An 81,167-nucleotide genomic window follows, 5' to 3' on the forward strand; every position below is an offset into this window, starting at 1 on the left:
AGCGTTATCTAGACGAAGTCGTCCCCTAGATGACCCGCTCTACCCACAGGTGAAAATGAAGTAGCACTTTTACACATAATTATGGACTTGACATTGGTCATATGAGATTTCTGGATATAAAGGGAGTTTTATGGATAAAGGTTACTTTTTCTTGATATATCCGCCAGAATTCTGGATATCCTCTCGACTATTCTGGATATAAAAAAAATCTCGTGGATAAACGAGGAGTATTCTGGATAAGAAGCGGCTTTTCTGGAAAACGATCTACTTATCATTCTGTTCATGCCAATTGTCTTCTGGGAGCCGTTGACTTATACCAGGAATAATATCAAATGATTATATAAAAACGCTCATTTGAATTTTTACTCTTCACTCCATCTAGAATAGGATTAGTTATTTAACGTATAACTATAAAATGTGATCTATTTAAGCCTGATGAGCGAAATTTTTTCCGGTTTCGACAAAAATATGATTGTTTCTTAAAAAAAATCACGTATAACCTTGCATTCCATTTTAGTTCTATGATATATTTTTACTTGTCAGCTCAAACGGAGGAGTACCCAAGTCTGGCTGAAGGGAGCGGTCTTGAAAACCGCCAGGGGCTTCACGGCCCGCGGGGGTTCGAATCCCTCCTCCTCCGCCATTATAATTTAAAAACTAACAACAAGAATGGTTACAACATTGTAGCCTTTTTTTTATATGCTTTTATAGCTATAGAGATAGAGAATGAATGAAAAACGAGAAAGTTTTGCAAGGGGATTTGATACATGAAACGTATGCAAAGATGGCGTGTAATGGTGATGTCAGAGGCAAATCAAGAAGTGAAGCAATTTACTTTTGCGAAAGTTTGGGCTTATAGCTTTTTACTTTTTATCACTGTCCTGTCACTAAGCTTAATTTTTACTGCAAATAAAATGAATGAATTATCACAAGAGAATGCAGAATTGGAATCCTCTTTAGTAGCTGCTGAGAATTCCATTGATGTCCAAGAAGAACAAATTACTGATTTTCAAAAAGATAGACAAGCAATCAGCAACCAACTTATTGAACTGGACTCAATCGAAGCACAACTTCAAGAGATGATCGCTGCAATGGAGCCAGAATCAATTGGTTCATTTGAAGATGGTCCACAAGGTGGATTACAAATCGATCCAGACAGTAGGCACCCTGACTCTCTTGTAAACGAGGAAGAAGATATTGATTTATCACATTTACGCTCAGAAGTACCTCATTTGATCGAGCGATATGAAGGGGCTATCGATGATTTAATTGTCATCAAATCCTCTTTAGAAACGATTCCTATTGGATGGCCTGCAGATACAGACCGTATTACATCTGAATATGGAGAGCGAACGGACCCTTTTACTGGAGAAACAGCTTACCATAACGGTATTGATTTAGCAGATGACTGGGGAACAGAAATCTATGCAACAGCAGATGGAGAAGTTGATTTCTCTGGTACAAATGGTGGTTATGGTAAATCGGTTTTGATTGATCATGATAATAGTTTTGAAACACGTTATGCTCACCTTGCAGAACTAGAAGTAGAAGCAGGGGACGAAGTAGAACAAGGAGATGTCATTGGAACAATGGGAACGACCGGAAGAAGTACTGGCGTTCATTTGCATTATGAAGTGATTCAAAGTGGGGAGACGACAGATCCATATCAATTCATGACGTTCCTTCAGCGTGTATTTGGAGAATAAAGGAGATCTTCGATGTTTTCAAAACAGGATAAACAAGTCAGTAATGTGGATACGGTAATTGGAGCAGGCACCACTTTTGAAGGAGACCTTACTTCAGAAGCAAGTATTCGTGTAGATGGTACCTTTAAAGGAAGCCTTTCTAGCCAAGGTGATTTAGTCATAGGACAGGCCGGTAAGCTTGATGCGGAGTTAACAGGTAGGAATATTACTGTAGCCGGTGAAGTAGCAGGGAATATCACTGCCACCGAAACGTTGACCATTGAAGCAACTGGAAGTGTCCATGGAGATGTCACGATGCAAGTGCTTGTAATTGAGGAAGGTGGATCCTTCTCTGGAAACAGTAAGATGGTTCAACCAGCCGATCCAAAGAAAAAACAGAAAGAAGAAGCTTCCTAATAAAAAGTCGCGTTCAGACTCAACTGAACGCGACTTTTTTTGTTTTGCACTGTGTTATGCCTTCATATAATTTCTAGACGTATGAATAAACGTACTTACTTTTTCCAAAATCGGTTCAATACTGCCTTCTTCATTCATGAGATCATAATCATTAATATTAATACGCATAACTGGACAAGAGTTAAAGTTATTAATCCAGTTTTCATAACGGTCATACATTTCACGCCAGTATTCAATAGGAGTATCTTGTTCCATTTGTCTTCCGCGAGCGTGTAGTCGATCGACGATATCTTCAAACGAGCCTTCTAAGTAAATCAATAGATCAGGATGTGGGAAATAAGGTGTCATTACCATCGAATCGAATAGACTGGTATACGTATTGTAATCAGTTGGGGTCATCGTTCCTTTATCATAGTGCATTTTTGCAAAAATGCCCGTATCTTCGTAAATCGAACGGTCTTGAATGAACCCTCCCCCGTATTCGAAAATTCGTTTTTGTTCTTTGAAACGTTCAGCAAGAAAGTATATTTGCAAGTGAAAACTCCAACGTTCAAAGTCTGCATAGAATTTATCTAAATAAGGATTGTTTTCAACTTTTTCAAAAGACGTTCGAAAATTAAGCGCATTTGCAAGTGCATGTGTCATCGTTGATTTTCCGACTCCAACAGTTCCCGCAATCGTAATAACGGCATTATTGGGGATATCGTATTTACTAGCTAAGTTCATGAGTGACTTCTCCTTTAGGAATATGTTTTTCCACTGTTTCTAAAATATAATCCAAATCCTCTTGGTGTTTAATAAAGTCAATTTTGTCTCCATCTAGACGAATGACTGGTATTTCTGGATTGTCTTTTTCAAATTGATTCATAAATGCTTCATAGTCTTCTGAAAGCTGTTTTAAATAGGCTGGCTTTATGTTCTGCTCTACTTCACGACCTCGGCTTTCAATACGCTCTAACAATGTATCTAGACTCGCATGTATATAAATCATGACGTTTGGCTTCGGCATATCTTTCGTTAATATATGAAAGATTTGTTCATATTTATCGTATTGATCTTCCTTAAGCGTACGTCTCGCAAAAATCATGTTCTTCATGACATGATAATCCGATATAACAGGTTTCCCTTCCGCTAAGTAATGCTTTTCAATATCTTCTACTTGTTTATATCGATTGCATAAGAAAAACATTTCTGTTTGAAAGCTCCACTCATCTATATTTTCATAAAATTTGCCGAGAAAAGGGTTTTCTTCGACAATTTCTTTAAGCAAATGATAATAAAAATGAGTTGCTAATTTTCGAGATAAGGAAGTTTTTCCTACCCCGATTGGTCCTTCTACTGCAATGAATGGTACTTGTTTTTGGTTCACATCGGTTCCTCCATTCGAATCTAACTACTATATATATACTGCTTACCATAATATCAAATTTTAGATTTTATTTGGGCTTTCTGTCGAATTTTCTCTAAAGAAAAAAATTTGCAATTGACCTATACAAAAATTAAATTTCAACATATTTTATAGTAATCCTAATTATAAAGAGGTGATAGATATATGTTCGATCAAGATTGCCGCGATGACTTTGATTGCAAAAACAACAAATGTGTATGTAAAACGGTAAGAAAAATCGCAGAAGCGCAAGATGCTGTAACTGCGACAGGTGATTGTGAAATTGGGTGTAAACAATCAATTCGTGACTTAGTGTCGCCTACTACTCAGAATGGTAATGATACCATCCCATTTATACTTTATTGCGAAGGTAGTTGCCATCCGTTTATAGGTAGCGGGGTATTACAAGGATCTACTGGTGGAGGTGGCGGTGGACGCCCTGTACTAGAATGCTTTCAATCCCCAATTTTCCGTGTAAGTAAGGTAGGCAAGGACTGTTGTGCAGAAATTGAGTTATTGTTACCAGTAACTCAAGGAGGGTCCACTCCAGGTCCAAGAGGTAAAAAAGTATGCGATTATTTCCCAGGAAACGCTATTGCAGCTCTTCAACGCACAGGAATTTGTATCAAGGTAGACCTATGTAATTTCACGGGTATTTCATGTTTAGAACCAATTCGTGCGCGCTCCGTTGCTGATTTTAATGTGAAAGCAGCAGCAGAAAGTCATTCGAAAGATTTAGACTAAGTTTAATACCGGCATGTTTTGTGCCGGTATACATAGGAATGTTTGTGGAATAAAAAAATCGCAGTAAAGCTGTTGACAAAATACCTACAGGGGTATATAGTGGGTTTTGTAAGATAAATAATAAATCAATTTAATTGGACAAACTAGTACAATAGGGAGGTACAAGCCATGGAATATGATGCAAAAGTTCAAAATAGAGTAAAACGATTAGAAGGTCAACTTCGTGGGGTGCTTCGCATGATGGAACAAGGCGAGGATTGTAAAGAGATTATCACGCAATTGTCTGCAAGTCGTACAGCTATTGACCGTACGATTGGTGTAATCGTTAGTGAAAACTTGATCGAATGTGTTCGTGAAGCCGAAGAAAATGGAGAGAACACAGATGATCGTGTGAAAGAAGCAGTTAATTTATTAGTAAAAAGCCGATAAATCATCGGCTTTGACAAATATTTTTTTAGTAGTTAATATACCCCTATAGGTATTTTAAAAACGAATTACAAATTATGAGGAGTGTTTCAGATGGAAATTACAAAAACATTAGACGCAAAAGGATTAGCATGTCCAATGCCAATCGTAAGAACGAAGAAAGCAATAGAGGAAGTAAATTCTGGAGAGATTTTAGAAGTACAAGCAACTGATGCAGGTGCTAAAAGTGATCTAACGGCATGGACGAAATCATCAGGTCATGAGTTAGTTGATTCAAAAGAAGAAAATGGAGTATATACTTTTTACGTAAGAAAAGGATAAAAAATTTTATCATGAAGTATACCTGCGAGGGTATATAATAATAGCAGGAGGTTTTACAATGACGGAAAAGAAAAAGACAAATATTATTTTATTTAGTGGGGAATATGATAAAGCAATGGCGGCTTATATTATTGCGAACGGAGCGGCAGCTTATGATCATGACGTAACGATTTTCCATACATTCTGGGGATTAAATACGTTACGTAAAGACGAAAAGTTAATGCCGAAGAAATCATTCATGGAAAAAATGTTCGGAAAAATGATGCCACGTGGAGCGGAAAAATTACCGTTATCTAATATGCAATTCGGTGGTGTCGGTCCAAAACTTATTAAAAGTGTGATGAAAAAGCATAATGCCATGCCACTTAAAGATCTTGTCAGCATGGCTCAAGAGCAAGATGTCACGTTGCTAGCATGTACGATGACAATGGATCTATTAGGAATTAAAGAAGAAGAATTATTGGATAACATTGAGCTAGGCGGTGTTGCAGCATATATCGCTGAAGGAGAAGAAGGCGCAATTAACTTATTTATTTAATAGAAACGAGGGAAATTCATGCAAGAAATAAATGCAAAAGAAGTACAAGAAAAACTCGAAAACGGTGAAAAATTAAATTTAATTGATGTTCGGGAAACAGAAGAAGTAGCGAATGGAAAGATTCCAACTGCTACAAACATCCCACTAGGATTATTGGAATTTAGAGAAAACGAATTAGATCAAGCAACAGATTATATTATGGTTTGTCGTTCTGGCGGAAGAAGCGGTCAGGCGACTCAATATCTAGAATCAAGAGGATTTAAAGTAAAAAATATGACCGGCGGAATGCTTGATTGGGAAGGTAATGTAGAGTAACTCACTAATTTGGAGGTATTTAAAATGACTGAAATTAAAGTAGATTACACACTTGATGCAAAAGGGATGGCATGTCCAATGCCCATCGTAAAAACGAAAAAAGAAATAGATAAAATTGAGCCGGGCCAAGTATTGCTTGTAGAAGCAACAGATCCTGGATCGAAGGCTGACATGAAAGCATGGGCATCACGTGGAGGTCACCAGTATTTAGGAACGGAAGAAGATGGAGATGTGTTAAAACACTATATCCGCCGTGCTTCAGAAGAGGAATCATCGGAGGAGACCTCGTTTGATAATAAAACTGATAATGAAGGATTAAAATCAAAATTAAATCAGGATGGAGTAACTGTTGTCGATGTACGTGAATCAGCAGAATACGCTTTTGGTCACATTCCACAGGCAAAGTCTATTCCACTTGGTGAATTAGAGTCTCGTTTAGATGAAATAAATAAAGAGGATGAAATCTATGTTGTTTGTCGTACAGGAAATCGCAGTGATTTAGCGGCTCAGTTGTTACATGAAAAAGGATATACGAATGTAACAAATGTCGTTCCAGGTATGAGTGAATGGGACGGAGAAATAGAAGGGAAATAAGTAGTAGTAGGAGGTTATTTGAATGAGTGTAAAAACAATAACTGTAGAAGAAGTAGCGAAAAAGTTAGTAAATCAAGAATATCTATTTTTATTAGATGTGCGTAATGAAGATGCATATGAAGATTGGAAAATCGAAAGTGATAGTTTTACTCAAATGAACAAACCATATTTTGATTTGATGGATGGTATTGAACCAATTAAAGACCAGATTCCAACTGATAAACAAGTTGCAGTTGTTTGTGCAAAAGGTGGATCTTCCCAATATGTTGCAGAAGAATTAGACGAAGCTGGCTTTGATAATATTTATTCTGTAGAAGGCGGAATGAAGGCTTGGAGTGAACACTTAGAGCCAGTGAAGCTTGCTGATCTTAAAGGCCAAGGCGAGCTATATCAATTCGTACGTCTAGGAAAAGGTTGCCTATCTTATATGGTTATTTCAGACGGAGAGGCAGCAGTAATTGATGCGACACGTATGACCGATCAGTATATCAATTTCGCAAAAGAAAAAGGTGTAGAAATTAAACATGCTTTCGATACGCACTTACACGCAGATCACATTTCTGGTGGACGTCAGATTGCGAAAGATACTGGTGCGACGTACTGGTTACCACCAAAAGATGCAGAAGAAGTAGAGTTTGCTTACCAACCATTAGAAGATGGAAACGATGTAAAAGTTGGTTCTTCTAAAATTGATGTACAAGCTATTTACTCACCAGGTCACACGATTGGATCAACTTCCTTTATCGTAGACGATCAGTATTTAATGACGGGTGATATCTTATTCATCGAATCCATTGGACGTCCAGATTTAGCTGGAAAAGCAGATGATTGGGTAGGAGATCTTCGTGAGACACTTTACAAGCGATATAAAGCGTTATCTGACGACTTGATTGTACTACCTGCACACTATTCATTTAAAGAAGAACTAAATGAAGACGGTTCTGTACAAGAAAAATTAGGGGTACTTTTTGAAAAGAATGATGGTTTACAAGTAGAAGACGAAGAGGAGTTTCGTAAAATGGTAACGGAAAACCTTCCTCCTCAACCAAACGATCATCAAAAAATTCGCCACACGAATATGGGGAAAGAAACTCCAGATTTAGAACAGCAACGTGAAATGGAAACTGGACCGAATCGTTGTGCCGTGCGTTAAGTAAGGGATAACATCGGTCTATGAGGCAAGAATTGGAGGGGCGATCAATCGCTCCTTCTTTTATGCCAATTGTATGTATTGAAGAGGAAGTAGGTGAAAGAAAATGAAAGATTATTTTCCATCTGTGGAATGGCTGAAGCGATATAACAAAATGGATTTTAAAGGGGATATGATTGCAGGGATTATTGTTGCGATTATGTTGATTCCACAAGCGATGGCTTATGCGATGCTTGCAGGTTTGCCACCCGTCATTGGGTTATACGCTTCGACGATTCCACTTGTTATATACGCATTATTAGGGTCGTCTAGACAATTAGCTGTCGGGCCAGTAGCGATGGTATCTTTACTGGTATACTCTGGGGTATCAACGCTAGCTGAACCAGGTAGTGACCAGTTTGTTTCTTATGCACTGTTATTAACATTAATGGTCGGTGTGATTCAGTTAGTACTTGGATTATTTAAGTTAGGATTTTTAGTGAATTTCGTATCCCATGCTGTCATTAGTGGTTTTACTTCAGCTGCGGCAATTATTATTGGACTATCTCAGTTAAAGAATTTATTAGGAATTGAACTTCCGAGTAAAGGTAATGTAGTTGTTTTATTATCAGAAGCGGCAATGAAAATTACTGAGATTCATATCGCTACGTTAGTATTAGGTCTTTTGAGTATTGGGATTTTAATTGTATTTAAAAAATTTGTTCCTAAGATTCCTGGACCTTTAGTCGTTGTAGTCGTAACTAGTTTAGCCGTTTACTTTTTAAATTTGGAATCACAGGGAGTTTCAATTGTAGGGGAGGTACCATCTGGGGTACCGGCATTCTCCTTACCCGCATTTAGTTGGGAGTCGATTCAAGCGCTTCTTCCAGTGGCGTTAACCATTGCTTTTGTTGGTTTCATGGAATCTGTAGCAGTAGCTAAAGCGATTGCAGCAAAAGAAGGATATAAAGTGAACTCGAATCAGGAACTAAATGGACTAGGTGCTGCGAACATCGTCGGATCGTTCTTCTCTGCTTATCCGGTTACAGGTGGGTTTTCTCGTTCTGCAGTGAATTATCAAGCAGGTGCGCGAACAGGTATGGCGACAATCTTCACAGCTGTATTAATTGTTTTGACATTGTTATTTTTCACCGAATGGTTTTACTACTTACCACAAGCAGCGTTAGCAGCAATCATCATGGTAGCTGTATATGGGTTGATTGATGTGAAAGAAGCGGTTCATTTATTTAAGGTGAAACGAATAGATGGATGGACGTTGACAGTGACGTTCTTTGCAACTTTATTAACAACAATTGAAACAGGAATTATTGTAGGGGTCGTCTTCTCCTTAGTCGTCTTCATTTGGAGAAGTGCTTATCCACATGTTGCGGAATTAGGATACGTGGAAGAAGAAGGCGTGTATCGTAATATTAAACGTTATCCACACGCAAAGACGTATCCAAACCGAATAATCTTCCGGGTCGATGCGGCGCTGTATTTTGCGAATATTGCCTTTCTAGAAGAGCAATTGAATAAACTAACTCATGAAAAGTCAGAGACGACGCAGATTATTCTCGATTTCTCAAGTGTGAATGATATGGACGCCGTCGCAATAGATGAGCTCGACCGGATTATGCAAGATTATGATCGCTATGGAGTCGAAATTATTATTGCGAATATGAAAGGACCTGTTAAAGACTTAGTGAAAAAAGCAGGTTGGCAACAGAAGTATCATGACCGTATTCAATATATGTCGATTTCGCAGTGTTTATAAATGGAAAGAGGCTGGGACAAAAGTGTCTGTAGTCATGATTAATCCGAACAATGAAATGCGTGCGACTAACTCGCTCCTGAAATAGACTGCGCTTTCCGCGGGGAGCTGGTGAGCCTCCTCATGCTGCGCATTCCGGGGTCTCACCTGAGCTCTATTTCCCGCAGGAGTCTCCGTCTATTTCATCCGCTCTTCATCTGTTTTGTTCGGTTATTCATGCTAGCACTTTAAGTAGTCCCAGCCTCTTTTATATGAATCGGGCAGGAAAAATTCGTTGCCGGCAAAGTAGGGTAACTTTCGGGTGTAAAAAAAGCTTTGCCGGCATAACTTAGTGGTTGCCGGCAATGAAAAGTATTTACAGGTGTAGAAACTTCGATGCCGGCAAAGAGCCAACAGTCGCCGGCTCTCATCACCTGCTCACTTCTTACATTTAATTTTTCGCTTGCTCTATATGTCTTGGTTGCATATGTGAAATACTATCATCATATAAATGACAGGCTACATAGCGGCCTTCTTCAGCCTCTTGCCACTTTGGTTTAACTTCGGCACAGACATCTTCGGCATAAGGACAACGCGTTCGAAAGACACATCCAGACGGAGGGTCAATCGGACTTGGTAGATCCCCTTCAATAATAATCCGCTCTCGTTCTTCTTCAATTTTAGGGTCTGGAATTGGAACGGCAGATAGTAGGGCTTGTGTATATGGGTGTAGTGGTTTTTCATATAGTCTTTCACTATCTGTCAGCTCCACAATATGACCTAAATACATAACCGCAATCCGGTCAGAAATGTGACGAACCATGGATAGGTCGTGCGCGATAAATAAATAGGTTAATCCTTTTTCTTCTTGTAAACGCTCCAATAGGTTTATAATTTGAGCTTGTACGGAAACGTCTAGTGCAGAAATTGGCTCATCGCAAATAATGAATTCTGGGTCCAACGCAAGTGCACGAGCAATTCCAATTCGTTGTCTCTGCCCACCACTGAATTCGTGGGGGTAACGATTGGCGTGGTCTCGATTTAATCCTACTTCTTCAAGAAGCTCATATATTCGGTCGAGTTTCTCAGACTTCTTCTTATATATCCCATGGACTTCCAAGGGCTCAGCGATAATTTCTTTTACAGTGGAGCGTGGATTCAGTGAAGCATATGGATCTTGGAAAATCATCTGCATATTACGGAAATAGTGGAACTGCTCTTTTTCTGACAAGCCATGGACATTTGTTCCTTTAAATAATACTTCTCCTTCTGTACTATTATAAAGGGTTAAAATGGTTCGACCCGCAGTTGATTTGCCGCAACCAGATTCTCCAACCACTCCAAACGTTTCGCCACGTTTCACATCGAAAGAAATACCATCGACTGCTTTAAGTGACTTCCCTTTTCCCATATCAAAATGCTTCTTTAAGTCGTTTACCTCTAAAATGGTTTCGTTCGTCATTAGGCATCCCCCGCTGATTGGTAGTATCTTCGAGCAGCACAGAGTTCTGTCTCATATTTTGTTCCGGCAAGTTCGATAATTTCTATTCCTTTTCCGGTACTTGGTGAATGAATCATCTTCCCGTCTCCATAATAAATTCCAACATGATGGATGTTTCCTTTTCCTTCTTCGTAAGCGAAAAAGATGAGGTCGCCTGTTTCTAGTTGGTCGAGTGGAACTTCCTCACCGTCCTTTGCCTGATCAGTCGCATCGCGTGGGATTTCATAGCCGTTCACTTTGTGCATGTTATAAGCAAAGCCTGAACAGTCATAACCAAAGGCACTCATTCCACCCCAAAAGTAATCAAGACCTAAGAATTGCTCTCCGACTTTAACAATACTTTTTCCGTCTCCATTTGGAACTTTGCGGATCGCATCATGAATGGATACATCAGCTTTTTTAAAGATTGCTTCACCTTGAGGGGCTTGTACGACGATGTCTTCTGCTTTTTCTTCGATAACGGGTAAATACGTTAAGTAACTCAAATTCAACAGTGGCTTATCTTCCAAATCATAGAGAATGGCCGTTTTCTTTTCGATTAAAGCAATTTTTTCTCGGTACCAATCTCCAATAGAAACTTCTTTTAATTGAATCATAGGTACCCAACCCGGGTAACCACGAGGGTCTTTTTTAGAAGGTTGTTTGATCGCTATTACTTTTGCCCAACTGTTTTTCACTTCATCAACAATTACTTCTTCTCCGTATAAAAGTTGAGATTGGACTAGGTTCTCTTGCGCTAAAGCAAGTCGTTCTTCTTTACTCATTTGGTCATACCATGTATCTAAGTCCATTGGATTCAAAGTACCAGGGTGATCTATTTCTCTTGGTGATTCAGGTTCTGTCCAGATTGTAGCCACTGGAACATCAACGACATACGTAGTAGGTTGTTTTGGCATGTTGCTCATCCTCTCCTAAGCTTATACTTGTAAACCTTCAATACCTAAACCAGGTCGATCAGAAAAACTCATCTGCTTTCCGTCATAAATGACGCCACCCTTGACTGCATCGTAATCTAACATGAGGGGTGCATCGAAATCAAAACGGGTAATATTTTTCTGGCTTGCTGCAAAATGGGCAGCTGCAGAGATTCCAAGCTTTGTCTCGATCATACTTCCAACCATACAGGGGATTCCAAAAGATTCCGCAAGCTGGTTAATTTTTAACGCTTCATGAATGCCACCTGATTTCATTAATTTAATATTAATAAGGTCAGCACTTCGCGTTTCTAATACGGCCCTAGCATCTTCTTTGGTGAAGACTGTTTCATCAGCCATAATTAATGTATTCGTATGAGTGGTTACTTCTTTCAAGCCGCGGATATCATCAGCTCGTACTGGTTGTTCTACTAATTCAATTTTTAAGCCTAAGTCTTCCATTTTTTGAATGGCATAAATTGCTTCTTTTACAGACCAACCTTGGTTAGCATCTAAACGAATAATCGGTTCCGTACCAATTTGTTCACGAATTGCTTGAATACGTGTGATATCATTTTCGATTTCGTCTTTTCCAACTTTTATTTTCAGCATATTAAAGCCTTGATCAATATAACTCTGAGCGTCAGTTGCCATTTCCTCTGGATCGTTTACACTAACCGTATAATCGGTTGTGATAGTGTCTTGATAACCACCCAATAATTGATAAAGAGGAAGCCCAGCGACTTGGCTAAAACAATCGAATAAGGCAATGTCGACCGCTGCTTTTGCACTTGTGTTTCTTACAATCGCAGCCTTCACTTGGTTAATCATCCGTTCTAGTTGAACAATAGATTGACCAATTAAGATCGGCTTAAAAATTTCGTTAATGGTATACGTAATACTTGCTAATGAATCGCCAGTAATTACGTGAGTAGGGGGAGCTTCTCCATATCCCACGGTTCCATCTTCTAGTGTAATTTTTACATAAATTGATTTAGCCTCTGTTACTGTTCTAAGCGCTGTTTTAAATGGTTTGGTAAGCGGTATAGAAACTTGAAAGGTTTCAACTTGTGTGATCTTCATGACGTATACTCCTTCGTTTTTCTCTTTCGGTTACTTAACTCCTGGATTAATGGTTAACTGTTTGTTTTCGCTTGATAAAGTACTTTTTGTGCCAAATGGGATCGCATAATGCGGCTGGCAATGACCGATTTTAAAACCTGAAATAACTGGTTTATTTAAATTAGAAAAATAGTCATCCAACACTTGTTGAAAAGATAAAGAGGGTTCTTTTTTAGCGACGGCGTTATTAAAATCACCAACAATCACCCCGGAAGCATCTTCTAGTTTCCCAGCATTTTTAAGTTGGGATAAGAAAGAATCGATTCGATATGGTTCTTCATCGATATCTTCTATGAATAATAGTTTCCCTTTTGTATCCAGTTCATAGGGACTCCCTAAACTGTTCACGAGAAGTGACAAATTCCCTCCAACTATTTCTCCGCTAGCTTCCCCTTCAGCAAGAACTTCTAAAGCTGTGACGTCTTGATCATAGACGATCGTCTGAGGTTCAAATAATTGATCAAACGCCTCTCTTGAAGCATGGTGGAAATTATCTTTACCAATGTCAGAAGCAAGCATCGGTCCGTGAAAAGTAGTAAGTCCGGTTTTTTGTCTAAACGCTGTGTGTAAGTATGTTATATCACTGTATCCCCAAAAGACTTTTGGATTTTTTCGTATTAAATCATAGTCGATCCTATCAGCAATTCTACCTGTCCCATAGCCACCACCTGCGCAAAAAATTCCTGAGATACTTTCATCAGCGAACATTTCATGTAAATCTTCTAAACGCTCATCGTCTGTCCCTGCCAAATACCCATGTACTTTTTCTACATGTTTTCCGAATTTAATTTGTAGTCCTAGTTGATCGAAAAATAGAATCGCTTGCTGCATATTTTTTACGTTCGGCGGGCTAGAAGGAGCAATTACTCCGATGGTATCTCCTCGTTTCAACGCATTTGGTAACATGGCCATGTCTCCTTTGTGATTGATACAGTTTTATATGGTATTTTAAATAAATTTATAAAGATATGTTATGTAAGGAATGGGGGTCCTAAAGATTTAGGAAGCCCCCATTTAAATTGTAAATCTGTTTATTGCTTTTCTGCCCATTTTAGCTCTAAGTAACCAACTGGGTGACGTACAACTCCTGTTACATCAGGGTTTTGTAACGTGATTTGGTTATAGAAGTAAAGTGGGAATAAAGGCATTTCATCAAATAAAATCTCTTCTGCCTCATATAAATATTCAAAACGCTGTGCTTCATCTGATTCAGCTTTAGAATCGGCAATCAATTGATCATATTCATCATTTGACCAACCAGTACGGTTCATAGAAGAATCCGTAACGAAACTTTCTAAGAAGTTCACAGGATCTGCATAGTCAGCTAAGAATGAACTACGGGAGAACTGCATTTCTAAGTTACGTTGATCTTCTAAGAATACGCTCCACTCTGTATTTTCAAGAGAAACTTCTACATCTAGTTCCTCTGCATACACTTCTTGCATGTATTCTGCAATAGAGCGGTGCTCATCACTTGTGTTATAAGATAGAACTACTTCAGGAAGCTCATCATAGCCTTCTTCTTCCATACCTTGTTCCAATAGTTCACGTGCCTCTTCTGGATTGTACTCTAGTAAATCTCCATTTGTTTCACGGAATTCGTTTCCATCCGCATCTTCAAGACCTGGTGCAACAAATCCTTTTGCAGGTTCTTCTTCATTTCGCGTGATATATTCTACAATGTCTTCTTGGTTCATAACCATTGCGAATGCTTTACGGATATTTTCGTTTTGGAATGGTTCCATGGTTACATTAAAACGATAGAAATACGTACCCGCTTGGTCAGCAAATACTACATCGTCGCTGTCTAATAATTCATCAGCTAAGTCAGATGGAATGCCTGAAGTATCAAGCTCTCCACTATCATACATTTGGTACTCTGTGTTCGTATCATTAACCATTGCCCAATGGACTTGGTCTAATGCTACATTTTCAGCATCCCAATATTCTTCATTGCGTTCAAATAACATGTCACTTTCATGGTTCCATTCTTGTAAGGAGAATGGGCCGTTACTTACGAATGAGTCTGCTTCTGTGTGCCAATCAGGATTTTCTTCCGCTACCTGATGGTTAACTGGGAAAAATGCAGGGTTTGCTACTACATTTAAAAAGAATCCAGTTGGGGCTTCTAACGTTACTGTTAATGTCTTTTCATCTGTTGCTTCAATCATAACATCATCTTCAGAACCTTCTCCATTGTTAAACGCTTCGCCACCTTCAATAAAGTAACCTAAAAACGCTGCTGGAGAAGCTGTATCAGGATCTAATAAACGTGTCCAAGCATAAACAAAATCTTCTGCTGTAACTGGATCCCCGTTTGACCAATTTGCATCTTCACGAATGTTGAAGGTGTATTCGGTCCCATCATCGGAAACTTCCCAATCTTCAGCAATTGCTTCTGTAGGTTGGTGTGAGTCATCTAAACGAGTTAAACCTTCTAATAAGTTGTTTAATGCGTTCCAAGAAATCGCATCAAAACCTACTGGTGGATCAAAAGAGGTAGGCTCTTGCGCATTGTTTAAGTACAGCACATTGTCCCCATCTACCTCAGCTTCACGGTCTGTATCTTCCCCGTCTTCTCCGCTGTCATCTGTTTCTTCTGTTGAATCATCATCTGAACCTGATTCCTCATCGTTACCACTGTCAGATGTCGTACATGCAGCTAGCATGAATACAAGCATCGCAGCAAAAAGTAAAACTAACCATTTCTTCATCGTATTTCCTCCTTAAATTTAACTAGATTGATATTTTTTAACGCGTTCGTCATAAAGCCAACATTCCCCGTAATGCTCTTCGCTGGCTTGATAACGAGGCGGATAAACCTTTTCGCAAGCCACCATTGCGTGCGGACATCTTGCTGTAAAAGGACATCCTTGAGGTGGCGAAAATAAATCAGGTGGAGTCCCATCAATCGGCTCTAACTTTTCCCCTTTTTTATCTAAGCGGGGGATGGAGTTAAGTAGCCCTTGTGTGTATGGGTGTAATGGTTCATAGAAAAGCTCATGTTTCGTACCCGATTCAATGATTTTACCGGCATACATCACGGCAATTCTGTCAGCAACTTTAGCCACCACACCTAGATCGTGCGTGATTAAAATAATTGCTACATTCGTTTCTTGTTGAATTCTTTCAAATAGCTCCAATATTTGTGCTTGGATGGTTACGTCTAAAGCAGTTGTCGGTTCATCTGCAATTAAGAGATCGGGTTCACAGATAAGCGCTATTGCTATAACAATACGTTGACGCATACCGCCACTAAATTGGTGTGGATATTGTTTTAAACGTTCTTCTGGATAAGGGATCCCGACTAGATCTAGCATTTCTAACGCTTTGATCTTTGCTTCTTTATTAGAAATATTGCGGTGCTGCTTTAACCCTTCTGTTAGCTGCGTTCCAATAGTTAGTGTTGGATTTAGCGCGGTCATTGGATCTTGGAAGATCATCGAAATATCTACCCCGCGGATTTTACGCATTTGTTTATCAGAGAGATTGACTAACTCACGGTCTTTAAATTTGATCGACCCTTGTGAAATTTTCCCTGGTGGTGTTGGAATCAGTTTCATTAAACTACTTGCTGTAACACTTTTACCACACCCAGATTCCCCAACAATTGCGAGTGTCTCGCCTTTATGTAAGTCGAAGGAGACACCTCGAACTGCCTTTACCTCTCCACCATACGTAAGGAAGGAAACATGTAAGTCATTTACTTCAAGAATTTTTTCCATCGTTGTTACCTCCTAAGCTTCGGATCGAGGGCATCTTGTAGTCCATCGCCAAGCACGTTGAATGCAAACATCGTTGCAGAAATGAAGAATGCTGGGAAGAATAAACGCCACCAGTGTCCAGAAAGAATAGTCGTTAGTGCGTCATTCGCCATCGTACCCCAACTTGCAAATGGGGATTGGATGCCTAATCCTAAGAAGCTTAAAAATGCTTCTGCAAATATTGCTGTTGGAACCGTTAATGTCATTTGGACAATGATTGGTCCCATCGTATTTGGTAAAAGGTTTTTCTTTATAATTCTGCTCGTTTTTGCCCCGAAAGATTTCGATGCATGAACGAACTCTAGATTTTTAAGTTGTAACACCTGTCCACGTACAATCCTTGCCATACCAACCCAACCAGTAATCGTTAGGGCAAGTATAATAGTGAAAAGACTTGGACCTAAAACAACTAATAATAGGATAACGACTAATAGATATGGTAGTCCGTAAAGAACCTCTACAAAACGCATCATGACATTATCTGTACGGCCGCCTTTATAGCCAGATATTCCTCCATAAATTACGCCAATACTGAAATCTATTAAAGCTGCCATAATCCCAACAAATAACGAGATTCTAGCTCCATACCATGTTCTAGTGAACACATCTCTTCCAAGGTCGTCTGTTCCAAACCAGTGATCCCAAGACGGAGGTTGATTTTGATTGGCAAGTGTAATTCCTCCTACAGAATAAGGAGTCAAATAAGGGCCTATGGTTGCCATAATCCCAAGTAGGATTAAAAATATGAGTCCACCCATTGCGATTTTATTTTTACGAAGGCGAATCCAAGCATCTTGCCAATAAGATAAAGATGGTCTAATAACAGATTCACCATTCGATTGATCTCGGTCGACTTTTTCAAACCATTCAGAAGGGATGGATTCTTGCCTTGGATCCTGTTGTTTTTCTTTCTCTACAGTGTACTGATCCATGTATTAATTCCCCTCTTCCTTATGAATTTTCACTCGTGGATCTAAGAAGCCGTATGTGATATCAACAATAAATAATATCACTACAAGAAAAGCACTATAGAAGACAGTAGTACCCATGATGACGGGGTAGTCACGTTGATTAATACTTTCTACGAAATACTGTCCCATGCCAGGAATCGCAAAAATCTTTTCGATAACAAACGTACCGGTTAATACACCTGCTAAAATGGTTCCCATTATCGTGACGACGGGCATTAACGCATTTTTAAGCGCGTGTTTAACGATAATAGTCATTGGGGACAACCCTTTTGCACGGGCCATCTTTATATAGTCTTGGGTCAGGACTTCTAACATGCTCGACCTTGTTAATCTTGCAATTATCGCCATTGGACCGGTGGCTAACGCAATCGTAGGCAAGATCATATGCATTGGAGACGACCAGGTGGCTACAGGAAGAACCCCGGCGTTTACGGATAATTGTTGAATTAACAAGGTTGCTAACACGAAGTTAGGTATGGATATCCCTAAAACGGCAATGGTCATTGCGAGATAATCTATGATTCCGTTATGTCTTAAAGCTGCTATAACGCCAAGGACAACCCCAGAAAGTAACGCTACCGTAACAGAAATAATTCCTAACTCCGCTGAGATCGGAAACCCTCGGCTGAGCAAATCATTTACACTATCATTCGGTTTTTTAATCGAAGGACCATAATCAAATGTAGCAATGGATTTTAGGTAACCCGCATATTGAACGAGAGGTGACTGATCTAAATTGAAGTGTGCTTCTAAGTTTGCCTGTACAGCTTCATTAGAAGTTCTCTCTTCATTAAAAGGTGACCCAGGAATCGCATTCATCAACACAAAAGTTAGTGTTGCGATAATCCATATAGTCATAATCATTAATAGAAATCGTTTAATCGTATACTTCAGCAAAACAATTCCCCCCTAATTAAGAGAAGGTGGTACGCATAGCAAGTTCTGTCATAACAAGCATCGCGCGATACGCTTCTAATATGTCTTTTGCTTCAAATTTTACTATACAGCTATTTGGTTCTATTTCTGTTCCCGGCATTAAACTCGCCCATTCCGCTTGCCCGTAATTTACGAACTCAATTCGTAACGTAGGATTTTTAGGCGGGACGAGCGGTTCGACTTGATGACGATTTTCAATCGCATGTTGTACTTTGTTATAGACAAGTTCATAAGCGCGTTTTGGTGGGAGCGTTTTCACAGCTGACCTTGTAATCGACTGTTTGACAGCAGCAGTTGTTACATTCGGGATTAATTCTTCTGCTTCTTTTGCAGCTTGATCGTCGCCTCCAACGAAAATAACAGGAACGCCGTGATGACCAGCAACATAAGCGTTTAACCCTAATTCCCCAACGGCAATATCATTAATGAAGAAATTACGCACTCCAAAAATCATCGAATGTGACATCACTCCTGGTTGTCCAGCTCTCGCGTGATAGCCTAAAAACATCGCGCCATCTGTTTGCCCCGTAATTCCTTCAACCATGGAGAATGGTTTAACTCCTCCTGTAATCAAATCTGCTCGTGGGTCTAATTCATCCACTAGAAGGTTGTTCATCTTCGAATGACTGTCATTAACTAAAAAGTCAGTACAGCCATGGTCAAAAGCTGAGCGTATGACATGATTTGTTTCTTCCGTCATTAATTTTCTTCCGCGTTCATAATTATGTAAGTTAGATTGTACGAAGGTATGGTCAGGCAATCCATTAATGCCTTCCATATCGACTGATAAATGTAATTTCAACAAGTGATGCCTCCCCTTGAATAATGAATAAACATAACATGAAATGAATTTAAACAATTTTCAAAAATATTATCAAATCCTGACAAATAATGCAATGGGAGTAAAGCAGTAGATATACTGAAATAGTAATAACTACGCGGATTTTTGGGCTAAAATATTTTTTTAAGTAAACTAGGATTTTTTAAAAATTATAGTCAATGCTTTTCATTTTGGGGAATGTTTTATACAATGGAAGATAGTAACTGAATATTTTAAATTTTATTTACATTGAGAATTCTTACCTGCGTTTAAATACGTGGTGTGGGGGTAAAGTTTACTAAGAATCAATATAATCTTCGATAAAGAGGTGTCCTTATGAGTGAAAGCGTTTTAAAAGCAAATAGTACAAAACATAATTTAAGTGATTACGAACAAATGCGAAAAGAGTTTGACTGGGAGCAAGTGAAGAAAGACTTCTCCTTTGACCAGACTGGAAAAGTAAATGCTGCGTATGAAGCGATTGATCGTCACGCAGAAAATCCAGATAAGAAAAATCAAATTGCTCTATATTATCAGGATGGCGAACGCGGGGAATCGTTAACGTTTGAAGACATTAAAAATCAAAGTAACCAGTTTGCAAATGTACTGAAGAAAGAAGGCATTGTAAAAGGGGATCGTGTCTTCATGTTCATGCCTCGTTCTCCAGAGTTTTATGCTTGTTTCTTTGGTGTATTAAAGGTAGGAGCTATTGCTGGTCCACTGTTTGAAGCGTTTATGCAGCAAGCGGTACAAGACCGTTTAGAAGATAGTGAGGCGAAGATGTTAATCACTACGCCTGACTTACTTGATCGGGTACCAGTAGATGAATTACCTCATTTAGAGAAAGTTGTTTTAGTAGGTGACTCGAAAGATATTAAAGATGGATATGTAGATTTCTATAAGTCCATGGACGGCGAAAACACCTCGTTTGATATTGAATGGGTGGACTTAGAAGATGGGATGTTAATTCATTATACATCCGGTTCCACCGGTAAACCTAAAGGTGTTTATCATGTGCATAATGCGATGATTCAGCATTACCAAACAGGAAAATGGGTGTTAGATTTACAAGAAGATGATATTTATTGGTGTACAGCTGACCCGGGTTGGGTGACTGGTACTAGTTATGGAATTTTTGCTCCGTGGTTAAATGGAGTAACCAATGTGATAATTGGTGGACGATTTAGCCCAGATGCATGGTATGGTGCGTTAGATCAGTTTAATGTGAGTGTTTGGTACTCTGCTCCAACTGCTTTCCGAAAACTGATGAGCGCAGGTGCAGAAGCGGTGGAGAAGCACGATTTATCGAATTTACGCCATATCTTAAGTGTCGGCGAGCCATTGAACCCAGAAGTAATCCACTGGGGATTAAAAGCGTTCGACTTACGTATTCACGATACATGGTGGATGACAGAAACGGGTGGAATGCTGATTTGTAATTACCCGTCTATGGATATTCGCCCAGGTTCTATGGGTAAACCGTTTCCTGGTATAGAAGCATCGATTGTAGACGACCAGGGGAATGAGCTGCCTCCAAACCAAATGGGTAACTTAGCAATTAAGCGCGGATGGCCATCGATGATGCGTGCCATTTGGAAGCGACCTGAAAAATTTGAAAGCTATTTCGTTAATGGCTGGTATGTTTCAGGCGATAGTGCTTATATGGATGAAGATGGTTACTTTTGGTTCCAAGGTCGTTTAGATGATGTGATTAATACGAGCGGGGAACGTGTTGGACCATTTGAAGTAGAGAGTAAGCTAATTGAACATGAAGCCGTATCAGAAGCCGGAGTAATCGGTAAACCAGATCCTGAACGCGGAGAAATTATTAAAGCTTTCATTTCACTGAATGATGGTTATACGGAGTCTGATGAACTTCTAGAAGAAATTCGTCAGTTCGTTAAAAAAGGATTCGCAGCACATGCGGCACCACGGGAAATTGAAGTAACAGATAGTATTCCGAAGACACGTAGTGGTAAAATCATGCGTCGATTACTAAAATCGAGAGAGCTTGGTTTACCTGAAGGGGATACTTCTACTTTAGAAGAATAGAGTGTTATATGAGTCCTAGCTAGTTAAATTACTAGCTAGGATTTTTTTATAAAAAGAAAGGATAAAGCTTCTGCCATAGAATACGGTTCTATGGTATTTTTGATCACAAGGGATTTCTGGATATAAGGTTACTTTTGTGGATAAAGTTAACTTTTTATGGATATATGTGCAAGAATTCTGGATATTCTCGCGACAATTCTGGATTTAAAAATATTCTCGTGGATAAACGAGGAGAATTCTTGATATGAAGCGACTTTTCTGGATAACGAACTCCTTTTCGAATTTCTAATGTCTTATCTCTAAGGGTGGATTGATAACTTCCTTACCTCTAATAGATTAGAGACTCGAAATTTAGGGTATTACTTAGCATACATACAATAAATTAAGGTAGAAGGTGAAAGGATTGAATCAAGAGATATATGACTTCATAGGAATTGGAATCGGTCCATATAATTTAGGTTTAGCTGCCTTAACAGAGAACGTGGAGGAACTCGATGGCATATTTTTCGATCAAACTCCACGCATGGAGTGGCATCCAGGAATGTTGATCGAGGGAACCGATCTTCAAGTTCCTTTCATGGCAGATTTAGTTACGTTTGCAGATCCGACTAATAAGTACAGTTATTTAAATTATTTACGAGATCACAAGCGACTATATAAGTTTTTCTTTTATCAAAAGTTAGAAATCCCACGTTATGAATACAACCATTATTTACAATGGGCATCAGATCATATAAAAGGGCTCTACTTCGGAAAAAAAGTAGTCGATGTCAGGAACGAATCGAACCAACAAGAATCTCTTTATAAAGTAGTCGTAAAAGATATGGAGACAGGTGAGGAAACATTCTATTATTGTAGACATGTTGTAATGGCGACTGGTGCCAAGCCAATGATCCTTGATTCTATGGCTGGATTTCCTGAAAATGATGTACTTCATACAAGCAGGTACGTTTATGAAAAAGAAAACCTATTAAAATCTAGCCATATTACGGTTGTTGGTTCTGGTCAGAGTGCAGCAGAGGTGTTTTACGATTTACTGGAGGAAAGAGAGAATAAAGAGTTTAAGCTGACATGGTTCACGCGTTCAGAAGGGATCTTTCAATTAGAAGCGGCGAAGATTGGACAAGAGTTCTTTGGCCCTGACTATGTGAATTATTTCCACGGATTAGACTTCGAAAAGCGTAAAGAAGCCCTCGATACACTGGAGCCTTTGCGAAACGGGATTGATTATAGTACATTGAACGGAATTTATGAACTTTTATATCATTATTCATCAGGAGAAAGAAATCCTAATATAACGATACAACCTTTAACTGAAGTAAATGAAATTACTAAAGATGACAGTGCGTATACTTTGCACTGTGAACAGTGGCAAAAAGAGGATAAATTTGAATATAAGTCAGATAAAGTGATTTTGGCGACAGGGTATCAACCGAATATTCCGGAATGGTTTAATGAAAGATTTGCAGAAGAAATTCATTGGGAGGATGACAAACGTTTTGAGGTATCTCGTAACTACCGTTTACATTTTAAAGACCAACGAGAAAATCACTTTTATGTCGTAACCAACCTTGAACATTCCCATGGGACAGCAGCAACGAATTTAGGACTAGCTGTGCAGCGGAATATGGAAATTATAAATGACATATTAGGAAGAGAAGCGTATAACACAACCCAAAAAGGGATTTTTCAGCAGTTTGAAATGGACTCTTAGATGATGTTTGAGTAATTACAAATCGGGAATATATTCCATGTAACCTAATTTCAAGAGGAGGATTTGAGTTATGACAAAACGAATTGCATGCTTAATTACAAATATGTTTGAAGATAGTGAGTATACGGAGCCGGCTAACGCTTATCGAGAAGCAGGCCATGAAGTTATAACAATTGAAAAAGAAGCAGGAAAGATTGTTACTGGTAAACAAGGAGAAGCTGAAGTTGAAATTGATTTCAGTATCGATGATGTAAATGCAGATGAATTTGATGCATTGTTCATCCCAGGTGGTTTCTCACCAGATCTTTTACGTGGAGATGATCGATTTGTAGAGTTTACAAAATTCTTCATGAAAAAAGAAAAGCCTGTCTTTGCAATATGTCATGGGCCGCAGCTTCTTATTACAGCTAAAACCTTAGAAGGTCACACGGCTACAGGGTTCAAATCTATTGCAGTTGACATGGAATATGCTGGTGCAACGTTTAAAGACGAAGAGGTTGTCGTTTGTGGCGACCACTTAGTAACTAGCCGAACACCTGACGACATTCCAGCATTTAATCGTGAATCACTGAAGTTACTGTAAGAGTAAAATGGATAGGTATAGTAAAAGATAAAATAGGAGCTGGAGGTTTTATAACCTACCAGCTCCTTCTTGGTTAAAAGTGTTTTTTAAAAAAGTAGACTAGAGAGGTGAAAACTGTGATTGTAACTGATGGTGGAGATCATTTTAAGTTAATTGAACAACATGAGCATGCTCAAATCAGTGGCGTCATTGCAGATTATTGGCCTAAACAACTCTTTAAAGGAATCGATTTACGCGATGATGTGATTTATGCAGCATATAACCACGACTGTGGCTGGAAAGCACTTGACGCCAATCCTGAGTGGAATGGCGAAAAAGATGCACCATATTCTTTCATGACTTATCCAAATGAAATAAAAGTGAAATATTACGAAGCAGGAATCGATGAGGTACAAAAGGAATCGGATTATGCAGCATTACTTTGTAGCATGCACTATCAATCTTTTTTTAAGAACCCTACAGAAAACGACATGGTTTTCGGATTTATTTCCCGGGAAATAAAACGTCAAAATGATATTAAAGCTCGGCTCGAAGGTCAAATCCAATCTGATATTGTCGAATTCCACTTTAAACTGCTTCAATTTTGTGATGATCTATCATTATATTTTTGCCTAAACCACCCCGGAACGGCTAAAAGCAATGAAATTGGAATGTTTCAAGATGGTTTTAGACAAATTTTTGATGGAATTGATGAAAAGATTATTGCGAACTGGGTAAGTGATCAAGCGATAGAAATTAAGCCATTTCCGTTTGAACTCTCGTTTCCTGTAACTGTTTCTATGAAAGAAATAGATAAATCGGTCATTGATCAAATGGGCATTCATGATGCTTATTATCAAACAGACTATTCTAAAAGAACAGCTACCTTTAGATAATTATAATTTCTCAATGTCGAATCGTGAACCTAGCAGTGCCCAGTTTTGAGGGAAAGCGAGCCCTAGTTTCCAATAACTAATTCCTTTTAAGCCAAGCTCTTCAATGAGATCAAATTTAGCTTGGATCGATCTTGCATCTTCAAACCAAACTTCGTGCTGCTGTTGTTCGTCATCGTAGTAAAAAAAGTAAGGTGCTTGGGCTTCCTCATCATATTCAATCGCTTGTTGATTATCCCTAGCAATTCGAATGGCTTGATTGGGGCTAATTGCGGTTGCGAATTCGCCACCTTCTACAAAAGGTAGTGTCCAATCGTAACCGTATAAATTTTGGCCTAATAGGATTTTGTCTGCAGGCATTTCTGATAGTGCATATTCCACCACTTCTCTTACTGGACCAATTGGAGAAACAGCCATTGGTGGCCCTCCACTATACCCCCATTCGTAGGTCATTAAGACAACAAAATCAGCAATTTCCCCGTGTGCCGCATAGTCATGCGCTTCATACCAAGCCCCAACCTGTTCCGCGCTAAGTTTTGGTGCTAAAGCAGTTGATAATAAGAGGCCTTGGTCTTGAAATCTTGCTTTTGCTTTACGTAAAAATTGATTGTAAGCCTCTCGGGTGTCTGGTGGAAGAAACTCAAAATCAAAATGAATATCTTTATAGCCGATCGCTTGAGCTACTCGAATAATTTCATCTAACATGGTGTTTTGGACTGTTTCATCTGTTAGGATAATTCGTCCTAAATCTTGACTGAAACTTCCCTCTTCTAAGTTAGTGACTACCATCATAAGCGATGCGTTATTCGCAGTGGCAATCTCAGGTAATTCACCTAATGGAGGGCCGTTCAAAGTGCCATCCCGATTAACTTGATAACTAAACGGGGCAAGATATGTTAAAAGTGGAGTTCTTGCGCGAGCTGATTGTGTAAGGACAGCACTTACTTCCCCACCAGTAGGTTCTATATAAGCATTGGTGGTAATCGCCCGCTTTGGCACAGTAGGTATTTGTAATTCTTGCCCGACCTGAAGTGGAACATCTAAACTAAGGTCATTATAAGCTGCCAATTCTTCATAAGGGATATTCAATTTTTGTGCAATGGAATAATAACTATCCCCTTGTTGGACGGTATATGTTTCAATTGGAATAACTAGTGTTTGACCGATCACTAAATCTTCTGGTTGTTCTAATTGGTTTACAGAAATAATAGTATCAACAGGAACTTGGTACTGACTTGAAATATCATAGATTGAGTCCCCTTGCGCAACAACGTGTATAAGCAATCTGCATACTCCTTTCGATTTTACAAAAGCTTTCTAAAAGTATCCTATGACAGAAGGTGGTCTGTTATGATAAGGGTATTAGGAATGCGTAAAGAGGTGCCAAAAATGGATGACCAGTATTATATGTCTAAGGCTTTAGAGGAAGCTGAGAAAGCGAAACAGTTGAATGAAGTCCCAATCGGAGCAGTAATCGTTTATAAAGACACAGTCATTGCTTCGGGTTATAATAGAAGAGAGACAGAACAATTCAGTGCTGCTCATGCAGAAATGATTGCGATTAAGGAAGCGAACGAAGTTATAGGCAGTTGGCGATTGGAAGAATGTACACTGTATGTCACCTTGGAACCTTGCCCAATGTGTGCAGGTGCCATTGTGCAAGCTAGGATTCCGCGTGTTGTATATGGAGCACCTGACCCAAAAGCTGGTTGTGCAGGAACACTAATGAACCTATTAGAAGAACCAAGGTTCAACCATCAAGTGGAAGTAGTTGCAGGAGTTCAAGAGCAAGCATGTGCTATGTTATTGAAGAACTTTTTCCGTGAACTAAGAGCAAAGAAAAAATTAGATTAATTTGCTAACGACTCATCATTGCATTTTAAGTAAAAAAATAATATACTATTAAATGCGTCAAAAAAAGGCGCGTAATAAAATGATTGATAACACTTGCCGTGCTAGGCGGGGAGGTAGCGGTGCCCTGTAACCCACAATCCGCTATAGTGGGACTGAATTCCCGGCCCAGGTAAAGTAACCTTAAGGTCTGCCGTAAGTGAATCGTGTTGACGTTCGGGTCCTGCGCAACGAGAACCCGTAAATCCTGTCAGGTCCGGAAGGAAGCAGCAGTAAGCGGCCACTCTTGTGTGACGCAGGGTTACCTGAACCGAGCGAGGATCTTACGTAACGCTTATGGGTTATTTTGTCGAAGCCGGGTGCACGGCGTACATAATGTAAAAGAAATCACCTTTGATCAAAGGTGATTTCTTTTTTTAGTTTATATAACAACATCTTATATCCAGAAAACTAACAAGATATCCAGAAAACTAAGCTCATATCCACGACAATCCATAGATATCCAGAAAAGTGAGCTGGATATCCAGAATGCTCGGACTTATATCCATAATTCTAAGGCTATATCCACAAAACTATAAGGATATCCAGAAATCAAACAGCATCCCCCTCCCATCATCTAATTTTTATAGCATGATTAATTCATTTTGAAATAGCGCGCGCATATCGGTTATAATAGATTAGAGAAGGTAAAGGAGCTAACGTCTATGGCATATCAAGCATTATACAGAGTTTGGCGGCCCCAAAGATTTGAGGACGTTGTCGGACAAATACATATTACACGAACGCTACAAAATGCGATTGAACAATCAAAAGTGGCGCATGCGTATCTTTTTACTGGGCCTCGAGGTACTGGTAAAACAAGTGCTGCGAAAATCTTCGCGAAGGCGATTAACTGTGAAAATAAACCAGTAAAGGAACCTTGCGGAGAATGTGATGCTTGTCGAGGCATTCAGGATGGAACAGTCTCGGATTTAATTGAAATAGATGCTGCATCCAATAACGGTGTAGATGATATTCGAGAAGTTCGAGATAAAGTGAAATACGCTCCTACTTCCGTTTCCTATAAAGTGTATATTATCGATGAGGTTCATATGCTTTCAACGGGTGCTTTTAATGCCTTATTAAAAACATTGGAAGAACCACCAGAACATGTTATTTTTATTCTAGCAACGACAGAGCCACATAAAATACCATTAACGATCATTTCTCGTTGCCAAAGATTTGATTTTAAACGGATCAATCAACAGGCAATAGTGGACCGCATGAAACATATTCTAGATGACCAAGGAATTAAATATGAAGAAAATGCGATTATTCATGTAGGGTTAGCTGCTGAGGGCGGTATGCGTGATGCGTTAAGCCTATTAGACCAGGCGATTGCCTATAGTGAAGACGATCAAATCCATTTAGATGATGTGCTAGCAGTGACTGGATCGATAGCCCAGGGGCAACTATTAACCATGATCGATGCCTTAAAGGATAAGCGGGCAAAAGAAGCATTACAACAGCTTGATGAACTCTTGCAAGCAGGCAAGGACCCTAGTCGGTTTGTATTTGATTTTATACATTTCTTGCGCGACATTTTAATGTATAATAGTGCTGATGGTATGGAAGAGGCATTAGTTCGGGCCATTCCTGATCAACAGTTTCACGAAACAAGGTCGAAGGTGGATCCTGACTGGTTAGAACAAGCGATTAGTATCCTTAATCAAACACAACAAGAAATGAAATGGACAAACAGCCCTAAAATCTTAGTAGAATTAGCTTTGTTGAATATGCAGGAAATCGATCAAGAAAAGGTAGAAGCACCAGCTGCGTCAGCCCCTTCTCCTGAACTAATGCAACAAATTGCATATCTAGAAAAAGAACTCAAAGCATTAAAAGAACAAGGGGTGGCTATGCCTACGGAACAACCTGTCCAAGAACAGCGGCCACGGGCAAATTCTAATCGGCAAAGTAGCTACCGAACACCACATGAGAAAGTTCGTCACACCTTATCAGAAGCGACGAAAGAGGATGTTTCACATGTGAAAACAAATTGGGCTTCCTTCATGGAAGGTCTGAAAAAGACAAGTGCGCCTGCACATGCTAAACTGGTAAATAGCACTCCGCGTGCAGCTTCTTCCAGGTCGCTCATCTTGTCCTTTAAGTATGAGATTCATTGCTCTTTGGTAATGGAAAATCAAGAAATGATTGAAACGCTATTATCTGAGTTCATTGGAAAAAGGCTTACGATTATTCCTGTCCCGGATCAAGAATGGGATAGCATTCGCGAAGATTTTCTTAATCAACAACCTGAAGAAGTAGAACAAACAGATGAGCAAGTTCAACAAGAGCAAGAAGAAGACCAGTTAGTGTCGGAAGCAAAGAAATTAGTAGGCGAAGACCTATTAGAAATAAAAGATTCTTAAGGAGGATTTACAATGAAAGGTCAAGGAAACATGAATAACATGATGAAACAAATGCAGAAGATGCAAAAGAAAATGATGGCAGCTCAAGAAGAACTACATGAAATGAGCTTTGAAGCTACTGCTGGTGGCGGAATGGTTAAAGTGATTGCAAGTGGTAAGAAAGAAATCACAGACGTAGTCATTAATGAAGAAGTAGTAGACCCAGACGATGTAGAAATGCTACAAGACTTAATCATTGCTGCAACAAATGATGTATTAAAGCAAGTTGAAGATACTACGAATGACCGTATGGGTGAATTCACGAAGGGTATGAATATGCCTGGAATGTTTTAGGAGGCATGTCGATGTATTATCCAGAACCGATATCAAAGCTGATCGATAGCTTTACAAAATTGCCAGGCATTGGTCCGAAAACAGCCGCTCGCCTGGCTTTTTTCGTGCTAGAAATGAAAGAAGATGATGTGCTAGATTTCGCAAAATCACTAGTAAATGCGAAACGAGAATTAACACATTGCACCACATGTGGCCATATTACCGATCGAGATCCATGTAGCATTTGTAGCGATGAAAGTAGAGATGGTTCGCTAATTTGCGTGGTAGAGGATCCAAAAGACGTGATTGCAATGGAGAAAATGAAAGATTTCCAAGGTAAATATCATGTCCTTCACGGAACGATTTCTCCAATGGATGGAATCGGACCGGAAGATATAAATGTTTCCTCTTTAATAGAACGCCTTAAAGATGAAAAAGTGGAAGAATTAATTCTTGCTACGAATCCGAATGTAGAAGGAGAAGCAACTTCCATGTACATTTCAAGACTCGTAAAACCATCTGGCATACGCATTACACGTATTGCGCATGGATTACCGATGGGCGGAGATTTAGAATATGCCGATGAGGTCACTCTTTCTAAAGCGATGGAAGGCCGTCGAGACGTTTAACAAAAAATAAATAACTAACATGAACCCCTTCTTGCTTGCATATGTATTAGTAGGACAAGCGAAAGGGGTTTTATTTATGGATCCTATGGTAATTATTTTAGCTTCAGTAGCAATAATCATTTTATTACTATTTTACGGACCACCAATTCAGTTGCTTTCATGGACTTCTAAAGGAGTGATGAAGCTCGTTATTGGCGGGGTACTGATATTTGTAGTAAATGTAGTTGGTTCTATGTTTGGACTGCATATTCCTATTAATTTATTCACAGCAGTAATAGCAGGATTCCTTGGTATTTTCGGTATTGGTTCCTTAGTTGCCATTCATCTGTTTATCCTTCCATAACGTATGTGAAAACTTCGCCAAAATTGTGCGAAGTTTTTTTGTATATAAATCTAGTAATCTGGTCATACTAGTAATGGAGGTGGGGATGATGGGTGAACAAACAACAACCTGTTGCCAGATTTGTGAGAATTGGAAAGGTAATGGATTTTATCTATTAGATGCATTCATTTGTAAAGATTGTGAGCATTTAATGGTAAACACATCACCTGATCAAGAAATATACTCTTATTTTATTGAAAGATTAAAAGAGCGTAGAATGCATAGTTACTTGATGTAATATAAGTGATTTATTTTAAAATGCTACCTACTTCATCGTAGGAGCATTTTTATTCCTTTTAAAGAACCGAAGTTTGGTTCATATGTTGACATTGATAATCATTATCAATTAGTATAATAGGTAGAAAATATTCGGGTTTTGGTTTCATTTATTAAATCCATGGAATATCAGGTGAATTTAAAAGGAGTTATATATAATGATAAAAACAAAGTCAGATTTAGTGAGAACTATTCGAGAGCGTCGATCGATAAAAAGTGGGTATACGGATAAAGCCGTACCTCAAGAACTAATTCAAGAATTGTTAAACCACGCTATATGGGCACCGACCCATGGCGTAAGAGAGCCTTGGCGGTTTATTTTTGTGCCAACTGATCAGAAAGATATATTTGTTGATCGCTTAGTGGAAACTTTCCCTGAAGACATGCAGGAGAATCGACGTAACTATTTTAGTCAGCCAGCCGCTTTTTTAATTGTTATTATGAAAGAAGAACCTGAACAAAAGAAGTGGGAAGAGAACTTCGGTGCAGTAAGTTCAATGATTCAGAATTTCCAGCTGCTTGCTTGGGAAGAGGAATTAGGTGTTGTGTGGAAAACGAACCCACATATATATGAACCAAAAGTTAGATCACTTCTAGGAGTTGAAGAGGACGAAAAAATCGCGGGATTCATTCATATGGGGTATTTTGAGGAAGCACCGCCTGCGAAGGAACGCTCTGCATTAGATCAGAAATTCACCGTTTATCAAGGTTAACTAATTTAAAGAAAAATCCTTTCCCCATCCTTTTGGGGGAAGGATTATAATAATTTTATAGAAATTGAATATAAAAAACGCTCAGAAAGTCTTCTAAGCGTTTTTCCAATTATTGATTGTGGTTATCATCACCTAATATACGCACTTCTCGCTCTAAATCCACGCCAAACTTCTCTTTAACCGTTCGCTGGACCATTTCAATCACTTGTATATATTCTGTTGCTGTCGCGCCGTTTTTATTTACAATGAACCCAGCGTGTTTGGTCGACACTTCTGCTCCACCAATGCCTTTTCCTTGTAGGTCACTATCTTGTATAAGCTTTCCTGCGAAATATCCAGGAGGGCGTTTAAATACGCTACCACAAGATGGGTATTCGAGTGGCTGCTTGGATTCTCTTTTATGAGTTAAATCATCCATAACTGCTTTGATTTCTTCGTAGTTACCAGGTTTCAATTCGAACCGAGCTTCTAGAACAATATAACCTTTTTCAGGAATGTTACTTTGACGGTATTCTAAGTCTAATTCCGATGCTTTTAGCGTTCTAAGATTTCCTTCTCGGTCTACTACGACTGCTTCTACCAGTACATCTTTCACTTCGCCACCGTATGCACCTGCATTCATAAATAAAGCGCCGCCGACTGTGCCGGGGATTCCACATGCGAATTCTAACCCGGATAATCGATCGTCTAGTGCTTTTCTAGAAGCATCTATGATTCTTGCACCGCTCTGAGCAACTAGTGTGTGGTCATCGACGGAAATATCGTCCAACTGTTTCAAACTCAAAACAATCCCGCGAATTCCACCATCGCGTACGATTAAGTTTGAGCCATTTCCTAACAATGTAAACTTGACGTCAGAAGCGTTTGCAAGTTTAACGACTTCTTCTACAGCTTGATACGTAACTGGGGTCACGAAGTAGTCCGCTTTTCCTCCAAGTTTTGTGTAGGTATGATTATTTAACGGTTCATCGACTAAGACAAAGTCTTCTCCTACTAATGTACATAGCTTTTGATATATAGATTCATTTGTTGTCATACATTTCACCTTTTTCTTCTATAAGAAACATTCGTTTTCTTATTTATATACGTCATTATTCTAACACGGTTCTTCGTGTACGTCATTCTTCCTTTTAAACTAGCCGAATAGTTGGCTCATCCTTTATGATAATAGATAGAAGAATTTAATAAAGGGTTGAGACTTATGGACCAATCAAAAACACCATTATATGAAGCGTTATATAAATATCAAGCAAAAAATCCCGTTTCTGCACATGTGCCTGGGCACAAGAATGGGGAGGTCTTTCCTTTTGGGAAAGAAAACCCGTTCTATTCTTTATTAAAATTTGATCTAACAGAGTTACCGGGGCTAGATGATTTGCATCAACCGGAAAGTGCAATTAAAGAAGCGGAGCAGTTAACTAGCGATCTTTATGGTGCAAACCGATCATTTTTCTTAGTGAATGGGACAACAGGAGGTAATCTAGCCATGGTACTTGCCGTATGCTCTCCTGGTGAGGAAGTCATTGTCCAGCGAAACAGCCACAAGTCAATTATTCATGCTTTGGAGTTGGCGGGTGCAAAGCCTGTGTTTGTTACTCCGAATTTTGATGATTCTTTAAATCGCTATATTGGAGTTTCGTTAGAGCAAGTTACTCTCGCATTAAAACAACACCCGCATGCAAAAGCGATCATCCTTACTTATCCAGATTATTTCGGTGTAACTTATCCGTTAGAAGAAATTATAAAATCTGCGCATAGCATTGGAATTCCTGTTTTAATTGATGAAGCTCACGGAGCCCATTTTACAGTGGGTGAAGCATTCCCGACTTCTGCTTTAGATTTGGGTGCCGATGTAGTAGTTCACTCCGCTCATAAAACGTTGCCCGCGATGACAATGGGTTCTTATTTACATGTGAACAGCAGACTAGTAGAGGTTTCAGCTATTCGTCAGAAGTTACAGATGCTTCAGTCGAGCAGTCCTTCCTATCCAATTATGGCTTCTTTGGATCTGGCAAGAAAATATGTAGCGAATGTTTCACAAGAACAACTAGGTGCTGCAGTTACGCAAGCTGAAATTGTTAGAGAGATGTTTCGGTCGATTCCAGCATTAGAAGTTCCACCTTGTAGAGTTGGAGTGGACGACCCGTTAAAAGTCACTATTACGTCTAATCAACTAGATATGAACTTGTTTTATTCTTATTTATTTAACCAAGGCATTGCTTGTGAAATGGTAGAAAATAATCAATTACTTATGATACTTGGGCTAGAGCCTTCTAACAAGGTTATTTCAGTGATTAAACAGGCAATTCATTCTATGTCCGGTTTAGAAAAATTTCAAAAACATGATAGAATAGAATATAAGCATTGGTGCGAAAATAACGTTCAACAAACGCCTTATAGCTTTTCAGAGTTACATAAGCTAGAAACCGAATGGGTTAAATGGGAGCAGGCGGTTAACCGTATTGCTGCAGAGGCAATTACCCCGTATCCACCAGGTATTCCGATTTTGATTAAAGGAGAGCGAGTGTCTCAGTCGGCGCTTGGGTATATTCAGTGGCTAATCAATCAAGATCAGTATATGCAATCGAGTGATTCGCGTATGAATTCTGGGATAGAAGTATATATTGAGTAAAGAAGAGGAGTTTCTATTTTGAGTGGAGTTTTTATTACTTTTGAAGGTGGAGAAGGAGCGGGGAAATCTACCGTTATCCAATATATTAAAGATTCTTTAGAAGAGGTGGGCCAAGATGTAATGGTCACACGCGAACCAGGTGGAATAGAGATTTCTGAGAAGATTCGCAGTATTATTTTAGATCCAGCGAATACGATGATGGACAGTCGAACAGAAGCTTTATTGTATGCAGCAGCCCGTAGGCAACACTTAGTGGAACGGGTCCAACCTGCTTTAGATGCAGGAAAAGTAGTATTATGTGACCGCTTTGTAGATAGTAGTTTGGCCTATCAAGGGTTCGCACGAGGGATTGGTGTGGAAGAAGTTTTTCAAATAAACCAATTTGCCATAGAAGATTGTATGCCGCAGTTAACGATCTGGTTTAATCTTTCTCCAGAAGTTGGCCTGAAGCGAATAGATGATAATAAAGGACGAGAGCGTAATCGGTTAGATTTGGAAAAGATTGATTTTCATCAAAAGGTAGATCAAGCCTATCATATGTTACACCAACGATTTCCAGAACGTATCCAAAAGATAAATGCCGATCAATCTCTAGAGAAAGTTCAAGAAGATTGTTTGAATACCGTCAAGAAGTATTTGGAAAGCTAGTTTTACGTTTTTAAAATGAAAAACTAGCTGCAAAAAAGAAAAATTATTATAAATAAATCTGACAACTTGTTATAATGGAATGAGAAGCAAGTGGATGAAATAGCAGTTGAATAAATTCTAGAGGAGGAAAAGGATGAAACTAATCCTTGCGATCGTTCAAGATAAGGATTCAAATCGATTATCAGATGCATTAGCGGAAAGTGATTTTCAATCAACAAAGTTATCATCAAGTGGTGGGTTTTTGAAAGAAGGAAACACAACCTTGATGATCGGGTGCAGAGAAGACAAAGTAGATGATGCACTCGAAGTCATTCGGGATAACTGTAGTCATAGAGAGCAAATGGTTGCACCGATCTCACCTATGGGTGGAAACGCAGACTCTTATATTCCAAAGCCTGTAAAAGTGGAAGTAGGAGGAGCAACTGTATTTGTCCTTCCAGTAGATTCTTTCCATCAATTTTAAATTTGATCATCATAGAAAGGGGGAGCACGAATGAAAATTACGAAAGAACTGCGCACGCAATTAGAAACTTCACAGAAAAAGTCAAAGCCAACGCGCGGTACTGTGCCTTCCTTTCAAAAAATGGTGGGATCTGAGACACAGAAAATGCAAGAGAGTGAAATGAATCGCTTATTACAAGATTTGACGCAACAAGGAGAGAAAGTAGCAAAATTCCGTTCCTTTCAAGATTTAGGAAAATATAAACGCATGGTACGCCAGTTTATCGAAGAAGCTGTTAATTACGGGCTTGATTTAGAGCAAATGCGCAGCTGGGATATGAACGGCGGCAATCGCACTTTATCGTTAGTGAAGAAAATAGATGATAAATTAGTTCAATTAACAGATGATATGATTGATCAAGAGAAAAGTTCCTTAGATATTCTAGATGTAATCGGAGAGATTAAAGGAATGTTGATGAATATTTACGCTTAATTTTAAGTGAAAACAGGGTGAATACAATGCCAGCATGGGCTGAATTATTAGAAAAACAACCAGTAGCGGTAAGAATGCTTCAAAATAGTATCGAAAAAAGTAGAATTGCACATGCTTATCTTTTTCATGGACCGCGTGGGACTGGCAAACGAGAAGCCAGTCTTTTGTTTGCAATGAGGTACTTTTGTAAAGAAGAAACGGAATCTAGTGAACCGTGTAAAAACTGTTCTGCTTGTAAACGAATTTATTCAGGAAATCACCCAGATGTTCACTTCATTCAACCGGACGGACAATCGATTAAAAAGGAACAAATTGAGTTTTTACAAAAAGAGTTTACATATACGGGATTAGAATCGAATCAAAAAGTATATATCATTGAAGAAGCGGACAAAATGACTGGGAATGCCTCGAATCGTTTATTAAAATTTTTAGAAGAACCGAATCAACAAACCGTGGCGATTCTGCTGACAGAGAATAGTTCCGCGATGATTAATACAATTTTATCAAGGTGCCAGCGCATACAATTTCATTCATTAAATGAACAAGAACAATACAATCGACTTCTACAAGAGGGTATTCCTGACTCTACAGCACACATTTTCACTGCTCTTCAATTAGATTTAGGACAAGCTATGGAGTGGAAAGATGACCCGTGGTTTGCCGAAGCACGAAAGATAGTGCTACAATTAGTGGATAAAGTATTAGATTCTAAAGAAGAAGGATATTTGTTTCTCCATCAAGTATGGTTGCGTCAATTTGAAGGCCGCGACCAAATCGAACTAGGATTAGAACTACTACTTATTTGGTATAAAGATATCATTTCCTATCATCTCGATCGAAAAGACCGGGTGATTTTAATAGACCAACTAGACAGACTAGAAACATATATGTATCGCCTATCGATTCAGGAGGCGAAAGCGAGTATCTACGAGATCTTACAAACAAAGCGTAGACTTGCTTCAAATGTGCATAATACACTTGCAATGGAACATTTAGTCCTTCAATTACAGAGGTGATATAGGTTGTTAGAGGTAATTGGTGTTCGCTTTAAAAAAGCGGGTAAAATATATTATTTTGACCCTGGAGAGAACGTACTTTCAACTGGTGATTACGTCATCGTTGAAACAGTTCGGGGAGTAGAGTTTGGTAAGGTTGTTCTTGCCAACAAAAAGGTTGATGAAGAAGATGTTGTTCTTCCACTTAAAAAAGTAATCCGAGTAGCGGACGAGAAAGACAAGCTTACGGTGAGCGAGAATAATGAGAAGACGCAAGAAGCGTATGATGTATGTTCAAGTAAAATTGTTGAACATAATTTAGATATGAATTTGGTAGAAGCGGAGTATACTTTCGATTGCAATAAAATCATTTTCTATTTTACAGCGGATGGCAGAGTAGATTTCCGTCAATTAGTAAAAGATCTTGCAGCCATTTTTAAAACGCGAATTGAACTTCGTCAAATTGGTGTCCGCGATGAAGCGAAGATGTTAGGGGGCATTGGCCCTTGTGGACGTATGCTTTGTTGTTCGACTTTCTTAGGAGATTTCGAACCTGTTTCTATTAAGATGGCGAAGGACCAAAATTTATCACTTAACCCAGCGAAAATCTCTGGTTTATGTGGTCGATTGATGTGTTGTTTAAAGTATGAAAATGATATGTACGAAGATGCCAAGCAAGAATTACCGGATATCGGAGAGCGCTTGAAAACGAGCTATGGTACTGGAAAAGTTGTTGGCTTAAATATGTTAGAACGTCTTGTACAAGTAGAACTAAAAGACTTGGAAAGAACGATCGAATATACAGTAGACGAGCTAATCGAAGAAGGAGCAATCGCCGTTCCTGCCACAAAATAATGAGGTGGATGATCGTGAATAAGAAGAAGATTTTAGACCGGTTTTCTAATTTGGAAAATCAGTTTCAAGATTTACAACAGGATTTTTCCCTGTTGAAGACGGATCTTGTACAGCTAGTTGAAGAAAATCATCAACTTGCCCACGAAAACCACCATTTACGGCAACGTTTAGATGATTTAACAGAAGTCCATGAACCGAAAAGTAAAGAACAAGAACAAGCTGTAAAAAAAGCAGCAGTTGGAGAAGGCTATGATAATCTAGCTCGTATTTACGAAGAAGGATTTCATATTTGCCACGTATATTTCGGCACACCACGTGAAGAAGAAGACTGCATATTTTGCTTGAAATTTTTCGGTTAAATAAATAGAGTATCTTTTAAAGCATCCTTTGCATGTAAATTGTAAAGGATGCATTTTATATCAAGTTAGAAAGCTAAAGGTGAAAAGTATGACCTGGTTAAAAGATGATGAGCGCATCGATTATTTACTGGCAGATCAAAAAAGAAGGATTATTCAAAGTCCTTCTGTTTTTGCATTTTCTGCAGATGCCGTTTTGCTCGCCCATTTCACGTACTTACCAATCAAAAAGGGAAAAATCATTGACCTTTGTACAGGTAATGGTGTGATTCCATTGTTTTTATCCAAGCGATCGCAAGTAGAAATGGTAGGAGTAGAAATCCAGGAACGCCTATTTGATATGGCAAAGCGAAATGTCTCGTTAAACGGGCTAGAGGAACAAATCAAAATCGTCCATGAGGATTTGAAAGTAGTGAAAAAACAATTCCCTCATGAAAATTTTGATTTAGTAACGTGTAACCCTCCTTATTTTAAAGAAGGCACGCCAGACAAGATGAACATCAATGAACATTTAAGACTTGCGCGACATGAAATACTATGTGACTTAGAAGATGTATTAAAAGCATCAAGCCAGTTAGTGAAATCAGGGGGGAAAGTTTCGTTAGTGCATCGTCCGGAAAGGTTATCGGATATGTTTCATTTGAGTGCACAGTTTAAATTGGAACCTAAAAGAATCCAGCTCGTCTATCCGAAACAAACGAAGGAAGCGAATATGTTGTTAATCGAGTTTGTAAAAGATGGTCAGTCAGGATTGAAAGTAGAACCGCCGATTTTCATACATGAGGAAAACGGAGATTATACAGAAGAAATGACAAGGATTTTATATGGGGAAGAGGGGACAAGTACACATGGTGCACATTCAGAAAAGCTTTAATAATCAACAAGCAAGTCTGTATATTGTCCCAACACCAATTGGAAATTTAGAAGATATTACACTTCGAGCTTTACGTATTTTAAAAGAAGTCGATTTGGTTGCTTGTGAGGATACAAGGCAGACAGGGAAACTCCTACAGCATTTTGAAATTAAACAGAAACTCTTTAGTTACCATGATCATAGTTCGGTAGAAAAGACTGCTCAATTATTAGACACTGTTGAAAATGGAGAGTCCGTTGCGTTAGTTAGTGATGCAGGTATGCCTTTGATTTCAGATCCTGGGACACAATTAGTTGCCCAAGCAAGAGAGCGGGACCTGCCAGTTGTAGTGTTACCAGGAGCGAACGCCGCTTTGACAGCTTTAGTAGGGTCGGGTATGGATGCCTATCAATTTTATTTTTATGGTTTCTTACCGCGGAAAAAGAAGGATTTGCAGCAGGTTCTAACTGAATTAGATCAAACCAAGCAGACGCTGGTTTTTTATGAATCTCCTCATCGAATAAAGAAAACGATTGCTAGCATGCGAGAGGTGTATAGTACCGATCGGAAGGTGAGCTTAGCGCGTGAACTTACCAAGAAATTTGAAGAATTCATATATGGTTCGATCGAAGAAGTAGATACGTATTGTCAATCGGAATCCGCCGAACTAAGGGGAGAATTTTGCATAATTATAGAGCCATTCCAAGGTGAAATTAATAATTATGAAGAATGGTGGAAAGAATATTCACTAAAAGAACATGTAGATTATTATATTGAGAGAGATGGGATGAAAATGAAAGCGGCTGTTAAGCTAGTAGCAGAAGATCGTAATGTAAAAAGTAGAGATGTTTACCAGGAATATCACGAGGAGTAATAGAGCATAAAAAAACCGGCTACGAGATACGTAACCGGTTAGATTGATAAGTTATATTACTTATATTTTTGTTGAATTTCTTCAATCAGCTTGTCTGCGCCTTCTCTACTTAGAATGATATTTCCATCTCCGACTGTGATGTTGTCGTCAGAAATATCTCCAGTAATAGAGCACGCCATGTTAGGCTGATACTTTTTAAGGATGATTTTATCATCATCTACGTAGATTTCAAGCGCGTCTTTTACGTTTATATCTAGTGTACGACGAAGCTCGATTGGGATTACAACTCTCCCTAATTCATCTACTTTTCTTACAATACCTGTTGATTTCATTTTACTCTCTCCTCTCGATCATATTATCGCTATCTTACACTCATAAATTTACCACTCATTGTCTGTCAAGTCAATTTATTAAAAACAAATATGTAAAAAATTGTTTCATTTTTAAACAATGCATACCTATTTGTATAAATATAAGGAAATAGCAATTATTAAAATTCGTCTAAACAATGGAAAATAAGCCTGCAAATCGTTACAATAGAAACTAGTTTAAAAGAGAAGAAAACGAATTTGCAATAGAAGTAGGAGGGTTTCACTATGCCAGAAGAAAAAAATACGTTTTATATCACTACCCCAATCTATTATCCGAGTGGGAACTTACACATAGGACACGCCTATACAACGGTTGCAGGGGATGCAATTGCTAGATATAAGCGACTTCGTGGTTACGATGTCATGTACTTAACGGGAACAGATGAACATGGTCAGAAGATCCAGCGAAAAGCGGAAGAAGTGGGTGTTTCGCCGCAAAAATATGTAGATGAAATTGTAGAAGGAATCGAAGTTTTATGGAAAAAACTTGAGGTTTCTAACGATGATTTTATCCGTACGACAGAAGACCGCCACAAAAAGGTTGTAGATGTCATTTTCGATCGTTTGATCAAGCAAGGCGATATCTATTTAGATGAATATGAAGGATGGTATTGTACTCCATGTGAATCTTTCTTCACGGACCGTCAATTAGAGGATGGAAACTGTCCTGACTGTGGTCGCCCTGTAGAGAAAGTGAAAGAAGAATCTTACTTCTTTAAAATGAGTAAATATGTAGACAGGCTAGTAGCTTTTTATGATGCGAATCCTGAGTTCATACAACCTGTGAGTCGTAAAAATGAAATGTTAAGTAATTTCATTAAGCCTGGATTGGAAGATCTCGCTGTTTCTCGTACGACATTTGACTGGGGTGTCAAAGTTCCAGGAGATCCGAAACACGTTATTTACGTGTGGATTGATGCATTGAGTAATTATATTTCTGCATTAGGATATGGCACAGAAAATGATGATTTATTTAAGAAGTATTGGCCAGCAGATGTCCATTTAATGAGTAAAGAAATTGTTCGTTTCCACACGATTTATTGGCCGATTATGTTAATGGCACTAGACCTTCCACTGCCGAAGAAAGTATTCGCCCATGGGTGGTTATTAATGAAAGACGGAAAAATGTCTAAGTCAAAAGGGAACGTGGTAGACCCTGTTGATCTAACCGATCGTTATGGATTAGACGCGCTTCGTTATTATTTATTGCGTGAAGTACCATTTGGTTCTGACGGTGTGTTTACTCCAGAAGCGTTTGTTGAGCGTTCTAATTATGATTTAGCAAATGACTTAGGTAATTTGCTAAATCGAACGGTAGCAATGGTCAATAAATATTTCGATGGTAATGTTCCAGCTCTTGTACTAAATGAAAAATCATTTGATGAAGACTTACTAGAAATGTCTCGTCTGACTACAGCAAAAGTAGAGGATGCAATGGAAAATATGGAATTCTCTGTTGCGCTATCTGAGCTGTGGCGTTTTGTCAGCCGAACGAATAAATACATCGATGAAAACGAACCTTGGATGCTTGCAAAAGAGGAAGAAAGTAAAGGTAGACTTGGAAATGTAATGGCTCACTTAGCAGAGTCCTTGCGCCAAATCGCTGTAATGCTTCAGCCGTTCTTAACAAGCACGCCGGACCGGATTTTTGAACAGCTTGGTATAACTGAAGAAACGCTTAAGACTTGGGAAAGTGTGCATGCATTTCAATCACTTGAAGGACATCAAGTTGTCTCGAAAGGGGAGCCGATTTTCCCTCGATTAGAAAATGATGTGGAAGTTCAAGCGATTAAAGAAATGATGGCGAAGAATACAGCCGCAAAAGAAGAAGCGGAAGCAGCTGAAGAAGAGACAGAGGCCCTTGGTGATGAAATTTCCATCGATGACTTTTTCAAGGTAGATTACCGGGTAGCGGAAGTCCTTCATGCAGAAAAAGTAATGAAAGCTGACAAATTATTAAAGATCCAACTTGATATTGGTTCTGAGAAAAGACAAGTCATTTCTGGCATTGCAGAACACTACACGCCAGAAGATTTAGTAGGGAAAAAAGTAATTTGTGTGGCCAACTTGAAGCCTGCAAAACTAAGAGGCCAACTTTCAGAAGGTATGATTTTAGCTGGTGAAGATACAAAAGGCAATCTTTCATTAGCTTCGATCGACCAAGACCTACCGAATGGAACGAAAATTAAATAAAATAAATGAAGGGGACGAGATTCTGCGTTCCCTTATTTGTTTTCGCTCAAAACACTAGGAAAGTCTATACACGAGTTAAGGAGCTAGTTTTTAGATTTGTGGATATAATGTTTGATTTCTGGATAAATGATTACTTTTCTGGAAATAGGTTTGAGTATTCTGGATATATTGTTCCTTTTTCTGGATATATTTAGATTGTCCTGGATAAGAGCGTAGATTTCTGGATATCACGTACTTTTTGTGGATATAATGAGCGACCGTATCCATCCCAATTCCCAAACACCCTTACTTAAAACCAAAAAGGAGAGATAATAATGCTTTTTGATACACATGTGCATTTGAATGCAGATCAATTTAATGAGGACCGTGATGAGGTCATTAAAAATGCCCAAGAGGCTGGGGTAACCCATATGGTTGTAGTTGGATTCGACCGGAAAACAATACCGATTGCGTTAGAAATTGCTGAACAATATGACTTTATATACTCAGCAGTTGGTTGGCACCCAGTAGACGCTGTGGACTGCACAGAAGAAGATTTAAATTGGATTGAAGAATTAAGCACCCACCCGAAAGTAGTAGCGATTGGTGAAATGGGACTTGATTATCATTGGGATAAATCACCTAAAGAAGTTCAAAAAGAAGTATTTAGAAAACAGATTGCTCTTGCAAAGCGTGTAAATTTGCCAGTCATTATTCATAACCGTGAAGCTACGGCTGATATTGTTCAAATTTTAAAAGAAGAAGATGCGCATGAAGCTGGTGGGATCATGCACTGTTACAGTGATGGTGTTTCCTATGCAAAGGAATGTCTTGAGATGGGCTTTTATATTTCTCTTGGAGGCCCAGTAACATTCAAGAATGCGAAAGACCCAAAGATCGTAGCAGAAGAAGTCCCGCTTGATCGTTTACTAATTGAGACGGATTGTCCATTTTTAGCCCCGCATCCGAACCGCGGAAAGCGTAATGAACCAGCATATGTAAAATTGGTGGCGGAAAAGATTGCGGAAATAAAAGGCGAGTCGTTCGAAACGGTTGCAAAAGTCACAAATAAAAATGCAAAAGACCTATTTCAAATCTCGTAAAAGTTTGTCATAAAAAAAGATTTCTATCGTAGTATATGATAGATAGACTTTGGCTAAGATGAAGATAGGCGACCTAGTTGAACCATTGATACATCAGTATTCCTTACAACTATATTAAAAAAAGATTACAAGTGTAATCAACTTGTAAAGTTTAGTTCGTAGGATTTAGTTTGACTTTAAAATACTAGGTAACCTATAATCGGATGGGTACAAAGGAGGCATTTTTATGACAAATAAGAAACAGGCATCATCGGGCTTTGGATTTGCTAAGTTAGTAATTCCTTTCCTCGTGACAATCTTAGCATTAGCCTCAGTTTCATATTTCACTTACGACGCAATTACAGCTGAAGTAACAGTCGTGGAAGATGAGGAAGAAAACACGCTGGTTACTACTGCAGGTACGGTTAGTGAGTTAATGGAGGAACTAGAAATTGAAGTTTCAGACCATGACGAACTATCTGAAGCGTTAGACACAGTAATCGAAGACGGAATGAACATAGAATATAAATCTGCAAATCAAGTAACTGTATCGATTGATGAAGAGTCATCAGAGTACTTTACGACACAAGAAACAGTAGAAGACTTCCTGCAAGAAGAATCTATTGAAGTAGGCGATTATGACGACTTATCAGTAGATCTTGATGAAGAACTAGCAAATGCCATGACAATTGAACTGAATCGCGCATTTGAAGTAACACTAACAGATGGCGAAGAAACAACTACACATATGGTAACGAACCGCTCTGTGGAAGACCTACTTACTCAAGAAGCCATCGAGCTAGATGAATTAGATCAACTAAATGTAGACTTGTCAGATCAATTATCTGATGTAGATGAAATTGAAATTGTTCGTGTAACAGTAGAAACGGAATCTGTAGAAGAATCTGTAGCTTTTGAAACGGAAACTAGAAATGATAATTCATTGTTAGAAGGTAATTCAGAAGTTGTGCAGGAAGGTACAGAAGGGTTAAAAGAGTTAGAATACGAAGTAACTTATGAGAATGGCGAAGAAGTTTCACGTGAATTAGTAAATGAAGAGATGGTAGAAGATAGTGTGAACCATGTGGTCGCTCAAGGTACTAAGAAACCAGAACCTGAGCCGGAAAAGCAGGTCGTGCAAGCTTCTAATAATTCATCTTCATCCGATTCGAGTAGTTCTAGTAGCTCATCAAACTCAAACAGTAGCTCAACAAGCTCAAGCAATAGCTCATCAAGTTCCAGCAATAATTCTTCAAGCTCAAGCAGCTCCTCTAGCTCGAGCTCACAAGGTGTCCAGCAGGCATCTAGTAATGACGATAATGTTGTGAAGGAATTATCGATGGCGGCAACAGCTTATACAGCTAAATGTTATGGTTGCTCGGGTATTACTGCAACAGGAATTAATTTAAATAACCAACCAAACTTAAAAGTGGTAGCGGTTGACCCAAGTGTTATTCCTTTAGGATCTAAAGTTTGGGTAGAAGGTTATGGTACAGCGATTGCTGGCGATACTGGCGGAGCAATTAAAGGAAATAAGATTGACTTACATGTTCCAACGAAAGCGGAAGCGAATAGCTTCGGTAGAAGAACTGTAAGAGTTAAAGTGTTCTCAGACTAGAATTAGTGTTGATATATAAGTCAAAGGATAATCCTGCTATACTAATGTATAGATAAGGGTTATCCTTTTTTTGATTATACCCGTCAATGATTGTATAAATAAGTTTGTTCAAACGGAAGGAATATAAAGCGTATGAAAATAAAAGAAATGATCGTAGTGGAGGGAAAGGATGACACCGTTCGGATCAAATTAGCTGTAGAAGCTGATACAATTGAAACGAATGGTTCAGCAATTAACGAAGCAACCCTCAAGCAAATTAAACTGGCACAAGAAAAACGCGGAGTAATCGTCTTTACCGATCCCGACTTCCCCGGAGAGAGGATTCGGCGTATTATTGATGAACATGTCTCTGGTTGTAAACACGCATTTCTGCCGAAAGAAAAGGCTAAAAGCAAACATGGATTGGGCGTCGAACATGCAACAGTAGCTGACATCAGACATGCATTGCAATCTGTTCACACCTTGCGCGAGGATCAACACGAGGAAGCAGTAGACTGGAGACCGTTATTGCTTCAATATGGGTTGATTGGTGGTCCACTTGCGAAGACGAGAAGAAATGAATTAGGAAACAGATTGCATATAGGTTACGCGAATGCTAAACAATTAGAGAAACGCCTGCACGCTTTTCAGATTTCAAGAGAGCTATTTGAACAGACGATGCAAGATATTGTGAAAGAGGAAGGAATGTAACAGATGAAAGCAATTGCGACATATACACGAACAAAAGCAATTATGGAGAGGCATAAGCTATCTTTTAAGAAAAGTCTTGGTCAGAACTTTTTAATTGATGTAAACATACTTGAAAAAATCGTTCATAAAGCAGGAATAGACGATAACAGTTTCGTAATCGAGATAGGTCCTGGAATCGGCGCTTTGACAGAACAGCTTGCCTTAAAAGCAAATCAAGTCCATGCATTTGAAATAGACGGTAGATTGATTGAGGTATTAAACGAAACCTTAGATCCTTATGATAATGTGTCGCTTTATCACCAGGACATATTAGAAGCTGACTTAATTTCATTGATTAAAGAAAAAGCTGCAGCTGGTCAAGAGGTGCATGTAGTTGCTAATTTACCGTATTATATTACAACGGCGATTTTAATGAAATTACTAAAAGATCAAGCTCCGATAGATACGATTACCGTCATGATGCAAAAGGAAGTAGCAGCGCGAATGGCAGCTGGACCTAATACAAAAGACTATGGTTCGCTTTCGATTGCAGTACAGTATTTAACAGAAAGTAAAGTAGTGATGGATGTACCGAAAACATGCTTTGTCCCGCAGCCAAATGTTGATTCAGCCATCCTGCAACTGCATAGGCGGAAGGAAAAAGCAGTAGATGTATCCAATGAAGACTTATTCTTTACATTGATGCAAGCAAGTTTTGGACAAAGACGTAAAACCATAAGAAATAACTTAAAACGAGAATTTGAAGATCGAATCAACTCAGGACAATTAGATCAGCTTTTAGAGCAGGCTGGGATCGAACCATCTAGAAGAGGGGAATCTCTTTCTATCGAAGAGTTTGCGCGACTAGCCAATACATTTGACTCTTTTCTAAACTAATATCACACTCTTCCCTTCCGTGTAATACGTTATAGAAGATGCATGGATCGGAGGAGACTCGATGAAATACTGGACTAAGGGAGATTTGGTGACCCGCCAATCATATAATCATGACCTTTTATTTCGTGTGCAAAAAGTAACTGGGGAGCGAGCGACTTTATATGGTGAAAATTTTCGCTTGCAAGCTGACGCACCACTTGATGACTTGAAAAAAGTAGACAACAATGAACGAAATCAGTTAGAGGAAGAAATCAAAAAGAAAGAAGCAGCTACGTATCGATTGTTCCATCAGGACTATTATCTTCGTTCGTTTAGAGAGCAAGCAAAACCAGTTTCGGAAGTAGATAAACGAATGACTCAATTCCAGCTCTGTCCAAAAGTTTTGCATATGGATGGCGATGCGTTGTTTTTAAAGAAGTGCGTATCCCTATATAAGCGTTTGGGTCTCCAAATCCATGGTGCTTATGTAGAAGAAGAAGAAATGCCTACACAAGTGGCTGCTATCATGAAAAAAATCCAGCCTGACATTCTTGTAATAACAGGGCATGATGCATATTCTGAACAAAAAGGAGAAGAGCAAGACATCAAAGCTTACCGTAACAGTAAGTACTTTGTCGAAGCCGTAAGAGAAGCTAGACGCATAGAACCATGCTTAGATCAGTTAATAATCTTTGCTGGAGCATGCCAGTCTCATTTTGAATCGTTGATTAGAGCTGGGGCCAATTTTGCAAGTTCTCCTACACGGATTAATATTCATGCTCTAGATCCTGTGTATGTAGTCGCAAAAGTAGGTTTTACATCATTTATGAATAAAGTTGACCTATTTGACGTGATTGAAAATACAGTCACACAAGAAAAAGGAATTGGTGGAGTAGAAACAAAAGGGTTATTTCGAGTAGGTTTACCTTATGTGAAAGATGCTCCTATTACGAATGAAAAATCCCAAGCAAGTGATTAATTATAGTAAAAGAACACCTCCACAGGGTGTTCTTTTTTATTTGAAATGAAATAAATTGGAATATTTATATGAGAATGGGAAAAGATTAAGAAGAACGGGTAAAATTATATTGACAGTAGCTAATGTATATTGATATAATTAAAAATTATTTTTGACTCGGGAATGAAATTGTGGTATAGTATTCTTAGTGAGGTGGAGTCTAATGGGTAAAACACTCGGTGAAATTAAACAAGCTTTAGATGTAAAGATTGGCGAAAAATTGACGCTTCAAGCTAATGGAGGTCGACGAAAGACGATTGAACGCTGTGGCGTGCTAGCTGAGACGTATCCTTCCGTATTTATCGTTGAGTTAGATCAAGACGAGCATTCCTTCGAAAGGGTTTCATACAGCTACGCAGATGTTCTAACGGAGACAGTAAAAATTACCTTCACAGAAGAAATCACCAAGATGGCATAAGGCAGTATAGCGCTGCTTTTTATTTATTTTCTTCACCAACACACTTTCCCTTTTTCTCATATATACATACCGTATTTAAACGAAGGGATCGGGACAATTACATTTGAATAATTGAAGTGTGTTCGTGATGGCAACTACATGAATGAAAAAGACTGCAGGTTTATCTGCAGTCTTTTTATTTTGCCATTTATAGAAAGAAGTTTGTAATATCGCTTGTTCTATTTTCTGGTTTTCTTTATACTTTTTAAAAGTGATACATACCGAAAAATAGCTGATAGAAGGTGACAGCAAATGATTTTAGAGAAGGCACCTGCAAAAATCAACCTAACTTTAGATGTCTTAAGGAAACGGGACGATGGGTACCATGAAGTGGAAATGATTATGACGCAAGTAGATTTGGCAGATCGCTTATCGTTTGAAAAAATCCAAGGAAACCAAATTGTAATTGAATCTGAAAGTAGATTTGTTCCAAACGATCGCCGAAACTTAGCTTATCAAGCAGCAAAGTTATTAATGGAGCGAATGGGTGTAAAAGCTGGCGTGAAAATCACAATAGATAAAAAGATTCCCGTAGCAGCTGGTCTAGCCGGTGGTAGCACGGATGCAGCTGCCGCTTTTCGAGGAATTAATCGTTTATTTGATTTAGGGTGCACATATGACACGTTAGGAAAACTCAGCGAAGAATTGGGTTCAGATATTCCTTTTTGTATTCAAGGTGGAACGCAGCTGGCGACCGGTCGTGGGGAGAAACTTACCAAATTACCTTCTCTCCCTTCGTGCTGGGTTGTATTAGCAAAACCTAATATTGGTGTTTCTACTCGAGATGTATACAAACGTGTAGATTTGACTAGTATGGATCATCCGAATACGAAGGCTGCAAAGCAGGAATTAGAGAATCAGCATTTTAAAGGAATTTGTGCGGAACTTAAAAATGTACTTGAGCCAATAACAGCAAGTATGTATAGAGATGTTGCCAAAATTAAATCTCAAATGGAGAACGCGGGTGCTGACGGTGTATTAATGAGTGGTAGTGGCCCGACTGTATTTGCTTTGGCAAAGCAGGAGTCCAAGGCTAATAGAATTTATAATCAACTAAAAGGTTTTTGCCAAGAAGTGTATGTGGTTCGTTCACTTAACTGAAAAACTAGAAATTCCTAATAATTCGTGGTATATTATTAGTTAATATTCGGATTTAGAGGTGTACTTATGAAAAGAAGTGAACGAATTGTTGCGATGACGCATCATTTTAAAGAGAATCCTAACCAAATGATTTCGCTCCCTTACTTTGTGGAAACATTTCAATCAGCCAAATCTTCTATCAGTGAAGATATTGATATAATTGACCATATGTTTCATACATTGGGGATAGGTAGGTTGCAGACGACAGCTGGAGCGTCAGGAGGAGTCCGCTATTTACCTGATTATAGCAAGGACAACGGTTCTGAATTTATATCTGAGTTGATTGAGTTATTAGAAGATCCAAAGAGAATTTTACCTGGTGGATACATTTATATGAGTGATCTATTAGGGGATTTAAATAAAGTGCGAACGATGGGAAAGATATTCTCAGCTGCATTTAAAGAATTAGAAGTTGACTATGTAGTTACGGTTGCTACCAAGGGTATTCCTTTAGCGTATGCGATAGCAGAAGTATTAAATGTACCTGTAGTGATTATTAGAAGAGATCCGAAAGTAACAGAAGGTTCTACCGTAAGTATCAATTATGTTTCGGGCTCCTCGAGAAAGATACAAACGATGGTTTTGGCAAAGCGGAGTATTAAAGAAGGGGCAAATGTCCTGTTAGTCGATGACTTTATGAAAGCTGGCGGAACCATTGAAGGCATGATCAGTTTGATGAAAGAGTTTGATGCGACCGTAAAAGGAATTGGCGTACTGGCTGAAGCGGAAGATGAAGAAGAGGATTTACGGATTGACGATTATGTTTCACTAGTTAAAATTCAAGAAGTAGATGAAAGAGCTGGTACAATTAACATTTCTAAAGGAAATTATTTTTATTAGATCAGAGTCCAAGTCAGTTTAGCTGGCTTGGTTTTTTTAATTTACATGCCATAAGAGATTTCTGGATAACGTCCTACTTTTCTTGATTGGACGTAATGTTTAATCTAGACATAAGAAAGCATTCCACAACCTATAATTGTTGTCTAAATGATATTTAATTTTAACCAAGTTGTAAAAATTATAAAAATTATTTATAAAAAGAAGGATTTTTCTGACAAGTGTGGAATGAGTATAGGGAGAGTCTTATATTTTTTGCACTAAAAAGAAGTGTAAGGCTTACGTCACTTGTTGTGAGTTAAAGATACTTAAAGGTGGTGAGACAGAATGCAAGTAACTGACGTAAGGCTACGTCGTGTGAATACGGATGGTCGTATGCGCGCAATCGCATCGATCACCTTAGATGAGGAATTCGTTGTACATGACATCCGTGTTATTGATGGAAATAATGGGCTTTTCGTAGCAATGCCTAGTAAACGAACTCCAGATGGTGAGTTTCGGGATATTGCACACCCAATCAATTCTGGCACACGTGGTAAAATTCAAGATGCTGTTTTAGAAGAGTACCACAATTCCGATTCAGAAGTAGAATATGAAGAAGCGGGTGCTTCTTAAAAGTGAGTGCATAAGAAGTCTAATCGACCAGGATTAGGCTTCTTTTTTATATACCCAACTTCAAAAGCTCTAAACGTATTTACATGCTTTTTTTAAATTTTGATTACATTTACTTGAAGGTAGACTTTAACAGGGTTCAGTAGTTGCAACTACCTACTATTTAAGATATATTCATAATGGACGAATTATGAAAAAAAGTTAATGAGGAATACTTTCGTTTTCCATACATATTTAAAGCGATCGTCACCTTTGGAGGGATATAATGTCAAATCGATTTGCAGTGATTCTTGCTGCGGGAAAAGGGACAAGAATGAAGTCTGATTTATATAAAGTCCTTCACCCCGTATGCGGGAAGCCAATGGTAGAACATGTAGTAGATCAATTAAACGTTCTAAAATTAGATCAGCTAATTACTATCGTAGGTCATGGGGCTGAAAAAGTGCAAGAGCAATTAGGGGATCAAACTGCATATGTTGTGCAAAAGGAGCAGTTAGGAACCGGTCATGCTGTTCAAATGGCTGAATCTTATTTAAAAGATAAGCAAGGAACCACTGTTGTTGTTTGTGGTGATACACCATTACTTACTTCTGAAACCATGCAAGAGTTAATGGATCATCACGAGAACGAAGAGGCAAAAGTAACGGTTTTAACAACAATAATAGACCAACCCACTGGATATGGGCGCGTTATCCGTAATTCAGAAGGAGATGTTTCTAAAATTGTTGAGGACAAAGATGCCTCACAAGATGAGAAAGCCGTGAAAGAAATTAATACAGGAACCTATTGTTTTGATAATCAGCTTTTATTCGATGCGCTCCAAAAAGTGTCAAATAACAACTCGCAAGGGGAGTATTATTTGCCAGATGTCTTAGAAATCGCAAAAGCTAGTGGAGAAAAGGTAACTGCCTATTCTACTTCTAATCCTGATGAAACGATTGGAATTAATGATCGTGTCGCCCTTTCTAAAGCGGAAAGAATGATGAAGGAACGTATTAATGAGTCTCATATGAGAAATGGAGCAACCATTATCGATCCATCTAACACATACATTGGTCCGGATGTTACAATCGGGTCAGATGTAGTCATCGAACCAGGGACAAAGATTACTGGTCACACCGCAATTGGTAATTATACAGTTATCGGTCCAAATACGGAGATTGAAAACAGTTCAATTGGTGCAGAAAGTACGATTAAACAAAGTGTTGTGTCCGATAGTAAAATCGGAAACAAAGTTCAAGTTGGTCCATTTGCCCACATTCGTCCTGCTAGCGAGCTTCATGACGAGGTGAAAGTAGGTAATTTTGTTGAAATTAAAAAGACAACCATGGACCAAGGAAGTAAAGCTTCGCATCTGTCTTACCTGGGAGATGCCGAAATCGGGAAAGAAGTGAACGTTGGTTGTGGTAGCATTACTGTAAATTATGATGGGAAGAGCAAGCATAAAACGATTATTGGAGATGGGGCATTTATTGGTTGTAATTCCAACTTAGTTGCACCAGTTACCGTTTCCTCAGGTGCTTATGTTGCTGCTGGGTCCACAATTACTAAAAATGTACCAGAAAAAGCATTGTCCATCGCGCGTGCCAGACAAGAGAATAAAGAAGGTTATGTTGAACGCTTAAATAAGCGATAAATATTAATGCTGGAGGTTCCAACTTATGTCTACTAATTATCAAGATTCTTACTTGAAGGTATTCAGCCTTAACTCCAATCCGAAGTTAGCGCAAGAAATTGTGGATTCTATCGGGGTGGAAATGGGAAAATGTTCTGTTAAACACTTTAAAGACGGAGAAATCCAAATAAACATTGAGGAAAGTATTCGTGGTTGCGATGTATTTATTGTTCAATCAACATGTAACCCAGTGAACGAGCATTTAATGGAATTATTAATTATGATTGATGCGTTAAAGCGTGCATCAGCCCGCACAATAAACATTGTGATGCCTTATTATGGGTATGCTAGGCAAGATCGCAAGGCGCGCTCTAGAGAACCGATCACCTCGAAATTAGTAGCGGATTTGTTAGAAACAGCTGGTGCTGATCGCGTGGTCACACTCGATTTACATGCAGCTCAAATTCAAGGATTCTTTAATGTTCCGATTGATCATCTTGTTGGCGTGCCGACGCTTTCAGATTATTTCTTAGAAAAAGAACTTGATGACATTGTGGTTGTTTCTCCAGATCATGGCGGTGTTACACGTGCTCGTCAAATGGCAGATCGCTTACACGCCCCAATCGCAATCATTGATAAACGTAGACCGGAACCAAATGTTGCCGAGGTGATGAACATTGTAGGTGACGTGGAAGGCAAAACAGCAATACTAATTGATGATATTATTGATACTGCTGGAACCATTACCCTAGCTGCAAACGCAATGGTAGAAAACGGGGCAAAAGCAGTGTATGCATGTTGTACGCATCCAGTATTGTCCGGGCCAGCAATAGAACGTATTGAAAACTCAAAAATCAAGGAATGTGTGGTTACAAACACGATTCCATTAGGGGATAATTTAGGGACAGATAAAATCATTCAGCTTTCTGTAGGAGAGCTAATTGGTGAGTCGATTAAACGTGTCCACGAGCACCGTTCGATTAGTACATTATTTGATTAAGTTTTACATTTAGGTTTAATAGCGTATAATAATGGGTATACAATAATTCAGATATTTCATCAAATGGAGGTTGAAATTCATGTCAGCAACAATACAAGCAAAAGAAAGATTTAACTTTACTGGATCTCAAACAAAACAATTACGAGCTGAAGGTCAAGTACCTGCAGTTGTTTATGGTAAAGACAAAGAACCAGTATCAATTTCAGTAGAAGGAATTGATTTAATTAAGAAAGTCCGTGAAGAAGGAAAGAACGCAGTGTTCTCCCTTGAAATCGAAAACGGAAAATCATACAATGCAATGCTATATGATTATCAAATGGATGCGTTAAAAGGTGAACTAACGCATATAGACTTCTACTTAGTAGATATGGCTTCAGAAGTTGATGTACAAGTTTCTGTTAACGTTGAAGGTGAATCAAAAGGTGAAAAAGAAGGCGGCGTATTACAACAGACTATGTACGAAATTAATGTTCGTGCTACACCTGGTAATATTCCAGAAGAGATTTCAATTGATGCATCAGAACTAGAAATTGGTGACAGTGTTACAGTAAGTGAACTTAAATCAGGTAAAAATTACGAAATCTTAGATGAGGACGATAACACATTAGTTACAGTGTTACCTCCACAAGAAGAGGATGTACCTGAGCCAGGTGAAGAAGGAATCGCTGAAGGCGACGTAGAAGAGCCAGAAGCTATTAAAGAAAAAGATACAGAAGAAGATAAAGAAGAAGAAACAAACAACTAATCTTTATCCCATTCAAATAATTTATAGCACACAGATCGGAGTCAGATAAGACACAGGCTCCGGTCTGTTTTGTAATTTTACCCTTTTACTCTGTCAAAGTTTGATGTGAAGTCTCATAAATGTACAGAGTACTACCTTTAAAAACAAGGAGTCATACTATATATGAAATGTATTGTTGGCCTAGGAAACCCTGGTTTAAAATATAAAAAAACTCGCCATAATATTGGCTTTCATGTGATCGATCAAATCGTAGAACAAAATAATTGGAAATACAAAAAAGATAAATTTTCTGCTCACTATGTAATAGAACAAGTGAATGGCGAGAAAATGATCTTCGTAAAACCTCAAACGTACATGAATAAATCCGGTGAATCGATTCGCCAAATAGCAGACTTTTATGAGCTCTCACCAGAAGAAATCCTTGTCGTTTATGACGACCTCGATTTGCCTCCTGGTAAAATTCGCTTGCGACAAAAAGGCGGCCATGGTGGGCATAACGGAATCCGAAATACGATTGATCACCTTGGTACAAAGGAATTTAATCGATTAAGATTTGGAATTGGTCGACCAGAAGGTGATCTATCCGTTGTACATTATGTACTAGGGAAATTTTCTAAAGAAGAATTAAAAGACGTTAGACCTTCTATAGAAGATGCCGCAAAAGCATGTGAAGATTGGTCTGATCAAACATTTCTTGAAGTCATGAATACGTATAATCAATAAGATGATTGCATAACGATACCTTCCAATGGATATGCTAGAAAAAGCATGAACAAGGAGGTATTCGTATGGCAGTTTCCATTCAATGTAAATATTGCAGGCAGTCGATTGGATATATCGATGACGAGCGGCATATCACTTCTTATTTTGAACAAGAAGAGCATTCTTCATCTGAATGGATGGAATTGCTTGAACATAAATCGAACGGAGAATATATCATGAAACTTACCTGTGAGTACTGTGAAGATACATTAGCACAGAATCCAGAACTTCATGAAAACGATCATTTTATTCATTAAACGCTTTGGTTCAGTGCCAAGGCTTATTTGTATTTGTTCCAACAAAGGACATTTATTCATCAAATGATTGTATGAAAAGGGAAGATCGAACGATAAGGGGAGAAACAACTTGAGAAGCTTAAAAGATTATTTAGCACTGCAGGATGATTTCACACATATCTTTCACGGAATTGAAAATGGAATGAAAGAGCAGTTAGTTTCTGGGCTAACGAATATTTCTCGCACCCTGCTAGCCTCTGTCTTGCATGAGGCCACCAAAAGACCTGTGATGTATGTAACTCACCAGCTTTCTCAAGCGCAAAAGGTGTATGAAGACATGGTTGCGGTTGCAGAAGAAGAGCACGATGTGAAAATGTATCCAGTAAACGAGTTATTAGCAACAGAAATGGCAGCCGCTTCACCTGAATTAAAGGCAGAGAGAATTGAAGTTTTACAATCGTGGCGTGATCAACAAAAAGGAGTCTTAATTGTTCCAGTTGCGGCCTTGAAACGATTGTTACCTCCACTTGAATCGGACCATGAAATGGAATTGGTTATACAAGCTGGTAAAGAATATTCATTTGAAGATACACTTGCTAAGTTAGTGTCCATTGGCTATAAGATGGTAGATATGGTAAATGCGCCAGGTGAAATGAGTCGGCGCGGGGGTATTGTTGATGTCTATCCATTAACAGAAGAAAGGCCAATTCGTATAGAGTGGTTTGATGACGAAGTAGAATCCATTCGGTATTTTGATCCGGAGCATCAACGCTCTTTGGAGGAGTTAAAGCAAGCGAACTTTGTTGCTGCAGAGGAATTCGTCTTTTCAAAAAAAGAAGAACAAGAAGTCGCTGAGATTTTACAGGAGCGGTTAGACCAACGCTTGAAAAGCATTAGTAGTTTAGAAGACCGGGAGCAACTACAAGAAAAAGTTGGTTATGATATCGAGCGATTAAGACAAGGAGAAAATTTTAACGGCGTCTATCAATACTTAAGTTTGTTCTACCCGAAAGCTCATAGTTTAGTAGATTATTTTAGTGAGAATGGTGTCATTGTTTTAGATGAAATGAGTCGAATTGGAGAATCTGCTGAACGTTTGGATTCGGATGAACAAAATTGGTATGCAGATATGATTGAATCCAATTCTATATTGCCTGATTTACGCTTGTCCTTTACATGGAATGAAGTTCTTCAAAAAATGAAACAGCCAAAAATATACTTGTCGTTATTCTTACGCCATATTCCAAACACGAACCCGGATAACATTGTGAATATTGCTAGTAGACAAATGCAACAATTTCATGGTCAAATGAACCTTTTGAAAAATGAAATGGACCGCTGGAATACAAATAATTATTCCGTGATGATTATTGCTAAGAATGAAGAACGACGGAAGCATGTAGAGCATGTGCTGGATGATTATGACATGGTGGCATACCCTCGTAAACATGTCACTCTTCCTGTCGCTGACCCAGTTATTGTCACAGGCGAGTTAAATGAAGGGTTTGAAATGCCTAGCATCCGGCTTGCTGTTATTACAGAAGAGGAATTGTTTAAGAAACAACTTCCAAAAAAGCGTAAGAAACAAAATATTTCAAACGCGGAACGAATTAAAAGTTACCAAGAATTAACCGTCAGTGATTATGTTGTACACACCAATCACGGAATCGGAAAATATATCGGAATTGAAACGTTAGCAGTTGACGACGTCCATAAAGATTTTATGGTTATTCGTTATTCTGGTAACGATAAACTATTTGTACCTGTTGAACAGATTGATCAAGTACAAAAGTATGTAGGGGCTGAAGGTAAAGAACCGAAGCTTTATAAACTTGGTGGCTCTGAGTGGAAGAAAGTGAAGTCTAGGGTTCAAAAATCTGTAGAAGATATTGCAGATGATCTGATTAAGCTTTACGCAGAAAGAGAAGCGTCAAAAGGCCATGCGTATGAAAAAGATTCAGATATGCAGCAAGAGTTTGAAGCGTCTTTCCCATATGAAGAAACAGCTGATCAATTAAGGTGTATTGAAGAGATTAAAGCGGACATGGAACGAGAGCGCCCAATGGACCGTTTGTTATGTGGCGATGTTGGTTATGGAAAGACGGAAGTAGCAATCCGTGCAGCGTTCAAAGCAATTGTCGATAATAAACAAGTTGCTTTGTTAGTTCCAACTACTATCCTAGCACAACAGCACTTTGAAACAATTCAAGAAAGATTTCAGGCGTTTGGAATCAATGTTGGATTATTAAGTCGGTTCCGTACGCCGAAACAACAAAAGCAAACAATTGATGATTTGCGCAAGGGTCTAGTAGATATAGTTATTGGTACCCATCGTGTGTTATCGAAGGATGTACAATTTAAAGATTTAGGTTTATTAGTTGTCGATGAAGAACAACGATTCGGTGTGAAACATAAAGAAAGAATCAAACAATTGAAAGCGAATGTAGATGTCTTAACGCTTACAGCAACACCAATTCCACGTACGCTGCATATGTCGATGATGGGTGTAAGGGACTTGTCAGTAATTGAGACACCACCTGAAAACCGTTTTCCAATTCAAACGTATGTGGTTGAATATAACCCTGCTTTTATACGAGAAGCAATTGAACGTGAAATGGCACGAGGTGGTCAAGTATTCTTCTTGTATAATCGTGTTGATCGAATTGACCGTGTCGCTGCAGAAATCGATGAGTTAGTAGAAGATGCGAGGGTTGCGTTTGCTCATGGACAAATGAATGAACGTCAATTAGAAAATATTATGTTGGACTTTTTAGAAGGTAATTTTGACGTATTAGTTAGCACCACCATTATCGAAACAGGGGTAGATATTCCGAATGTTAATACGTTGGTTGTTAATGATGCCGATAAAATGGGATTAAGTCAGTTGTACCAATTGCGCGGAAGAGTAGGAAGGTCTAACCGCTTAGCTTATGCCTATTTTACACACCAAACGAATAAAGTGTTATCTGAGGTTGCAGAGAAGCGGTTAGAAGCAATTAAAGAATTTACGGAGCTTGGTTCTGGTTTTAAAATTGCCATGAGAGACCTTTCGATCCGGGGGACAGGTAATTTATTAGGTACGGAACAACATGGGTTTATAGATTCTGTAGGATTTGATTTGTATTCTCAGATGTTAAACGAAGCAGTTCAAGCGAAGCAAGAAGGCAAGACATATGAGGAATCTAAGCCATTTGAAGTAGAGATGACATTATCTTTAGATGCTTATATCCCAAGTGATTATATAGAAGATGAAGCCCAGAAGATTCAAATGTATAAACGAATTCAAGCAATGGAAGCAGTAGAAGAAATTTTTGATTTGAAAGATGAGTTACTTGACCGGTTTGGCCCGTACCCTAAAGAGGTGGAAGAATTACTCCAAGTTGCAAGAATTCGCTTAATGGCTAAGCAAGAAAAAGTAGAGAGTATCTTTGAGAAAAAACAAAAGATTGAACTTATGATGGAGGAATCAGAAAGCCAGCGCGTAGATGGTTCAGAGTTGTTCATGATTGCAAATGAATATGGGCGTATGATCCAACTAGGTACAGAAGGTAGTCAGCTGAAGATTACGATTCAGTTCAGAAAAGAAACAAAGCATGAACGCTACGAAATGGTTGAAGAATTTTTATCTAAGTTAGCTAATGTGAAAAATAAAGTAGAACATGTATAGATTTCACATGTTGCTTCATACTACCAATATCAGGCTGTGAAAATTAGCCTTGTAGGTACTAGTACATCTTAGAAGGTGGGGATTACAAAGTATGAAAGCAACAGGAATTGTGAGAAGAATTGATGATTTAGGAAGGGTGGTCATTCCTAAAGAAATAAGAAGAACTTTACGAATACGAGAGGGAGACCCATTGGAAATATTCGTTGATCGTGAAGGAGAAGTAATTTTAAAGAAGTATTCTCCCATAAACGAGTTGAGCGAGTTTGCACTGGAATACGCCCAGTCTTTATTCGATGCTACAGGACATAAGGTTTTGATTTCTGATCGTGATGCTTATGTAGCTGTTGCGGGAGGGTCGAAGAAAGAATACTTACAAAAGCAAGTGGGAAGTATGATTGAAGAGGCAATGTCCTCTCGAAAATCAAAAGTGGAAAGAAATCCTTACAAACTCGAACTGGTGGATGGCAAAGAAGATGAATTAAACGCCTTCATCATCCAACCAATTGTATCTAATGGAGACCCAGTTGGATGTATCGTCATGTTCTCTTTAAATGATTCTTTAACAGAAGTAGAAGAAAAAGTATGTGAAACTGCTGCACTATTTTTGGCAAGACAAATGGAATAGAAAGCATGATTTTTATAAATGAAAAAGCTCCCTATGCTATAATGGTTGCAAGACTAATAAGGTAGGGTGCTTTATACTATGGGCAAGAATCAGGATTGGATTAAGGGCACCGTATGGATTGCAGTAGCTGCGTTCATCGGGAAGGTTTTAGGATTAATTTATCGAATACCTTTACAAAATATCGCTGGGGACGAAGGTCTTTATATATATCAGCAAATTTATCCGATCCTTTCTCTTGCCTTGTTGCTTTCTATTTATAGCTTGCCTAGTGCGACAGCTCAGCTATTAGGAAGTCAAACAAAGGATCCTCAGGTGCGTAGAGCTTACGTGTCTGTGGTTTTTTATTTATACATAAGTTTAGGTGTTTTAGCGTGGGTTCTATTATTTTTTGCAGCACCTCTTTTATCAACTTGGATGGGTGATGAAGCTCTAACTTTACCAATTCGTATGAGTAGCTTCATGTTTCTTCTCATTCCGATTACAGCTACATTAAGAGGTTACTTTCAAAGTGAACAGCGAACCGATTTAATCGCTATTTCTCAAGTGGTCGAACAATTAATTAGGGTGCTGATCATCATTGCGACAACCGTAGCTGTTGCTAGTTTTGGGATGTCTTTATACATGATTGGTGTTTACGCAAGTATGGCGACTGTCTGCGGAAGCGTAGTGGCGAGTGTCCTATTGTTTGTGTGGTTCAAAGGGATGAAACAAGAAGCGGGTTCTGTAGCTGTAAAAGCCGATTATAGAAAAATGTTTCCGGTGCTATTCAAAGCTGCGATTGTATTTAGTTTTATTCATATATTACATTTACTGTTGCAAGCAGTAGATGTCTTCACGATGATTCATATGTTGCAAAGTTGGGGGGCATCATTAGAGGAGGCGCGGTTTTTAAAAGGGGTTTATGATCGCGGGAACCCATTAATTCAACTAGGGTTAGTGTTTGGAACTGCGATTGCTTTCGCTCTAGTACCTTCTCTAAATGAAACTGTTGAGAAGGAAGGTATTAAAGAGGAAGAACGGAATTTTGCTGTTAAATTAACCGCGTTTATTTCCTTACAAGCTACAGTTGGGTTAGTGGCAATCATGCCTTATTTAAATCCCTTATTTTACAAATCGGACGATGCTACACTTGTTCTCCAAGTAATGGTAACGACAATCCTTCCATTATCGCTTGTCATTACTATCTCCGTGATTTTACAGCAACAAGGAAAGAAATTAGTTCAATTATGGTGGCTACTAATTTGGATAAGTTTAAAGGTACTTCTAAACCTTCTACTTCTCCCAATCTACGGTATAATGGGTGCAAGTATCGCATCGATTACTGCTTCTATCGCTTTACTCGGTATTTACTTTTGGGTGTGGTCAACGATTTCCCCATCAAAAGTTGCATGGAGCTATATTTTCAAATTAGTCACCTCTAGCATTGTAATGCTAAGTCTGGTGCTTTTAGCTGGAGAGTCGATTGTGTGGGTGATCGGTGAAGCGAATAGATTACAGCTATCTATCATTATAACAATCCAAGTTCTTATAGGAATCGCTGTCGTACTTCTTTGCATGTTTTATTGGAAAATTTGGAGCAAGGAAGAGCTAGACCGCCTATGGAGCATGGTTCCGAATAAAGTAAAGAAACGTTTATCACGTGCTAATGGGAAGGGGCTTTAAAATGAGTACAATCCGTGTCATTGGACTAGGTACAAGTACCATCGATCAATTGCCACTCGGTGTATATAAAGAAATAACGCGTATAGATGGGCCGGTGTATACACGTACTTTATACCACCCTGTAGTGCAATCACTACAAAGTGAAGGTGTTATATTTCAGAGCTTTGATGAAGTTTATGAGGAGAATGAAGCTTTCGGATCTGTTTATGAGACGATTGCAGAGCGATTGATAAAAGAAGCGGAGTCGGGGGATGTATTATATACTGTTCCCGGTCACCCGATGGTCGCAGAACGTACTGTACAATTACTCTTGGAACAAAAAACAAATGAAATGAAAGTAGAGATTGCTGGTGGACAAAGTTTCTTAGATGCAATGTTTACTGCATTAGAGATCGATCCGATTGAAGGGTTTCAATTAGTGGATGGAACCGCCTTACAACAGGAAAGTTTGCATTTAAAAAGTCATATATTAATCGGACAAGTATATGATCAAATGGTTGCTTCGGATGTGAAGCTAACTTTATTAGAAGAGCTTCCACACGATCACCCAGTTACAATTGTTGATGCAGCTGGGAGTGAAAAAGAGAATATTCAAACCGTAGCATTACATGAAATAGATCATGATTTTTCCTTTAGTAACTTAGCAACGTTGTATGTTGCTCCAGTTGAAGATGAACTACTGCATCATCATTTTGGAGTTCTCCGTGAAGTAATTGCAACATTACGCGGTCCTAACGGTTGTCCGTGGGATCGGAAACAAACCCATGAAACACTCCGGAAATATTTAATTGAAGAAGCGTACGAAGTTATTGAAGCGATCGAGGCGGGAGATGACGACCACCTTGCTGATGAACTTGGAGATTTGTTACTTCAAGTCATGCTTCATAGTCAAATTGCCGAGGGAGATGGGTTCTTCACAGTAGATGATGTCATCCGAAATATTACAGACAAGATGATCGAGCGTCATCCCCATGTATTTGCTGAAGTAAACGTGGAGACATCAGAGGACGTAGTAACCAATTGGGAAGCTATTAAACAACAAGGAAAACCTAAGCAAGATTCTGTACTAAACGATCGAAATAGAAGTCTTCCTAGATTACTTTACGCAGAAGAGATCCAAAAAAAGGTTGCTAAAGTAGGGTTTGACTGGAAAGAAGAAGCATCTACCGTGGAGAAATTAGAAGAAGAAATAAAGGAATTTCAAGAAGCGGTGGCGAATTTATCTAAAGAAGAGATGGAAAAGGAATATGGAGATATTCTTTTCACTGCAGTGAATATAGCTAGGCATTATAAAATCAATCCAGAAATTGCGCTAAATCGTACCTGTGAAACGTTCGTAAAACGTTTTCAGCTAGTGGAACAAGCTTTCTTGGAACGGGAAGATCAGTTAGAGGAAGCATCTTTAGAAGAGCTAGAACGTGTTTGGCAAACAATCAAAGAGCAAGTTAAATAAAGGGGGATGTATCATGCGTCTGGATAAGTTTTTAAAAATTTCTCGATTAATTAAACGACGTACCGTGGCGAAGGAAGTTGCAAGTCAAGGTAGAGTTTATATAAATAACCAAGCAGTAAAAGCATCACATGATTTAAAGGTAGGCGATGAAATCATGATTCAGTTTGGAAACAAAAAGCTAACGATTCGGGTGGAGTCGTTGCAAGAACAAATTAGAAAAGATGAAACGTCGCGCTTATACACCGTTTTAAAAGAAGAGAAAATAGAGTCTGAGTCCTTTTAGTAGCATGAAAATTTCCTTTCTATCATAGATTGATGGTAGAGGGAGGAATGGACATGCAAGCTAATCAAATGTATAGCAGTGGTACGCGTGAGCAAACAAGAGAACATCAATTGAAACTAGTGAATCGAAAGAAGTTAGAAATTACGGGTGTAGAAGATGTGGATAGTTTTGATACAGAAGAATTCTTATTAAAAACTACCCAAGGGTACCTAATTGTACGGGGGCATAATTTACACATGAAGAACCTCAATGTAGATGAGGGGCTACTCACGATTCAAGGAAAGATAGATGGTTTTCAGTATTTAGATGATCATCAAAAAGAGCAAGCTAAAGGGTTATTTAGCAAGTTGTTTAAATGACACTAGCAACTCAGTGGCTTTCTTTATTAGCAATGATTAGTGGTGGAATTGGGACAGCTCTTGTGTTTAATACGTATAGCCATTTATTTCGCTCCAAAAACACAACACATCAAATGATCACTGATCCTATGGTGGTCATTGTGCTGTCCTTTTTTAGTTACTACCTGTTGTATATGGTTAATGGCGGAATTATACGCTTTTATTTAGTAGTCGCCTTTCTTTTAGGAATAACCATTTACTATGCTATGTTTGAAAAAGTTTATTTAAGGGTATTAGACCGGGTAGTGGTATTTGTAAAAAAGATTTGGTATGGTATACTCAAATTATCGAATATTATGATTATTAAACCGTTAATCTGGATTAGTATTGGTCTATTAGTACTTATACGCTTTTTCATCCTAACCATTTGGAAAGTTTTTAGATTTGTAATTTTAGTTTTATTTAAAATAATTCGACCTTTCATCCCAAGTATTGTTCGCAGGCATGTTCAGAGTGTTTACATGAAATGCCGTACTAGTGTAAACTTGTGGAAGAGAAAACTTATTATGTTATGGAGGAGGATCAAGAATGCGAAGAAGTGAGCGGCGCGAGAAAAAAGTGACGAAGCTAGATTCCAATTATGTGAAACAACAAGAATATTACATAGCTAGACAAGCTCGCGAGAAGAAATTGTTAATTCGTCGCTTAGCTGCGTTTGCAATCATCTTTACATTTATTATAGGATCCTTGTCTATCTTTCACTTCCAACAACGAAGTGCATATAATGATCAACAGCAAGAGTACCAACAGCTAGAAGAAGACTTACAAGTTTACCAAAGTGAACAATCGAGCTTGGAAAGAGAAATCGAGTTATTAAATGACGTCGATTACTTATTACAGATTGCCCGTAAGGATTATTTCTTCTCGAAAGAAGGCGAAGTAATTTTTACTTTGCCAGATGAAGAGCCTTCTTATTGACACTCTTTCCTAAGCTTATATATAATAAGATAGAATATACTTTTTATAATTTTAAGGAGGAGCATTACTTTTATGTCAGTTGAAGTAGGCAGCAAGTTGCGTGGTAAGGTTACCCGCATAACGAACTTTGGAGCATTTGTTCAGTTACCGGATGGTGCAACAGGATTGGTTCACATCAGTGAGGTAGCAAATAAGTATGTAAAAGATATTAACGAACACCTTGCCGTTGGAGATGAAGTAGACGTTAAAGTGCTTAACGTTGAAGACAATGGTAAAATTGGTTTGTCTATTAAAAAGGCAAACGAAAGATTCGAAAAGCAAGAAGAAAAGAAACGTACAGAAAACTTCGAAACACAAATGAGTAAGTTTTTAAAAGATAGTGAAGAAAAAATGTCTACACTTAAAAAGCATACTGAATCGCGTCGTGGAGGCGGAGGTGCCAAGCGGGGCTAATCTTGCTGTCTATGAGGAAGCGGATCTAATAAAATAATGTTATACAAACGAAGCGTGACGTAGCGCTTCGTTTTTTTATGTTTTTTAGAAGTTCGTGAAGAGGAGGGTGTTGGGGATCAGCGCGGCTTAAAAATCAGTGCACAGCAAGCCTCCACATAGAGCTGCTCCACTGGTTTTATCCACAAAACTATAGGTATATCCAGAAATCTCACCTCTTATCCACGAGTATTTTTATATATCCAGAAAAGTCGGGAACATATCCAGAAATTGCAAACTTATATCCACAAATCATTGGCTTTATCCACAAATCTACCGATATATCCAGATATCGCGAAGCCCCCCTTTTATAAAACATTTTGCTCTTCTAACAACTTTATAAATGCGTCCACTTGTGGCAGGGTTTCGACTCCCTCGGAATAGATGAGAGATGTTTTTCGACTTAAGTGTTCATCTATTTTCGTGCCTTGTCCTTCCTCTAAACAAATGGATGGCAAAATGGAATAACCTATACCGCTCAGTGCTAATTGTTTACACGTTTCTAGTTGATCAACGGTGATGGTTCGGCTAGGTGGTTTTGAAAACGTTTGTAACCACCACGCTTGTACTTCTTCATAATAATTAGATTGACTACGAAATTGAATGAATGGTTGGTCTAAATTTTCTAACTCATCCACATAATCAGCTCCTACTAAATAAAAGGAATCTGAAAACAAATGTCGCTCTACCCCTTGCCAGAACACTTCTCCGCGAACGATGCCAATGTGAAAATCTCCCTTCACGACATCACTGGTCCACCCAGTCGTTAGTTCAATTTTAACTTCTGGAAAATCTTGAACGTATTTTTTTAAGATACTTGGCAACCAATACTGGGCGATGGTCGAGGATACTGCAAGTTTCAAGCTACCATTTATAGTTTCCCTGTCGAGCAAGCTTTCTTTCACTCGCTCTAATTGATTCTCCTGTTGTTTTACATATTCAATAACAACCTCCCCTGCAGGAGTGATCGTCAATCCTTTTTGAGACCTTAAGAACAAAACACGATCCCATTTGGCTTCTACTGTTTTGAGACGTTGGCTTAATGCAGATTGGGAGATAAATAACCTTTCAGAGGCCCGTCTCATGTTTAAATCTTCACTAAGAACGATCAAAAGTTCTTCATCTGTTAATTTCATTATCTCACCACACTATAAGATTTTCTTATCTAAATATATCATAAAATTGAAATTAACTTATTGAAAGACTCTTGCTATGATTAAAGTAGAGGTGATTGTAGTGGAGTATTTGATTATATTTTGCATTGGTTTACTAGCAACTACGATTGGAACGATTGCTGGAAGCGGTGGGCTGATTAGTTTACCTGCGATGTTAACTTTAGGGATGCCAGTTCATTCAGCGATTGGTGCGAATAAAGTTTCGAATACATTCAGTTCGTTTTCGAGTTTTTATTTAGTCTATCGGTTGAAAAAAATCACGTTCCACGAGGCCTTTAAAATAGTTCCAATTTCCATTGTAGGAGGAGTTACAGGAGGGCTTGTAGCTACTAGTATTTCAGAGAATATGATGTATCGAGTGGCGATCGGCTTATTATTATTTGCTTTTATAGCTTCTTTTTTCGGTAAGGGGAGCTTCACTGAAGATACTAAATTTAAGTTGAATAAAAAAAGATTTTCCATATTATATGCGATTGGGATCTATGACGGAATGTTTGGCCCTGGCCAAGGTACGCTTATGATGCACTATTTTTCATTCATAAAAATTTCTTATATGAAATCTATTGGGCTTGCACGTGCTGCTACTTTTTCAAGTTGCTTTGGCGCTGCATTGAGTTATATTGCTGCAGGGGATATCTTATGGGGTCTTACAATTTGCTTACTTTTTGGTTCATTAACTGGAGCTCAGGTAGGTGTAAGGTTGGCATCTAGGATAAAAAAAGAACAAGTGAAACCTATCTTACGGATTGTTACAGCAGCTTTCATCGTTTATTTATTATTTACACTATAGAAGGTTCGATTAATCCTGAGATTCATTAGATTCACGATAAAAAAAACGATTGGCATCATGCCAATCGCTTTTTCCTATTAGTGACCCGTACGGGATTCGAACCCGTGTTACCGCCGTGAAAGGGCGGTGTCTTAACCACTTGACCAACGGGCCTAGAGGAATATCGTATGTAGATTTTGTTCTATATACTTTTTTAAAAAGTGGCGGTGGAGGGGATCGAACCCCCGACCTCACGGGTATGAACCGTACGCTCTCGCCAGCTGAGCTACACCGCCAAACATTGTAAGTGCTAAGTAAGCACAAAAATTATAGTACAACAGGATTTGATCTCTGTCAACAATTTTTGAAGAGATGGTTAAGTTAATCCTTTTTCATATAGAAAGTGAACTTACAAAAGTCGCCTTATGGATGAACTACACAAGAAAAGTAAAGCGTCTCTTTGTATGGAAAAAAGAGTCGAAGGATTTCCCTGGTATGTGTGCTTCTTTTGACAAAAAAATCTCTTAATCTATGGTTCAATGCTAGTAGAAAGGGGCGCGGTAATACATGCTACGTTTACTAGAATGGAATCAACCACGGCTGCAAAGGTTTTCGAATATGAAGGACAAGTATTCTCAATTTGCATTAGAAACCCTATTTCAAAAAGGGGGACTATTAATTATAATTAGTTTCTTTTTGGGGAGAGCAGTAATTTTAACAGAGTTATCTCCCTTCGCTATCGCGTTTTTAGCAGCTGTGCTTCTAAAGCAAAAGAGTGTTGCTTTTTATGTGTTACTTAGTGCGTTTTTAGGAGCACTCACTTTTAGTGGTTCGCAAGGGGGATATGTGTTTTTATCTATGTTTTTGCTTGTAGTTGGGTTTAAACAGTTTTACCGAAAGGATCGTTTGACGAATAAAGTTCTTGCTATTTTATTATTTTTTTCTATTGCCCTAGGTAAGTTTACCGTTGAGAGCGTAACAGCTACGATCATGCCTTATGATGTTGCGCTAATTGTATTAGAAGCAAGTCTAGGCGTATTTTTATTCCATGTATTTATGCAAACATATCCTTTTTTGCAAACTTCCTATCCACGACACAAAGTGAAAATGGAAGAAGTTATTTGTGGAATTATTCTTGCAACTGCTGTTTTAACAGGCTTAGTAGGAATTACGGTTCAAGGACTTTCCTTGGAACTGATTGGTGCGAATTATTTTATTTTAATGTGCGCTTTAATTGCTGGGGCAACAGTTGGATCGGCTGTGGGGGTCATTGTCGGTTTAATGTTAAGTCTCGTAAGTACTATTCATTTGTATCAAGTTAGTTTATTGGCACTAGCTGGGCTGTTAGGCGGTTTATTAAAAGATATGAAGCGCGTGGGGGTAGTAGCAGGTTTGATGCTTGCAACTTTACTAATCGGGTTATACCACGTAGATGCGCTAGCTTTGGAACAATTACTGCTTCAGTCAGCCGTTGCTGCGCTTATGTTTTTAATTACTCCGAAGTCTTGGGTGAAGCAAATTGCTAAATTGGTCCCTGGTACAGAAGAAGCAAAAGAAGAGAATGAACAGTATTTACAAAAGGTAAGAGATGCAACAGCCGATCGTGTCGAAAAGTTCTCAGATATGTTCGCAGCCATTTCTCATAGTTTTTCCTATCTTGACCAACCGAGCAAACCTGTTGATCCCAACGTGGAAGTGGATGAATATTTAAGTAGAGTAACGGAAAAAACCTGTCAAACCTGTTTCAAGAAGCAAGAGTGCTGGGTGAATCAATTTGACCGAACATATTCTTCCTTACAACATACGTTACAAGCAATGGATGATAATCAGTCTTCTGATGTAAATTTTCAAATTGCGAAGTTGCGAAAATTTTGTGTGAAAACAGATCAGGTAGTAGATCAAATGCGATATGAACTATCGTATTTCAGAGCGAATAAACGTTTGAAGCAGCAAGTAAAAGAGAGTAGAAGGTTTGTAGCAAATCAGTTGAATGGTGTTTCTGAGGTCATGCAAAGCTTTGCAAAAGAAGTGGTCAAGGAGCGACAGGAATATTTCCTACAAGAGCAAGCAATTAGAGAGATGCTCAAGCAACAACGGTTAAATTTAGAGCATTTAGAATTGTTTTCGATCGACCAAGGAAACGTGGATGTGGAAATCACCTTATATCTACAAGAAGATCGAGGAGAAGCAGAGAAAATTATTGCCCCGTTATTATCCGATTTATTAGAAGAAACAGTTGTGGTGGATTGTAAAACGGATGGGGAGCGGAAAGATGGCTATTATACATTTAATTTTAGTTCGATTAAACGCTATCAACTAGAAACAGCCGTTGCTATTGCTGCTAAGAAAGGAAACTTTTTATCTGGGGATAGTTATATGCTTTTAGAGCTTGGAAAAAGTAGATTTGTGTTAGCGATTAGTGATGGGATGGGGAATGGAGAAAGAGCGTACCAAGAAAGTTCTGAAACATTGCACCTCCTACACCAAATTTTGCAATCTGGAATAAATGAGCAAGTCGCCCTTCAATCTATTAATTCCATTTTATCTTTACGTACAGCTGATGAGATCTATTCTACGCTTGACCTAGCGATGATCGATCTTCAAAAGCCGTCAGTAAAATTTTTGAAAATAGGTTCTATGGCTAGCTTTATTCTAAGAAGGGGAGTTGTGCTATCCGTAGAAGCGAGCAATTTGCCAATCGGAATTGTTGAGGAATTTGATGTCGAACCTGTTTATGAAGAACTTCAGGATGAAGATATATTAGTGATGATTAGTGATGGGATTTTAGAATCTACTAGTTGGTATGAAAACGGAGAAGCGTGGTTAAAACGAAAGCTTCGAAGCTTTGAAACAGATGATCCACAAGAAATAGCTGATTTATTACTAGAAGAATGCGTACGATTAAATAATGGAGAAATTGAAGATGACATGACGGTTTTAGTTAGTAAAATTGAACGAAGTAAAGCAAAATGGGCCTCTTTCTCTCCGAATTATTTAGAACATGTATAGCATGAATTGAAATGGTTAAGAATGGTTACCAATCAAAGGAGGCGTTCTTGATGAAAAAAGGAACTGTGAAGCAAATCCTATTAATTACAGATGGGTGTTCTAACCAAGGGGAAGACCCAGTAGCAATAAGTTCGCACATTTCTAACAAAGGTGTGTCAGTTAACGTTATTGGTGTATTAGAAGATATGCAGTCAGAGGATCCGGTTGGGTTAACAGAAGTGAATGATATTGCTTATGCCGGTGGAGGGGTAAGTCGTATAGTCTACGCGGAAGAACTTGCAGAGACTGTTCAAATGGTAACAAAGCAAGCGATGAACCAAACGATTCAACAGTTTGTAAATGAGGAGCTACAACAGATATTTGGAAAAGGTTCTGATACAGAATCTCTCCCGCCAGAAACAAGGGGAGAGGTCAATGAAGTGATGGAGGAATTAGGGGAGTCTTGTAACTTAAACGTATTACTCTTAGTAGATACAAGTGCAAGTATGCAAAACAAAATGCCAGCTGTAAAAGAAGCTTTAGAAGACTTGATGTTAAGTTTAGAAGCTCGAAATGGGGCATTCCAATATGCGTTATACCAGTTTCCTGCTAAAAGAAAAGTAGTGAATCAACTTCTTGATTGGACAGCTGATGCCTCCCTAATCCATAAGGCATTTCCTAAAATCACAGCTGGTGGCATTACTCCTACAGGAACAGCATTACATGAAGTCTCAAAACTATTCCATGCAAACATGCCGGTTGCACTAGATGAAGGAGAGGTAGAAGATGGACCTCGACCAACTTTCCGTTCCTCTTAAAAAAGGAACTCAGATTAAGGGGAAGTGGAATCACCAGACCTATATTATTGATCGAAAATTAGGGCAGGGTGCGAGGGGAACGACCTATTTAGCCTTTCATAACCATAAGCGAATGGCGTTGAAGATTAGTAAAGATCCTTCCGTTGTATCAAAGGAGTCGTATATTTTAAAGCAGATCAACAAGGTCCAAGGCATGAAGCTTGGACCTTATTTATTCGATGTAGATGATTGTTTATTCAATGATGGCACCAATTATGCTTTTTATACAATGGAATGGGTTCAAGGGGATTCTGTTCATCAACTTTTAAAAAACAAGTTTCCCTTTAACCTTTCTAACATTGCGAAGCAGTTACTCGAACAATTACATGAGCTGCACAAACTAGGTTATGTATATGGGGATTTGAAGCTTGAAAATATCTTATTAGAATCTACATCACAAAATGTTAGTTTAGTTGATGTCGGTGGGGTGACTAAATTCGGTCGGTCGGTGCGAGAGTACAGTCCGGTGTATGATCGTGGGTATTGGAAAAAAGGTTCTAGAAAATCAGAAGAAAGCTATGATTTATTTTCGTTAGCTATTTGTTTATTACAATTAGCCAATTCAGGTCTGTTTGATTCTGCAGTAAAAAGAAAAGACTTAGCGCACTATTTCTCACGTTCTACAATTCCTAAACCATTTTTAACTTTACTAAAGCAGGTTACAGAGGGAAAATATACGCGCGCTAACCAAGTGATTGTGGCTTGGGAACAGGCAGAAAGAAGATTAAAGACACATAGGCATGTAGAAAACGTATCAGGAAGGTTCAAAGAGATTGGGATTCTATCCACTTTTGTAGGGGTGAATGGGTTATTATTATGGTTATTGTTATAAAGGGCGGCTAGTATTTTCACTTAGGAAAAAAGTGGGATATAAACAATAACGCAGCAACTAACCGACATACAAAGTGGTATAAATTGAACCAAAAAGGCCAGAAGTGGTACGATAAAAGATACTCTCGTGTGAAGGTTGTGTGTTGAAATGAAAGACGTCGTAGAGGATTTTCTTCAAGAGAAAAACCTGGTAACTCCCAAAGACCATCTAGTCATCGCCGTTTCTGGTGGTGTAGATTCGATGGTTTTATTACATATTCTATCGGAATTGCGGACGACGTTGAACATTGAGTTAAGTGTCGTCACTATTGACCATCAGCTGCGCGAGGATTCTTCTAAAGATAGTTTAATGGTTAAAGAAGAAGCGGAAAAATTAGGAGTCCACACTGTGATTGAAACCGTTGATGTTGTAAGTAGAAAAGAAAGAGATAAGATTGGAACGCAAGAAGCGGCTAGAGACCTTCGTTACGAGGTCTTGCTCCGGCATGCTTCTAAGCACTCAGAAAGCAAAGTCGTCTTAGCTCATCACGGAGATGATCAGATTGAGACAATGTTCATGCAATTAACTAAAGGTATTAAACCAATTGGTATGACGGCGATACAAACCCGCGCAAGCGTACCAATCATTCGCCCGCTATTAGGTGTGGCTAAAGCGGAAATTATAGCATATGCAGCTCACAACAATATTTGCTACCGAGAAGACCCATCTAATAAAAGTGAAACCTATACTCGTAATCGATTCCGTAAACATTTGCTACCATTTGTTAAAGAAGAGAACCCTAATCTTCAAAAAGGCATTCAACTCGTTCAAGAACAAATGACGGAGGATGAAGCCTTCCTACAGCAGATTGCAGGAGAAGAATTAGAGGAGATTGCGACGTTTTGTGAACAAAAAGTTACGATTCCAATTAATTCATTTCTTAAGCTTTCTCAACCTTTACAAAGAAGGGGCTTTCATCTAATATTAAACTATCTTAGTGTAAACAAATTGATGAAAAAGGATTACTTCCCGGCAGTAGTGGAGTGGTTGGTTTCGAACCAGCCGAACAGTACATATGTGTTAGGGGATTCATGGGAAGTTGTTAAAGCTTATGATCAATTTTCTATTAGAAAAAGACAGGCACCAAAATCAGGATACGAAATTCCTTTAAAAAACAACGAAGAAATATACCTTCCGAATGGTGGGAAAGTACTGTTAGAAATGAATGGTTCCTTGGATTATAGGGAGGGTACGCATTCTGTATATTGTGATTCAAGTCACATAGATTTCCCATTGTATGTACGTAGTAGGAAACCGGGAGATCGCATTCGACCGTTAGGGTTAGGTGGCAGCAAAAAAGTGAAAGATCTATTTATAGATTATAAAATACCATCCGAGTTCCGGGAAGAGTGGCCAATTATTACAGATGCTAGTGGAACGATTCTCTGGGTTCCTAAGCTTTGTAAAAGCGAATTAATATCAAGTGAACCATTAATAGATAAGCATTTATTGGTAAAGATAACTATAGACTATTAGGAGGATCATTCGATCATGCATGATGAGATCAAAGAGGTTTTGTATTCCGAAGAAGAAATCCAAAAGAAAATTCAAGAGCTAGGTAAACAGATTACAGAAGACTTCGACGGTAAGTTTCCACTAGCAATAGGAGTATTAAAAGGTGCAATGCCGTTTATGAGTGATTTAATCAAGCGGATCGATACACATATCGAGCTTGATTTCATGGATGTATCAAGCTATGGAGGCGGTATGGAGTCCTCGGGCGAAGTTAAAATCGTCAAAGACTTGAATACACAAGTTAAAGGAAGAGACTTATTAATTATTGAAGATATCATTGATAGCGGACTTACATTAAATTATTTAGTCGATCTATTTAAATATCGTCAGGCGAAATCAATTACGATTGTAACGCTATTGGACAAGCCTTCTGGTCGAAAAGGTAATGTGTTTGCTGATGTAGTTGGTTTTGAGGTTCCTGACAGCTTTGTAGTTGGTTATGGATTGGATTTCCAAGAGAAATACCGTAATTTGCCGTATATCGGTGTTTTAAAACCGGAAATTTATTCTTAACAAAGATGAAATTTCATATTGATAACTAATAGAAGAAATACGAGGAAATTATATGAATGTTACAAGAATAGAATTATTAAGTAGAGCGATTAGCTGACACTTTTCAGTTGTAGTCTGAAAAAAATATATGGTAGTATAGCTTTAGTTTTGTCGTTCAGGAGGAGGTAAGTAATGAGTCGGGTGTTCCGTAATACAATATTTTACGTAATTATATTTTTAGTTGTTATTGCGATTATTGGTATGTTCAATGATCCGAGTCCAGATACAGACCAACTAAATTATCAAGAGTTTAGAAATGCCCTTGAGGGTGATCAAATTGAAGATATGACTCTCCAATATACGAATTATGCCTATGAGGCAAGAGGGCAATATGTATCAAGTGAAACAGGAAGTGTAGAAGACTTCCGCGCAGATGTCCCTGATAACCAAGATATTATTAATGAAATAGTAGACTTAGGTGGAGACCAGTTCAATATTGAACCTGCCGAAGAGCCGAGTGCTTGGGCTAGATTCTTCACTACATTAATTCCATTTATTATTATCTTTATTTTATTCTTCTTCTTACTTAGCCAAATGCAAGGTGGCGGCGGTGGCGGCCGCATGATGAACTTTGGTAAGAGTAAGGCGAAGATGTATACAGAGGATAAGAAAGATACGAAGTTTAAAGACGTAGCTGGTGCAGATGAAGAGAAGCAAGAGCTCGTTGAAGTAGTTGATTTCTTGAAAGATCCTAGAAGATTCGCCGAATTAGGTGCACGTATTCCTAAAGGTGTCCTATTAGTGGGGCCTCCAGGTACAGGTAAAACATTACTTGCGAAGGCTGTTGCTGGTGAAGCAGGCGTTCCATTCTTCTCTATCAGTGGTTCTGACTTCGTTGAGATGTTTGTTGGTGTCGGTGCTTCACGTGTACGTGACTTATTTGAAAATGCGAAGAAAAATGCACCATGTATTGTATTTATTGATGAGATCGACGCAGTTGGACGTCAGCGTGGTGCTGGTGTTGGTGGTGGACACGATGAACGTGAACAAACACTTAACCAGTTGCTAGTTGAAATGGATGGTTTCGGTGCAAACGAAGGAATTATTATGATCGCTGCAACGAACCGCCCAGATATTCTAGACCCAGCGTTATTACGTCCTGGACGTTTTGACCGTCAAATTCCGGTTAATACACCAGATGTGAAGGGTCGTCAAGAAGTATTAGCAGTACATGCGAAGAATAAACCACTTGGTGAAACGGTAGATCTGAAAACAATTGCCATGCGTACACCAGGTTTCTCAGGTGCAGACCTTGAGAACTTATTAAACGAAGCAGCACTTGTTGCGGCAAGAACAGATACAAAATATATCGAAATGCAACACGTAGATGAAGCGATTGATCGTGTTATTGCAGGTCCATCGAAGAAGAGCCGTGTCATTTCCGAAAAAGAGAAAAACATCGTTGCGTATCACGAAAGTGGTCACACAGTCATCGGTGTAGTTCTAGACGAAGCGGATATGGTGCATAAAGTAACCATCGTTCCAAGGGGTCAAGCTGGCGGTTATGCTGTCATGCTTCCAAGGGAAGATCGTTACTTCCAAACGAAGCCTGAATTACTTGATAAAATCACTGGATTGCTTGGTGGTCGTGTAGCCGAAGAGGTTATTTTCGGTGAAGTAAGTACAGGTGCTCATAATGACTTCCAACGTGCAACAGGTATTGCTCGTAAGATGGTAATGGAATTCGGTATGAGTGATAAACTAGGACCACTCCAATTTGGTAGTTCTGGTGGCCAAGTATTCTTAGGTAAAGACATTCAAAATGAACCGAACTATAGTGATCAAATTGCTTATATCATTGATCAAGAAGTACAAGAAATTATTAAAACTTGTTATGCTCGCGCGAAAGATATCTTAACGGAGCATAAGGAGCAGTTGGAATTAATTGCACAGACATTGTTAGAGGTTGAAACTTTAGATGCAGAACAGATAAAAGGACTTTTCGAAGATGGAGAGCTTCCTGAACCGACGTATCCTAAAGAAGACTTAAACCCGACTAGTTTTGAAGAAGCAGAAAAAGAAGAAGCTGCTGACGAAAAAGACGATGATGATGTGAAAGTTAATATCCAAGCAAAAGAAGAACAAGACGATCAAGCCGAAGAAGATCAACCGTCCAAAGACGAAGATCAAGATGATTCGGAAGATCCACAAAACAAAAAAGACTAATAACGGATAGGCTGGGACAAAAGTGTCTGTAGTCATGAATATCCCGAACAAAGCAAATGAAAAGCGGATGAAATAGACGGAGACTCCTGTGGGAAATAGAGCTCAGGTGAGACCCCGGAATGCTTAGCATGAGGAGGCTCACCGGCTCCCCACGGAAAGCGCAGTCTATTTCAGGAGCGAGGTAGTCGCACCGCATTTCATTGTTCGGATTTTCATGCTAGCACTTTGAATTGTCCCAGCTTTTTTGTGCAGAATGAAAATTTTCTTTCTCCGTTATAGAACAATAAACATTACAGCACAAAAATTTCGACATATATGATATGATTTACGGTGTAAATATGGATATATTAAATTATAAATGTAGAAATAGATATAGAAATGGTGTGAAGCTATGATTTTCGTATTAGATGTGGGAAATACTAACACGGTACTTGGGGTATTTGATGACGGGAAACTAACGTATCAATGGCGTGTCGCTACAGACCGGTATAAAACAGAAGATGAATACGCGATGCAGGTCAAGGCATTGTTAAATCATCATGGATTACAATTTGAGGATTTTCATGATGCCATTATCTCCTCTGTTGTTCCTCCCATTATGTACGCATTAGAAAAAATGTGTGAACACTACTTCCATTTGAACCCAATGATTGTTGGGTCGAAAGAAGTAAATAGCTTTTTGAGAATGGAGTACCCATACCCTAAGGAAATTGGTGCGGACCGAATCGTAAATGCGGTCGGCGGCATTAAGCAGTATGGTTCACCTTTAGTCATTATTGATTTCGGTACGGCAACTACTTATTGTTATATTAATGAAGAGGGAGCTTATGTTGGGGGTGCCATCGCCCCTGGTGTTAACATTTCTACAGAAGCATTATATACGAAAGCTGCGAAACTACCACGAATAGAAATAACGCGACCAGAAAACGTTGTCGGTCAATCTACTGTCGAAGCTATGCAATCAGGTATTTTCTTCGGTTATGTAGGTCAAGTAGACGAAGTAGTTAGGAAAATGAAGGCACAATCAAATAAACAGCCAACGGTCATCGCAACAGGTGGCCTGGCTAAATTAATCGGCAAAGGGTCAGAAACGATTGATGTTGTGGACCCTGAGCTTACCTTAAAGGGATTATATGAAATATATCAATTAAACAAAGAAACGGGTGAAAGTAATGAGTGATTATTTAATAAAAGCAACTGCTTTTAATGGGCAGGTTCGTGCGTATGCAATACAGTCAACGGATTTGGTGAATGAAGCATGTAGAAGGCAAGATACTTGGCCTACTGCATCTGCAGCCTTGGGTCGTTCCCTAACTGTCTCTGCTATGATGGGTGCGATGTTAAAAGGGGAAGATCAGATCACTGTTAAAATAGAAGGAAATGGTCCGATGGGCGCAATAATTACGGATAGTAATGCAAACGGGGATGTACGTGGGTATGTAAAAAATCCACACGTAGATTTTGAATCCAATGATCAGAACAAATTGGATGTTAAACGTGCGGTTGGAACAGAAGGAACGCTAAGTGTGGTGAAGGATTTAGGACTTAAAAACAACTTCACTGGCCAAGTGCCGATTGTATCTGGAGAAGTAAGTGAAGACTTCACGTATTACTTTGTTTCATCAGAGCAGGTTCCATCCGCTGTAGGTGCGGGAGTACTGGTCGATACGGATTATTCGATAGCTGCTGCGGGTGGATTTATTTTGCAAATGCTGCCTGGCGCGGAAGAAGAAACGATCACACATGTGGAAGAAAAGCTCGGGAAAGTTCCAGCCATTTCTACACTTATTCAACAAGGAAAAACTCCGGAAGATATTTTAGGGATTTTCTTTGAAGGGGAAGAGTGGCACGTCCTTGAACAACAAGATGTTAGATATCAATGTAAGTGCTCTAAAGACCGTGTAGCACAAGCGATTTCTTCTTTAGGTAATGAAGAAATTGATTCTATGATTGAAGAAGATGGTGGGGCAGAAGCAACTTGCCACTTTTGTAACGAAGTATACGATCTTTCTGCAAAGGAACTTGAGTTGTTAAAGCAGAACTAATGGGGGAATAAAAGGATGACGAGACATACTTCACATGTTCAATCTCTATTGCACGACTCCAACCGAACGATTGTAATGGGAATCATTAACACAACACCAGATTCCTTTTCGGATGGAGGTAAATTTATCGAAACAGATGCTGCTGTTCGGCAGGCTAAAAAGCTTGTTGCCGAAGGGGCGGACCTATTAGATATCGGTGGAGAGTCGACTCGTCCTGGTCATATACCCGTAACGGAAGAGGAAGAAGTAGCTCGAGTTGCTCCGGTCATTGAGGCTATTTTAAAAGAAGTAGATGTTCCAATTTCCATAGATACCTACAAATCCGGAACAGCCGAAGCCGCTCTTACTTCTGGAGCATCTGTCATTAATGATGTATGGGGTGCTCAGAAAGATTCTAAAATTGTGGAAGTAGCTAAAGCGCATGATGCGCCAATCATTCTTATGCATAACGAAGAAGCTCCAAACTATGATGATTTAATCGAAGACATGAAAACAAGGTTAAATAAAAGTGTGCAAGTAGCAAAACAAGCAGGTTTGAATGACAACCAAATTATATTAGACCCCGGAATTGGTTTCGGCAAAACACATGAGCAAAATCTGCTCGCTATGCGAAGATTACACGAGTTGCAAACGATGAAGTACCCTCTGTTATTAGGGACATCCCGTAAATCAATTGTAGGTAAAGCGCTGGACCTTCCTGTTGAAGAACGACTAGAAGGTACATTAGCAACTTTATGTTTCGGTATTTCTCAAGGCGTGAAGCTTGTTCGTGTACACGATGTGAAGGAAGCAAAACGCACCGTGACAATGATGGATCAAATGATGGGGAAAGGGGTTCGATCAAATGGATAAGATTTTATTAAAAGGACTTATGTTTTATGGTTATCATGGGTTATATCCAGAAGAAAATAAATTGGGTCAGCGATTTAACGTTGATCTAGAATTGCGTGCAGACTTAATGATGCCAGGGAAAACAGATGATATGGAAGATAGCATACATTACGGTGCAGCATATGAAGTTGTGAAAAAGATTGTCGAAGGTGAGCCGAAGAATCTGCTTGAAGCTTTAGCTGACGATATTGCAGAAGCAATGTTCCAACGATTTGAACAATTAGAGTCTATAAAGGTCCATGTCGATAAACCAGGTCCGCCAATCCCCGGTTATTATGACTCCGTTGCAATTGAGATTGTTAGGGAGCGTCACGATTATGATTAATGTTTACATTGCCTTGGGTTCTAATATAGAACCCAAGGACACATACTTAGATCAAGCAATTCAGCAACTGGACGATCATGAGCAAATTGAAGTTCATCAACAATCATCAAAATATCGGACGAAGCCAGTGGGTTATACCGAGCAGGATTTATTTTTGAATATGGTTGTATTAATAAAAACCTCCTTGTCACCTGAGGCACTTTTAACCTATACTCAATCTATCGAGAACACCCTTGGAAGAGAGCGCCATATTAGGTTTGGGCCCCGTACAATTGACTTAGACATTTTACTTTTTGGGGATAAAGAGATACAATCAGAAATGCTTACCGTTCCTCACCCACGTATGACAGAACGAGCTTTTGTATTAATACCATTAAATGAAATAAATGATTCCATTGCGATTAACAATACATCGCTTCAAACACATATAGAACAACTAGATAAAGAAGATTTAGAGGGTATAGAAAAAATATAATCGGAATAACTCCATTAAATAAAGCGGAAACAAAATATTGTAATAGAGGTGAGAAGGCGTGTCAGAAGAAATCAATGATCAAATGCGAACAAGAATTGAAAAACTTGAAACGCTAAGAGAATCAGGAATAGATCCTTTTGGTGATAAATTTGTTCGCAGTCATTTAGCTCAGGATCTAAGCAATGCCTATGATCAGTATTCTAAAGAAGAATTAGAAGAAAAGGAATTGGAAACAAAAGTAACTTTAGCTGGTCGTTTAATGACGAAACGCGGTAAGGGTAAAGCTGGCTTTGCGCATATTCAGGATCTTTCTGGTCAGATTCAAATTTATGTTCGAAAAGACCGAATTGGTGAAGAGGCATATGAAATCTTCCAGTCTGCTGACTTAGGAGATATTGTCGGAATCACAGGCGTGATGTTTAAAACAAAAGTTGGAGAGCTTTCTGTAAAAGCTGACTCATTTGAGTTTTTAACAAAATCTTTACGACCATTACCAGAAAAATTTCATGGATTAAAAGATGTCGAACAGCGTTACCGTCAACGTTATCTTGATTTGATTACCAACATGGAAAGTAGAGAAACGTTTGTGTTGCGTAGTAAAATTATTCAGACGATGCGACGTTACCTTGACCAACAAGGATTCCTTGAGGTAGAAACACCAATGATGCATGCCATACCCGGGGGAGCTTCTGCTCGACCATTTGAAACACACCACAATGCACTCGACATACCATTATATATGCGTATTGCGATTGAACTACATTTAAAGCGTTTAATTGTAGGTGGTATGGAGAAAGTGTATGAAATTGGACGAGTGTTCCGTAATGAAGGTGTCTCTACTCGCCACAACCCAGAATTTACGATGATCGAACTTTATGAAGCATTCGCGGATTACCATGATATGATGGATCTAACCGAAAACGTAATTGCTCATATTGCTCAAGAAGTTCTAGGGGAGACGAAAGTAGTTTATGGAGAACAAACAGTAGACTTAGCTCCAAATTGGAAAAGATGGCATATGGCAGATGCAGTAAAAGAGTATACTGGTGTCGACTTCTTTGAGAATTTAAGTAATGAACAAGCGCATTCTCTAGCTAAAGAGCATGGTGTGAAAGTTGAGCCTAGTATGACTTTCGGGCATATCTTAAATGAATTTTTTGAACAAAAGGTAGAGGATCAATTAATTCAGCCGACATTTATTTATGGACATCCAGTGGAGATTTCACCATTAGCTAAGAAGAATCCAGAAGATGGACGTTTTACCGATCGTTTTGAATTATTTATAGTAGGAAGAGAATATGCAAATGCATTCTCTGAGTTGAATGATCCCATTGACCAGCGCCAACGTTTCGAAGCTCAAGTAAAAGAACGGGAAGCAGGAAATGATGAAGCGCATTTAATGGATGAAGACTTCTTAGAGTCATTGGAGTATGGAATGCCTCCAACAGGTGGACTAGGAATCGGAATTGATCGCCTTGTTATGTTATTAACAAATTCACCTTCGATCCGTGACGTACTTCTGTTTCCGCAGATGCGTAATCGCTCCTAATGTTATGTTTGTTTGAAAGCCTAGGTCGGTAATAATATACGGCCTAGGCTTTTTTTAAATATAAGATGGTGCCATAGAATACAGTTCTATGGTTTTTTTATACAAGTGAAAGTGATCATTGCGCTTGCCGTAAGAGGTTTGTGGATATACTGTTGCTTTTGTGGATATAGCTTTCTTTTTATGGATATATACGCAAGAATTCTGGATATAAAGAAGCTTTTCTGGATAACGGCCAAGTTCTCTTGTTTGAAAAGATGGTATACCTTATATAAGGACCTTAGTAGTTATTCATTCGTTTCCTTATATTACTAAAATATTAAACGCTTGTTTATTTTAAAATAGATAATGGGTAAACACCTTATAAGTTCAAGGTTTAGTAGATAAATGCTGGGAAGTTTTCAGAATATATTTATTTCAAATAAACTATTGTGTTATTCTATGAACCGTGGTAAATTATTAAACGTTGCGTTAAGAAATTACTGAGAGACGCAATAAAGGTTACACTAAAAAATATTCAAATATTGTTGACATTGAGCAACATTCTTGTTATATTTAAGAGGTCGCTGTTTTGAGGCGACACACCTTTTGAACCTTGAAAACTAAACAAAATAGCCTGTCGTCAATTCGTTTTCTTTCTATTAAATAGGAGAAAACATTGGCAACAAAAAAGAAACAAGCTAGCAAAGAGCTAATCAAACACTTTATATGGAGAGTTTGATCCTGGCTCAGGACGAACGCTGGCGGCGTGCCTAATACATGCAAGTCGAGCGCAGGAAGCAGACAGATCCCTTCGGGGTGACGTCTGTGGAATGAGCGGCGGACGGGTGAGTAACACGTGGGCAACCTGCCTGTAAGACTGGGATAACCCCGGGAAACCGGGGCTAATACCGGATAACATCAGGAACCTCCTGGTTCTTGAGTGAAAGATGGCCTTTGTGCTATCACTTACAGATGGGCCCGCGGCGCATTAGCTAGTTGGTAAGGTAATGGCTTACCAAGGCGACGATG

The 81,167-nt window shown here is 38.7% G+C and carries 82 protein-coding genes, 3 tRNA genes, 1 rRNA gene and 1 other RNA gene; 70 read left to right on the forward strand and 17 right to left on the reverse strand.

Translation table 11 applies throughout. From position 1 onward, the window contains the following. Positions 1 to 550 precede the first annotated feature (550 nt). From G532_RS0108330 to G532_RS0108340, 3 genes are all read left to right on the forward strand, one after another. Positions 551 to 643: transfer RNA gene (locus tag G532_RS0108330), tRNA-Ser, on the forward strand. A 124-nt stretch (positions 644 to 767) separates the two neighbouring features. Further along, a complete protein-coding gene (locus G532_RS15635) occupies positions 768 to 1,706 on the forward strand; it encodes a M23 family metallopeptidase (protein ID WP_051189117.1) in 939 nt (312 codons plus the stop codon). A 12-nt stretch (positions 1,707 to 1,718) separates the two neighbouring features. Beyond that, on the forward strand, positions 1,719 to 2,102 hold the full coding sequence (locus G532_RS0108340; protein ID WP_027964395.1) for a bactofilin family protein: 384 nt from the start codon (positions 1,719 to 1,721) through the stop codon (positions 2,100 to 2,102). Between the two features lie 54 nt (positions 2,103 to 2,156). On the opposite strand, the gene G532_RS0108345 is transcribed toward G532_RS0108340, so the two are convergent. Beyond that, positions 2,157 to 2,828 carry a deoxynucleoside kinase gene (locus tag G532_RS0108345; protein ID WP_027964396.1) on the reverse strand — a complete coding sequence of 224 codons (672 nt, stop codon included), beginning with the start codon at positions 2,826 to 2,828 and terminating at the stop codon, positions 2,157 to 2,159. Beyond that, complete coding sequence (locus tag G532_RS0108350; protein WP_027964397.1) at positions 2,815 to 3,471, reverse strand: deoxynucleoside kinase; 657 nt, start codon at positions 3,469 to 3,471, stop codon at positions 2,815 to 2,817. The genes G532_RS0108345 and G532_RS0108350 overlap by 14 nt, the downstream gene beginning before the upstream one ends. Before the next feature lie 183 nt (positions 3,472 to 3,654). Here G532_RS0108350 and G532_RS15040 point away from each other — a divergent pair, with 183 nt between their 5' ends. From G532_RS15040 to G532_RS0108395, 8 genes are all read left to right on the forward strand, one after another. Further along, the gene (locus tag G532_RS15040; RefSeq protein WP_051189118.1) at positions 3,655 to 4,233 is read left to right on the forward strand and encodes a CotY/CotZ family spore coat protein; all 579 of its coding nucleotides are present in this window, start codon (positions 3,655 to 3,657) and stop codon (positions 4,231 to 4,233) included. Between the two features lie 168 nt (positions 4,234 to 4,401). Beyond that, positions 4,402 to 4,662: a metal-sensitive transcriptional regulator gene (locus G532_RS0108360; protein ID WP_027964398.1), complete on the forward strand. Its 261-nt coding sequence runs from the start codon at positions 4,402 to 4,404 to the stop codon at positions 4,660 to 4,662. 90 nt (positions 4,663 to 4,752) lie between these two features. Continuing rightward, complete coding sequence (locus tag G532_RS0108365; RefSeq protein WP_027964399.1) at positions 4,753 to 4,980, forward strand: sulfurtransferase TusA family protein; 228 nt, start codon at positions 4,753 to 4,755, stop codon at positions 4,978 to 4,980. A 58-nt stretch (positions 4,981 to 5,038) separates the two neighbouring features. Further along, entirely contained in the window at positions 5,039 to 5,518 is a 480-nt protein-coding gene (locus tag G532_RS0108370) for a DsrE/DsrF/DrsH-like family protein (protein ID WP_027964400.1), read from the forward strand. Positions 5,519 to 5,536: 18 nt separating this feature from the next. Further along, the gene (locus G532_RS0108375; protein WP_027964401.1) at positions 5,537 to 5,833 is read left to right on the forward strand and encodes a rhodanese-like domain-containing protein; all 297 of its coding nucleotides are present in this window, start codon (positions 5,537 to 5,539) and stop codon (positions 5,831 to 5,833) included. A gap of 24 nt (positions 5,834 to 5,857) precedes the next feature. Then, on the forward strand, positions 5,858 to 6,427 hold the full coding sequence (locus G532_RS0108380) for a sulfurtransferase TusA family protein (RefSeq protein ID WP_027964402.1): 570 nt from the start codon (positions 5,858 to 5,860) through the stop codon (positions 6,425 to 6,427). A gap of 22 nt (positions 6,428 to 6,449) precedes the next feature. Then, on the forward strand, positions 6,450 to 7,580 hold the full coding sequence (locus tag G532_RS0108385; protein WP_027964403.1) for an MBL fold metallo-hydrolase: 1,131 nt from the start codon (positions 6,450 to 6,452) through the stop codon (positions 7,578 to 7,580). A 103-nt stretch (positions 7,581 to 7,683) separates the two neighbouring features. Further along, positions 7,684 to 9,330: a SulP family inorganic anion transporter gene (locus G532_RS0108395; RefSeq protein ID WP_027964404.1), complete on the forward strand. Its 1,647-nt coding sequence runs from the start codon at positions 7,684 to 7,686 to the stop codon at positions 9,328 to 9,330. 427 nt (positions 9,331 to 9,757) lie between these two features. Here G532_RS0108395 and G532_RS0108400 read toward each other — a convergent pair whose 3' ends face one another. The 9 genes from G532_RS0108400 to G532_RS0108440 form a co-directional block, all read right to left on the reverse strand. After that, positions 9,758 to 10,768 (reverse strand): ABC transporter ATP-binding protein, encoded by a 1,011-nt coding sequence (locus tag G532_RS0108400; RefSeq protein ID WP_027964405.1) that lies wholly within the window; start codon positions 10,766 to 10,768, stop codon positions 9,758 to 9,760. Then, on the reverse strand, positions 10,768 to 11,703 hold the full coding sequence (locus G532_RS0108405) for a C40 family peptidase (RefSeq protein ID WP_027964406.1): 936 nt from the start codon (positions 11,701 to 11,703) through the stop codon (positions 10,768 to 10,770). Before G532_RS0108405 ends, G532_RS0108400 begins: the two co-directional genes overlap by 1 nt. Positions 11,704 to 11,724: 21 nt before the next feature. Next, positions 11,725 to 12,804: a mandelate racemase/muconate lactonizing enzyme family protein gene (locus tag G532_RS0108410; protein ID WP_027964407.1), complete on the reverse strand. Its 1,080-nt coding sequence runs from the start codon at positions 12,802 to 12,804 to the stop codon at positions 11,725 to 11,727. A gap of 30 nt (positions 12,805 to 12,834) precedes the next feature. Next, entirely contained in the window at positions 12,835 to 13,755 is a 921-nt protein-coding gene (locus G532_RS0108415; protein WP_027964408.1) for a S66 peptidase family protein, read from the reverse strand. 119 nt (positions 13,756 to 13,874) lie between these two features. Beyond that, complete coding sequence (locus G532_RS0108420) at positions 13,875 to 15,557, reverse strand: peptide ABC transporter substrate-binding protein (protein ID WP_027964409.1); 1,683 nt, start codon at positions 15,555 to 15,557, stop codon at positions 13,875 to 13,877. 18 nt (positions 15,558 to 15,575) lie between these two features. Next, entirely contained in the window at positions 15,576 to 16,568 is a 993-nt protein-coding gene (locus G532_RS0108425) for an ABC transporter ATP-binding protein (RefSeq protein WP_027964410.1), read from the reverse strand. A 5-nt stretch (positions 16,569 to 16,573) separates the two neighbouring features. Further along, positions 16,574 to 17,539, reverse strand: a complete 966-nt coding sequence (locus G532_RS0108430; protein WP_027964411.1) for an ABC transporter permease — start codon at positions 17,537 to 17,539, stop codon at positions 16,574 to 16,576. Positions 17,540 to 17,542: 3 nt separating this feature from the next. Further along, positions 17,543 to 18,475 carry an ABC transporter permease gene (locus G532_RS0108435; RefSeq protein WP_027964412.1) on the reverse strand — a complete coding sequence of 311 codons (933 nt, stop codon included), beginning with the start codon at positions 18,473 to 18,475 and terminating at the stop codon, positions 17,543 to 17,545. A gap of 16 nt (positions 18,476 to 18,491) precedes the next feature. After that, positions 18,492 to 19,316: a M55 family metallopeptidase gene (locus G532_RS0108440; RefSeq protein WP_027964413.1), complete on the reverse strand. Its 825-nt coding sequence runs from the start codon at positions 19,314 to 19,316 to the stop codon at positions 18,492 to 18,494. 354 nt (positions 19,317 to 19,670) lie between these two features. Here G532_RS0108440 and acsA point away from each other — a divergent pair, with 354 nt between their 5' ends. The 4 genes from acsA to G532_RS0108460 all read left to right on the forward strand — a co-directional run bounded on the left by acsA (position 19,671) and on the right by G532_RS0108460 (position 24,558). Next, complete coding sequence (acsA, locus tag G532_RS0108445; protein ID WP_027964414.1) at positions 19,671 to 21,386, forward strand: acetate--CoA ligase; 1,716 nt, start codon at positions 19,671 to 19,673, stop codon at positions 21,384 to 21,386. Between the two features lie 394 nt (positions 21,387 to 21,780). After that, positions 21,781 to 23,100: a lysine N(6)-hydroxylase/L-ornithine N(5)-oxygenase family protein gene (locus G532_RS0108450; RefSeq protein WP_425402129.1), complete on the forward strand. Its 1,320-nt coding sequence runs from the start codon at positions 21,781 to 21,783 to the stop codon at positions 23,098 to 23,100. 70 nt (positions 23,101 to 23,170) lie between these two features. Further along, a complete protein-coding gene (locus G532_RS0108455; RefSeq protein WP_027964416.1) occupies positions 23,171 to 23,683 on the forward strand; it encodes a type 1 glutamine amidotransferase domain-containing protein in 513 nt (170 codons plus the stop codon). Between the two features lie 116 nt (positions 23,684 to 23,799). Next, entirely contained in the window at positions 23,800 to 24,558 is a 759-nt protein-coding gene (locus G532_RS0108460) for a DUF3891 family protein (RefSeq protein WP_027964417.1), read from the forward strand. Here the strand turns inward: G532_RS0108460 and G532_RS0108465 are convergent, their stop codons facing one another. Continuing rightward, the gene (locus tag G532_RS0108465) at positions 24,559 to 25,839 is read right to left on the reverse strand and encodes a glycoside hydrolase family 18 protein (protein ID WP_027964418.1); all 1,281 of its coding nucleotides are present in this window, start codon (positions 25,837 to 25,839) and stop codon (positions 24,559 to 24,561) included. A gap of 105 nt (positions 25,840 to 25,944) precedes the next feature. On the opposite strand from G532_RS0108465, the gene tadA reads away from it, so the two are divergent. The 8 genes from tadA (at position 25,945) to G532_RS0108500 (ending at position 31,129) form a co-directional block, all read left to right on the forward strand. Continuing rightward, on the forward strand, positions 25,945 to 26,409 hold the full coding sequence (gene tadA, locus G532_RS0108470) for a tRNA adenosine(34) deaminase TadA (protein WP_027964419.1): 465 nt from the start codon (positions 25,945 to 25,947) through the stop codon (positions 26,407 to 26,409). 96 nt (positions 26,410 to 26,505) lie between these two features. Further along, positions 26,506 to 26,773: signal recognition particle sRNA large type (ffs, locus tag G532_RS15855), an RNA gene on the forward strand. A 337-nt stretch (positions 26,774 to 27,110) separates the two neighbouring features. Further along, positions 27,111 to 28,817, forward strand: a complete 1,707-nt coding sequence (gene dnaX / locus G532_RS0108475; RefSeq protein WP_027964420.1) for a DNA polymerase III subunit gamma/tau — start codon at positions 27,111 to 27,113, stop codon at positions 28,815 to 28,817. Between the two features lie 12 nt (positions 28,818 to 28,829). Further along, on the forward strand, positions 28,830 to 29,150 hold the full coding sequence (locus tag G532_RS0108480; protein ID WP_027964421.1) for a YbaB/EbfC family nucleoid-associated protein: 321 nt from the start codon (positions 28,830 to 28,832) through the stop codon (positions 29,148 to 29,150). Positions 29,151 to 29,161: 11 nt separating this feature from the next. Then, a complete protein-coding gene (gene recR, locus G532_RS0108485) occupies positions 29,162 to 29,758 on the forward strand; it encodes a recombination mediator RecR (RefSeq protein WP_027964422.1) in 597 nt (198 codons plus the stop codon). Between the two features lie 76 nt (positions 29,759 to 29,834). After that, positions 29,835 to 30,101, forward strand: a complete 267-nt coding sequence (locus G532_RS0108490; RefSeq protein WP_027964423.1) for a pro-sigmaK processing inhibitor BofA family protein — start codon at positions 29,835 to 29,837, stop codon at positions 30,099 to 30,101. An 88-nt stretch (positions 30,102 to 30,189) separates the two neighbouring features. After that, a complete protein-coding gene (locus tag G532_RS0108495) occupies positions 30,190 to 30,378 on the forward strand; it encodes a sigma factor G inhibitor Gin (protein WP_027964424.1) in 189 nt (62 codons plus the stop codon). 196 nt (positions 30,379 to 30,574) lie between these two features. Beyond that, positions 30,575 to 31,129, forward strand: coding sequence for a nitroreductase family protein (locus tag G532_RS0108500; RefSeq protein ID WP_027964425.1), 555 nt, complete (start codon positions 30,575 to 30,577; stop codon positions 31,127 to 31,129). Between the two features lie 109 nt (positions 31,130 to 31,238). On the opposite strand, the gene murB is transcribed toward G532_RS0108500, so the two are convergent. Then, entirely contained in the window at positions 31,239 to 32,165 is a 927-nt protein-coding gene (murB, locus tag G532_RS0108505) for a UDP-N-acetylmuramate dehydrogenase (protein WP_027964426.1), read from the reverse strand. A 165-nt stretch (positions 32,166 to 32,330) separates the two neighbouring features. Here murB and G532_RS0108510 point away from each other — a divergent pair, with 165 nt between their 5' ends. From G532_RS0108510 to rsmI, 9 genes are all read left to right on the forward strand, one after another. Beyond that, positions 32,331 to 33,761 carry an aminotransferase class I/II-fold pyridoxal phosphate-dependent enzyme gene (locus G532_RS0108510; protein WP_027964427.1) on the forward strand — a complete coding sequence of 477 codons (1,431 nt, stop codon included), beginning with the start codon at positions 32,331 to 32,333 and terminating at the stop codon, positions 33,759 to 33,761. Positions 33,762 to 33,779: 18 nt separating this feature from the next. Then, positions 33,780 to 34,409 (forward strand): dTMP kinase, encoded by a 630-nt coding sequence (tmk, locus tag G532_RS0108515; protein WP_027964428.1) that lies wholly within the window; start codon positions 33,780 to 33,782, stop codon positions 34,407 to 34,409. A 133-nt stretch (positions 34,410 to 34,542) separates the two neighbouring features. Continuing rightward, positions 34,543 to 34,872: a cyclic-di-AMP receptor gene (locus tag G532_RS0108520; protein WP_027964429.1), complete on the forward strand. Its 330-nt coding sequence runs from the start codon at positions 34,543 to 34,545 to the stop codon at positions 34,870 to 34,872. Positions 34,873 to 34,902: 30 nt separating this feature from the next. Then, complete coding sequence (locus G532_RS0108525; RefSeq protein ID WP_027964430.1) at positions 34,903 to 35,343, forward strand: YaaR family protein; 441 nt, start codon at positions 34,903 to 34,905, stop codon at positions 35,341 to 35,343. 26 nt (positions 35,344 to 35,369) lie between these two features. Continuing rightward, positions 35,370 to 36,359 carry a DNA polymerase III subunit delta' gene (gene holB / locus G532_RS0108530; protein ID WP_027964431.1) on the forward strand — a complete coding sequence of 330 codons (990 nt, stop codon included), beginning with the start codon at positions 35,370 to 35,372 and terminating at the stop codon, positions 36,357 to 36,359. A gap of 6 nt (positions 36,360 to 36,365) precedes the next feature. Then, on the forward strand, positions 36,366 to 37,193 hold the full coding sequence (locus G532_RS0108535; protein WP_027964432.1) for a PSP1 domain-containing protein: 828 nt from the start codon (positions 36,366 to 36,368) through the stop codon (positions 37,191 to 37,193). 14 nt (positions 37,194 to 37,207) lie between these two features. Further along, positions 37,208 to 37,552: a DNA replication initiation control protein YabA gene (gene yabA / locus G532_RS0108540; protein ID WP_027964433.1), complete on the forward strand. Its 345-nt coding sequence runs from the start codon at positions 37,208 to 37,210 to the stop codon at positions 37,550 to 37,552. An 88-nt stretch (positions 37,553 to 37,640) separates the two neighbouring features. After that, entirely contained in the window at positions 37,641 to 38,423 is a 783-nt protein-coding gene (locus G532_RS0108545) for a tRNA1(Val) (adenine(37)-N6)-methyltransferase (protein ID WP_027964434.1), read from the forward strand. Next, complete coding sequence (rsmI, locus tag G532_RS0108550) at positions 38,398 to 39,276, forward strand: 16S rRNA (cytidine(1402)-2'-O)-methyltransferase (protein ID WP_342662657.1); 879 nt, start codon at positions 38,398 to 38,400, stop codon at positions 39,274 to 39,276. The genes G532_RS0108545 and rsmI overlap by 26 nt, the downstream gene beginning before the upstream one ends. Before the next feature lie 56 nt (positions 39,277 to 39,332). Here the strand turns inward: rsmI and G532_RS0108555 are convergent, their stop codons facing one another. Further along, positions 39,333 to 39,608 (reverse strand): transition state genes transcriptional regulator AbrB, encoded by a 276-nt coding sequence (locus G532_RS0108555; RefSeq protein WP_027964436.1) that lies wholly within the window; start codon positions 39,606 to 39,608, stop codon positions 39,333 to 39,335. A gap of 264 nt (positions 39,609 to 39,872) precedes the next feature. Here G532_RS0108555 and metG point away from each other — a divergent pair, with 264 nt between their 5' ends. The 24 genes from metG (at position 39,873) to G532_RS0108675 (ending at position 63,945) form a co-directional block, all read left to right on the forward strand. Then, entirely contained in the window at positions 39,873 to 41,840 is a 1,968-nt protein-coding gene (metG, locus tag G532_RS0108560) for a methionine--tRNA ligase (protein ID WP_027964437.1), read from the forward strand. 314 nt (positions 41,841 to 42,154) lie between these two features. Then, a complete protein-coding gene (locus G532_RS0108565; protein WP_027964438.1) occupies positions 42,155 to 42,922 on the forward strand; it encodes a TatD family hydrolase in 768 nt (255 codons plus the stop codon). A gap of 226 nt (positions 42,923 to 43,148) precedes the next feature. Then, positions 43,149 to 44,519 carry a G5 and 3D domain-containing protein gene (locus tag G532_RS15045; RefSeq protein ID WP_051189119.1) on the forward strand — a complete coding sequence of 457 codons (1,371 nt, stop codon included), beginning with the start codon at positions 43,149 to 43,151 and terminating at the stop codon, positions 44,517 to 44,519. Positions 44,520 to 44,651: 132 nt separating this feature from the next. Beyond that, positions 44,652 to 45,209: a ribonuclease M5 gene (gene rnmV / locus G532_RS0108575; protein WP_027964439.1), complete on the forward strand. Its 558-nt coding sequence runs from the start codon at positions 44,652 to 44,654 to the stop codon at positions 45,207 to 45,209. Positions 45,210 to 45,212: 3 nt separating this feature from the next. After that, complete coding sequence (rsmA, locus tag G532_RS0108580; RefSeq protein WP_027964440.1) at positions 45,213 to 46,085, forward strand: 16S rRNA (adenine(1518)-N(6)/adenine(1519)-N(6))-dimethyltransferase RsmA; 873 nt, start codon at positions 45,213 to 45,215, stop codon at positions 46,083 to 46,085. A 61-nt stretch (positions 46,086 to 46,146) separates the two neighbouring features. Then, on the forward strand, positions 46,147 to 47,043 hold the full coding sequence (gene yabG / locus G532_RS0108585; protein ID WP_027964441.1) for a sporulation peptidase YabG: 897 nt from the start codon (positions 46,147 to 46,149) through the stop codon (positions 47,041 to 47,043). A gap of 202 nt (positions 47,044 to 47,245) precedes the next feature. Continuing rightward, a complete protein-coding gene (gene veg / locus G532_RS0108590; RefSeq protein ID WP_027964442.1) occupies positions 47,246 to 47,500 on the forward strand; it encodes a biofilm formation stimulator Veg in 255 nt (84 codons plus the stop codon). A 291-nt stretch (positions 47,501 to 47,791) separates the two neighbouring features. Beyond that, entirely contained in the window at positions 47,792 to 48,640 is an 849-nt protein-coding gene (gene ispE, locus G532_RS0108595; protein WP_027964443.1) for a 4-(cytidine 5'-diphospho)-2-C-methyl-D-erythritol kinase, read from the forward strand. A gap of 66 nt (positions 48,641 to 48,706) precedes the next feature. Then, a complete protein-coding gene (gene purR / locus G532_RS0108600) occupies positions 48,707 to 49,519 on the forward strand; it encodes a pur operon repressor (protein ID WP_027964444.1) in 813 nt (270 codons plus the stop codon). Between the two features lie 324 nt (positions 49,520 to 49,843). Then, positions 49,844 to 50,131, forward strand: a complete 288-nt coding sequence (spoVG, locus tag G532_RS0108605) for a septation regulator SpoVG (protein ID WP_027964445.1) — start codon at positions 49,844 to 49,846, stop codon at positions 50,129 to 50,131. Positions 50,132 to 50,393: 262 nt separating this feature from the next. Further along, positions 50,394 to 51,764, forward strand: a complete 1,371-nt coding sequence (glmU, locus tag G532_RS0108610) for a bifunctional UDP-N-acetylglucosamine diphosphorylase/glucosamine-1-phosphate N-acetyltransferase GlmU (protein WP_027964446.1) — start codon at positions 50,394 to 50,396, stop codon at positions 51,762 to 51,764. Between the two features lie 25 nt (positions 51,765 to 51,789). Beyond that, positions 51,790 to 52,743, forward strand: coding sequence for a ribose-phosphate diphosphokinase (locus G532_RS0108615; protein WP_027964447.1), 954 nt, complete (start codon positions 51,790 to 51,792; stop codon positions 52,741 to 52,743). 79 nt (positions 52,744 to 52,822) lie between these two features. Beyond that, on the forward strand, positions 52,823 to 53,488 hold the full coding sequence (locus G532_RS0108620; RefSeq protein ID WP_027964448.1) for a 50S ribosomal protein L25/general stress protein Ctc: 666 nt from the start codon (positions 52,823 to 52,825) through the stop codon (positions 53,486 to 53,488). Between the two features lie 162 nt (positions 53,489 to 53,650). Continuing rightward, positions 53,651 to 54,211: an aminoacyl-tRNA hydrolase gene (gene pth, locus G532_RS0108625; RefSeq protein WP_027964449.1), complete on the forward strand. Its 561-nt coding sequence runs from the start codon at positions 53,651 to 53,653 to the stop codon at positions 54,209 to 54,211. A gap of 65 nt (positions 54,212 to 54,276) precedes the next feature. Then, complete coding sequence (locus tag G532_RS0108630; RefSeq protein WP_027964450.1) at positions 54,277 to 54,507, forward strand: anti-sigma-F factor Fin; 231 nt, start codon at positions 54,277 to 54,279, stop codon at positions 54,505 to 54,507. Between the two features lie 109 nt (positions 54,508 to 54,616). Next, on the forward strand, positions 54,617 to 58,153 hold the full coding sequence (gene mfd / locus G532_RS0108635) for a transcription-repair coupling factor (protein ID WP_027964451.1): 3,537 nt from the start codon (positions 54,617 to 54,619) through the stop codon (positions 58,151 to 58,153). A gap of 91 nt (positions 58,154 to 58,244) precedes the next feature. After that, positions 58,245 to 58,778, forward strand: coding sequence for a stage V sporulation protein T (spoVT, locus tag G532_RS0108640; RefSeq protein ID WP_027964452.1), 534 nt, complete (start codon positions 58,245 to 58,247; stop codon positions 58,776 to 58,778). Between the two features lie 78 nt (positions 58,779 to 58,856). Continuing rightward, positions 58,857 to 60,440 (forward strand): polysaccharide biosynthesis protein, encoded by a 1,584-nt coding sequence (locus G532_RS0108645; RefSeq protein ID WP_027964453.1) that lies wholly within the window; start codon positions 58,857 to 58,859, stop codon positions 60,438 to 60,440. 1 nt (position 60,441) lies between these two features. After that, the gene (yabN, locus tag G532_RS0108650) at positions 60,442 to 61,893 is read left to right on the forward strand and encodes a bifunctional methyltransferase/pyrophosphohydrolase YabN (protein WP_027964454.1); all 1,452 of its coding nucleotides are present in this window, start codon (positions 60,442 to 60,444) and stop codon (positions 61,891 to 61,893) included. A 13-nt stretch (positions 61,894 to 61,906) separates the two neighbouring features. Further along, positions 61,907 to 62,176, forward strand: a complete 270-nt coding sequence (locus G532_RS0108655) for an RNA-binding S4 domain-containing protein (protein WP_027964455.1) — start codon at positions 61,907 to 61,909, stop codon at positions 62,174 to 62,176. Between the two features lie 53 nt (positions 62,177 to 62,229). After that, positions 62,230 to 62,535 carry a sporulation protein YabP gene (gene yabP, locus G532_RS0108660; protein WP_027964456.1) on the forward strand — a complete coding sequence of 102 codons (306 nt, stop codon included), beginning with the start codon at positions 62,230 to 62,232 and terminating at the stop codon, positions 62,533 to 62,535. Then, on the forward strand, positions 62,532 to 63,116 hold the full coding sequence (gene yabQ / locus G532_RS0108665; RefSeq protein ID WP_027964457.1) for a spore cortex biosynthesis protein YabQ: 585 nt from the start codon (positions 62,532 to 62,534) through the stop codon (positions 63,114 to 63,116). The genes yabP and yabQ overlap by 4 nt, the downstream gene beginning before the upstream one ends. Continuing rightward, positions 63,103 to 63,492 (forward strand): FtsB family cell division protein, encoded by a 390-nt coding sequence (locus tag G532_RS0108670; protein WP_027964458.1) that lies wholly within the window; start codon positions 63,103 to 63,105, stop codon positions 63,490 to 63,492. The genes yabQ and G532_RS0108670 overlap by 14 nt, the downstream gene beginning before the upstream one ends. Positions 63,493 to 63,564: 72 nt before the next feature. Continuing rightward, positions 63,565 to 63,945: a S1 domain-containing RNA-binding protein gene (locus G532_RS0108675; protein ID WP_027964459.1), complete on the forward strand. Its 381-nt coding sequence runs from the start codon at positions 63,565 to 63,567 to the stop codon at positions 63,943 to 63,945. A 344-nt stretch (positions 63,946 to 64,289) separates the two neighbouring features. Here G532_RS0108675 and G532_RS0108685 read toward each other — a convergent pair whose 3' ends face one another. Then, the gene (locus G532_RS0108685) at positions 64,290 to 65,117 is read right to left on the reverse strand and encodes a LysR family transcriptional regulator (protein ID WP_027964460.1); all 828 of its coding nucleotides are present in this window, start codon (positions 65,115 to 65,117) and stop codon (positions 64,290 to 64,292) included. A gap of 76 nt (positions 65,118 to 65,193) precedes the next feature. Between G532_RS0108685 and G532_RS0108690 the strand changes: the two genes are divergently transcribed. After that, positions 65,194 to 65,946, forward strand: a complete 753-nt coding sequence (locus G532_RS0108690; RefSeq protein ID WP_342662658.1) for a sulfite exporter TauE/SafE family protein — start codon at positions 65,194 to 65,196, stop codon at positions 65,944 to 65,946. 81 nt (positions 65,947 to 66,027) lie between these two features. On the opposite strand, the gene G532_RS0108695 is transcribed toward G532_RS0108690, so the two are convergent. Together G532_RS0108695 and G532_RS0108700 are read right to left on the reverse strand one after the other, a co-directional pair. Continuing rightward, a tRNA-Glu gene (locus G532_RS0108695) sits at positions 66,028 to 66,099 on the reverse strand. Positions 66,100 to 66,147: 48 nt separating this feature from the next. Next, a tRNA-Met gene (locus G532_RS0108700) sits at positions 66,148 to 66,221 on the reverse strand. 271 nt (positions 66,222 to 66,492) lie between these two features. Here G532_RS0108700 and spoIIE point away from each other — a divergent pair. From spoIIE to G532_RS0108765, 13 genes are all read left to right on the forward strand, one after another. Continuing rightward, positions 66,493 to 68,934, forward strand: coding sequence for a stage II sporulation protein E (gene spoIIE / locus G532_RS0108705; protein WP_027964462.1), 2,442 nt, complete (start codon positions 66,493 to 66,495; stop codon positions 68,932 to 68,934). A 50-nt stretch (positions 68,935 to 68,984) separates the two neighbouring features. Further along, on the forward strand, positions 68,985 to 69,731 hold the full coding sequence (locus tag G532_RS15050; protein WP_084500649.1) for a vWA domain-containing protein: 747 nt from the start codon (positions 68,985 to 68,987) through the stop codon (positions 69,729 to 69,731). Continuing rightward, on the forward strand, positions 69,700 to 70,602 hold the full coding sequence (locus G532_RS15055) for a protein kinase domain-containing protein (RefSeq protein ID WP_051189120.1): 903 nt from the start codon (positions 69,700 to 69,702) through the stop codon (positions 70,600 to 70,602). Before G532_RS15050 ends, G532_RS15055 begins: the two co-directional genes overlap by 32 nt. Positions 70,603 to 70,749: 147 nt before the next feature. Beyond that, positions 70,750 to 72,117: a tRNA lysidine(34) synthetase TilS gene (gene tilS / locus G532_RS15060; RefSeq protein ID WP_035512808.1), complete on the forward strand. Its 1,368-nt coding sequence runs from the start codon at positions 70,750 to 70,752 to the stop codon at positions 72,115 to 72,117. Between the two features lie 15 nt (positions 72,118 to 72,132). Continuing rightward, the gene (gene hpt, locus G532_RS0108725; RefSeq protein ID WP_027964463.1) at positions 72,133 to 72,669 is read left to right on the forward strand and encodes a hypoxanthine phosphoribosyltransferase; all 537 of its coding nucleotides are present in this window, start codon (positions 72,133 to 72,135) and stop codon (positions 72,667 to 72,669) included. Between the two features lie 171 nt (positions 72,670 to 72,840). After that, complete coding sequence (gene ftsH / locus G532_RS0108730; protein WP_027964464.1) at positions 72,841 to 74,874, forward strand: ATP-dependent zinc metalloprotease FtsH; 2,034 nt, start codon at positions 72,841 to 72,843, stop codon at positions 74,872 to 74,874. Positions 74,875 to 75,265: 391 nt separating this feature from the next. Continuing rightward, entirely contained in the window at positions 75,266 to 76,054 is a 789-nt protein-coding gene (locus tag G532_RS0108735) for a type III pantothenate kinase (protein WP_027964465.1), read from the forward strand. After that, the gene (gene hslO, locus G532_RS0108740) at positions 76,047 to 76,919 is read left to right on the forward strand and encodes an Hsp33 family molecular chaperone HslO (RefSeq protein WP_027964466.1); all 873 of its coding nucleotides are present in this window, start codon (positions 76,047 to 76,049) and stop codon (positions 76,917 to 76,919) included. The genes G532_RS0108735 and hslO overlap by 8 nt, the downstream gene beginning before the upstream one ends. Before the next feature lie 15 nt (positions 76,920 to 76,934). Beyond that, the gene (gene folP, locus G532_RS0108745; protein WP_027964467.1) at positions 76,935 to 77,771 is read left to right on the forward strand and encodes a dihydropteroate synthase; all 837 of its coding nucleotides are present in this window, start codon (positions 76,935 to 76,937) and stop codon (positions 77,769 to 77,771) included. After that, positions 77,764 to 78,135, forward strand: a complete 372-nt coding sequence (folB, locus tag G532_RS0108750) for a dihydroneopterin aldolase (RefSeq protein ID WP_027964468.1) — start codon at positions 77,764 to 77,766, stop codon at positions 78,133 to 78,135. The genes folP and folB overlap by 8 nt, the downstream gene beginning before the upstream one ends. Continuing rightward, the gene (folK, locus tag G532_RS0108755) at positions 78,128 to 78,610 is read left to right on the forward strand and encodes a 2-amino-4-hydroxy-6-hydroxymethyldihydropteridine diphosphokinase (protein WP_027964469.1); all 483 of its coding nucleotides are present in this window, start codon (positions 78,128 to 78,130) and stop codon (positions 78,608 to 78,610) included. The genes folB and folK overlap by 8 nt, the downstream gene beginning before the upstream one ends. A gap of 58 nt (positions 78,611 to 78,668) precedes the next feature. Then, positions 78,669 to 80,159 (forward strand): lysine--tRNA ligase, encoded by a 1,491-nt coding sequence (gene lysS, locus G532_RS0108760; RefSeq protein WP_027964470.1) that lies wholly within the window; start codon positions 78,669 to 78,671, stop codon positions 80,157 to 80,159. Positions 80,160 to 80,861: 702 nt separating this feature from the next. Then, positions 80,862 to 81,167: ribosomal RNA gene (locus tag G532_RS0108765) — 16S ribosomal RNA — on the forward strand; the annotation flags it as partial.

This window comes from Halalkalibacillus halophilus DSM 18494, from assembly GCF_000423105.1.
GTDB lineage: Bacteria > Bacillota > Bacilli > Bacillales > Alkalibacillaceae > Halalkalibacillus > Halalkalibacillus halophilus.

What these genes read in the sequence shown, in the direction of transcription:
- G532_RS15055 (WP_051189120.1), top strand. Translation starts at nt 69,700, where the DNA reads ATGGACCTCGACCAACTTTCCGTTCCTCTTAAAAAAGGAACTCAGATT.
- yabG (WP_027964441.1), top strand. Translation starts at nt 46,147, where the DNA reads ATGAAATACTGGACTAAGGGAGATTTGGTGACCCGCCAATCATATAAT.
- G532_RS0108565 (WP_027964438.1), top strand. Translation starts at nt 42,155, where the DNA reads ATGCTTTTTGATACACATGTGCATTTGAATGCAGATCAATTTAATGAG.
- dnaX (WP_027964420.1), top strand. Translation starts at nt 27,111, where the DNA reads ATGGCATATCAAGCATTATACAGAGTTTGGCGGCCCCAAAGATTTGAG.
- G532_RS0108430 (WP_027964411.1), bottom strand. Translation starts at nt 17,539, where the DNA reads ATGGATCAGTACACTGTAGAGAAAGAAAAACAACAGGATCCAAGGCAA.
- pth (WP_027964449.1), top strand. Translation starts at nt 53,651, where the DNA reads ATGAAATGTATTGTTGGCCTAGGAAACCCTGGTTTAAAATATAAAAAA.
- G532_RS0108525 (WP_027964430.1), top strand. Translation starts at nt 34,903, where the DNA reads ATGAAAATTACGAAAGAACTGCGCACGCAATTAGAAACTTCACAGAAA.
- hslO (WP_027964466.1), top strand. Translation starts at nt 76,047, where the DNA reads ATGAGTGATTATTTAATAAAAGCAACTGCTTTTAATGGGCAGGTTCGT.
- G532_RS0108420 (WP_027964409.1), bottom strand. Translation starts at nt 15,557, where the DNA reads ATGAAGAAATGGTTAGTTTTACTTTTTGCTGCGATGCTTGTATTCATG.
- spoIIE (WP_027964462.1), top strand. Translation starts at nt 66,493, where the DNA reads ATGCTACGTTTACTAGAATGGAATCAACCACGGCTGCAAAGGTTTTCG.
- tadA (WP_027964419.1), top strand. Translation starts at nt 25,945, where the DNA reads ATGGATGACCAGTATTATATGTCTAAGGCTTTAGAGGAAGCTGAGAAA.
- G532_RS0108685 (WP_027964460.1), bottom strand. Translation starts at nt 65,117, where the DNA reads ATGAAATTAACAGATGAAGAACTTTTGATCGTTCTTAGTGAAGATTTA.
- G532_RS0108545 (WP_027964434.1), top strand. Translation starts at nt 37,641, where the DNA reads ATGACCTGGTTAAAAGATGATGAGCGCATCGATTATTTACTGGCAGAT.
- G532_RS0108690 (WP_342662658.1), top strand. Translation starts at nt 65,194, where the DNA reads ATGATTAAAGTAGAGGTGATTGTAGTGGAGTATTTGATTATATTTTGC.
- G532_RS0108410 (WP_027964407.1), bottom strand. Translation starts at nt 12,804, where the DNA reads ATGAAGATCACACAAGTTGAAACCTTTCAAGTTTCTATACCGCTTACC.
- G532_RS15045 (WP_051189119.1), top strand. Translation starts at nt 43,149, where the DNA reads ATGACAAATAAGAAACAGGCATCATCGGGCTTTGGATTTGCTAAGTTA.
- G532_RS0108380 (WP_027964402.1), top strand. Translation starts at nt 5,858, where the DNA reads ATGACTGAAATTAAAGTAGATTACACACTTGATGCAAAAGGGATGGCA.
- glmU (WP_027964446.1), top strand. Translation starts at nt 50,394, where the DNA reads ATGTCAAATCGATTTGCAGTGATTCTTGCTGCGGGAAAAGGGACAAGA.
- G532_RS0108415 (WP_027964408.1), bottom strand. Translation starts at nt 13,755, where the DNA reads ATGGCCATGTTACCAAATGCGTTGAAACGAGGAGATACCATCGGAGTA.
- folK (WP_027964469.1), top strand. Translation starts at nt 78,128, where the DNA reads ATGATTAATGTTTACATTGCCTTGGGTTCTAATATAGAACCCAAGGAC.
- G532_RS0108655 (WP_027964455.1), top strand. Translation starts at nt 61,907, where the DNA reads ATGCGTCTGGATAAGTTTTTAAAAATTTCTCGATTAATTAAACGACGT.
- acsA (WP_027964414.1), top strand. Translation starts at nt 19,671, where the DNA reads ATGAGTGAAAGCGTTTTAAAAGCAAATAGTACAAAACATAATTTAAGT.
- G532_RS0108645 (WP_027964453.1), top strand. Translation starts at nt 58,857, where the DNA reads ATGGGCAAGAATCAGGATTGGATTAAGGGCACCGTATGGATTGCAGTA.
- G532_RS0108345 (WP_027964396.1), bottom strand. Translation starts at nt 2,828, where the DNA reads ATGAACTTAGCTAGTAAATACGATATCCCCAATAATGCCGTTATTACG.
- veg (WP_027964442.1), top strand. Translation starts at nt 47,246, where the DNA reads ATGGGTAAAACACTCGGTGAAATTAAACAAGCTTTAGATGTAAAGATT.
- G532_RS15050 (WP_084500649.1), top strand. Translation starts at nt 68,985, where the DNA reads ATGAAAAAAGGAACTGTGAAGCAAATCCTATTAATTACAGATGGGTGT.
- yabP (WP_027964456.1), top strand. Translation starts at nt 62,230, where the DNA reads ATGCAAGCTAATCAAATGTATAGCAGTGGTACGCGTGAGCAAACAAGA.
- holB (WP_027964431.1), top strand. Translation starts at nt 35,370, where the DNA reads ATGCCAGCATGGGCTGAATTATTAGAAAAACAACCAGTAGCGGTAAGA.
- G532_RS0108480 (WP_027964421.1), top strand. Translation starts at nt 28,830, where the DNA reads ATGAAAGGTCAAGGAAACATGAATAACATGATGAAACAAATGCAGAAG.
- rsmI (WP_342662657.1), top strand. Translation starts at nt 38,398, where the DNA reads ATGGTGCACATTCAGAAAAGCTTTAATAATCAACAAGCAAGTCTGTAT.
- G532_RS0108510 (WP_027964427.1), top strand. Translation starts at nt 32,331, where the DNA reads ATGGACCAATCAAAAACACCATTATATGAAGCGTTATATAAATATCAA.
- hpt (WP_027964463.1), top strand. Translation starts at nt 72,133, where the DNA reads ATGCATGATGAGATCAAAGAGGTTTTGTATTCCGAAGAAGAAATCCAA.
- ispE (WP_027964443.1), top strand. Translation starts at nt 47,792, where the DNA reads ATGATTTTAGAGAAGGCACCTGCAAAAATCAACCTAACTTTAGATGTC.
- G532_RS0108500 (WP_027964425.1), top strand. Translation starts at nt 30,575, where the DNA reads ATGATAAAAACAAAGTCAGATTTAGTGAGAACTATTCGAGAGCGTCGA.
- G532_RS0108360 (WP_027964398.1), top strand. Translation starts at nt 4,402, where the DNA reads ATGGAATATGATGCAAAAGTTCAAAATAGAGTAAAACGATTAGAAGGT.
- spoVT (WP_027964452.1), top strand. Translation starts at nt 58,245, where the DNA reads ATGAAAGCAACAGGAATTGTGAGAAGAATTGATGATTTAGGAAGGGTG.
- G532_RS0108385 (WP_027964403.1), top strand. Translation starts at nt 6,450, where the DNA reads ATGAGTGTAAAAACAATAACTGTAGAAGAAGTAGCGAAAAAGTTAGTA.
- yabN (WP_027964454.1), top strand. Translation starts at nt 60,442, where the DNA reads ATGAGTACAATCCGTGTCATTGGACTAGGTACAAGTACCATCGATCAA.
- yabQ (WP_027964457.1), top strand. Translation starts at nt 62,532, where the DNA reads ATGACACTAGCAACTCAGTGGCTTTCTTTATTAGCAATGATTAGTGGT.
- G532_RS0108735 (WP_027964465.1), top strand. Translation starts at nt 75,266, where the DNA reads ATGATTTTCGTATTAGATGTGGGAAATACTAACACGGTACTTGGGGTA.
- G532_RS0108675 (WP_027964459.1), top strand. Translation starts at nt 63,565, where the DNA reads ATGTCAGTTGAAGTAGGCAGCAAGTTGCGTGGTAAGGTTACCCGCATA.
- ftsH (WP_027964464.1), top strand. Translation starts at nt 72,841, where the DNA reads ATGAGTCGGGTGTTCCGTAATACAATATTTTACGTAATTATATTTTTA.
- folP (WP_027964467.1), top strand. Translation starts at nt 76,935, where the DNA reads ATGACGAGACATACTTCACATGTTCAATCTCTATTGCACGACTCCAAC.
- G532_RS0108400 (WP_027964405.1), bottom strand. Translation starts at nt 10,768, where the DNA reads ATGACGAACGAAACCATTTTAGAGGTAAACGACTTAAAGAAGCATTTT.
- G532_RS0108615 (WP_027964447.1), top strand. Translation starts at nt 51,790, where the DNA reads ATGTCTACTAATTATCAAGATTCTTACTTGAAGGTATTCAGCCTTAAC.
- metG (WP_027964437.1), top strand. Translation starts at nt 39,873, where the DNA reads ATGCCAGAAGAAAAAAATACGTTTTATATCACTACCCCAATCTATTAT.
- tilS (WP_035512808.1), top strand. Translation starts at nt 70,750, where the DNA reads ATGAAAGACGTCGTAGAGGATTTTCTTCAAGAGAAAAACCTGGTAACT.
- rnmV (WP_027964439.1), top strand. Translation starts at nt 44,652, where the DNA reads ATGAAAATAAAAGAAATGATCGTAGTGGAGGGAAAGGATGACACCGTT.
- G532_RS0108365 (WP_027964399.1), top strand. Translation starts at nt 4,753, where the DNA reads ATGGAAATTACAAAAACATTAGACGCAAAAGGATTAGCATGTCCAATG.
- G532_RS0108495 (WP_027964424.1), top strand. Translation starts at nt 30,190, where the DNA reads ATGGGTGAACAAACAACAACCTGTTGCCAGATTTGTGAGAATTGGAAA.
- G532_RS0108395 (WP_027964404.1), top strand. Translation starts at nt 7,684, where the DNA reads ATGAAAGATTATTTTCCATCTGTGGAATGGCTGAAGCGATATAACAAA.
- G532_RS0108555 (WP_027964436.1), bottom strand. Translation starts at nt 39,608, where the DNA reads ATGAAATCAACAGGTATTGTAAGAAAAGTAGATGAATTAGGGAGAGTT.
- folB (WP_027964468.1), top strand. Translation starts at nt 77,764, where the DNA reads ATGGATAAGATTTTATTAAAAGGACTTATGTTTTATGGTTATCATGGG.
- G532_RS15635 (WP_051189117.1), top strand. Translation starts at nt 768, where the DNA reads ATGAAACGTATGCAAAGATGGCGTGTAATGGTGATGTCAGAGGCAAAT.
- G532_RS0108620 (WP_027964448.1), top strand. Translation starts at nt 52,823, where the DNA reads ATGTCAGCAACAATACAAGCAAAAGAAAGATTTAACTTTACTGGATCT.
- G532_RS15040 (WP_051189118.1), top strand. Translation starts at nt 3,655, where the DNA reads ATGTTCGATCAAGATTGCCGCGATGACTTTGATTGCAAAAACAACAAA.
- G532_RS0108375 (WP_027964401.1), top strand. Translation starts at nt 5,537, where the DNA reads ATGCAAGAAATAAATGCAAAAGAAGTACAAGAAAAACTCGAAAACGGT.
- spoVG (WP_027964445.1), top strand. Translation starts at nt 49,844, where the DNA reads ATGCAAGTAACTGACGTAAGGCTACGTCGTGTGAATACGGATGGTCGT.
- G532_RS0108425 (WP_027964410.1), bottom strand. Translation starts at nt 16,568, where the DNA reads ATGGAAAAAATTCTTGAAGTAAATGACTTACATGTTTCCTTCCTTACG.
- G532_RS0108490 (WP_027964423.1), top strand. Translation starts at nt 29,835, where the DNA reads ATGGATCCTATGGTAATTATTTTAGCTTCAGTAGCAATAATCATTTTA.
- murB (WP_027964426.1), bottom strand. Translation starts at nt 32,165, where the DNA reads ATGACAACAAATGAATCTATATATCAAAAGCTATGTACATTAGTAGGA.
- G532_RS0108405 (WP_027964406.1), bottom strand. Translation starts at nt 11,703, where the DNA reads ATGCCAAAACAACCTACTACGTATGTCGTTGATGTTCCAGTGGCTACA.
- G532_RS0108340 (WP_027964395.1), top strand. Translation starts at nt 1,719, where the DNA reads ATGTTTTCAAAACAGGATAAACAAGTCAGTAATGTGGATACGGTAATT.
- recR (WP_027964422.1), top strand. Translation starts at nt 29,162, where the DNA reads ATGTATTATCCAGAACCGATATCAAAGCTGATCGATAGCTTTACAAAA.
- G532_RS0108455 (WP_027964416.1), top strand. Translation starts at nt 23,171, where the DNA reads ATGACAAAACGAATTGCATGCTTAATTACAAATATGTTTGAAGATAGT.
- G532_RS0108630 (WP_027964450.1), top strand. Translation starts at nt 54,277, where the DNA reads ATGGCAGTTTCCATTCAATGTAAATATTGCAGGCAGTCGATTGGATAT.
- G532_RS0108370 (WP_027964400.1), top strand. Translation starts at nt 5,039, where the DNA reads ATGACGGAAAAGAAAAAGACAAATATTATTTTATTTAGTGGGGAATAT.
- purR (WP_027964444.1), top strand. Translation starts at nt 48,707, where the DNA reads ATGAAAAGAAGTGAACGAATTGTTGCGATGACGCATCATTTTAAAGAG.
- G532_RS0108670 (WP_027964458.1), top strand. Translation starts at nt 63,103, where the DNA reads ATGCGAAGAAGTGAGCGGCGCGAGAAAAAAGTGACGAAGCTAGATTCC.
- G532_RS0108520 (WP_027964429.1), top strand. Translation starts at nt 34,543, where the DNA reads ATGAAACTAATCCTTGCGATCGTTCAAGATAAGGATTCAAATCGATTA.
- rsmA (WP_027964440.1), top strand. Translation starts at nt 45,213, where the DNA reads ATGAAAGCAATTGCGACATATACACGAACAAAAGCAATTATGGAGAGG.